Genomic DNA, 115343 nt, shown 5'->3' on the forward strand with positions numbered 1-115343 from the left:
CGAACAACAGCTCAAGACCGAAGGCGTTGACGTCAACGTCGGCGTGTTCCCGTTCGCTGCCAACGGCCGCGCCGTGGCGGCTAACGACGCAGGCGGTATGGTCAAGGTGATTGCTGATGCCAAGACCGACCGCGTGCTGGGCGTGCATGTGATTGGTCCTGGCGCAGCCGAGCTGGTTCAGCAGGGCGCCATCGGCATGGAATTCGGCACCAGTGCCGAAGATCTGGGCATGATGGTGTTCTCACACCCGACCGTTTCCGAAGCGCTGCATGAAGCAGCACTGGCGGTAAATGGTCACGCAATACATGTCGCCAATCGCAAGAAGCGATAATATAACGCCCCGTGACTGGCAGGTCGGGTTTAAACCTGCCAGTACCCGGGCATTATTTCGAAGCGGCAAATCCGGCCGAGCAATCGGTCTGGTCACCAGTGGCAGTTCTGAACAGGGCGCGGGAAGTATAGCGAACGCAACGACGCGATTCGTCAGCCCAGGCAACTGTTCAGAGTTTCTATACGGGTGATAAGGGTAATGCAGGCAGGCTATCGGATTCGATCCGGAGATGCTGCCCGCGTTATGAAACGTAGTTCCTACACGATCAAAACGGTAGATACGCATGAATCTTCACGAATATCAGGGGAAGCAGCTGTTCGCTGAGTACGGCCTTCCTGTATCAAAAGGTTTTGCAGTAGACACTCCAGAAGCAGCCGCTGAAGCGTGCGACAAGATTGGCGGTGACATGTGGGTGGTCAAGGCCCAGGTTCACGCTGGTGGCCGCGGTAAGGCTGGCGGCGTCAAGCTGATCAAGAGCAAGGAAGAAGCCAAGGCGTTCGCCGAAAAATGGCTGGGCCAGCGTCTGGTGACTTATCAGACCGATGCCAATGGTCAGCCTGTGACCAAGATTCTGGTTGAGTCCTGCACCGATATCGCTCAGGAGCTGTACCTGGGTGCGGTTGTTGATCGCTCCAGCCGCCGTATCGTTTTCATGGCCTCTACTGAAGGTGGCGTGGAAATCGAGAAGGTAGCGGAAGAGACTCCCGAGAAAATCATCAAGGCCATCGTTGATCCGTTGGTCGGTCCCCAGCCCTATCAGGGCCGCGACCTGGCTTTCCAACTGGGCCTGAAAGGCGACCAGATCAAGCAGTTCACCAACATCTTTGTTGGCCTGGGCAAACTCTTTGCCGACTATGATCTGGCTCTGCTGGAAATCAATCCGCTGGTTATCAAGGAAGACGGTAACCTGCACTGCCTGGATGCCAAGATCGGCATCGACGGTAACGCCATGTACCGTCAGCCCAAGTTGCGCGGCATGCACGATCCGTCGCAGGACGATCCCCGTGAAGCCCACGCTGCCAAATTCGAGCTCAACTATGTTGCGCTGGAAGGCAACATCGGCTGCATGGTCAACGGTGCTGGCCTGGCCATGGGTACCATGGACATCGTCAACCACCACGGCGGCAAGCCTGCCAACTTCCTGGATGTGGGCGGCGGCGCCACCAAAGAGCGCGTGACCGAAGCATTCAAGATCATTCTTTCCGACACCAACGTGAAGGCCGTTCTGGTCAACATCTTCGGTGGCATCGTTCGTTGCGACATGATTGCCGAAGGCATTATCGGCGCGGTGAAGGAAGTCGGCGTGAAAGTACCCGTGGTCGTACGTCTGGAAGGCAACAATGCCGAACTGGGCGCCAAGGTACTGAAGGAAAGTGGTCTGAACATCATCGCAGCAACCAGTCTGACCGACGCTGCCCAGCAAGTCGTCAAGGCCGCGGAGGGTAAATAATGAGCATCCTGATCAATAAAGACACCAAAGTTATCTGCCAGGGCTTTACTGGCGCACAGGGTACTTTCCACTCTGAGCAAGCGATTGAATACGGCACCAAGATGGTCGGTGGCGTAACGCCTGGCAAGGGTGGCACTACTCACCTGGGTCTGCCCGTGTTCAACACCGTGCGCGAAGCGGTCGAGAAAACCGGCGCTACTGCCAGCGTGATCTATGTTCCTGCGCCATTCTGCAAGGACTCGATCCTGGAAGCAGCCAACGGCGGCATCGAACTGATCGTCTGCATTACCGAAGGCATTCCGACGCTGGACATGCTCGACTGCAAAGTCGTCTGTGACCAGTTGGGCGTACGCTTGATCGGGCCTAACTGCCCAGGCGTGATCACTCCCGGCGAATGCAAGATCGGCATCATGCCCGGTCACATTCACCTGCCAGGCAAGGTCGGTATCGTGTCACGTTCTGGCACCCTGACCTATGAAGCCGTCAAGCAGACTACTGACGCCGGCTTTGGCCAGTCCACCTGTGTAGGTATTGGTGGTGACCCGATCCCGGGCTCCAACTTCATCGACATCCTGCAGATGTTCCAGGATGACCCGAAGACCGAAGCGATCGTGATGATCGGCGAAATCGGTGGCAGTGCTGAAGAAGAGGCAGCCGCCTTCATCAAAGCCAACGTTACCAAGCCAGTGGTTTCCTACATTGCCGGCGTAACCGCACCTGCGGGCAAGCGTATGGGCCATGCCGGGGCGATCATCTCCGGTGGCAAGGGCACGGCTGACGAGAAGTTCGCCGCGCTGGAAGACGCTGGTGTTAAAACCGTGCGTTCACTGGCCGACATCGGTGTCGCGCTGGCTGAACTGACTGGTTGGGCTCTGAAGAAGTAATTCTTCGCTGAGACCCGTTGTAAAAAAAAACCTCGCTTCGGCGGGGTTTTTTTATGTGCAGGTGTCTTTCGCTGCACGCAGTGCTTCTCATCATTACGCGTAGCGCAGAGCTGTCTATACTGACGCTGCAAGGATACATGCGACTTTCTCGATAAGGGGCTTGAATGCTCGTGTTACCCGAACTGCCCGATGCCGGTGCCACATGGCTGAACCTGGTGGCGTTTTTCTGGTTTTTGTTTTGCTGGATCGGCTATACCCGTTACGCGCGACACAAGGGACGCGATACCGTATGCCTGGCGAGTGTGCTGCACCTCTACCGCCAGGACTGGATGAGTCGTTTGTTGATGCGTGAACAGCGCATCGCCGATGCCAGTGTGATTGGTAATCTGGAGCGAAATACCGCGTTCTTTGCCTCGAGTACGCTGCTGATTCTGGCGGGTTTGATCACGCTGATGGGGGCAACGGATCGGGCTCAGGTTCTGCTGCAGGATATGCCTTTTGTGGCGACCGTCAGCCGGCAAATGTCGGAAATGAAGTTGCTGGTCATGTTGGCGATTTTTGTTTACGCGTTTTTCACTTTTTCCTGGGGCATGCGCCAGTATAACTTCGCCTCGGTGCTGCTCGGATCCGCGCCTCTGGTAGGTGAAAAGAATGTCACCGAAACCGAACGCAAGGCTTATGCGGCCAGAGCCGCTGCAGTGCTGTCGATGGCGGGCAATGAGTTCAACCTGGGATTGCGAGCTTATTATTTCGCGCTGGCGGCATTGACCTGGTTTATCAATCCACTGTTCTTCATGTTCACCACCGCAGGTGTGGTGTGGGTGCTGTACCGCCGGGAGTTCCATTCAGATGTGCTTGCGGTCATGATGTTTAGCCCGACGGTAACGACCGGTCCGGCCAGCCAGGAGAAAGGCGAATGAGTTTCCCGCTATGGTGTTTGTTTTTTGCTGCGTTGTTGATTGTGTTTACCAAGGCGCCCGTTGCTGTGGCCATGGCCAAGAGCGATGACAAGGGTTACGACAACCGCCACCCGCGTGCGCAGCAGGCAGCGCTGACCGGTTGGGGTGCACGCGCCATGGCCGCGCATTCAAACATGCTTGAGGCTTTCCCATTATTTGCCGCAGGGGTATTGGTAGCCCAGGTGACCAATACTCAAGGCTTTACGATCAATCTATTGGCGGCGTTATTTATCATTTCGCGCATTGCCTACACCGCTTTGTACCTGATGAACCTGGACAAGGTTCGCAGTCTGGTTTGGGGCGTTGGCTTTATCAGCTGCCTGGGTCTGCTTTTGTCGCCTGCGTTGGCTTGACGAGTAATGCATAGCGAGTTGGGACAGTTGCTTTGCTGAAGGTCGGATTGGACAGAGTTTGAGCTGGAAGGCGCTAGATAAAGGCGGGAGGTAAAGCGATAAATAGAGAGAAGGGCATGCCTGGCAAGGCATGCCCTGCGGTATTACTCTTCTTCCATGCTTTCTTCGATTGAGTTTTTAGTCTCAGCCGCAGAGTCACGAACATCACCAGCCTTTTCTTTCACATAGTCAGCGCTGTCGTCATACGCCTCACCAACGGCATCGCCAGCTTCTTCCATATTTTCTTCAGCGCGCTCACCCATGGTTTCTTCATTACCAGTGGCTTCACGAGCTTTCAGCTCAGCAGCTTCGCCAGCTTCTTCCGCAGCGTCACCCATGTTGTCCATGGACTCAGACATGGAGTCAGCGGCATCATCCATCTTGTCTTCTGGTTCGTCTTGGCAAGCTGCCAAGAGACTCAAACTGGCCATCAGAACGGCCGTTGCGCACAATTTTTTCATCGAATTCTCCTTGGTGATTATTACCCTATTCTTAGTCCGAGGAGATTTGTAATAGTTCCATCGCTCCGTGGACCTTCGATAGAATAGCTGAATTGTGGAGTCTGCGGCGTGTTCTGTTTACTATGGCCGCCCTTATTGCGGCTGTTCGCCAGTATCGAGAATGTGCATGAACAATATCCAAGAGCGCGCCACCAGTTTTCTATCAGTTTTACGCCATTGCCAGGTATTGGGGATGACTGTGGAGCAGGCGGACGAGCGAGGTTTGATCATCAGATTGCCATACAGTCCAGCCATTGTTGGTAATCCTGTCAGTGGTGTCGTTCATGGGGGAGCCATTACCACTTTGATGGACACCTGTTGCGGCATTTCCACCGTGTGCTATCTGCCCGAATTTGAAATTTGCCCCACGCTCGATCTGCGAATCGACTACATGCATCCTGCCGAGCCGGGTAAGGCAATTTACGGTTTTGCCGAATGTTATCGAATTACCCCTACGGTTATCTTTACCCGCGGTGTTGCCTATCAGGATGACCGTGAGCAACCTATTGCCCACGTGGTAGGGACCTTTATGCGCATGGGAAAACCGGATGCGAAAGGGCAGCTGTCGCGCAAGATTGACGGAGAGACGCAATGACCTTGACTACCGCGCAAATCGAGCAGTTGGTGCGTGAGGCGCATGACTCGGGGAATTTCGCTCCCTTGGTAGCAAGCATTCCATACGCCAGCACCATAGGTCTGCAGGTGTTGAGGCTGGGTGAAGAAGTGGTATTTCATCTGCCGATTGCCAAAGACAATATAGGCAATCCGGTTCTGCCAGCGTTGCATGGTGGCGTGATCGCCGGCTTTATGGAACAGGCAGCCATGCTGCATTTGATGATCTCGATGAGCAGCTCGAGCTTTCCAAAGATAATCGATTTCTCCATCGATTATCTGCGTGCCGGTCTCTACAAAGACACTTATGCCACCTGTCAGGTATGGCGTCAGGGTAGGCGAGTGGGTAATGTGGCAATAACTGCCTGGCAAACACGCTCGAATGAACCAATAGCCACCGCCCGGGCGCATTTCAAGCTGGATTGACCGCCGCTGGCGATGATTGTCTTCATCCGCGACGGGCACGTCAGTTCCAGAGACCACCTACGCATCGGGAAAGTGCAGACATGGACGCCTTGTTGATCGTCAGCGGTATTGTCGCAGTGCTGATTGGCTGGATCTGGCTGGCGTTGCAAGCACGAAACCTGAGCCTGGGCCTGCTGTTGCTGGCGATTTTCCTACCGCTGGTAACCTTGTTTTTGCGCCGCCGCGGTTATGCATTGATGCCGCGACTACTAATGTTCGTCGGGCTGTTATTAATATTCGCCGGCGGCGCCTGGTTATACCGTGATCAACCCGAACGCTTTGATTCATTGCTCGCCGGCGACTGGCTTGCGCGTCCATCGGCTCACCAGCTCGAAGGCGAGCTGATGGGTCAGCGGTTTGTGCCTGACCGTGCTTACTGGAAAGCTCAGGAACTGATACTGGAGGAGGGCGAGGACCAACGCGTACGGCGCTCGCTCAGCATTCGCTTTGCCAACACCCCAGACCTATTGCGCCAACGCAGAATAGAACGTTTGCCCGGCGATGAGGGCGCGGGTCCGGAACTGGTTTTGCAGTGGTATACCGGCGCGCTGGAAGCACCGGGATTGCGGCGGGTGGCGGACGATTATACCTTGAGTCTGGATTTCGCTCCGCAAGCCGACGGGCGCACTCGGGTGAATATTCATCTGCATCTGCCGAGCCCGGAAGCCACGCGGGTAACCGGGGAAGTCTGGCTTGAGGACACACCTGGCTGGCTCAAGGCGCTGCAACCTCTGGAAGCTAAGCCAGCGCGTGCCTCAGCTGTTAGTCGCCCGGCAGTCCAGCGTCCTGTTCAGGTGCCGGTAGCGCCGCAACTGGGCGACTGGCAGACGGTCAGCCTGCTGGCCCTGCTGGATGAGCCGGAATTATTTATCGACCAGAACATCAGGCTGACCACGGTCACGGCCCGGGTGTACGAAGGTCGATTGAAAGCAGTCAGTGGTGACCAGCGCGTCGTCATAGCGCAGCCGCGCGGTCCCAATCAGGTGGATTATCATTTTCACCCGCTGGATATTCGCAGTCTGGAAGTGCGCTATCGTTCCAGGCGGTGACTTGAATTATCCGCAGTTGTCCCCATTAAAGGCCCATCAGCTCGTTAGCGAATGCGTTCGCTAACGAGCATTCTGTCATTGCCTTATCGACCTTTCACGGATCTGTAAGCCTTGACTGAAACATGCCTTGAGAAACCAAAGGGAGACAACCAAAGATGACCGTGGAAGCCCATAAGGAAACGCTCGGATTTCAGACAGAAGTGAAACAGCTGCTGCACCTGATGATCCATTCGATGTATTCGAACAAGGAGATCTTTCTCCGCGAGCTGATTTCCAACGCCTCTGATGCATCCGACAAGCTGCGTTTTGAAGCGATTGCCAAGCCCGAGCTGCTGGAAGATCAACCGAACATCGGTATCCGCATCAGCTCGGATGAAACCGCCAACACGCTGACCATCGAAGACAATGGCATCGGCATGTCCCGCGAAGAAGTAATCGAGAACCTGGGCACCATCGCCAAGTCTGGCACCGCCGCGTTTATGCAACAGCTCACCGGTGACCAGAAGAAGGATGCCAGTTTGATCGGCCAGTTCGGCGTAGGCTTCTACAGCGCCTTTATCGTTGCTGACAAGGTAGAAGTATTCACCCGCCGTGCGGGCCTGGATAACGCCGAAGGTGTGCGCTGGGAGTCTGCAGGCGAGGGCGAGTTTACTATCGAGAACGTCGCCAAGGCGGAACGCGGTACGCGTATTGTGCTGCACCTGAAGGCCGCCGAGTCCGAGTTTGCCGATGGCTGGCGTCTGCGCAATGTGGTGAAGAAATACTCCGATCACATTTCCTTGCCGATTGAATTGCCCAAACAACATATGGGCGACGACAAGGACAAGCCAGCCGAGCTGGAATGGGAAACCGTCAACCGCGCCAGTGCACTCTGGACCCGCGCTCGCACTGAGGTGAAGGACGAGGAATATCAGGAGTTCTACAAGCATGTGGCCCATGACTTCGAGAACCCGTTGAGCTGGAGCCATAACAAGGTTGAAGGCAAACTCGAGTACACCAGCCTGCTGTACGTACCGGGCCGCGCGCCCTTTGATCTCTACCAGCGTGAAGCTCCACGCGGCCTGAAACTGTACGTGCAACGTGTGTTTATCATGGATGACGCCGAACAGTTCCTGCCGTTGTACCTGCGCTTTATCAAAGGGGTAGTCGATTCCAATGATCTGTCGCTGAACGTCTCGCGCGAGATCCTGCAGAAAGATCCGGCGATCGACAGCATGAAGTCGGCGCTGACCAAGCGCGTGTTGGATATGCTGGAAAAGCTGGCGAAGAAAGAGCCCGAGCAGTACGCCACTTTCTGGAAAAACTTCGGCAGCGTGCTGAAAGAAGGCCCGGCAGAAGATTTTGCCAACCGCGAAAAAATTGCCAGCCTGTTGCGCTTTGCGTCTACCCAGCAAAATGATGATAGCGAAGTAGTCGGCCTCGACGCCTATATCGAACGCATGCAGGAAGGGCAGGACAAGATCTACTACCTGACCGGTGAGCGTTACAACCAGGTGAAGAACAGCCCGCACCTGGAGATCTTCCGCAAGAAAGGCATCGAAGTGCTGCTACTCACCGATCGTATCGACGAGTGGCTGATGAGCCATTTGAGCGATTACCAGGGCAAGACCTTCGTGGATATCGCCCGCGGTGATCTGGATCTGGGCAAGCTCGAGGCTGATGAAGACAAACAGGCCCAGGAAGAAGCGGCCAAGGCCAAGGCTGATCTGGTACAGCGCATCAAGGCTGTGCTCAACGACAGCGTTGAAGACGTCAAAGTCTCGCACCGTCTGACTGATTCACCGGCGGTATTGGTGATCAACGAAGATGGCATGGGCTTGCAGATGCGCAAGATCCTTGAAGCGACCGGGCAGCCTGCACCGGAAAGCAAACCAATCATGGAAATCAACCCGGCGCACCCGCTGCTGGAGAAGCTCGATCAGGAGCAGGATGAAGCGCGCTTCGGCGATCTTAGCCACATCCTGTTCGATCAGGCGGCGCTGGCGGCCGGCGAAAGTTTGCAGGATCCGGGTGCTTATGTGCGGCGCTTGAATGCCCTGCTGGTAGAACTTAGCAAGTAGGCAGCAAAAGCGGTACACGTGTGAACCAGGCCCAGTCGTTCCGATGACTGGGCCTTTTTATTGGCCAATGCAAATGGCGACAGGATGTGACAACTCCCCGCACCACCGCGCTAAACGTCTATGCTTGCAGACAGCCACCTTCAACACCGCAAAACATTTAGCCTGTGAGGAAGCCGATATGAGAAAGACCCTGACCACCATGATGATGCTTGGCGCCGCCGGTATGGCCCATGCCGAGATGGTAACCCAGCCTGTCGCCTACGAGATTGATGGCGAGGCCTACGAGGGCGTGCTGGTCTACGATGGCTCGGTGGAAGACAAGCGCCCGGGCTTGCTGATGGTGCCCAACTGGATGGGCATGACCGAGAACTCACTGAAGAAAGCCTACCGTGCTGGCGGCTCAGATTACGTGGTGTTTGTTGCTGATATGTATGGCAAGGCCGTGCGCCCGACTAATGCCGACGAAGCCAAAGAGGCGGCCACCTTTGTTCGCTCGGATCGGCCGCTGATGCGCAAACGTATTAATGCGGCATTGGACGTATTCAAACAAAGTGATCTAGCGGTGTTGGACAGTTCAAAAATGGGCGCTATCGGCTTTTGCTTTGGCGGTGGTGTAGTGCTGGAGCTGGCACGTTCGGGTACCGAAATCGACGGCGTGGTGTCCTTCCACGGTAATCTGGATACACCGGATGCCAGCGATGCCAAGGCGATCAAAACCCCGGTATTGGTCCTTAACGGCGCCGACGATCCTGCGGTGCCTGCCGAACAGATCCGCGCGTTCGAAAAAGAGATGCGTGATGCCGAGGTGGATTGGCAGTTCGTGAACTATGGCGGGGCGGTGCATTCCTTTACCGATCCTACAGCAGCTAACCCGGGACGTAACGAATACCACCCCCAGGTGGCAGCTCGGTCATTCGCCGCCATGCAGCTGTTTTTCGCCGAAACCATGGAGTAAAACGGGCCAAGCCAGAGGCTTATTCACGGTGGTGATGACACGTACTTGCGCTCAGTGTGGCTGTGTTATCACACCGTGGTCTGGCTGCAAAGCGCGACAGGGCTTAGCGATTGGCAAACCCGTTGGGGCTTTTTGCAGCTCACGACGGCTCTGGCGGGCACTTTAGAGCCTATGCCCATTTGCGATTTCAGACGGCATAATGGAGGCCGTCCTTAACGGCGCACTGCAACGGTGTGTACCGTCAATTGACCTAAAAGAATAATTTCAACGTCACGGAGAGTCTGTTATGTCCAAACCCGAATTGCCCGGTTGGCGCTGGGGCCCTTTCACGTTCCGCATGCCGTTCTACCACACCCGACTTTATTGGCAGGAGGCGATGCAGGGGCTGTTTGTCGCAGCGGCGACAGGCTTGGCGTTGGTGCCGTTGATGATGGAGTTCTTCGGGCTCGGATTTGAAGAAGCTGTAGCGGTGTCGATGATCCACTCTGCGATCATTGCTTCGGCCATCATTGTATTCGGTGAACCCTACGCGCCCGGGTGGATTACCCCCGCATTGCCCCTGGTGCTGGCCTATGTGCTCGGCGGTTACGATGACCCTGCTTCGCGTTGGCAGGCGATGACGGCGCTATCGCTTAATTTCGCTGCGTTGCTGTTTATTCTGGGTATTTCCGGGCTGGGCAAGAAATTCGTGCTTTGGCTGCCTGATACGCTCAAGGCCGGTATCATCCTCGGCGCTGCGATCGCGGCACTCAAACGCGTATTTATCGACGACGCCGAGCGCTTTTTGCTGCAGCAACCTATCGCCATTACGCTGGCCTGCGCTGTGTGTCTGATCTTTGCCTTCTCGCTGCCGATGGCGAAGCTCAAGGCCAAATACAAGGTGTTTGCCATCATTGGGGCACTGGGTCTGCTGCCGGGCTTTATTATCGCTGCTGCCGTTGGCCCCCTGGTTGGCGAAGTATCCTACGACATTCAGTGGGGTATTCTGATTCCGCCGGTAGGCGCCGCCTGGGCACAGATGTCGCCCTTTGCGATTGGCTGGCCAAGTCTGGAAATGTTCCTCCAAGGCATTCCGTTGGCGATCATTACCTACGTAATTCTGTTTGGCGATATGGTTACCGGTAATGAGGTGATTCGTGATGGCCTGACTGCTCGGCATGACGAACACATCGATATCAATCCAACCCGTACACACATTTCTGTGGCGATCCGCAACGCGGTAATGGGTGTGACTGCTCCTTTCTTCCCGACCCAGGGCACCATGTGGACCGGTGTTCAGGTGATTATTGTGCAGCGCTGGAAGCTGGGCATCGAAAACATGAACAGCTTGCATAGCGGTCTGGCCTCCTATTACCTGATGGGTCTGCCAATCATGTTCTTCCTGCTGCCTCTGCTTACCGGGCTACAACCTTTGTTGGGCATCGCGCTGTCACTAACCCTGGTTCTGACCGGTTTCGCCTGCGCCTATGTGGCTATGGCCATTCCACAGAACAACACCGCGCGGGGTACGGTAGTGCTGATTGGTGCTGCCCTGGCCTTCTTCGAGCCGTGGATCGGCCTGACCTTCGGTGTGCTGGCAACCCTGTTGCTGGTCGGTTGGGACGTCAACCGCGATCCGATTCCGCACGAGGACTAAGCGCTAGGAGCGCGCGCTTCGAGTCTGAAGCTGGAAGCATGAAGTCGCACGTGAGCCCTGGAGGGTTTCCGTGTAACCTCATGCTCTTCCAGCTCTCAGTCTAAGGTTTCCATTGCGCCCCAATTCCGATAATCAATACGATGGTGGGCCGGTCAACTGGCGCATCATGACCAGTCTGATTCCCTATCTCAGCGAGTTCCGTGGCCGCGTCGCATTGGCCATGGGCTTTCTGCTGGTCGCCAAATTGGCCGGCGTAGCAGTGCCCTGGGCACTGAAGCTGATCGTAGAGCATTTCGAGGCGACGACCGATGCACTGGTCTTGGTGCCGGTCGCATTGCTGGCCATGTACGGCCTGTTGCGTTTCTCCAGCGTATTTTTCTCCGAACTGCGTGATGCGGTCTTTGCCCGCGTAGCCGAGCGTGCCATGCGCCGGGTTTCGTTGCGGGTATTCGAGCATCTGCATCGGCTGGATCTGGGCTTTCATCTGGCACGCCGTACCGGCGGGCTGGCGCGGGATATTGAACGCGGCACCAGCGGCATCAGTTTTCTGCTGCGGTTTATGGTCTTCAATATCATTCCGACCTTGCTTGAAATTGGTTTGATTGCGGTGATTCTGCTGGCCAACTTCAGCCCCATGTATGCGCTGACCGTACTGGGTTCGGTGCTGTTGTACGGTACGTTTTCGATCTGGTGTACCGAATGGCGCAACCGCTTTGTGCGCGAGAGCAACAAGCTCGACAACAGCTCCAATACCCGAGCGGTGGACAGCCTGCTGAACTACGAGACGGTCAAGTATTTCGGCAATGAGCGTTTTGAGGCGCAGGAGTACGACACGCACCTGGAGGGCTGGGAAGCAGCGCGGATGAAGAATCGTCTGTCATTGGCAGCGCTGAATTCCGGGCAGGCGCTGATCATTGCCGGGTCAGTGACGCTGATGATGTTCATGGCCGCCAACCAGGTCGCCGCTGGCGACATGACGCTGGGTGAACTGGTGATGATCAATGCCTACATGATTCAGCTGTTCGTGCCGCTGGGCTTTCTCGGTTTTATCTACCGCGAGATCCGCGAGGCGCTAACCAACATCGAGCGTCTGTTCGGTTTGCTGGAAGCGCCGGTCAAGGTGGCTGATGCAGTAGATGCCAAACCGTTGCAGATTACCGGTGGTGCGGTGGACTTCGACCAGGTCAGCCACGCCTACGATCCTGCCCGGCCGATTCTGCAGGATGTGGACCTGCATATTCCTGCCGGCCATACCCTGGCCATCGTCGGCCCCAGTGGCGCGGGCAAATCCACGCTGGCGCGCCTGCTGTTTCGCTTCTACGACGTCGGCGGCGGTGCGATCCGTATCGATGGGCAGGATATTCGCGACGTGACCCAGGATAGCCTGCGCCAGGCCATCGGCGTGGTGCCGCAAGACACGGTGCTGTTCAACGACAGCATCGGCTACAACATCGCCTACGGCAAACCGGGTGCGACAGAAGAGCAGATCTGGCAGGCGCTGCGCATGGCGCAGCTGGAAGATTTTGTCCGGCGGCTGCCCATGGGCCTGAATACCCAGGTGGGCGAGCGTGGTCTGAAGCTGTCCGGTGGCGAGAAACAACGTATTGCCATTGCGCGGGTGCTGCTGAAGAACCCACCGATTCTGATTCTCGACGAGGCCACCTCTTCGCTGGATACCCATGCCGAGCGGCTGATTCTGGATGCCTTGAATCTGATTTCGCAAAAGCGCACCACTCTGGCCATCGCCCACCGCCTGTCGACCATCGTGCACGCTGAGCGCATTCTGGTACTGGATCAGGGGCGGGTAGTGGAGCAGGGCAGTCATGAGGAGCTGCTCGCGGCGGGCGGCGCCTACGCGCGACTCTGGGCCGATCAACAACGGGAGCAACAACCCCAAGGCTGATCTGACTAGAACAGGGCTGCCAGCCGGGGCATAGCGCCCTTATTCTTGACACTTATGCGGCTTGAGCCAGCCGGTCAGGCGATCAAGAATGCTGCAAACAGACAGAGGAGCACGGCCATGAGTAGCGTAATTGAACAGTGGCATCAGATTGTCAAACACCAGGACGCACAAGGCCTGGATGCGCTGTTGGCGGAGGATGTGGTGTTCCACTCGCCGGTGGTGCATACCCCGCAGACCGGCAAGAAAATCACCCGTCTGTATCTGATGGCAGCGATGCAGGTGCTCAATGCGCCCGGGCATTTCAGCTACCTGCGTGAAATAGAGCAGGGCAATCACGCGGTACTCGAGTTCGAAACCCTGATCGATGGCGTCAAGATCAACGGCGTGGATATGATCGAGTGGAACGATGCCGGTCAGATCATCGATTTCAAGGTCATGGTACGGCCGTTGAAAGCGATCAATGCCATTCATCAGGCGATGGGCTCGATGCTTGAGGCGATGAAGCCAAAAAGCTGAGACGAAGCCAGCAGGTCGAGCCCAGCTTGCTCGACTTGCTGACGACTTAGTGACCCACAGCCGCCAGTGCCGCAGGTTGGTTCAAATGGCGCGCCGCAGCGACCACATCGCCAATCACCAGCACCGCGGGGCTTTGTAACTGGAAGGTCCCGGCTGCTTCGTAGAGGTCGGCTAGAGTGCACATGTGCTGACGCTGATCCGGCAGGCTGGCTCGCTCGATCATCGCTACGGGCGTGCTAGCAGGCATGCCACCGGCCAATAGCCCTTGCTGGATTTGCCCGAGCCGCGCCACGCCCATATAGATAACCAGGGTGGTGCCGCCCATCGCCAGGCCTTGCCAGTTCAGTTCGCTATCGTCCTGCGTATGTGCGGTCACCAGGGTGACGCCGCGGCTGGTACCACGCAACGTCAGCGGAATTCCGCATTGGGTTGCGCCAGTGAGGCCAGCCGTTATGCCATTGACGATTTCCGATTCAATCCCGCGCTCGGCTAACCATTGCGCTTCTTCACCGGCGCGGCCAAAAATGCATGGATCACCGCCTTTCAAGCGCACCAGCTTGCGGCCCTGGCGGGCGTAGCGCAGCATCAGACGGTTGATAAAATCCTGCGGTGTCGAGCGGCAGCCGCCGCGTTTGCCTACCCGCACCAACTGAGCCTGCGGGCAGTGCACCAGGATTGCCGGATTGACCAGGTCATCAACCATGACCACATCTGCTTGCCCAAGTACGCGTACAGCCTTGAGGGTCAGCAGTTCAGGATCGCCGGGGCCTGCGCCTACCAGGTGGACTAGCGCGCTCATATGGGTGTCTCCATTGGGTAGGATGTCGAGAAAGGGGCGAAGGTGAATCTCATACCGCGACCTTGGCACGGCTCAATAAGCCTTTTATTTCAGGCACACAGGAGCCGCATTCGGTGCCGCAGCCCAACTCGGACTTCAACCCGTTTAGATCCAGGCCGCGTTCGATCCCCGCTTGAATACGGCTCTGGCTGACGTTCATGCAGTTACAAAGGGTGCGGTTAACGGCTCCGGATTGTCCGCCTGGCGGCGTGCTGATGGGCGCCAGAAACCAGCGCCGCAGTTCGGCATTGGTCTCGCCGCTTTGCCAGACCTGGCGCAACCAGTCGCGGGCGGCGGTTTCCCCGGTCAATCGAATCGCCGTGATGCGGCCTTGTTCGATCCTGACCCGCTTACCGATGGCCCGGCGTGGGTCGTCGTAGATCAGTACTGGGCCGCTGTGCAAGTCCAGCAGGCTATCCAGCTTGGCCAGCCAATCGGCATCCGGTGCGTTACGGTGCGCGGCGCGGATCAGTAGAGCAGGGCGATCGCGCCCAGCCAAGCTAAAGCTGGCGAACGCCAGCTCTTCACAGTGTTCACGCAGCGCAGTGAAGCGCTGCTGCACATCGCCTTCCACCAGCACAAACAATTCCCAGGGAAAGACCACCGGCTTGACGTTGATGCCAGCCTGTTTCAGCTCGGGCTGCTTGGACAGCGGATCAAATAGAGGCTGGGTCAGCACGTTAACGCCCAGGCCCTTGAGAAAGCGATTGCCCCAGTGCATCGGAATATAGGCCTGGCCGGGCCGAATCTGCTCATCCGCCAGCACCGGCAGGATCAGTTCACCGCGGCGGCTTTTGACCTGTACCAGTTGACCATCCACAAGGTGTCGGCTGCGCAGGTCATCCGGGTGCAGGCTGATCTGCGCCTGCTCGACATGGCCGAACAGCTGCGCTGCGGTGCCGGTACGGCTCATGCCATGCCACTGATCACGCAGTCGCCCGGTGTTCAATGTCAGCGGAAAGCGCGCATCGCGCTGTTCCTTATGCGGCAGGTAGGACTCGGCGATAAAACGCGCGCGGCCGTCGTCGGTCGGAAACCGATTGTCTGCATACAGCCGTGCAGTGCCTTTCTGCTTGGACGCGTCGAACGGCCACTGCTGCGGGCCCAGTTCGTCGATCAGCGCGTAGCTTAGCGAGCTGTAATCCAGATCCCGGCCCGCGGTCAGCCCGCGGTACTCATCGAACAACGCCTGCGGGCTGTCGAAGTCAAACAGGCTCGGCTGGCCTGGGCGCAATTGCGCTTCCAAACGCGTGGCCAGGTCGCAGACAATCGCCCAGTCCGGCCGCGCTTCGCCCGGGGCGGCAACAGCTGAGCGCACACGGCTGATGCGGCGTTCGGAATTGGTCACGCTGCCGGCTTTTTCGCCCCAGCTGGCAGCGGGCAGCAGCAGGTCGGCGTAATGACAAGTTTCGGTGGTGGCAAAGGCTTCCTGCACCACCACAAAAGGGCAAGCGGCCAGCGCCTCGTGGATCAGAGTCTGATCCGGCATGGATTGCGCGGGATTGGTACAAGCAATCCACAGCGCTTTGATCTTGCCCTGGCGCACGCCCTCAAACAGCTCGACAGCACTCAAACCGACATTGCCCGGCAAACTGTCGACACCCCAATACTCGGCCACTTCGTCGCGATGCGCGGCATTGGCGGTTTCGCGATGGCCAGGCAACAGATTGGAGAGGCTGCCCGTCTCGCGGCCGCCCATGGCATTCGGCTGGCCAGTCAGTGAGAAGGGACCGCTACCGGGTTTGCCAATCTGCCCGGTCGCCAGATGCAGATTGATCAATGCGCTATTTTTCGCACTGCCGGCGCTGGACTGATTCAGGCCCATACACCACAGCGAGAGAAACGACGGCGCGGTGCCGATCATGCGTGCCACGCTCTGCAGATCATCCTGACGGATGCCGCAGATGCCAGAGACCATCTCCGGCGTGTAGTCACGCACCAGAGTTTTCAGTTCATCAAACCCGCCGGTGTGCTCGTCGATAAAGCGCCGGTCGAGCCAGCCTTCCCACATCAGAATATGCAAAATGCCGTGGAACAGCGCCACATCGGTTCCGGGCTGCACGGCCAGGTGCATGTCGGCGATATCACAGGTATCGGTGCGCCGCGGGTCAACGACGATGATCCGCATATCCGGCTTGTCTGCCTTGGCCTGCTCCAGGCGGCGGAACAGCACTGGATGCGCGTAGGCCATATTGCTGCCGACAATCAGCAGGCAATCGCTTTGTTCGATGTCCTCATAGGAGCAGGGCGGCGCATCGGCGCCCAGGCTGCGCTTGTAACCAACTACCGCGCTGGACATGCACAGCCTTGAGTTACTGTCGATATTGTTAGTGGCCACTAACGCGCGGGCCAATTTGTTGAAGGCGTAATAGTCCTCGGTCAGCAACTGCCCGGAGATGTAGAACGCCACGCTGTCGGGGCCGTGCTCGGCAATGGTCTGGCCAAACACCTGCGCGGCATGGCCCATGGCGGTATCCCAGTCTGTGTGGCTACGTGCCAAACCTTTACCCAGACGTAATTCGGGGTATAGCGCTCGCGCTGTGAGGTCGCCGGTAAGATGCAGGGTCGCGCCCTTGCTGCACAGCCGACCGTAGTTGGCCGGGTGCGCCGGGTCGCCCTTGACGCCGATAATGTGCTCATCATCGTGCTCGATCAGCACACCGCAGCCGACGCCGCAGTAGCAGCAGGTGGAGGCGGTTGTTGTAGTCATGAGCACACCTCCAAATTCAAGTTACTGGTTACTTTGAAGATCTTCTTCGCGACTGAGAGCACTGATTGACTGCACGCAGCATCATAGCGACGTTGCCGACGTGCGGGGCTGGACCGTCGATGACCATGGATGGTCATCGCCGAGCGAACAGGGATGTGTTTACAGCGCGTCCAGCCCCGCACGTCGGCAATGGCGCCAACGCTCAATCTCGTCTCAATCAGTGCACTCCTCACGCAGACACCTTGTCCAACACCAGCTGCACCCGCCCATTCTCAACCCGGGTCGGATAGCGATGCGTGCATCCCACATCCGGCGCTACGGCCTCGCCGTTCTCCAGTTGAATGGTCCAGTTATGCAGTGGGCAGGTAACCTGCTTGCCGAACACGATGCCCTGGGACAGCGGCCCGTTCTTGTGCGGGCAGCGATCGTCTACGGCAAATACATCATCATCGCTGGTGCGGAACACGGCGATATCACATTTGGCGCCGGTCACTACTCGCGAGCCAAGTGGGGGGATGTCTTCCAGTGCGCAGATATCCAGCCAGTTCATAGGGCCACCTCGGCAACTTCCTTGACCGCAATGCGGCGGAATTCGTTTTTCAGCTCTTCCTTCTCGATGCGCTCTTTCCAGGGGTCCTGTTCGAACGAGAGGGAGAACAGCAGACGCTCATGCAAGGCCTTGCGACGGTCGTCATCTTCCAGCACACGCTTCTTGATGTGCTCCAGACCAACGCGGTGCATGTAATGCACGGTGCGTTCCAGGTAGAAGGCCTCCTCACGGTAGAGCTGCAGGAACGCCAGGCTGTATTCCATCACCTCGGCTTCAGTCTTGACCTTGACGAAGAACTCGCCAGCCTCTGTTTTGATGCCGCCGTTGCCGCCGATATACAGCTCCCAGCCGGAATCGACACCGATAATGCCAATATCCTTGATGCCGGATTCTGCACAGTTGCGCGGGCAACCGGACACCGCCAGCTTGACCTTGTGTGGCGACCACATATTGAACAGCGCATGCTCCAGGTCGATGCCCATCTGCGTCGAATTCTGCGTGCCGAAGCGGCAGAACTCGCTGCCTACGCAGGTTTTCACTGTGCGGATGGATTTGCCATAGGCGTGACCCGAGGGCATATCCAGATCCTTCCAGACCGCGGGCAGATCCTCTTTCTTGATGCCGAGCAGATCGATCCGCTGGCCGCCGGTGACCTTGACCATGGGTACCTGGTATTTGTCGGCTACATCGGCAATCCGGCGCAGCTCCGCCGCATTGGTAATACCGCCCCACATGCGCGGAATAACCGAGTAGGTACCGTCTTTCTGAATGTTGGCGTGAGCGCGCTCGTTGATAAAGCGCGACTGCGGATCGTCCTTGGCCTCGCCTGGCCAGGTGGAGATCAGGTAATAGTTCAGCGCCGGACGGCAGGTGGCGCAGCCGTTCGGCGTGCGCCATTCCATGAAGCGCATGGCATCGGGAATACTGATCAGGTGGTGCTCGCGAATCGCCTTGCGGACCTGGCCGTGATTCAGATCGGTACAGCCACACACGGCTTTCTCGCTCTTGGGCTTCACATCAGCGGCGCCGCCAACGGTGTTGATCACGATCTGCTCGACCAGACCGGTGCAGGAGCCACAGGAACTGGCAGCCTTGGTGTGCTTTTTCACGTCATCGACGCTGAACAGGCCGTGTTCCTGAATCGCCTTGACGATGGTGCCCTTGCACACGCCATTGCAGCCGCAGACTTCCATGTCATCGGGCATGTTGGTGGTCTTGCTCTGGCCCTGGTGGCCGGTATCACCGATGGCGTCTTCGCCAAACATCAGGTGGTCACGGATCTCGTGAATGTTCTGGCTGTCTTTGACCATGCGGAAGTACCAGCCGCCGTCGGCGGTGTCCCCGTAGAGGCAGGCGCCGACCAGAATGTTGTTCTTGATCACCAGTTTTTTGTACACGCCGCCGATGGGGTCGGAGAGGGTAATCACTTCGCTGTCGTCATCGCCCATAAACTCGCCTGCGGAGAACAGGTCGATGCCGGTAACCTTGAGTTTGGTCGAGGTGATCGAGCCTTCGTAGCGACCGTAACCGAGCATGGCCAGATGATTGGCGCAGACCTTGGCTTGTTCGAACAGTGGCGCGACCAGGCCATAGGCGATACCGCGGTGGCTGGCGCATTCGCCGATGGCGTAGATTTTTGGATCATAGGTTTGCAGTGTATCGCTGACCAGAATGCCGCGATTGCAAGCCAGGCCGGCGCTTTCCGCCAGATCAGTGTTCGGACGAATACCCGCAGCCATGACTACCAGGTCGGCGGGGATCTCACTGCCATCCTTGAAGCGCACGGCTTTGACCCGGCCCTTGCCATCATCCAGCAACTCGCTGGTGAACTGCGGCAGCAGGAATTTCAGTCCGCGCTCTTCCAGCGAACCTTGGAGCAAATCACCCGCGGTGCGATCCAACTGGCGTTCCAGCAGCCATTCACCGATATGCACGACGGTGACGTCCATGCCGCGCATCTTCAACCCATTGGCTGCTTCCAGGCCTAGCAGGCCGCCGCCGATCACCACAGCGTGCTTGTGGGTCTTGGCAGTGTTCATCATCGTTTCGGTATCGGCGATGTCCCGGTAGCCGATCACGCCTTCCAGATCCTTGCCGGGGATCGGTAGAATGAAAGGGTTGGAGCCGGTAGCCATCAACAGCCGGTCGTATTCCGCTTCAGTACCGTCATCGGCATACACGCGGCAGGCCTTGCGGTCGATTTTGACCACCTTGCGGCCGGTGTGCAGCGTGATGTTGTTATCTGCATACCATTTCAGATCGTTGAGGATGATGTCCTCGAACGCCTGCTCACCGGCCAGCACCGGCGAGAGCAGAATGCGGTTGTAGTTGGGGTGCGGCTCGGCACCGAACACGGTTATGTCGTACATGTCAGGTGCGAGCTTGAGCAGTTCTTCCAGGGTACGTACCCCGGCCATGCCGTTGCCTACCATCACCAGTTTGAGCTTTTGCATCTGTTGCTCCGTGTTGTTGAGCGCAAAACAAAAAAGGCGTCCCACCGCTCTCGCGGTAGGACGCCTTTGTCCGGTTCCTGATCAGTCAGGTAGTGCCCTGTCGCCGTTGACAGTTGCACTTTATGTAAGGGTGTTGCACTTGCGTGGCTTGCTTGTATGAATATCTCTTGATTAGAACAATGCACAGTACGTGCCAGCTTCCAACTAACTGATATACCTCGGGTTGCAGGGCGCTGAGTGAGATTTTACTGCACCCATATGAGGCGGTCGGCACCACCCTGGTGCGCTTATGCTATTACTCAGTGCAGCAACATCACCAGCAACAGCAAATTCAAACCCAACGCACCCAGTGCAATGCCGCGCCATACCGCCAGCGGCGCGCGCTCCAATAGCGGGCGATGTGCCGGCACCAGAGCTGAGCGATCACCCCGTTCTAAGGCCAATAACCATTCTTCGGCGGTTTCGTAGCGCTTGTCGGGATCGGTCTCTAACGCCTTGAGTAGGCAGCGGTCAATCCAGGCAGGCAGATCCGGACGATAACGACTCGGTGGAGTCGGTTGGCCAAAGCGCGGATGCTGAAACGCTTCGATTTCGCCATAGGGGTAATGGCCGGTCAGCAGGTAATAGAGACTGACGCCCGCGCTGTACAGATCCTGCTGCGCTGAGGGCTCGGCCCCGGCAAACGCTTCCGGGGCGATATAGCTGGGCGTGCCGGGTAAGCCGCCTTGCCAGTCTGACAAGCCGGGGCAGAATGCCAGACCGAAATCGAGCAGGCGCAGCACGCCTTCATCGCCCATATGCAGGTTGCTTGGGGTTATATCCCTGTGCAGTATATTGCGCCGATGCAATAGTCCGACAGCACGCGCCAGGGCAGGTGCAAGGCTCTGGAATTGCGCCAGGCTGAGCAAGCCGGTGCTGCGCTTCTGTTGCTGCAGGGTCATGCCGGCATATTCGCGCATCACGTAGTACAGGTGCCGGCGGCTGCAATGCGCATGCAGCTCGGGCACATGCGTACCCGCTACCCGGCGCAAGAACCATTCCTCCAGTACCAACTGACGCTGCGCCTCAGGGTCATCCCTGAGCGCAGCGGGCAGAGTTTTCAATAGCCAGTTCTGCTGGGTGGCGTCCTTGACGCGATACAGTACGGACTGGCGGGACTCGGCCAGGCGTTCGGTAACCAGCCAGCCTTCAAAATTCTGACCGTTCTTCAGTGGCGGAGGAACAGCACGTTCTTCCGCTGGCAGCAGCGCGTCGCTCAGGCTGGCTTGCGGCAGGTGATCAATGCAGACCAATAATGCGCTGGCGTTGTCCGGGCTGCCGGCCAGATGCGCTTGGCTGACCAGCTCATTGCAGCAGTTTGCCGGTTCATCCTCGCGGGTCAGGTACTGGTGCAGTAGCTGATCATCCAGCTGCGCCCAGACGCCATCGCTGACCAGCAGAAAACGATCCCCGCTATGCAGCTCGCCCTCCAGGTAGTCCATCACCAGATGTTCATCCAGGCCCATGGCGCGCTTGAGTACGTGCTGCATGCCGGGCTGCTCCCACACATGCTCCTGGGTCAGTTTGCGCAGCTGGCCATCGCGCAACAGGTAGACCCGGCAGTCGCCAATATGCGCCAGCGTATAGCGCTGCCCGCGCAGCACCAGCAGGCTCAGGGTGGTGAGCAACGGCTGCCCGCCGCCATTGCAGCGCAGCCAGCGATTGTGTGCGGTCAACAGCCGCTCCAGAGCCTGCGTCACGGTCCAGGTTTCGGGCGTCGAATAGTAATCCAGCGCCAACGCTTGCAAGGTTGCCCGGGCAGCCAGACCACCATCAGCACAGTGGCTGACGCCATCAGCCAGCGCCAGCAGATGGCCCTTGCTTGTAGCCAGGTGCGGGGCAGGCGTGACGATGCGTATTGCATCCTGGTTTTCTTCCCGCGGGCCACTGGCACTCGCTTCGGCGATGCGCAGTTCCAGGCTCATGATCAGACTCGCGCCGAGGTCATGGCTGACGAACCCCAGGTGGTGCGCCAGCGACGTTTGACGCCAATCAAGCCAAACAGGGCCAGCAGGCCGAGCCCGGAGAACAACCAGAGCCCCAGTTGGTAGTCGCCAGTCTGCTGCTTGATGGTACCCAGCCCGGCGGCAAGCACGAAGCCGCCGACGCCACCGGCCATGCCGATCAACCCGGTCATTACCCCGATTTCACGATGAAAGCGCTGGGGTACCAGCTGGAAGACCGCGCCGTTGCCAGCGCCCAATCCCAGCATGGCGGTCACGAACAGCGCCAGTGCCGCAAAGGAGCTGGAGAGGTTAAAGCCAACCAGCGCGATACACAGCGATGCCACGGCATACATGCACAGCAGCGAGCGAATGCCACCGACCCGGTCGGCAAAGGCGCCACCCAACGGCCGCATCAGGCTGCCGGCCAATACACAGGCGGCGGTGTAGTAGCCCGCGGTCACCGGGTTGAGCCCGTACTGATCGCTGAAGTAGCCGGGCAGGGCACTGGCCAGACCAATAAACCCGCCAAAGGTGATGCTGTAGAAAAACATGAACCACCAGCTGTCTTTATCGTTCAGCGCCAGCAGATAATCCTTGCCGGCCTTGGGCTTGGGGCGCTGGGGTGAATTCTTCGCCACCAATATAAAGATGATCAGCGTGGCGACCAGCGGAATCAGTGCCAGGCCGAATACATTCTGCCAGCCGAACAGATAGGCCAGCCCGGGTGCAAACAGCGCGGCAAGCACGGTGCCTGAATTACCCGCGCCGGCGATGCCCATGGCTTTGCCCTGATGCTCTGCTGGGTACCATTGCGAGGCCAGTGGCAGCGCGACCGCAAAGGCGGCGCCGGCAAAACCCAGCCCCAGGCCCAGCAGCAACGCCTTGTTGTAGCTGTCGACGCCAAGCAACCAGGCGGTAGCCAAGGCGGTAATCACTACCACTTGGCCAATGATGCCCGCGGTTTTGGGAGACAGCCGGTCAGCCAGAAAGCCCATCAACAGTCGTAGGACAGCGCCCGCGAGAATCGGCGTGGCGACCATCATGCCTCTTTGCTGTGCGCTGAGGCTCAAATCGGTAGCAATCTGCACCGCTAGGGGGCCAAGCAGATACCAGACCATAAAGCTCAGATCGAAGTAGAGAAAGGCGGCAAACAGAGTCGGTGTATGACCGGCTTTCCAGAAACTTTTGTTCATGTGAAATCCCTCAGGAGTGGGCGGTATCAGTGCTGCAGATAGTTTTGCCTGCGCCATTGAGGCAAAAAAAAACGCCACTTCCCGGCAGACCAATAAAGGTCTGATGGGAAATGACGTCGTTGTCTGATGGCAACCGCCGTTGGCTGCCTGAGGTTATCTAAGCAGGATACGTGCCAGACAAAGGTCTAGCCGCGAGGGTTCAGTCTTTAAGCAGCTCGTGCATGGAAATAATCTGTTCGGCCACCTGGATGATCTTCTGCTGCTTGCTCATGGCCTGGCGGCGCATCAATGTATGCGCTTCGGCTTCATCGCAATTGCGCATTTTCATCAGTAGGCCTTTGGCCTTTTCAATGCGCTTGCGTTCGTTCAGTTGCTGTTCACGCTCAAGCAATTCGGAGCGTAGCTTTTGGTCGCTTTCAAACCGCGCCATGGCCACATCGAGAATTGCCCGCATGCGCGCGCTTTGAATACCTTCGACGATATAGGCGCTGACGCCGGACTGAATTGCCTGGCGCATCACCCCAGGGTCACGGTCGTCGGTGAACATCACGATCGGCCGGGGTTGATCACGGGTCACCAGGCAGACCTGCTCCATTACGTCGCGGCCGGGTGAGTCGCTGTCGATCAGTACCACATCCGGCTTGCAGTTCTGCACCCGGGCGGGCAGGTCGATAGACAAGCCTGATTCTTCCAGCACCTCAAAGCCGGCCTCGATCAGCGAATCCCGAAGCCGCCCGAGTTTGCGGGCTGTGTCATCAATCAGCAGGATGCGCATAGTGCACTCCCGTACAAGCAAGGGTCAGAAGCATTCATCCAGGCGTCCGTCCCAGGTCATGGTGTATATCCAGAGCATGCAGTGCGAATCCACGAGCGTAGCCGCGTGGGTCGCTGCCATCCCAATGCATACCATCAACTAACGTGCTGCTGCGCATCGGTGAGGACGGGATGGTTATGCCCAGGGCACTGGCTGCATCACGGTAAATATCCAGTTGCTGCACCTGCCGGGCGACGGCGAGGTAATCAGGATCCGTACGCAACAGGCCCCAACGGCGGAACTGGGTCATGAACCACATCGCGTCTGACAGATAGGGCATGTTGACGCTGCCTTCACCGTGGAAACGCAGCGGGTGGCTATCCTGCCAGATATCACCGTTGCCGTCATTGTACTCTCCCAGCATGCGCGGCAGCAGGGCATCAACGGGCGCATCAACGAATTCTGGGCTGCTGATCAACTGGGCGGTACTCTCCCGGTTCGCATCGTTCTGGTCGATAAAGCGGCTGGCATCGAGTATCGCCATAACCAGGGCTCTGGCGGTGTTGGGGTAACTGTCGACAAATTCCTGTGTGGTACTCAGCACCTTTTCGGGGTGGTCGGGCCAGATTGACTGGCTGGTCGCCATGGTGAAACCCTCACCCTGCTGAATGGCGCAGGCGCCCCAGGGCTCGCCAGCGCAAAAGCCGTCGATACGCTTGGCCTTCAGATGCTGAACCATCAAGGAGGGTGGGACTACCAGAGTCTCAACATCCTTTAGCGGATGAATACCCTGCGCCGCCAGCCAGTAATACAACCACATGGCGTGGGTGCCGGTGGGGAAGGTCTGGGCAAACCGCAGTGGCGCACTATTTTGATGCACCATTTTGCCAAGCGCCTTGGGATCGGTCACGCCGGCGCGTTGCATGCTCGCGGCAAGATTGATCGCCTGGCCGTTCTGGTTCAGGCCCATCAACACCGCCATCGGCGTGGTCGGGCTGCCGATGCCCAGGTGCACGCCGTAGATCAGGCCGTACAGGCCCTGTACGGCGTCCAGCTCACCGCTCAGCAGGCGATCTCGCAATCCCGCCCAGGAAGCCTGGCGGTGCAGTTGCAGACTCAACCCGTAGGGCTCGGCGAAACCTTGAGTGGCGGCCACGATCAGTGATGCGGCGTCCGTTAATGGCAGATAACCCAGCTTTAACAGGCTTTTTTCCGGAGCATCGCTACCGTTGACCCAGGCCAGCGCATCGGCACGTGGTCGGCGATTTTGCTTCATGAGGTTTTTCCTTAACTGTCGGGTGCGCGGCAAATAAAAAAGCGCCGTGTTCCAGATCGCTGCTGCGGATCTGGATACACGACGCCGTTGTCGTTTGCTGCCGCCCGATTAATCGGGTTTGGAAAAAATCAGAGCAAGGACTGTGCCAGCGATATTAGCGCACGATCATTACCGAGGTTTTGGACAACTGCACTACGCGCAGCGCATTGGTACCCAATACGTAATCCTCGGCACGTTTGCGCTTATGCGATGCCATGACAATCAGATCTGCATCGATCTTTTTGGCTACCCGCAAAATCGCCTCGTAAGCTTTGCCATCAGCCACAATCCGTTGCACCTTGACGTCCTTCGGCACATTCGCCTTGACGAACTCCTTGAGATTGTTGGTGATCGCCTGTTTGGCTTTTTCTGCATATTCCTTGGGAAAGAAGCCACCTACCAGCGGGAGCCCGAAATCCGGAATCACCATGACCACGTGCAGCGAGGCCGTGTAATCACGGCACAGCTGCAGCGCGGTAGGCAAGGACTTGGCCCAGGACGCCTTGTGATTCAAATCGATCGGTAAGAGGATTCGGTTATACATTGTTACCTCCTGGCGCGGTCGCAACAGACGCCTGAGCATCTGGGCGACGTCGCCACTGCAGTCCGATGATCAGCATGAACAGCAAGAATCCGGGAATCCACATCCATTCCTTGGCCCACCGGTCCACCGGCGCCAGCACTTCGATGATCTCCTGATCAAAGTCGAACCCCAGATCAGCAGCCATGCTGCCGTAGGTAACCATGTCAACCAGGGTACGGTCGCCATCCTGCATCAGCATCAGTCCGGTCTCTTCCAGACGTTCTTCGCCGGTCTCGCCATCCGGCACGGGCATCAGCACGTAGAAAGTGCGCGCACTGCCAATGTCGTCTTTACCGCTGATCTGAATCCGCAGGTTGCTTCCCTCGTCCACGCGGTCGAGCGCGGTGGCGATTTCAGCAGGCGGAATCGACTGGTAGGGATCGTGAATCATGTCCATCCAGAAGCCTGGGCGGAACAAGGTAAAGGCTACCAACAGCATCAGCACACTTTCATACCAGCGGCTTCGCACCAGCAGCCAGCCCTGGGTGCCTGCGGCGAAGATCAGCATGGCAATAGTGGCGACAATGAACACCACTATCCCTTGCCAGAAGGTGACATCGATCAACAGCAGGTCAGTGTTGAAGATGAACAGGAACGGCAGGGCCGCTGTGCGCAGGCTGTAGTAGAAAGCCTGAAAGCCGGTTCGAATCGGATCGCCGCCAGACACCGCCGCAGCGGCGAAGGACGCCAGCCCGACTGGCGGGGTGACATCCGCCATGATGCCGAAGTAGAACACGAACAGGTGTACGGCAATCAGGGGTACGATCAGGCCGTTCTGCTGGCCCAGCGTCACAATAACGGGGGCGAGCAGGGCCGAGACCACAATGTAGTTGGCGGTAGTCGGCAGACCCATGCCCAGAATCAGGCTGAGAATGGCGGTCAGGATCAGCATGAGCATCAGGTTGCCCATGGACAGTATCTCAACCAGATCGGCGAGTACCAGGCCTACGCCAGTCTGCGCTACGGCGCCAACAATGATCCCTGCCGCTGCAGTGGCGATGCCAATGCCGATCATATTGCGCGCGCCGGCGACCAACCCTTGCCACAAGTCATCCAGCCCCTCATGCAGATCATGTGCGAGCTTGCTTTCGCCGCGGAACATGGCCATCAGAGGGCGCTGGGTGATGATGATCACGATCATCAGTACCGTGGCCCAGAAGGCCGACAGGCCAGGGGACAGGCGTTCTACCATCAAGCACCAGACCAGCACGATCACCGGCAGAATGTAATGCAGACCGGACATCACTGTGGGTTTGGTTTGCGGCAGCGTCACCACGGGGGATTCGGGATCGTCCATCTCGAGCACCGGGTAGCGTGATCCGACCTTCAGCAGCCCAACGTACACAACCAACAGACAGGCGCCAATGACCCAGCCGGCAGCGTCGCCCAGCAGCGGTTTGAGCCACCCCAGCCCGTAATACACTGCAAATGACAGTGCCATCAACAGAATCAGGCCGGTCATGAAGCCAAAAATTTTACGCAACAATGGCCGCGGCGGGTTGCTGCTCTGCAGGCCCTGCATGTCCGCCTTCATTGCCTCCAGGTGCACAATGTAAACAAGCGCGATATAGGAGATCAGCGCAGGTAGAAAGGCATGCTTGATCACGTCGACGTAGGAAATGCCGACATATTCCACCATCAGAAACGCCGCAGCGCCCATTACCGGCGGCATGATTTGGCCGTTCACTGACGAGGCCACTTCTACTGCGCCGGCTTTTTCGGAGCTGAAACCTACGCGCTTCATCATCGGGACGGTAAAGGTACCGGTAGTCACTACGTTGGCGATTGATGAGCCGGAAATCAGGCCTGTCATCGCCGATGCAACCACCGCTGCCTTTGCCGGGCCTCCGCGATAATGACCCAAAAGCGAAAACGCGACCTTGATGAAGTAGTTACCTGCGCCGGCTTTATCCAGCAGGGAGCCGAACAGGACAAACAGGAAGACGAAGCTGGTGGATACGCCCAGCGCAATGCCAAAGACGCCCTGGCTGGTCAGCCATTGATGATTGACCAGTGCCTCAATGCTGACGCCGCGGTGCGCCATAATGCCGGGCATATAGGGGCCGGCGAGACAGTAGACCAGAAACACCAGCGCCACGACCATCAAAGGCGGACCCAGAGCTCTGCGAGTGGCTTCCAGCAGCAGCACCAGACCTGCTACGCCGACGATCACATCCAGCGTAGTCGGGTTGCCCGGGCGGCTGGCCAGCTCGGTATAGAAAATAAACAGGTAGGCGGCGCAGAACGAGGCTGCGAAGGCCAGAACCCAGTCCAGCACGGGAACGCGTTCTCGCGGTGAGCGCTTGAGCGCTGGAAAGGCCATAAAGCCGAGAAAAATCGCAAAAGCCAGGTGAATAGACCGGGATTCTGCACTGTTGAACACGCCAAAGCCGACCAAGTAGGGCAGTGGGGACGCGATCCACAGTTGAAAGAGAGACCAGGCTGCTGCGACCGACACGATTAATTTGCCGGTAAAACCGTGGGGTTTTCGAGCGCCGGTATCACTGGTGGCTACCAGGTCTTCCAGTTCGGTGCTCAGATCATCACGTTGGTTGTTTTGTACGCTCATGGTAGCCCTTGAGTAGTTGCATGGTGCGAATAAAGGAATGAAACATGCAAAAAACAAACCCGGATCAGTGATCCGGGTTTGGGGGGCTTACATCCAGCCGCGTTCCTTGTAGTAGCGAACGGCGCCATCATGCAGAGGAATGGAGAGACCTTCCTTGATCATCTCTTCTTCTTTCAGTGTGGCGAAAGCGGGGTGCAGACGCTTGAAGCGATCGAAGTTCTCGAACACTGCCTTCACGGTCTGGTAAACGGTTTCGTCATCAGTATCGGTTGAGGTTACCAGTGTGGCGCGGACACCAAAGGTGTTCACGTCATTATCGTTGCCCCGGTAGATGCCGCCCGGGATGGTCGCTTTGGCGTAGTAAGGCCGCTCGGCGATCAGTTTGTCGATTTCTTCACCGTCGACTGACACCAGTACTGCATCTACGGTAGTGGTCGCTTCCTGAATGGAACCATTGGGATGGCCAGCAACGTAGACCATGGCATCGATGTTGTTGTCACCCAGTGCCGCGGCCTGCTCTGCAGCGTCAAGTGCCGAAACCAGGGAGAAGTCTTCGTGCGTCCAGCCCAGTGCATCGAGTACAACATCCATGGTGTCGCGCTGACCGGACCCCGGATTGCCGATATTCACACGCTTGCCTTTCAGATCCTTGACGTCAGTGATGTTGGCGTCACGACGGGCAACCACCGTCAGTGGTTCACCGTGCAGCGCGAACATGGCACGCATACCGTCGAACTTGCCAGCGTCTTCAAAGTTCTCAACACCTTCATAGGCTTTGTACTGAATGTCCGACTGGACTACGCCCATGTTCATTTCACCACCACGAATGGCGTTGACGTTAGCCACGGAGCCGCCGCTGGACGGGGCGTTACAGCGAATGCCGTGCTCGTCAGTATTGCGATTGATCAAGCGGCAAACAGACTGGCCAACGACGTAGTAGACGCCGGTCTGGCCGCCGGTGCCGATGGTTACGAAGTTTTGCTGGGCCACAGCCGGAGTGGATGCCAGTGCGGCACATCCGATTGCTGCGGAAAACAGCATGGCGAGTGATTGACGTTTCATTAGAGGGTGACTCCTTTTTTCTGGTTATCAATCGGCAACGCTGCAATACATCACTGCAATCAACTGCCGATGTCACGGTATTCCCTAGCGTTTTGGCCAGGGAGAGATTATCAACTCGTGGTCGATGATTTAGTGCCCGGTCCTAGAAGTGTAGCGGAGTATTCCGCCAACGCTGGAAAATAACCCTAGCCCGGGTTTCGGGCAAGTTATTGATTCGACTGATATCTATGGAATTGCGACACGGGGTGCTGTGTGCTGCCAGACGGCTACCTCAGACGGGTGGCCATCCGCCCATCTCGCGCCAGCGGTTGACGATGCTGCAGAACAGCTCTGCAGTCTTTTCCGTGTCATAACGGGCGGAGTGTGCTTCCTTGCCGTCAAAATCGATGTCCGCTGCCGCGCAGGCCTTGGCCAGTACAGTCTGGCCATACGCCAAGCCGCCCAGGGTAGCCGTGTCGAAACAGGAAAAGGGGTGGAAGGGGTTGCGTTTGATTTGTGTGCGTTCGACCGCGGCATTGAGAAAGCCCAGATCAAAGAACGCGTTATGCCCGACCAGTACAGCGCGGGTGCAGCCGGCAGATTTGACCGCCTTGCGCACGTGTTTGAATATTTCCGTTAGCGCTTCGGATTCGTCTACCGCCATGCGCAGCGGATGATCAAGCTTGATGCCGGTAAATTCCAGAGCGGCCGGCTCTACATTGGCGCCGGCAAAAGGTTCGACGCGGAAGAAGTGGGTCTGATCCGGATACAGCATGCCCTCTTCGTCCATCAGCAGAGGTGTTGCGGCAATCTCCAGCAGCGCATCGGTGGCTGCATTGAAGCCGCCGGTCTCGACATCGACTACCACCGGCAAGAAACCGCGGAAACGGTAGGCCATGGGTGGCTTGTGGCCTTTGGCTATAGTCTCTTGCTGGTCTTCACTATCGAACTCAAACTCGCTCACGGGCGATCCTTAATGGTTATACCGCTCAAATCCAGGATGTCAGGCAACGCGCCAATGGATACTCTCGCCCGCTCGCAGCGGCACAATGGTCTGGTCGCCCAACGGCATACTGGCGGGCACGCTCCAGGACTCGCGCACCAATGTGACGGTATCGGTATTGCGCGGCAGTCCGTAGAAATCAGGACCATGCAAGCTGGCAAAGCCTTCCAGTTTGTCCAGCGCGCCGAGTTCGTCAAAGGCTTCTGCATACAGCTCCAATGCTGCGTGGGCGCTATAACAGCCAGCGCAACCGCATGCGGCCTCTTTGGCGTGACGCGCGTGCGGAGCGGAATCGGTGCCGAGGAAAAATTTGCTCGAGCCGGATACCACCGCATCACAGAGTGCTTGCTGATGGCGCTGGCGCTTGAGGATCGGCAGGCAGAACAGGTGCGGGCGAATGCCGCCAACCAGCATGTGGTTGCGGTTATACAGCAGATGGTGGGCGGTGATGGTCGCGCCTACGCGGTCCGGTGCAGAATTGACAAAGTCCACCGCGTCAGCGGTGGTGATGTGCTCGAAGACCACTTTCAAGGTCGGGAAGCGCTCGACCAGACCGACCAGCTGTTGATCGATAAAGGCCTTTTCGCGATCAAAAATGTCCACCTCGGCATGCGTCACTTCGCCGTGCACGAGCAGCGGCATGCCTACATCGGCCATCGCTTCCAGTGCCGGATAAATGTGCTCTAGCCGGGTCACGCCGGAATCGGAGTTGGTGGTGGCACCAGCAGGGTAAAGCTTGGCCGCGATGGCCTGGCCAGCGCTGTGTGCTTCGCGGATACATTCGGCGGTGGTCTGATCGGTGAGATAGAGCACCATCAGCGGCTCGAAACCAGACCCGCTGGGCCGAGCAGCGAGAATGCGCTGACGATAGGCGGCGGCCTGCTGGCCGTTGCGAACTGGCGGCACCAGGTTGGGCATGATGATCGCCCGGGCAAAGGTGCGGCTAGCGTCGGCCACGGTATTGCTCAGTACCTCTCCGTCACGCAAGTGAATGTGCCAGTCATCCGGCCGGATCAGGGTAAGACGATCAGTCATCAGCTAATTCCAGACAATTTCAATCCCGTCATGCTACCGGAAACGCCCTGTTTTCACACCTGCTTTCACCCCGGACTTAAGTCTCAGCGTCAAAGCATGCGCCGGGTAAAGTTTTAACTGCGACGGCCGATGCAGGAGCTGAGAGAGTCAATTGTGCATGGAGATCGTCGTGCGTCGAATGTATTGTGCCTTACTGCTGGGAGTCGCCTTGCCTGTGCAGGCCATCACCTTTCAGACCCGGATGGAAGAGGTCGAATGGACGGTGGAAGGTGATCAGTTCGAATGTCGTATGGCGCAACCCGTCAGCGGTTACGGCCAAGCGGTGTTTGTACGCAGGGCAGGTGAGCGTCCGGTATTTCAACTGGAGGCCACCAGCAATCTGATGCAGCCGGGCCAGGCCCAGTTGTTTAACGATCCGCCACCCTGGCGGCATAACCTGCGCGCATCCGTGCTGGGCGCGGCGTTGGTCGAAAACGGGCCAGTGACGTTACGGGCTTCTCAACAGCAGGCCGGGCAAATGCTGGCGGGGTTGGCTTCAGGCATGCATCCGACCATTCAGCGCGCGGCCTGGGCCAGCGCTGTGGAGTCAGTCAGGGTGGTGGTCTCGAGCGTAGGTTATCAGCAGGCCTGGACTGAGTTTCAAACCTGCGCCGGCGGTTTGCTGCCGCTGAATTTCGATCAGGTATCGCGCAGTGTGGTCAGTTTTGCCAGCGGCGGCAGCAGACTCACCGACGAAGCCAAAGCATTGCTGGATACCGCACTGGTCTATATCAAGGCGGATGAAGACATTGGTGTTATTCAACTCGATGGCCATTCCGACAACCTGGGCGATCGGCTGACCAACCGCGAGCTATCGCGCCAGCGCGCCCTGGCAGTGCGCGATTACTTGATGGAACAGGGCGTGGAAGAAGACCTGTTCACCATGCGCTTTCACGGCGAAAGCTATCCGGTGGCCACTAACGCCAGCAATTCAGGCCGCCAGCAGAATCGCCGCGTTACCCTGCGGCTAGAGAAAAACTAGCCCCTCGGCAGGCCGGCGAAGACTATCTCCCCTGTGATTCCTCGCAGTGCGGCGCTAGAATAGCGCTTTTGCCCGTCGCCCCATGTGGCGCTGATCAATCTTCTAGGGAGCGCGTAATGTCTGATGTGAAAAAAGTCGTCCTGGCTTATTCCGGTGGTCTGGATACCTCGGTAATCCTCAAATGGCTGCAGGAAACCTATAACTGTGAGGTGGTTACCTTCACAGCCGATCTGGGTCAGGGTGAAGAGGTTGAGCCTGCACGTGCCAAGGCCAAGGCCATGGGCGTCAAGGAAATCTACATCGACGATCTGCGTGAAGAATTCGTACGTGACTTCGTGTTCCCGATGTTCCGCGCCAATACGGTCTATGAAGGTGAGTACCTGCTGGGTACCTCTATTGCGCGCCCGTTGATTGCCAAGCGGCTGATCGAAATCGCCAATGAAACCGGCGCGGATGCCATTTCCCATGGTGCGACCGGCAAAGGCAATGACCAGGTTCGCTTCGAGCTGGGTGCCTACGCGCTCAAGCCTGGCGTTAAAGTGATTGCTCCCTGGCGCGAGTGGGATCTGCTGTCCCGTGAGAAGCTGATGGATTACGCCGCGCATCACGATATTCCGATCGAACGCCACGGCAAGAAGAAATCGCCTTATTCCATGGACGCGAACCTGCTGCATATTTCCTATGAAGGCGGCGTGTTGGAAGATACCTGGGCCGAGCACGAAGAAGACATGTGGAAGTGGACCAAGTCACCGGAAAATGCCCCGGATAGCCCGACCTATATCGAGCTGACCTATCGCAATGGCGACATCACCGCAATCGACGGCAAAGAGCTGTCACCGGCAACCGTGCTGGCCGAGTTGAACCGCATTGGTGGTGAGAATGGCATTGGTCGCCTGGATATTGTCGAGAACCGTTTCGTCGGCATGAAGTCCCGCGGCTGCTATGAAACCCCCGGCGGCACCATCATGCTCAAGGGCCACCGCGCCATCGAGTCCATCACCCTGGACCGTGAAGTCGCGCACCTGAAAGACAGCCTGATGCCCAAGTATGCCGAGCTGATCTACAACGGTTTCTGGTGGAGCCCGGAACGTCTGATGATGCAGAAGATGATCGACGCATCTCAGGCCAACGTGAATGGTGTAGTGCGGCTGAAGCTCTACAAGGGCAACGTCATCGTCGTTGGCCGTCAGTCTGACGACTCTCTGTTCGACGCTGCCATCGCTACCTTCGAAGACGATGCGGGCGCCTATGATCAGGCTGATGCTGCAGGCTTTATCAAGCTCAACGCCCTGCGTATGCGCATTGCCGCTGGTAAAGGCCGCAAGCTGCTCTGACGCCTAGTTGCCAACTGCCGGCTTCAAAGCGCTAGCAGCTTGGCAAAGGCCGTTCATTCGGGCGCCTGACTGTAATGGTCCGGCGCCCGTTTTCGTTTTGCACCTACCGCTTGAAGCTTGTAAGTTAAGGCTTGAAGCTCAATCAAAGGCTGCTGTCATGCGCATACTACATACCATGCTTCGCGTTGGTGATCTGGACGCTTCGATTGCGTTTTATACCGAAGTGCTGGGTATGACCTTGTTGCGTCGCAAGGATTACCCCGAGGGACGCTTTACCCTGGCTTTTGTCGGCTACGGCAACGAAGTTGATCAAGCGGTGTTGGAGCTGACGCATAACTGGGATACGTCACGCTATGATCTTGGCGACGGTTATGGTCATATTGCGATAGAAGTGCTGGACGTCTACAAGGCCTGTGAGCAAATCAAAGCCGCGGGGGGCAAGGTCGTCAGAGAAGCTGGGCCGATGAAACACGGCAGCAGTATCCTGGCTTTTGTCGAGGATCCGGACGGGTATCGTATTGAATTGCTGTCGGGGCGCACGCCCGGAGTGGCTCGCTGACAGCGTGAAGCTGGTGCACTATGGTCTGGACCTTATTCGCAGTAGCAGTTGTATTGGCGGTGTTGTTGGAAAGAATCGGCAGCCGGCGTCGCACCCTTCAAAAGCGTCAAGTCCGGCTCAAAGCGCTGGAACAGATCCGCCTGTTGCGTTTGCTGCTTGAGCAGGTGCAGCGTCACCGGGGGCTGTGTTTTGGTGTAATGTCCGGAGAGCACAGCCTGGAAAATCAGCGCTGGCAGGTCGAAGCGCAGGTAGCGCAAACGCTTGAAGCTGTCGCAGTCCACCAGGGCAGCTTGTTCTGGTACACCGCCTGGCATCCGGTGCTGCCGGTTTGGCAACAGATTGCTGAGCAACGGGCGCAAAATGCCTCTGCCGAAGCGGTTCTGCTGTTGCACCACCGCATGGCCGAGCAACTGATCAATACCATTGAAGCGCTGGCGGTCCGCCATGACCTGGTGTGCCTGGGCGCGCTGGCGCCGCAACCGCAAGGTATGTGGCTGGAGTTGCTGAAAAACACCGAGTTGCTCGGCCGCGCCCGGGCGGTGGGTACCGGCATAGCTGCGCGACGACAAAACAGCGCGTTGCAGCATCAGGAGCTGCAACGCTTGCGCGAGCAGATCAATACTCAGTGTTATCAGCCATTGGCACGCTTATGCACCGAGCCGCTGCTGCGTTTGTCAGTGGATAAACCCGTGCGCGCTGCCGAAGATAGCCTGGACAGCCTGCTCCAGGCGGTAGATCAGTTGTTGGAAAGTGGCGACAGGCCAGGCCTGGCGTCCAATCGCTATTTCAGCATCGCCACGCAGGCCATCAGTGCTACGCTGGCGATCGTCGATTTGCTGCTGGAGCGGTTACAGGCCCCCGGCGCGCTGGCGTATAAATGATCCTCAGATTCCGCCAGTGAAGGTCCGGCTCATATCGGGCTGACACCGCGAATGCGCGCGGCCATGTCGGCGGCGTAGAGGTCGGTCATCCCGGCAATAAAATCGATCACGCGCATATAACTGCGATACAGATCCCAATCCGGCTTGGGTGCATTATTGCCCATCAGATCGAGAATGCGCTGATGCTTGAAGCTCAGGTGCTGCCCGGCGTGTTGCTCATTGACAGCGCCGCAGAACGCATCCAGCAGCGTTTCCAGCGTACTGTAGGCACCGATCTCGTGCAGGGTCTTGCGCTTGTCCTGGAAAATCCGTTCGCGCGCCATGTTCTTCGCCGTTTGTACGCAGCGGCGCGCGTTCTCATGCATATGCTCGACCAGATCACCTTTCAGGTCGCCAGCCAGCAACGCGTCTTGCTGATTGATAAACGCCTCGGCGGCGGCATTGACCAGATGCTCGATCGCCTTGCCACGCAGAATCGCCAGTTTACGCCGGGTCGAGTCCTGCGGGCCAAGCAGTCTGTAGGTTTCTGGCAGGTCATCGCCGACCAGTTGCAATAACACCTCTTCGACCTCGGCGTAATCCAGCAACTCCATTTCCATGCCGTCTTCCAGGTCGATTAGGCCATAGCATATATCGTCCGCCGCCTCGACCAGATACACCAGCGGATGCCGCGCCCAGCACTGATCTGCCTGCAGCGGTAGGCCAAGTTTTTCCGCGATCTGTTCCAGCAGGGGGAATTCGGCCTGATAGCAACCGAACTTGTGTTTCTTGTAGCCCTGGCTGTCGGCATGCCGGGCGGTCCAGGGGTATTTCAGGTAAGCCCCCAGCGTCGCGTAGGTCAGGCGCATACCGCCTTCGAACTGGTGGTATTCCAGCTCAGTCAATACCCGAAAGCCCTGGGCGTTACCCTCGAAGCTGAGAAAGTCCAGACGCTGGGCGTCAGTCAGCGGTGCCAGCCAGCCGCGCTGATCTGCCTGATGGAACCAATGGCGGATCGCGTCTTCGCCCGAGTGCCCGTAGGGTGGGTTACCGATGTCGTGAGCCAGGCAGGCGGCCTGAACAATTACGCCAATGTCCGCCGGCTCACACCAGTCGGGCAGTTGATCGCGAAGCATCTCTGCTACGCGCATGCCCAATGAGCGACCAACGCAGCCGACTTCCAGGCTATGAGTCAAGCGGGTATGGATGTGGTCGTTACTGGAAACAGGATGCACCTGGGTTTTTTTGCCCAGACGGCGAAACGCCCCGGAAAAGATGACTCGGTCATGATCCTTGTGAAAGGGCGTGCGGCCGAGTTCATCGGAACCGGCCACGGGTTTACCCAGGCGCTCGCGGCACAGCAGTGTTTCCCAATCCATATCGTGTCTCCGTGATTTGACGGCAGTATGTTGCATGGCGTCGCCACTGCCAAGCAGGCGGGTTACACTAGGCACTGATTCACGACCCTGATTATCCTTTGATGCAAACCAACCCAGAACTCACCCTCTACGGTACCCAGGCCTGTCACCTTTGTGAGGAGGCCAGCAGTCTTTTGGCACTACTTTCAGGTAATGGGGTGCAGGTGCGCGAGCAGGATATTACCGAGAGCGCGGAGCTCATGTCCCGTTACCAGCTGCGCATCCCCGTATTGCGTCGCGAGGACACCGGCGCCGAGCTGGATTGGCCGTTCAATTTGCCTCAGTTGATGGACTGGCTGGGCGACTTGCTGGTAGAGGAGGGCTGAGGCATGGCACAAATCGTCAAACCCTTCTGGCAACGCAAGACGCTGGAGCAGCTGGATGAGCAGGAGTGGGAGTCACTCTGTGACGGCTGCGGGCTCTGTTGCCTGCAGAAACTCGAAGATGAAGATGATGCCCAGGCCATCTACTACACGCGGGTTGCCTGCAAGCTACTGGATCTGAACACCTGCCAATGCAGCAACTACCCGCAGCGCCGGGATTTCGTTCCTGACTGCATCCAGTTGACCCCGACATCTGCCGCCGGTTTTGCCTGGCTGCCGCCCACTTGCGGCTATCGCCTGGTAGCCGAAGGCAAGGATCTGCCCGTATGGCACCATCTGGTCTGCGGCGACCGCAAGGCGGTGCACGCCGCCGGGATTTCACAGGCCGGTCGCATGCTCGCGGAAAACGCTGTAGCCGAGGATGATTGGGAAGATCAGATTATCTTCAGAGTGGGGTAGGGGCCGCTTCATGCGGCTAGAAGCTTGCCGCTGCCGGTGTAGGGCAGCGGCGTCGGGCTACTGGCTTATCTGAAACTCGCGCAGCTTGGTATACAGGTAACGTACCTGGTCATATTCAAACGGGCTATCCAGAGCACCATAGCGGAAGCCATTTTTATACCTTATATCAATAGCATACAGTCCATAGCTCCACGGATTCTCATTCATGATCTCGCGGTTGTTCAAGTAGGCTGCGGCGTCCTCCAGGGTCCAATCCACCACTCGACCACCGGTGTCGCGCAGGGATGATGGGCCCAGAAAGGGTACGACCAGATAGGGTCCTGGCGGTACGCCATAAAAGCCCAGCGTCTGGCCAAAGTCTTCCGATTCCTGCGGCAGGCCCATGGCCTTGGCCACATCGAACAAGCCAACTACACCCAAGGTAGTGTTGAACAACAGGCGTGCAGTGGTACGCATGCTTTTCTGCGCCTTGCCCTGCAGGATGCTGTTACCCAGGTTGGGTATGTCCGCAAGGTTGGAGAACACGTTAGAGACGCCCGTGCGAACAAATTTGGGGGTGGCCCATTCGTAAGTGCGGATCACCGGCAAATACACAAGCTCGTCAAACTGGCCATTGAAACGATAGATGCGCCGGTTGAAACCTTCGATCGGATCCTGCACATTCAGCGCGCGCAGGCTGGAGCGCTCAAACTGGTACTGGCTGGCGTAGGGGTCGATCTCCAGCTCGGCAAAGGGGTCTCTGTACTCCGGCGCCATGCGCGCGGTGGAAACAGCTTCACGGGTGCTTTCGGGCGTTTCCTGGGCAAACAGTGGCGTGGCACACAGCGCCAGGCACAGGGTCAGGGTAGTTCTACGCATTATTCTGTTCCCTCAAGAAAACTCAGCATCCGTGCGGTCACGTTGACGTGTTGCAGATTTCCACCATGGCCCCCGCGCGGATACACATAAGCACGCTCGCCCAGCAACTGTGTGAGGTACGCATAGTCGCCGGCATCGAGAATAAAGTCATCGGCATTGGTAATGGCTGCGATATTCGGGTTATCAACCAGGTGCCCTTCAATACTGCGCAGGCTGGTTTCATAGGCCATGTCATTAATGGTCTTTTCGATGTTGCGGCTGTTCCAGGACGGCCACAGCTGGCTCTGCACATAGCAGTTGAAGTCACAGAACAAGGCACGGCGCAGGTACGGCGTCAGCGAGGTACTGACCTTGATGGTCGCGCCAGGAGGTGCATAACGGCCAGTCCCATTGATCACGTCGGTCATGAAGTTCAAGTCGGCAGCGGCAAAGCGGAACACCGCGCCAATCAGCAACGCCATCTCGGCATCGGTCAAGGCTTCTTCAGAGGTCTGGATGCTAGTGAACAGACCCGCTTCCACGTCAGTGTCGCCGCTGCGGGCAAAGTGACGAGAGAGCTTGTCGAAAATATGTTCATAGAAGCTTTCGGTATTGCTGATACCTTCCACCTTGGTGTCTGACAGCGCATCCAGACGCTGGATGGAGGAATACAGATCCACCGGCGGGTTGAGCATCAATACCTTGGTAAAGTTGAATTGACCGAGCGTTTCATCGAGGTGGCTGACGAAGGCGGCGTTCAAGGCACCTAGGCTGAATCCGGCCATGCGGTATTCAGTAATTTCGATACCCTTTTCATCGCGAGCGTGTTCAACCGCCAAGGACATGGCCGTATGCAGATCGCGGGCATCTTCGCGGCCCAGGCCCGGCAAACCGGTGCTGGAGGCTGAGGCGATAAAGTCGTGGTTGGTCGGCGATGACAGCATGATCACATGCATGCCAGCATCCCAGAACAGGGCTTTGAGGTAATCCAGACGCGGGCTGTCGAAGCCCGAACCGGTACCGGCGATGAGGAAGATCAACGGCGCGGGTCCGGTCTGATAGGCCAGCCGATAGTGCATGTCGCGATAGCGTGACAGCGCTGGCGGCAGCTTTCGATCAGGCAGCACGCGCACGGACAGATCTGTCTGGCGCACATCCACGTCATCGGAGACCGGAGCACGCAATGGCTCTGGGGTACCACCGATAGTGGACATGAAAGCGTTAATGTCGGGATAACTGAAGTTATCAATCTGTTGAGCCTGAGCCGACGCGGCGAACAGGCTGAGAATCAAGGCATAAATATATAGGGGCATGTGGTTTTCCAGTGGACTCCACTGACTATACCCGAATAACACGAATAAAGTTCCACAGCACCGTTGAATAGGTGCTGTCAGAGCAACTTATAGCGGAATTAAAGACCCCTTCTGGAGCAGCACGTTACGCATTGGCCTACGCATTGAACACTGGAGGGGGCAAGCGGCCGCTACGCTTTTGTTCGATCCGCTTCCAGACCTTTTCATGGAAGTGGAAAGCCACCGTGTTGATGGCGGGTTCGACCAATGCGACGGCACCGCCAATCATCAGGCTGCCGGTCATTGCATACACCACAACAAAGGCCACGGTGAAGTGCATGATTGCGAAAGTAGTGGTCTTGACCATGGTGCACCTCAAATCATAAATGGGAATCATTCCCGATGACTCGAGTGTAGGAGATTGGTGTTAATAGATAAAACAGATTTGAATAATAGCTTCGATTGTTTTGCTCAATGATTGCCTGCGGGTCGCAAGCCAGCCGCCCCGTCAGGAGCGGCCATAACCTTTACACGTCGAAGTCGAAATCCAGCAGCTGTTTCTGCAGACGTCGTTCTTCCAGATAGTTATCAATCAATCTGCGTTTGGTCAGATTGGCTTTGGAATTGGCCGCTGAGTCCGTATCGGGCGCATCGTCTTCTTCAACAAAGTCATCGTCGTCCAGTTCTATTTCCGCTTTTGCTTTGGCCATGACTCAACTCCACTATGAAGATGCCATTTGCGCACCTTATAACGGGCAATCGAATTTAGCGGAAATAGATTTTTTCAATCAAACCGGGCGAGTTTTACCAATAGGTTTTCAGTTGCTGGTTTTGAACTTGTAATCGCACAAGTCTTCGATGCGGCAACTACCGCATTGCGGGGTGCGTGCCTTGCATACATAGCGGCCGTGCAGGATCAGCCAATGGTGAGCATCGACCAGATATTCCTTGGGAACGTGACGCATTAACTGACGCTCGACCTCCAGCACATTTTTACCCGGCGCGATGCCGGTGCGGTTACTGACACGAAAGATATGCGTATCCACCGCCATGGCGGCGTGCCCGAAGGCGGTATTGAGTACCACGTTGGCCGTCTTGCGGCCGACCCCAGGCAGTGCCTCCAGCGCTTCGCGGTTGTCTGGTACCTGGCTGTTATGCAGCTCGACCAGCATGCGGCAGGTCTCGATCACGTTGCGCGCCTTGCTGTTGTACAGGCCGATGGTCTTGATGTATTCGCTCAGCCCCTCGACCCCCAGGGCATAGATGGTCTCTGGCGTATTGGCCACCGGGTAGAGTTTGGCGGTGGCCTTGTTTACGCCCACATCCGTTGCCTGCGCTGAGAGGATCACTGCAATCAGTAGCTCAAAAGGATTGCTGTAGGCCAGTTCGGTAGTCGGAGTGGGGTTGTCTTCACGCAGACGACGAAAGATTTCTTCGCGTTTTTGTTTGTTCATGGGCAGTGGTTTTCTTGCGTCTGGTTGATGGTTGTTTGTCTGTACCGGGGCAGGCAACAAGCGGGAAACTCATGGGGTGATTCAGTGGGGAGGGGGCGAGCCTAACGCCTTCCTGCATTCATCTGACATTCAGAATGGATTCCCGCCTTCGCGGGAATGACGGGGTGGGGCGGGCGAACTCCCCGTCGTTCCGGCCATTCCCGCGCAGGCGGGAATCCAAGCGGAATATCAAGACCACTCACGCCTTCCTAGTCAGGGTCCCACCGCTCCAGTCACCCGTACTCGCTTGCCACCCACCGCAGGTTTGGCCGCACGCGCCGCAGCGCGGTCCTTTACCACCCCATCAATCACATTCTTCACCGCAATCAGCAAGCCCATAAACAAAAACGCACCGGGGGGCAAGATGACGAAGAGCACGTCCTTGTAGTTGGGGAATACGACAATGCGCCAGTCAGCGGCCATCGGCCCTAACAGCAGATCCATTCCTGCAAACAAGGTCCCATACCCCACCAGCTCCCGCAGCATGCCCAGCACCAGCAGCACCAATGCAAACCCCAGCCCCATCATGAAACCGTCGATCACCGAAGGCAGAATCGGGTTCTTCGAAGCATAGGCGTCGGCGCGGCCGAGGATCGCGCAGTTGGTCACGATCAGCGGGATAAAAATGCCCAGGATCTGATAGAGCTCAAAGGTAAATGCCTGCATCAGCAGCTCAATACAGGTGGTCAGCGCGGCGATGATCATCACGAACGCTGGCAGGCGCACTGCATCGGTGACGGCGCTGCGAATCAAGGAGACGGCAAAGTTGGAGCCGACCAGCACCAGAATGGTCGCAATTCCCAGGCCCAGCGCGTTAACGGCGGTGCTGCTGACGCCCAGCAGCGGACACAAGCCTAGCAACTGCACCAGGCCAGGGTTGTTGTGCCAGAGGCCTTCCTTGGTGATGTCGACGAAACGGGTACTAGCCACGGGCAGGCTCCTTGTTGTTAAGTTCCAGCAACTGATCACGGTTGGCTTCAAAGTACTGCAACGCGCGATACACCGCTTGCACCACGGCACGCGGGGTGATGGTAGCGCCGGTAAACTGGTCAAAATCGCCCCCATCCTTGCGCACGCCCCAATTCTCGGGGGCGGGCATGCTCAGGCTGGTGCCGTTGAAATCCAGTACCCAGGTGCTCTTGTTCAGTTGCACCTTGTCGCCCAGGCCGGGTGTTTCACGGTGATTGGTAATACGTACCCCGGCAATCTCGCCGTTGGCGCGCACGCCTACCAGCAGGTCGATGCGGCCGCTGTAGCCGTCCGGAGCTATGGTTGGCAGAATCACCGCGACAACTTCACCGTCCAGTTTGCCCCGATAGGCCATGGCATCGCCAGGGAGGTTCAGCAGCTCCCGATTGTTGATGGCGAAGGCATCTTCGAGCAGGTCGTTGTCGTGCTGATCGTGGGGAAGGATTTCATTGAGCGCGCTCATCTGCATGCGCCGCTGCTCTTCGGCAATTCGCGAAGCGGTACCCTGTTGGGTCAGCGCAATCAGCCCCACGGTGACCATCGCAAACACGCCAAGAATGATGCTGTTACGGACGATAGAGCTGCCAGCGGTAAGAGGGTTCTGCATGCTCAGTCCACCTTGCCCATGCCGCGCTCGGCCTTGCGATGGCCGTAGGTGCGCGGAGTGGTGTAGTAATCAATGGTTGGTGCGGCCAGATTCATCAGCAGCACGGCGAAAGCCACCGCATCGGGGTAACCACCCCAGGCGCGAATACAGTACACCAGCACCCCGACGCCGAGCCCGAAGACCAGCCGGCCCAGTTTACTGGTCGCACCGGAAACCGGATCAGTCACAATAAAGAACGCGCCGAGCATGGTCGCGCCGCTGAGCAGGTGGAACAGCGGGGAGCCATTGGAATTCGACCCGGAACCGCCCCAAAACAGCAGGCTCATCAGCCCCAGCCCAATCAACATGCCGGCGGGTGCGTGCCAGGTAAAAATGCGCTTATAGAGCAGCAGGGCGCCACCGGCCAGATACGCCAGGCTGACCCACTCCCAGCCATAACCGGCAAAGTTGCCGAAGATAGGTTGTGCGGTGGCCAGTTCGGCCATGCTCAGGCTGGTATTGTTCTTGACCACATCCAGCGGCGTCGCCATGGCCCAGCCATCCATTGCCTGGGTGGCGGGCAGGAATACACGTTGCAGCGCTTCCATCAGCCCCAGAGTGGCCTGCATATCGGGCATCAACTGTTCAATGCCGCGCGGCGCCGGCCAACTGGTCATTTCCACCGGGAAAGAGATCAACACCACGGCATAACCGAGCATCGCCGGATTGAACGGGTTCTGGCCCAGACCGCCGTATAACTGCTTACCGAACACAATGGCGAAACTGCTGGCGATCAGCACCAGCCACCAGGGCGCCAGGGATGGCAGGGCCAGCGCCAATAGCCAGGCGGTGACCAGAGCGCTGCCATCGCTGAGAAAGAAGCTCAGCGGACGCTTGCGCAGCAGCAGAATCAGTGCCTCGGTACCCAGGGCCACGACGCTGGCCAGGACAATATTGATCAGCGTGCCCCAACCGAAAAACCAGGTCATGGCGATGATGCCGGGCAGGGTCGCGGCCAACACCCAGAGCATGATGGTCTGGGTACGGTTATTGCCCCGGGCGTGGGGTGAGGTAATGCGGGGCAGGGCCACTACGCTCGCTCCTTGCTGGTCATGTGCTCGGCAAAGGCTTTGGCAGCAATATCCAGGGCCTGCTTGGCGTCGGACAGCGCCACCTGCGCCTCAGCACTGTCTGGGTCGGCCTGCACCGCGCGTTCGGCTTTCTTGAATGCAGCCTTGGCCATTGCCATATCGGTCTTCAGTTGTTGGGTGACGGGGTCGACCGGCTTTTTCGCTTTGGTCTCCGGTTCAGCTTGATTGCTCCCGGCACTCGCGGTCGGCTTGGCGTCGTTGGGCAAACGCGCTTCGGCGGCAGCCAACTCTTCGCGCAATTTGGCGATCTCGGCCTGCTGTTCGTCAGTCGGCGTGTCACCCGCGGTTTTTTCCGCCTTGCGCAGGCTGGCTTTGAGCATAGCTGCTTCGATTTTCAAGCGCTTGGTGTCGTCCGTTGCGGCGGAGGCGGGCGCAGGTGCAGACTCTACTGCGGCCTCGCCCATGCCCTGGTCATAGGCGCGCTGGGTCTGTTCGCAGGCCTGCTCCAGTTCGGGAATCTGTGCCTGCAGGTCAGTATTGTCCGGATTGGCGGCGAGTTGCTTCTGGGCTTTTTTCAGCGCCATTTGCGCTGTAGCGGCGGCGATCTTCAGCTGTTTCTGTTCCGGCGTCAGGCCGCTGGGCTTTTTCGCCTCCATGCGCGCTACGTCTGGTTCGGCATTGCCTGTAGCCGGAGCGTCTTCCGGTGCTTTGGCGGCTTCGGCTTCCTTGGCAGCTTTCAGACGTACGGCTTTTTCCGCGCGGGCCTGACGGTCGGCTTCCTTCTGCTCGGCTTCGCGCTGCAGGCGCTCCTGACGTTGCTCGAAGCGTTGCTTGGAATGGTCAGCCTTGTGCTGCTGCAGATCCTGCGCACGGATATCCGCCTTGGCCGCGCGGTAGTACTGCACCAGCGGAATGCTGCTGGGGCATACGTAGGAGCAGGCGCCGCATTCGATGCAGTCGAACAGGTGCTGGCGCTTGAGCTGTTCATAGTCCTTGCCCAGAGCAAACCAGTGAAGCTGCTGCGGCAGCAGCTCGGCGGGGCAAGCTTCGGAGCACAGGCCGCAGCGAATGCAGGCTTGCGCAGGTGGCGGCGGCGGCAGCTCTGCCTGGGTGCCTGCGAGCAAGCAGTTGCTGGTTTTGACAATGGGCGCATCCAGGCTTTGCAGGGTAAAGCCCATCATCGGCCCGCCCATGACCAGGCGGTACAGCTGCTCGGGCTGTAACCCGGCGAAATTCAGCATGTCGCGAATCGGCGTACCGATCAGCGCTTCCACATTGGTCGGATGCTGCAGTGCTGCACCGGTCAAGGTGGTGATGCGTTTGATCAAGGGCTGACCCAGCAGCACGGCGTCGTGAATCGCGATCAAGGTCCCAATGTTCTGGCAGACCATGCCGATATCCGCCGGCAGTCCGCCACTGGGGACTTCCATGCCGGTCAGGATCTGGATCAGCTGCTTCTCGCCGCCGGAAGGGTATTTCGTCGGGAACTCGATCACTTGCATCGGCTTGTCGCCGACCGCCGCGCGCATCGCCGCAATGGCTTCGGGCTTGTTGTCCTCGATGCCGATCAGCACCTGTTCGGGGTGCAGGATATGCATCAGGATTTCAATACCGGCGACGATCTCGGCTGCCTTGTAGCGCATCGCGGTATCGTCGGCGGTGATATAGGGCTCGCACTCGGTGCCGTTGATGATCAGCGTATGCAGCTTTTGCTCCGGCCGGGCCTTGAGCTTGGCCGCCGTCGGAAAACCGGCACCGCCCAGTCCGCTAACGCCGGCATTCCGGATCATGTCCAGCAGGGTAGTGGCTTCCAGCGCTGAGTAATCAGTCGCTGGCTGCAGCTCGGTCCATTCATCCAGGCCGTCGGTATCCAGCGTGATTGCCCACTCTTCCAGGCCGGACGCATGCGGGTAGGGCGCAGGCCCAATCGCCGTCACAGTGCCGGACGTCGGCGCATGCAGTGGGCAACTCACCAGGCCGCTGGCTTCGGCGAGCAGCTGACCCTTGAGTACGCGGTCGCCAATGTTCACCACCGGCTCGGCGCGGGCGCCTATATGCTGCAGCAGTGGAAGTATCAGCTGTTTCGGTAGGGGCATAGGCTCGAGTCCATGCTGGGTAGACTCATGCTTGTGTTCTTCGGGGTGGATACCACCGGGAATGTCCCAGATTCTCACCTTGGCCAGCATCAGGCAGCTCCGTGTTGGGCGTCAGTGGCAATCAGCCGGGCGGGTGGCAGCGGGAAGTCCCACTTCCAGTTTTGCGCGGTGGTTGGCAGCGGCAACATATCAATGCAGTCAACCGGGCAGGGCTCAACGCACAGATCGCAGCCAGTACATTCATCGACGATTACGGTATGCATCTGCTTGGCCGCGCCAAGAATCGCATCCACCGGGCAGGCTTGAATGCACTTGGTACAGCCAATGCACTCGGCCTCGCGAATGTAGGCGACCATCTTCGGCTTTTCTTCACCGTGTTCGGCGTCCAGCGGCGGCGCTTCCACATCCAGCAGGTCGGCCAGCGCGTGAATCGTGGCCTCGCCGCCGGGCGGGCACTTGTTGATCGGTTCGCCATTGGCGATGCCTTCGGCGTAGGGCTTGCAACCAGGATGGCCGCACTGGCCACACTGGGTTTGCGGCAACAGGGCATTGATCTGGTCGACGATAGGATCGCCTTCGACCTTGAAGCGAATGGCGGCATAGCCGAGGATGGCGCCGAAGATCAGCGCCAGGCCCAGCAGGACGAGGATGGCAGTGAGGACGATGGACATGTTAAAGCCTGATCAACCCGGTAAAGCCCATAAACGCCAGGGACATCAGCCCGGCAGTGATCATGCCGATGGCGGCGCCCTGGAAGGGCTTGGGCACATCGGCAATGGCGATGCGCTCACGCAGGCCGGCAAACAGAATCAGAATCAGCGAAAAACCCAGCGCCGCGCCAAGCCCATACACGGCGGACTTCATAAAGGTCTGCTCGGCGCGGTTGGTGTTCAGCAGCGCCACACCCAGTACTGCGCAGTTGGTGGTAATGAGTGGCAGAAAGATGCCCAGTACGCGATACAGCAATGGGCTGGTCTTGTGCACAACCATTTCGGTGAACTGCACAACCACCGCAATCACCAGAATAAAGGAAATGGTACGCAGAAATTCCAGATCGAAGGGCACCAGAATGTACTGGAAGGTCAGGTAGCTGAGGATCGACGCCAGCGTCAGCACGAAGGTGGTGGCCGCCGACATACCAATAGCGGTTTCCAGCTTGCCGGACACGCCCATAAAGGGACATAACCCGAGAAACTGCACCAGCACAAAATTGTTGACCAGTATGGTACTGACCAGGATCAGGGCAAATTCCGTCATCTTACTTAACCGTATTGAGATCGCTTGGCTTGTCAGTGCTCGGCTTGTTGTGTTTGCGTCGTTGCCGACCGCCTGTTCCGGACACGCTGTAAATACATCCCTGTAAGCTCGGCGATGTCCGTCCAGGGCATCGACGGTCCGAAACAAGCGGTCGTCAACACCGCTTTGAATTCCGCGCAGTCTGCCGTTCTATTATTTAACCCGTTGCCCCGGCTTAGCACCGGCATCCGGGCTCAGCAGGTAAATCTCGTCGCCACCGGGGCCAGCGGCCAGCACCATACCTTCAGACAGGCCAAATTTCATCTTTCGCGCCGCCAGGTTAGCCACATAGAGCGTTAGCTTGCCTTCCAATTTACTTGGATCAGGATAAGCGCTCTTGATCCCGGAGAACACATTGCGTTTGGCATCGCCAATATCCAGTGTCAGACGCAGTAGCTTATCCGCACCTTCGACAAACTCGGCTTTCTCGATCAGAGCCACGCGCAGATCCACCGCGGCAAAGGTGTTGAAATCGATCTCGGGTGCTATCGGATCCTTAGCCAGTTCGCCATTGCCATTAGTAGCGGCAGCGGGCGTAGTCTCTGTGGCAGCGGCTTCCAGATCTTCCTTGGATGCGTCGACCATGGCCTGAATCTTCGCGGGCTCGATACGCGTGAGTAGCGGGGTAAAGGCATTCAACTGATGATCAGCCAGCAACTTCGTGTGGCTATCCCAAGTCAATTCCGGCACGTTCAGAAAGGCTTCCGCATCGGCGGCCAGTTTCGGCAGTACCGGTTTGAGGAAGATCACCAGTTGGCGGAACAGGTTGATACCCAGCGCGCAGATTTCCTGCACTTCGGCCTGCTTGCCTTCCACCTTGTTAAGCGCCCAGGGTGCCTTGTCGGCGATATAGGCATTGGCCTTGTCCGCCAGGCCCATGATTTCACGCATGGCGCGGGAAAAGTCGCGCTTTTCATAAGCGTCGGCAATGCTCGGCGCGGCGGCGACAAACGCATCGGTCAGCTCGGGCGCAGGATTAGCTGCCACCATCACGCCGCCGTTACCCTTGTGAATAAAGCCCGCGCAGCGGCTGGCGATATTCACTACCTTGCCAACCAGATCGGAATTCACCTTCTGTACAAAGTCGTCCAGGCTCAGGTCCAGATCTTCAACGCCGCGGCTCAGCTTGGCCGCGTAGTAGTAACGCAGATATTCCGGTGACAGATGATCCAGGTAGGTGCGCGCCTTGATAAAGGTGCCGCGCGATTTGGACATCTTCTGCCCATTCACCGTCAGGTAACCATGCACATTGATGCCGGTCGGCTTGCGGAAGTTCGCACCCTCAAGCATCGCCGGCCAGAACAGGGCGTGGAAGTTGACGATGTCCTTGCCGATAAAGTGATAGAGCTCGGCTTCGGAATCAGTGTTCCAGAAGGCATCAAAGCTCAGCTCCGGTCGGCGCTCACACAGGTTCTTGAAGCTGGCCATGTAGCCAACCGGCGCATCCAGCCAGACGTAGAAGTATTTACCTGGCTCGCCAGGAATCTCGAAGCCAAAGTAGGGCGCATCACGGCTGATGTCCCATTCCTGCAGGCCGGAATCCAGCCACTCGGCAATCTTGTTCGCCACTGCATCCTGCAACGCACCGCTGCGGGTCCATTCCTTCAGCATGTCGCTGAAGTCTTGCAGGCGGAAGAAGAAGTGTTTGGAATCCTTCAATATCGGTGTCGCACCGGAGATCGCCGAGCGTGGATCTTTCAGCTCGGTCGGCTCGTAGGTCGCGCCGCACTTTTCGCAATTATCGCCGTACTGGTCTTCCGAGGCACACTTCGGGCAGGTGCCTTTGATAAAGCGGTCAGCCAGGAACATTTCCTTCTCAGGATCAAAATACTGCGTCACCGACCGCGTACTGATATGCCCGGCATCCTTCAAACGCTCATAGATCAGCGCCGACAGCTCACGGTTCTCTTCCGAATGGGTGGAGTGGTAATTGTCGAAGTTGACCAGAAAATCGGCAAAATCCGCCGTGTGCTCGGCCTTGACGTTATCTATCAATTGCTCGGAGGTAATGCCTTCCTTCTCCGCGCGCAGCATGATTGCCGAACCGTGGGCGTCGTCTGCACATACGTAGATGCACTGATTGCCGCGCAGCTTCTGAAAGCGCACCCACATGTCGGTCTGAATGTACTCAAGCATATGCCCCAAATGGATGGATCCATTGGCATAGGGCAGGGCGCTGGTAACCAGAATTTGACGGGGTTTGCTATGGCTGGACATGGACATTCGGCTTCTGTTGGTGACGGGTGGAAAAGGGGGGAATGATACCTGTTTGAGGGGCAGGGGTCATTAGGCAGCGTGCGAGGCCAGCGCAGGTCTTGGCGCAGTGAAAGACCACGTGCTGTTCCTTGGAGTACTGTAAATAAACCAACCAACCACTTAAATACCGCGTATAACTGACTGGCTAGTGAATATTTTGCGCCAGACTCCCATCCCGACGCCATCTCATCACCCTGAACTCTACTAACAACCGATCAGGGGTTTTGAGCGTCCGTTTCAGATTTGAGTTTCCATTTTACCGAATGCGATCGCCTTCAGTGTTACGCGGTCAGTGTTCGACCATAGGTAATTTCCATGAAAAAATCTCTTCCTATTGCCAGGTTGCTGGCAGTAAGCGCTATCGTTTTGTCCGGCTTGTCGCTGGCTGGTTGCTTCGGCGGCAGCGGCGGTGGCAGTTCAAGTGATGACAACACAGGTGGCGGAACCAATCCTCCGGTTGCCGCGCCTCTGGTGCCGATCACCGAGTCTGATCTGGTTCAGGCAGTGCGTCCCATCAGCGAGAGCGTCACTGTTGATACCAACAAGAAGTTGGCCGTGACCTTTAATCAGGATATGGATGCCGACACCATCAATGGCACTAGCTTCCTGCTGCAGGGCGACTCCGGCCCGGCGATTGTGGGCGTAGTCACTTATGACGCGGACACCCGCACCGCGATCTTCACTCCCGACAGCGGTCTGACTGATGACACTCTGTACACCGCAACCCTGACCACTGATGTGGAAGATGCGCTGGGTGTTGCCCTGGAAGACGATCTGAGCTGGCAGTTCACCACCGGCAGCACGACAGATAACGTTGCGCCTACCGCAGCGTTCAGCCTGCTGGACGGCGCTGTTGATGTGGCGATCAGCCGTAACGTCACCGCGACTTTCTCCGAAAGTATTGATCCGACCACAGTGACTGCAGACAGCTTTACGCTGGAAACTGCCGGTACGCCTGTACTTGGCACGGTGACCTATATAGGCACCACGGCTGTGTTCAATCCTGCGGTAGATTTGCTGCCAGGTACGGTGTACACCGCGACCCTGACCACGGCAATTACTGACTTGGCTAACCCGGCCAATGCGCTGCCCACCGATCAGACAGTATCATTCACGACCGAAAACAGCATACTGCCTGCCGCTGGTCCGGATCCGGTTCTGCTGGGTACCGCGGGTAACTTTGTGATCCTGTCCAAGGCAGGTATTACTACCACTGGTGCCACTGCGATTACCGGTGATATGGGCGTTAGCCCGATTAGCGAGGCCGCCATTACCGGCTTTGGTCAGGTACGGGATTCGACCGATACCTTTTCCACTTCGGATCTGGTTACCGGCAAGATCTACGCGGCCAATATGGCCACGCCAACGCCGACTTACCTGACTACCGCCATCAGCGACATGGAGCTGGCATTCAATGATGCCGCCGGTCGCAGCAATCCTTCAGCTACTGAGCTAGGTGCTGGTGATATCAGTGGTTTGACGTTGACCCCAGGCTTGTACAAATGGGGCACGGGTGTCAGCGCTTCATCTGACTTCACCTTTGATGGTGGTCCGAACGACGTTTGGATTCTGCAGATTGACCAGGACCTGTTGCTGGAAACGGGCGTAGCGGTGCAATTGTCCGGCGGTGCCAAGATAGAGAATATCTTCTGGCAGGTAGCTGGCCAGGCGACGCTGCGCACTGGCGCAACGTTGAACGGCATCTTGCTGAGCAAGACGCAGATCGTGATGGAAACCGGCGCTACCTTTAACGGCCGTGCGCTTGCCCAAACCCTGGTGACGCTGGACGCGGTAACCGCCACTCAACCCTGAGATTAGCGGTACTACTGAAAAAGGACCCCTCGGGGTCCTTTTTTTTGGGCATTGATCGGGCATCAGCCCATGCGGTGCAAGGCACAGATCTTGTTGCCGGATGGGTCGCGCAGGTAGGCGAGGTAGAGTTTCATGCCGCCGCCTTCGCGCACGCCCGGCGGATCTTCACAGGTAGTGCCGCCATTGGCGATGCCGGCCGCGTGCCAGGCGTCGGCCTGTTCGGAGGTTTCCATGGCGAAGCCGATGGTGCTGCCGTTGCCGCAGGAAGCGGGCTCGCCGTTAATCGGTTTGCTGAGTGCGAATGTGCCGGTCTTGGTGAAATAGAAGCAGCGACCCTTATCGTCGATAACGCCGGGTTTGCAGCCTACGACGCCGAGGATGGCGTCGTAGAACACCTTGGAGGCCTGGATATCATTGGCGCCGAGCATGACGTGACTGAACATGATGTTTCCTTTGATTGTTAGGTTTATTGTGCGGTTTAACCCCTCTAGACTTCAGTGAAACGCCTGGCCAGTCAACAGGCTTATCGTAACAAGCCGGTTCCTGGTTGTTTTTCAGAACGTTGACTGCATGACGGGATGAGAATGCCAATAGTTGCGCTTGCGGCTACGATAAAAATCCACATAAACCTTTGTTCGTATTGATTTTTTGTTCAAAGGAAAGGGTGGTAATTGACGCCGCTGTTCGGCACAATTCACTCATTACAGCCGTAGCAGGGGAGCAGTACCATGAAAGGCCAACAGGACGTCATTAACTGTCTCATCGCATTGCTGCGCGGCGAGCTCGGTGCTCGCGATCAGTATTTTCTGCACTCCCGGTTGTACGAAGATATGGGTTACGCCAAGTTGTACGAGCGCATAAACCATGAGATGGAAGAGGAAACCCAGCACGCCGATGCGATCCTCAAGCGCATCCTGTTTCTGGAGGGCATGCCGGACATGCGCCCCTCCGAGATCCACCCCGGCTATACCGTGCCTGACATGCTCGCCGCTGACCTCAAGCTGGAATATGAGGTGCGCGAGAACCTGGCCAATGCCATTACCCTGTGCGAAAAACACCGCGACTACCAGACCCGCGAGATGCTTGAGATTCAACTCAAGGATACCGAGGAAGATCATGCTTATTGGCTGGAACAGCAACTGCGCCTGATCAAGCTGCTGGGCATGGAGAACTATCTGCAATCGCAGATCTGATCTCAGCGCGCGAACACTTCCTTGCTCATGAGCACATCAACACGATAAACATGGGCAGGGTAGGCGAGTATCGCGTTCATCCGTTCTACATCCCTGAAGATTTTGCCACCGCCACCTTCCACGTGCGCTTGTCTACCGGCCAGGTTAGGAAAAGCTTCGAACACGCCGAAGGTGGTCTGCGAATAACGTACCCCATACCAGGGGCCGGTCGCAGGTTCCTGTTCAACGCACGCAAGAATATCGCTTAACATCTGCACTACCTGCTGCTCTTTGCCGGGAATGGCTTCGATATGGATATAGAAGGCCTTGCGGCCTTCTCCACCTTGTTCGCCACTCACCTGAACGCCGCGATGCGACAGTACTGCATCGGCTGGAGCTGGAAAGGGAACCGGGCCTGGTAAGGTTTTGCTATCAGTCATTTGTCGCCTCCTGTCTAGATGAGGCTTCAATATAGGACCCGCTGCACCAAACCCGGCGCTGCTTTATCGCCATTATGAGCCTATTCATCCAGAATAAGCTCACGTCACCCGGTCATTGTGGCAATGTAGAGGTATGACCGAAACACTGCTTGATATTGTTTACCGCCATACAAAGCCAAGCGTGGCGCCTGATGGTGTCGCCGCCATGGCTTGCGGGCCTATCGCCATTCGTTCTGCCACACCCACCGCGCTGGAACACACCTTGCCCAGGCCGCTTTTGTGCCTGGTGCTGCAGGGCCGCAAGCGGGTGTCCATCGGCAACAAGCAGTTAATTTTTGCTGCTGGCGACTCTATGGTAGTGACAGCCAACCAGCCTATGGTTAGCCAGATTATCCAGGCGAGTGCGCGCACTCCTTACCTGTCCGTCGCGCTTGATCTGGATCTTTCCATCATTGCCGACCTGGTGCTTGAGATGCAGAATCAAGAACCTGGTCTCGCACATCGGGATATTTCAACAGATGCGGAAGTAGCTGATGCCGTTTTGCGGCTGATGCGATTGCTTGACCGGCCGGCGGCATTGCCGTTGTTACAAAAACAACTGCTTCGTGAAATCCATTTCTGGTTGCTGAGTGGGAGGCACGGCGGGGAGATACGGCGCCTGGGGCTTACAGACAGTCATGTGCACCGCATCGCCCGCGCCGTGGCAGTACTGCGAACCGAGTTCGCCGAAAGCTTGCCGGTCGAGCGTCTGGCCAGCTTGGCGGGTATGAGTCGTTCCTCGTTTCACCAGCATTTCCGGGCTGTGACTTCGCTTACGCCTTTGCAGTTTCAGAAGCAGTTGCGATTGATTGAGGCTCGACGGTTGATCATGGAAGGCAAGTCATCCAGCCGTGCCGCATTCGATGTGGGCTATGAAGGCGCTTCTCACTTCGCGCGGGACTATTCACGGATGTTTGGCCTGGCACCGAGCAAGGACCGCGCGGCCGCAAGAAACCACGCTGCCAACGCAGGGGACGGAGTGAAATAATTCTGTCACTCAGGGGTTCTAGCATGAGAGGTTCAGAAATCCCTCATCGAGAATTCCATGAATCTTAACCATCTTCAAATCATGCAGCGAATCAATGATGATCTGCTCGATAGTCATGACGAAGAGTTCGAGCTGGAGCTTGAGGATCAGTTTTACGACCTGGTACCGGGCATGGCCAGCGCAACGGAGTCACCCCAGGAGGCGCTCACGCGTAAGGAGGGTCGGCGGCAATATTTCAGAGAGCTATTCCGCCTGCAGATCGAATTGGTAAAACTCCAGGACTGGGTTGCCCACACGGGCCACAAGGTGGTGATTCTATTTGAAGGCCGTGATGCCGCTGGCAAGGGTGGGGTAATCAAACGGATCACCCAACGCCTCAATCCGCGTATTTGCCGTGTCGCGGCGCTCCCCGCACCCAATGAGCGCGAGCGTACCCAGTGGTACTTCCAGCGTTATGTATCGCACCTGCCCGCGGCCGGTGAAATGGTGCTATTTGATCGCAGCTGGTACAACCGCGCTGGAGTTGAGCGAGTAATGGGGTTTTGCGATGAGCATGAATACGAGGAGTTCTTTCGCACAGTGCCGGATTTTGAGCGCATGCTCGTACGCTCGGGTATTCAGGTAATCAAATACTGGTTCTCTATTTCTGATGACGAGCAGTATCTGCGTTTTATGGGTCGTATCCACGATCCGCTGAAGCAGTGGAAATTGAGCCCCATGGATCTTGAGTCGCGCCGGCGCTGGGAACAGTACACCAAAGCGAAGGAAGTGATGCTGGAGCGCACGCATATCAGTGAGGCACCCTGGTGGGTTGTGGAAGCGGTCGACAAGAAAAAGGCGCGGCTGAATTGTATTCATCACTTGCTCACGCAAATTCCCTATACCGAAGTAAAGCGTCCGTCTATCCAATTACCCCCGCGTGAACATCATGAAGACTATGTTCGCCGGCCGGTGTCCAAAGAGATGTTCGTACCTGAGATTTATTAGTCTGTTCCGCGGGTGCAGGCTTGGTGCCCTCAGCTATAGCGCCGGAGTCGCTACCGGTGCTGACAGTGTAAGAACCTCCTGGAAATAACGCGCCTCTTCCAGCGGGCTGCGACCAAACAGCCGCTTGAACTCGCGGCTGAACTGCGATGGACTCTCATACCCCACTCGTTGTGACGCACTGGACGCGCTGATGCCGTTGCGGATCATCATCAGCCGTGCCTGGTGCAAGCGTATGGCCTTGATGTACTGAATGGGTGAGGTCTGGGTTACGGCTTTGAAATGGTTGTGAAAAGAAGGGACGCTCATATAAGCCTCCTTCGCTAGCGTGCTTACATCCAGGTTGCTGTCGAACTTGCCGTGAATATGTCTGAGCACCTTGGCGATGCGGCCGAAATGGCCGTCTTGTAGTAATGCGGCGCGCAGCCCGCCACCCTGTTCGCTGGTGAGTACCCGGAAAGTGATTTCGCGAAAGATCGAGGGGGCGAGCAGCTTGCTTTCCACCGGCGAGCTCAGCGCCTCCAATAACCTGAGGATCGCATCTTCCAGCTTGGTGTCGATGGGCGTCGCGTAGAGGGTCGCCGGCTTTTTCGTATCTGGTGGCGCCGTCTCGTCCACGCCCATCGCCAACTCTGCGGTCACTGCCGCATCTATGCGCAGTGCCAGCCCGAGCATGGGTTCTGCTTCGCTGGCTTCAGTTTGCGTGCTGAACGGTAGCGGCACCGAGAGGGCCAGGTAATGCCCGGCGTCATAGACAATCATCTCGCCACCGTAATAGCCGCGTTTTTTGCCCTGCAGCACGAAAACGATGCTGGGTTCATAGAGTGCCTGCGTACGCGGGATAGAACGATTCGAGCGCATGAAAGTGACGCTATCCAGCGCTGACTGGGTGTAACCCTCGGTTGGCGCCAAGCGCTTTATCAGCTCGATCATGCGTGCCTGCTGATCTGATGTGCTGGCCATTTTTGCTGAGTACCGACTGGAGAACCAGCTTATATATCAGCATATTTTCCGCTGCTTGACAGGCCCCTGATACGAATAGGCAAGGTTTCGAGATGAACGGGCCTTAGCGTTCGCGTCGTGGCTACCTAGGATGAAGCGGTAATCATTTTTCATTCAGGTATCAGCAGGAGTCATGACGATGAACAGCAATATTCAAGGCAAGGTCATTCTGATTACCGGCGCCAGTAGCGGTATTGGTGAAGCCGCCGCACGGCTGCTTGCGCAGAAGGGTGCCAAGGTGGTGCTGGGGGCTCGCCGCACAGATCGGTTGGAGCGCCTGGTAGCTGAGATCCGTAACGCCGGTGAAATCGCCATGGCACGCCAGTTAGACGTGACGCAGCGCGAAGAAGTGCAGGAGTTCGTCGACGCGGCGCTCAACGATTTCGGCCAGATTGACGTGATCATCAACAACGCTGGCGTCATGCCGCTCTCGCCCCTGGCTGCGCTCAAGGTGGACGAGTGGGATCGCATGATCGATGTGAACATTCGTGGCGTGCTGCACGGGATCGCGGCGGTGTTGCCCGTGATGCAGAAGCAGGGCAGGGGTCAGGTGATCAACGTGGCATCCATCGGCGCGCATGCGGTGTCTCCTACAGCTGCGGTTTACTGCGCGACCAAGTATGCGGTGTGGGCGATTTCCGACGGGCTGCGCCAGGAAAGCCCCGAGATTCGCGTTACTACGATTAGCCCCGGCGTTACCGAGTCGGAGCTGGCCGAGAGTATCTCGGACGAGCAAGGCCGGGAAGAAATGAAGGAGTTTCGCAAGGTGGCTATCAGCGCCTCCGCCATCGCCCGGGCGATCTGTTTCGCGGTTGAGCAGCCTGATGATGTCGATACCAGCGAGATTATCGTTCGGCCCACGGCTAGCGCACATTAAGCCGACTATAGAACAGACTACAGAAGGATCGTCCCATGATTATCAAGCATCGCAGTAGCAACATTCCTGGCGTGCTGGCTCTGCTGCTTCTGCTGGTCATCAGCAGCCAAGCCAATGCCCAATCTGTGGAAGAGACCAATAGCGCACTGATTCGTCAGGCGTTCGACGATTGGGAGAATGGCCGAGGCAGTGTATTTGACCTGCTGGCTGAGGATGCCGAGTGGACGGTGGCGGGCGTCAGTCCGGTATCGGCCGTCTATCCGACCAGGCAAGCATTGGTAGAGGAGGCTGTTGAGCCGATTCACGCGCAGCTGGCGACGGCGATCACGCCAGAGGTCAAGCACATCATCGCCCAAGGTAACAACGTAGTGGTGCTCTGGGATGGTACCGCCACTGCACGGAACGGCGCGCCCTATAACAACAGCTATGCCTGGCATCTGGTGATGGAAGACGGCGCTATTACTCGGGTGATGGCGTTCCTTGATACCTGGGCACTGGTTGAGTTGATGGAGTAATTAGCGCTGAAAATGGATCCCCGTGAAAGCGGGGATCCATTTCGGTTTATTGGGCTGCCAGCTTTGGCATGAAACGGTTGGAAATGGCTATGCGGTTCCAGCTGTTGATGATCAGCACTTCAGCGGTCAGGTCGATCATGCCTTTGTCGCCAAATTCCGCCTTTACCGAGCCGTAGAGTTCGTCGTCCACCGGCGCATCGGCAATATGGGTCAGGGCTTCAGCCCAGGCCAATGCCAAGCGTTCGCGGGTGCTGAAGCCGGGCGCGTCATGCCAGCCCGCTAGCATATCCAGGCGCTCCTGCTGTTCGCCATCCTGCCGCCCCTCTGCGGCGTGCATATGTTGGCAGAAAGCGCAGCCGTTGATCTGCGACACCCGATAGTGAATCAGGTGGACCAATTGCGGATCCAGTGAAGTCGCCACCGCTTCGTGGATGAGGCCCAAGCCTTCGGCAGTCGCAGGTTGCAGGCGGTGAAATTTAGGGTAGCTCAGACGTTCTTGCATGGTATTGCTCCTCTTGAGTCGTTGAGGAGAGCATGCGTTATGAGTCTGGTGGGCGATTGTATATTTGCGTCAATTTGCGTTTCCGGTAGGCGCCTGGCGTTTCATCGGTATGCCGGCGAAAGTGATGGGTGAAATGCGCCTGGTCATGAAAGCCGCAGTCCAGAGCGATACTCGACACTGGTTGGACGCCGCCAATGAGTAGATTACGAGCCCGTTTTATTTGGCCAAGGCGGTTCAGCTGCGCCGGGGCAAGCCCGACCTGATCGCGCAGCAGCCGTTCAAGGGTTCTGCGGCTCAAGCCCTGGGTGCTGATATCCAACCGGCCGGTCAGTAACCACGGCAGTAAGCGCTGCAAGGTGCCAGGAGCCGCTTGTTGGGCTCTGGCCTGGAGCAGCAGCCAGTTATCCAGTAGCGGTAGATGTCGGACCAGGGGCCAGGGGGCGTCAGTTATGCAGGCGAACAATCTGTCCCACCCCGGTAGCGACAGATCCGCCACCGGAATTGGCGTATCCATGAGCTCTTGTATATCCAGACCGAACAGCGCGACCAGCCCCCCAGGCTGGAACCGAATGCCCAGGCGGCTGACTGGCCCACTGAATGATTGGTAAACCAGCCTGGAGGACGCCATTAGAGTGGCCTGCGGCGCGGCGCTGGCAAGATCAAGTATCAGACTGACCCCACCATCAGGGTGCAACTTTTGCGGGGTGGGCAGTGCAGAAAATGTCTGCTCAAGCACCCAGTAACTTTGAATCCACGGCAGCAGCGCCATGGCTGGCGCGTAGTGCACCAGCGCAACCGCTGGGCGGGGTGAGTCGGGCGTCAAAGGGCGTGGATACATGAGCAAATACCAGGCTGCTTTCGTGGCGCTAAGCGCATTGCTCCGCGCGAGGCTGGGGCAATACGAGGTTGATGATAGTTCTGGATCAAGCCTCAGGATAGCTTACGGTTGCAGATCCACCGCGGCGCGATAACTGCCCTCCATGTAGAAAGGCACTGAGAAGGGCAGATAGTCGACGCTTAATGCGTTAGAGCCTGTGCTAGTGCGAAGCCTGGATCAATCCCCCCGGCGGATCTACCTGGACAGTGACATGCTCGATGGCGTACTGGTCCTTCAGCCATTGGGCGACCAGCGGCGGCAGTGCCAAGGCATCGGTGCCAGGCTGAGGGGTAACATGTACGGTGGCGACGCAGGTTTGATCCATCAGCGTCCAGGCGTGGAAATGGCCGGCCTCGAGCACGCCAGGCAATTGCGCGATTTCGCGCTCTGCCGCTGCGGCGTCCAGCCCCCGGGGTGCGGCCTGAAGCAGCACGCGGATGGAGTCCGTAACCAACCCCCAGGCAGATTTGACCACCAGCAGCGCGACCAGTATCGACAGCAGCGGGTCGAGAATCGTCCAGCCCGTGAGCATGATGCCGATGGCTGCAGCGATGGCAGCCACCGAGCCGAGCAGATCGCCGATCACGTGCAGCAGAGCGCCGCGCAGGTTGCCATCATCCCGATTGCCTGACCAGAGCGTCCAGGCGCCAATAATATTCACCAGCAGACCGATCACCGCGACCACCAGCATGGGTCCGGCCAGGACTTCGACCGGTGAGTTGATTCGGCTTATGGCCTCCCAACCAATCCAGGCGACCAGAATCAGCAGACTGGCGCCGTTGGCCAGCGCGGCAAGCACGCGTATGCGATGAAAGCCGTAAGTACGCGTGGCATCAGCCGGCTTGCGGGCAATCCGGTAGGCGATCAACGCGAGCAGCAGGGCGGCGGCATCGGAAATCATGTGGCCGGAGTCGGCAATTAACGCCAGTGACCCGGACAACCAGCCACCCAAGGCCTGGATCAAGGCGTAACCGAACGTTAAGGCAAATACCACCAGCAGCCTACGCTCGTTCGAGGTGTTCACCTCCGGCGCATGGGAGTGGCCATGATGGTGCCCATGCCCATGCCCATGCCCATGGTGGTGATCATGGGCGCCGTGCGCTGCGTCCGTGCTATGGCTACTCACCTGTTGCTCCCTGGGTAAGCGTGCTTAGCAAGTGAAGAGTTTTTCGCTGAAATCATCTTCGTCTCGATAGGTGATACGGGCGGTCTTGAAGTTGAGATCGACCAACAGGTGGCAATAATACTCGCCGTGACGCCAGGCCATCGCTACGCTGGAATCGTTTGAATAGTTGAGCTCGAAGCGGCCATCAAAGGCCGGGTAATTGGAGCGAAAGCGCATCAGCTTCAGCAGGCGCTGCACTACAGGCTGCTCGATGGCCTCGTCCATTTCCTCCAGGCTGTAGAAATGCCGGTTGATATCACGCAGCTCGCCAGTCGCGTTCATCAATTCTTCATCGTTACAACCGGCCAGCAGCCCGACGTAATACACCTGGGGTATGCCGGGGGTGAAGAACTGAATCGCGCGGGCAGCGATGTAGCTGTCGTCGTTGTTCATCAGTGCATCGTAGAAGGTGCAGGTGAGCTGGTAGATAGCGCCCACACTGTTCACTCGGGCGGCGGAGCGGCGCAGGATCGGGTCGGCACTGCGGGCGTTGATGTTGTCGATCAGTTCGCGAATCTTGTTCTCGGGCAGTACGCCTTCGACATCGGGGATGCAAATGCCGTCGTGGGTATCCAGCACCGTGATGCTGTTGCGCGGGCACATGCGCAGCCAGTTCTTCAGGTACACACTGTTGTTGTCGAGGAGCGTATACAGCAGCAATGGCGGTAGGGCGAACGCATAAGGATGCATATTGCGGCGGCTGATCGCGTACTGGAAGCTGGTATGGTCGTGCACTTCCGGCAGACACTCGGCGCCATGCCGGGCCGCTGTTTCATTGACCCATTCGAGAATGCGATACACATCCGGTTCGACCAGGAAGCAGCTGGTGCCGATGCGTTTGGTGGTATAGCCGAAGGCATCCAGACGTAGCAGCTTGATGCCTTTGCTGGTAAGAAACTGGATGTATTCCTCCATCAGCCGGTAGGTGATGTCTGCCTCGTAGTTCAGATCAATCTGCCGCTCGGTAAAGGTGCACCAGACGCGGTCGGTCGTGCCGTCGGCGAAGGTCACCTCGCGGAAGGGTTCTTTCTCCTTGCGAATATGGATCTTGGCCAGGTCATCCGGCGTGATCTCGCCAAATCGGTTGACGTGTACAAATAGCTCGGCATAAGGCGAATCAAAGCCGTTCTGGAGAAAATCCTTGAACTGCTCGGATTCATCGGAGATGTGATTCACCGTCAGATCCGAACAAATGTCGTATTCGGCTGCCAGCCGCTCGATGTCCTCCCAGGTGCCAAATGCCGGATCGACTTCCTTGTGCGTCAGCGGTGAAAAACCGCCGTCAGCGTTGGAGGGGAAGAACGGCAGAATGTGTATGCCGCCGATGGCATCGGACAGGTGACGGTTGATCGCCGTGTGCAGGTCGGTGAGGTTGTTACCGATGCGGTTGGGGTAACAGATGAGCTGGACTGCGTTGCGTAGGATCAATGTGGCCTCCAGGTGCTCGCGGGAATCGGTTCGAGATTTATGCTGTGCAACAGGTTTCGACAGTTATCACATTACAGATCCCCATGCACTTTTCGTGCTGATCACCGCACGAAGAATCTGCCATGGCCTAGCAACGCATCACCCCAAAGCACCAGCAGGCGCTCGGTGGCGCACGTTACTGGTCGGACGGTATGAACTTATCCAACCGCTCCCAATCCATCGTACACAACTTTTCTGGCACTGAGTGCCTATCAAGCAGGCGTCCTAGCATGACAATTTGTTCGCGACATCTATTTCCACGACGGCTAATGGCGGCCACGCTCCTGAGTTTCTGTGTGGCGGCTCCTCTGGCCCTCGCTGAGTCAGATCCGCTGGGGTGGATTGAAAAAGGGCTGGTATTACCCGAAAGAGTCGCAGTGAAATTCAAGCTGGATACGGGGGCATTGACCTCATCCATGCACGCTGAGGACATCGATGAATTTGAAAAGGATGGGGATGACTGGGTTCGTTTCAGCGTAGAACTGGAAGACGTCGATAGTGACGAGAAGGTCGAATCGACCTTTGAGCGCGAAGTGCAGCGCTACATCAAGGTGCGTGGTGCTGGCGGGGCCGAGCGACGCCCAGTCGTGATGATGAAAATTTGTATTGGTGACAAGGTCTATGACGAGCAGTTCTCGCTGAACGACCGTGATCGGATGAACTATCCTGTTCTTATCGGCCGTCGCACGCTGGAAAGCATCGGTGCGGTAGTAGATTCCAGCAAGACTTTTACCACCGACCCAGATTGCAGCAACACCTGATCTGAAGGCGCCCCAGGGCGCCTTACTCTCATAGCCCCCCCCTTACCAATTGGCAGCAATGCGAATGCCGCAGGCCCTCACTTGCGGTGCCAGGGACAAAATTACCTCATTCTTTTGTTCTATTGTTATAACATAACGTTTATATTCTCCCCCGGTTCGCTACTGGCGACACATTGCGCACAAATAATACGCATAAGGGAGATTTATGAGACTGCTACACCATCCATTAGCCTGGTCGGTGGCCATGGCCACACTGGCTTGCAGCGCATCGGCGTTTGCTCAAACGAATAAACCAATCGCGCTGGAGGAGGTAACCGTTACCGCTTCGGCCTTGAATACCCGGCCGACGGAAATGACCACCCCGGTGGAGGTGCTGCGTGGCGATGAGCTGACCCAGCGCACTGAAACGACATTGGGCGATACGCTTAACGGCCTGCCCGGTGTACATGCCTCGGGATTTGGCCCCGGTGTGGGCCGGCCGGTGATACGCGGCCTCGAAGGTGCGCGGGTCAGAGTGCTGAGCGATGGCGTCGACGTGATGGACGCCTCGACCATCAGCCCGGACCACGCCATCACCACAGATACGCTGCTGGTGGAACAGATAGAGGTATTGAAGGGACCGGCGACCCTGCTTTACGGCGGTGGCGCCATAGGTGGTGTGGTCAATCTGATCGACCGCAAAGTGCCTACCTACGTCCCGGAGAAAGGCATTGAAGGGAACGTGCACCTGCGCGGCAACACCGTCGCTGACGAAAGAGCCGGGGCTGTGGGCGTAACCCTGGGCGCAGGCCAGGTTGCCGGGCATATCGAAGCGAGTAAATCCGAAGCGGATCCTTATCGCATACCCGGCAATCCTTCACGGCAGGAAGGTGCGTTCAATGATTCGGAGTCCTATTCACTGGGCTTGAGCTGGATTGGCGAGCGCGGCTATCTGGGCGCTGCATTCAGTCGCCTAGAGAAGGAGTACGGTCTGCTCGCGCATGAGCACATCGACTGCCACACCCACCATCAGACCGAGTGGCACTGCGGCGGCCACGGCGATCACGGCGATCACAACGACCACGATCATGATCACGAGCATGAAGATGACCATGGCGCCTATATCAGCATGGTTCAGCGCCGCTGGGATGTGCGAGGTGAGTACGCTGATCCCTTCGCCGGTTTTGAGCTGGCCAAGCTGCGCGTGTCGCATACCGATTACGAGCACGACGAAATCGAGGAGGGCGTGGTGGGTACCCGGTTTGAGAACCAGGGCACTGAGGCGCGTCTGGAGCTGACTCATCAACCCTTCCACGGTTGGCGTGGCGTGGTCGGTGGGCAGACCTCCCGACGGGACTTCTCCGCCGAAGGCGAAGAGGATTACCTGATACCCACGCTTACCCGCAGCCATGCGGTCTTCCTGCTGGAAGAGCTGAAGGTCGGCGACTGGCGCTACGAACTGGGTCTGCGGCATGACTGGCAGGATATTGATGCCGACGGTATTCGCGCCGGGGTCGCCGCACCAGACCGGTCACATAGCGGTACCTCGGCCTCGGCCGGTGCTACATGGCGCTTTGCACCGGACTACGCGTTGCGTGGCAGCCTGTCCCGTTCGCAGCGTCTGCCCAGCGCGGAAGAGTTGTACGCCTTCGGCCCACACGCGGCGACCGGTGTGATCGAAGTGGGTGATCCTGACCTGAAGAAGGAGACTGCCTACAACATCGAGTTCGGGTTGAGCAAGCTGGCTGGGGTGGTGACTTATGACCTGAGCGTGTATCGCAATCAGATTTCCGACTTCATCTACATGGCCGATGCCGGCACCGATCCCGGCGACGGAGTACGCGAGTTCGAGTATCGCCAGCGCGATGCTGTGCTGCACGGAATGGAAGGGGTTATCGGACTGCAGGCCACTGACGGTCTGAAAGTCAGCCTGTTTGGCGATCTGGTGCGCGGCAAGCTGAAGGGCGACGGCTATCTACCCCGCATTCCCGCGAGCCGCCTGGGTGTGCGTTTCGATCAACGCATCACTGCAAGCCTGGCTGGGCAGGTGGAAGCTTACCGTGTGAAGGGGCAGAGCCGGGTAGCTGATGATGAAACCTCCACCTCGGGCTACACCATGCTGGGCGCCGGTTTGAGTTATCGCGGGCAGGCGAATGAGGATCTGGGTTACCTGCTGTATGCCCGGGCCAATAACCTGCTCGATGAAAAAGCACGCCAGCATTCGTCTTTTATCAAGGATGACGTTCTTTTACCTGGCCGAAATTTGACCGTGGGGGTTAAGTTCGACTTCTAATCAGTAACGTGTAACGCCGCCCAAAGCCCCGGTCGTTTTCAGCCGGGGCTTTGTCATTCCTGTCATTTATTATGCTCGCGCGCTAATTGGTCGAAGCGCCAAGGTGATATAGGCTCATGCCTCGCAGTGCGAAACTTGTGCTGGATTGCGCATGCGTTTCACCCATAGAGAATAATAAAAATGCTGAAAACCTTATCGAAGGCGTCGCGCGCACCCTTACTTGTAGTAGGGGTTGGCTGTGCTGGCTTGCTGATCAGCGATGTTTCAAATGCCCAGGTCAGTATGGAGTACGGCGCAGACCTGCGTTATCGCTACGAATGGTTTGATATCGACGAGACGTCCAAGGCTTCGACCATTCGTCTGGGGCTCAAGGCCAAGGCCAATGTCGGCGATTACTTCAGTGGCTTCGCCGAATTCGAAGCGGTAGAGCAGTTCAACGACGGCTACAACGTGCCGACCGTTCCAGACCAGAACAAGCCGGGTTACCCGGTGATTGCTGACCCCAGTGGCTCCGAGATGAATCAGGCCTATGTGCAATATGCCGACCCGGCCGGGCTGTTGCAGATGCGCGCAGGTCGCCAGGAAATCATGCTCAACAACGGCCGCTTTATCAGCACCTCGGGGTTGCGCCAGAACCATCAATCCTTCAACGGCTTTACTCTTACCACTGTGCCAGTGGCAGGTTTGAAGCTGGAATATGGCTACCTCAATCGCGCCCTGCGGGTGCTTGGCGAACGGGCGAGCAACGGCCGTGCCGATATGGATTCACATTTCTACAATCTGGGCTATCAGATCGACAACCTGGGTACGTTGAAAACCTATGGCGTGCTGCTGGACTATGACAGTGAGCCGACCAATTCCGTCGATACTTACGGCGTGCGCTTTGAAGGTGGTTCGCCTATGGCCGGCTGGCAGCTCTTGTCCACCCTGGAATACGCAATTCAGCGCGATGCCGGACACAACCCGAATCATGTCGATGCGGAGTATCAGCTGCTGGAGTTGGGCTTTCAGGTATCCGATATCGCCTACCGTGCGGGCTACAATTTGCTCAGTGGCGAGTCGCTCACCAACAAGTTCATCACGCCTTTGTCGCATAGCTTCAACAGTCTGACCGAGCTGTTTCTGGTCAACCCTAGCGTCGGAGACAACCACGGGCTTGAGGTGTTTTCCGTCAATGCCGCGGGCAAGGTGCCTGGCGTCGACGCCCTGACATTCCTCACGGTGCTCTACGACTATAACGCCGACACCGGTGACGCCCACTATGGCAACGGCCTGGATCTGATGCTCGAATACAAGGGGTTGAGCAAGACCACTATCAGCTGGCGCCTGGGACGCTACTGGGCGGATGAGCTCAATGATGATGCGACGCGAACGTCTCTCTACCTGGCCTACAGTTTCTAGCGCCAGAGCGGGGGTGGCGGAGCAATACCTTATTCTGCAACACAGTGTTCATGCCCCTGTCGCGCCTGCAGCGGGTATCATGACGACCTGCTGAGATGCCCAATGTCGGCATCGCCCAAGAGGAAGCTCCAGTTTGATACCGCAGAAATACGCCGCTTACGTTTTTTCCTTTCTGATGGCCTTGATCATGTCTGGCATCATGTCGATGGTGATTTCGCTGTTCAATATCGGCTGGGTAGACAATATTCTGGCGATCTGGCTCAAGGCATGGATGCTGGCGTTCCTGGTAGCGTTCCCGACCATTACCGTGGTGGTGCCGGTGGTGCGTTATCTGGTGTCATTTATCGTGGCGTCAGACAAGAACTCCTGAGCCAGTTATAAGCGCCCCAGACGGAGCGCTTATTAGCGCAGTGGCAGTCCTCAGTCCAACAGTCGCACACCATCAGCGGTCACTACCGCCTGATGGGAATAATCTGCTCGCACCGGGCGAGACACATTGTTCTGAGCGATCAGGTAATCGACAAGGCTTTGGGTGTATAGCAGGTAAGTATTTACCGACCGCCCATCCTCTGTCACCGTACCCAGTGTGGTGTAACCATCACGACCTTCAGCGATAAAGTCATTGGTCACCAACACGTAAGTACGATTCAGCTCTATCGGCGCCCATTGGCCGTTCACATCCCGCACTTCGACGTTGCTGAAGCGTGAGCCAGGTATTTCGGATAGATCAACATCCCAGCGCAAACCCGCTGCATAAGGCTGGGAGCCGTCGGAACCTGAAGCGTCAAGATGGTTGGCTACCGCGTCTTCCAGGGTTGAGATCACCTCGGCACCGGTGATGTCCAGTTCAACCAGCACGTTGGTGAAAGGCAGCATGGTCGATGCGGTGTTATAGGTAATGTTGCCTGCAGGTAAGGGGATACGCACACCGCCTGCGTTCTGTAATGCAAAGTCAGCTCGTTGACTGGCATTGAGGAACGCCTCGGCCACCAATTGTGCGGCATCGCTGCCCTGAGCCAGTGTATTGGCTGTGTCACAACCGGGCGTGCCGCTGCTGCGATTAGTGGTCTCGCCAGGAACACGTACCAGGCAGAATGACTCGTTGGCCAGACCAATGATCTCCTGCTTGCGCTCGTCTATCTGCTCCTTGTAGGTTGCTAGAATCGCATCTGCAGCGGCGTCCGGCGTGGTGACGCGCAACTCGTCGATGCCTTCAACCAGCGCCAGCAGTTCCTGACGCCGAGTTTCGCCTACCTCCGCAAAGCTTCCCTCTACTGCCTGTTGGAAGCTATCGCCCACCAGCAATGATGCCTGACCCTCGCAGCTGGCCACTTTACCTTCGCTGTCGAACTCAATACTCATCAGCCCCAGCGCTTTGCTGTACTCCCACGCCTGGCCGATGCAGACCAGGTCGCCATCGGCGTTGGTGGTGCGGGTCGGGTAGTCTCCGGAGGAGCCCAGGCCCAGGGCGCTGAAATCGCCAAGCAACGAGTGTGAGTCACCCCCGATGATGACGTCTACACCGCTCAGGCTCGCGGCCATGGTCTGGTCGTTCTCATAACCTTGATGGGTGAGCAGAACGATATGCTCAACGCCCTGGCTCTGGAGATCGTCAATGGTATCTTGGGCTGTCTGAACTTCATCGAGAAACTCAGTGGTGTCCAGAGGACGAGAGGAGTTGGTGGTCTTGCCGCTGATGTCGATACCAATAACGCCGACTTGCACGCCGTCGACTTCGCGGATCATGTAAGGCTTGATGTAATCGTCAGTTGCCGAGGGAGCCAGTGGTGTGCCGACCTGTGGTTTGACGTTGGCGGCCAGCACCGGGGTGTCACAGTCACCCTCAGCCAGGTAATCCAGAAAGGTTTTCAAGCCGGCATCGCTGTCATCAAACTCATGGTTGCCGAGAGCAAAGGCATCGAAGCAGACAGTATTCATCATGTCCGCGTCCGCTTCACCTTGATAAAAGGTGTAGTAAAGAGTGCCGGTAATAGCGTCACCGGCGTGCAACTTCAGCAGGTTGGGAACATTTTGTTCCATCTCGGCAAAGGCCGCGGTAACGCGTGAAAAGCCACCGAGCTCAACGCGGGTAGGTTCACCGTCCAGTTGGATTTCAAAATTGCTGGTGGCGTCGAGCTGCGAGTGATGATCGTTTATGTGCGCTATGTTGAGCGTCAGTGGGTCAGCCTGAGCCGGATCATCGTTGGAATCATCCGAAGAGTCGCTGTTACAGGCTGCCAGAGAAGTGCAGATGACCAGACAAGCCAGTCCCTTGAATCGATTGTTCAACATTGACGCATCCTTGGTTGTGTATGACGAAGTACTTCAAACCTAGGATGCGGGTATTACGGATGCATGACTGTCATGCAAGATTCATCAACACCGATGCTGATATCTGGCAGCGCTAGAGGGGCGGGAGGAAGCGCCGCTACCTGTGGAGTAACGGCGCGACCCATCAAGCCGAGGCTTCAGCCTCGTAGTCGGCATAAGAGTGCTTCAGCGTAGCGTGGTTTAGCAGCATTTCAGCCTTGAGTGTTTCGCCGCTGGCGTCGTAGATGCGGCTGCGGACCCAGTAGGATTCGGTGCGTTTGCTTTCTGACAGTGCAACGATCTCGCGACGGATCAAGTAGTCCTCGCCGACAAACAGGGGGCCGTCGATCATGCGGATCTCCTGATCGGCAAACAGGCCGATCACCGGCTGCTTGACCGGAAAGGCGGCCTGCTTGCTGGTGTACTCGGCCAGTACGCTGACCATCTCCAGCGGAATGACCGCGCGACCCCAGGGGGTGCTGGCGGCGTCGGAATACCAGGGTGAATTTTCCGTTATGCCCTCAAGCTTTTGCGCAAGCGAGAAGGGATACAGGTCGCCCATGTGCTGCTCGGCATCCATGCGTACTTTCTCGTCCTCAGCACCCAGCATGCCGACGTACAGACCGGAGAGGATGACCAGCTTCTCCGGCGCGCGCAGTTTCGCCATACGCTCATCCAGCAGGGTAGCGCCGTCATCCGGACCGAGGCTGGCGCTGGCTTCCAGTACCGGGGTGCCATCGGCTTTCTCCGCCCAGGCGCGCACACGAGTGGTGCCGGGAGCAGGTCGCTCGACAAAAGCGCGAACCAACTCCCCCTCAACGACCATATTCTGGAAGTGCGATGAGAAGCAGCCCCGTTCAAACCAGGCCTGGCCCCAGATTTCCGCCAGCAGCGGAACGAACAGGCTGAAGTGTGTGGGACCTTCAATAGGTCCGGCTCGGAAGCCGAGCTTTTCCGCCATGCTGTCATCATGAATGGAGGTGTGGCCGCTGTATTGCTGGTCGGCCAGCATCTGCCTGGGTTCGCGCAGTGGCCCGCAAAGGTAGAGAGGGGTAGCAAAGCTCATGGTTCTGTCCTTGGTGTACAGGGGATCGCTGAAGTGTAGTCAGAGTGGCAGGGGCTCGGCAAACGTGCGGTTGTAGAGATATTCAGAGCAATGATGGAAAGGTCTGGGGGAACTCGACCTGTTTGGATTGCTGGAGCTATGCTGAGCTAGTTGACGGGCCGGGCCTTACGCGGATTTAACTTGGGAGGAAAAATCACATGAGCAATACGTTGCCAGATGCCGTTCAGTCCTGCTCAGTATCTGACCCGCCTTGCGCCGCCATTGAGCTGATCATCCAGCCGCGCGAGCACGATATCGGCGGCTTGGTGGTCCGGCGGGCGTTGCCCACCGCGAAACGCAAGACGGTCGGCCCCTGGATATTTTTCGACCATATGGGGCCCGCACGTTTTTCCGCGGGGCAGGGCATCAACGTCCGGCCACATCCGCATATTGGTATTGCCACCGTGACCTACCTGTTTGCCGGCGAAATTTTGCATCGGGACTCCATCGGGAGTCTGCAGCCGATCCGGCCTGGCGATATCAACCTGATGGTGACGGGGAGCGGCATGGTGCACTCCGAGCGCGAACGACCAGAAGTCACGGCAGTCGAGCATGAGCTGCATGGTCTGCAATTGTGGCTGGTGCTACCCGAAGCAGATGAAGAGGTGGCACCGGCATTTCACCACTATCCGAGCCGCGATATACCTGCCGTCGATATAGAAGGCGTAACAGTTAGAGTCATGATGGGTAGCGCCTTCGGCGTCACCTCGCCAGTGCGGGTGTTCTCCGAAACGCTGTACGTAGAGGCGCATTTAAAAGCCGGGCAATCGCTGACGCTCCCCGAGGCCGGCGAGCGTGCGGTGTATGTCGCCAGTGGTGCATTGCAGGCAGGAGGCACGGCGTTACCCCTGCACTCGATGGCGATCTTCTCCAGTGCCTCAGACATCGTGGTGACTGCCACCGAGGACGCCCGCATCGCGCTGATTGGGGGCGAACCACTGGGCCGGCGTTTTATCGAATGGAATTTTGTATCCAGCCGCAGAGAAAGGATAGAACAGGCCAAACAGGCTTGGCGGGAGGGGCAGTTCGCCAAGGTAGTGGGTGATGAGGACGAGTTTATTCCATTGCCTTGATTGATGGCGCTGCGTCTTGGCGTCACGCCCCAGGGTTAACCACGCGCACTGTTACTGCCCAAGGTGATGGTTCCTTCGCCAAGCAGCGTATTGGACCCCGGCGGGCAACCGCAGGCAACGTAATCGCCAGCTCTGGCTGCCAGGCCCGCGGGCAGAGTGACGGTTCTTTTGCCGACCGCCACGATCTCGCCAATCCCTTTCTTGCAAGCTGGGCAGGTGGCCTTGTGGCCAACGGAGCTGGCTACAAGGCCATCGAACATCAGTCCCGAGTTGCCCTCAATTACGGCACCTCCTGTGGAGGTCTTAGAACCAATCCCTATTTTCAGCATGACGCCCAATGCTCCTGGTAAAACCACTTTAGCCAGTTGTGGTAAGTAGGAGCTTGGATTTGCTCTAGATGCACAGGCATGACCACAACACTCTGGCGCATGAGCTTAATAACCCAGGCGCTCAGGTCAATTCGAAGGTGACAGCTTTGCTGGGCACATCACACTTTGACGCATGAGTGCGGGCGCCTGGGCATAAGCCGGTTGTGTTCCTGGCTTTTTTGATAGGCAGCGCAGCGCTTAACACCACTGCTCAATAAGCACACGTTGGCTGACTTATTCGTGAGTACTAGTGTCAATCGCACCGCGCCTGAACTTTTTAAGTTGGTGTTTTAGTTCCTAACTTTCTATATCGGTAACTTTGGTCTTTCTATTTAAATGTTCGTGTTGTTAATGACGAAGTGTCCCTATGCAATCCGGCACAACGCTATCTCACCCATTTGGGTTAAGTAATTGATTTAAAAGCATTCATTTTGTATGGTCATAAAATGAAAATGTATCATTTATAACTTTAACCCATATGGGTGAAAGTGCCTTGATGGCATTGACTTGTGTTCTTTATGGATTAAAACTTCGGCCGGCTGATGGTATTTCTCTGGTCCGTGGACCGTCAGCTAAAACAAGTTTGAATAATAAAACCGTTGTTATATCCATGGAGTTTCAATGAAAAATACTAATTCCCGCCCAGCCCGCCTTTCCAAGACGCTGTCCACGTTCCTGACGGCGAGTGCGTTGATGCTCTCTGCTACTGCGATGGCCGCAAACCCAGTTCCTCCAGACGAGCCCCGTGAGCCAGGTTCAGGCTTTGAGCGCGGTCCAGATCCAAGCGTGTCTTTTCTGGAAGCAGCTACCGGTCCTTATTCTGTCGATACCGAGCGGGTCTCCAGCTTCGTGAGTGGTTTCGGGGGCGGTACTATTCACTACCCTGAAGACACCACCGGCACCATGGCGGCGATCGTTGTCATCCCCGGTTATGTATCTGCCGAGTCGTCTATCGAATGGTGGGGGCCCAAGCTGGCTTCCCACGGCTTTGTGGTCATGACCATCGATACCAACAGCGGCTTCGATCAGCCGCCAAGCCGTGCTGATCAGATCAATGCCGCTCTGGATTATCTGGTTGATGAAAACACCAGCTCGGGTAGCCCGGTGCAGGGCATGATCGATACCGATCGCCTGGGTGTAGTTGGCTGGTCGATGGGCGGCGGCGGCACGCTGCGCGTGGCCACTGAGGGTCGTATCAGTGCGGCCATACCGTTGGCGCCTTGGGATACCTCCAGCTTGCGCTTTCGCAATGTAGAGGCGCCGACGCTGATCATTGCCTGCGAGTCCGACATTATTGCTCCGGTGGGCAGTCATGCATCACCGTTCTACAACCGCATCCCCGATGACGTGGACAAGGCTTTCGTCGAGATCGACGGTGGCAGCCACTACTGCGGCAACGGTGGAGGGTTCAACAATGATGTGCTGAGCCGTTTCGGTGTGTCCTGGATGAAGCTGCATCTGGATAATGATGAGCGTTATCAGCAGTTCCTCTGCGGTCCTGACCATGAGGACGACAACGACATTTCCGAGTATCGCGGTAACTGCCCTTACTAAGCGGCAAGCTGCTAATAAAGCGCCGGGACCCGATCAGGGCCCGGCGTTTTCAGTTGGATGTCGGGATGTTGTTGTCGGCTTGAATTGCGGCACGGCACAGCTGTTCCATCTGTTCCGCCCACTGACGCATGTAATCGTCATCCATCTGCAGTAACAGGGCATAACGCCGCCCGCCCCAGACTGCGATGTGTAACGCCTCTATGGTTGCTGGGGAAGGGATGCGGGGCAGATCGGTACAGGCTTGAAACACGCGCTGCCACATCTGGCTCAGTTCCTGGTGCGCGCGCTGCTGGTGTTTGAGTTCAGCGATGGACGGCTCCAGGTCCAGCATATCTGGATGAAACCAGGGCAAGCCCGTACGGTCCACGCCACAGAGTATCTGTAACAGACCGTGCAGGCGGGCTTCCCAGTCCAGGCCTTGCGCCTGCGTCACTTGAGTATCGACCTTTTCAATCAGCGACTCTATGCAGTAGCGCATGTAGCCAGAGTGCAGGGCGGTCTTGTTCGGGAAGTAGTCGTACAGGGTACCTACGGCGATACCCGTTTCCAGCGCGACTGCGCGCGTGGTGATGCGCTGCCAACCGTCGCGCTGCCAAATCCGAACAAAGGCATCAAAAATGGCTTGAACGGTGAACTTGGCACGCGCTTGCGAAGGTCTTTTGAGCGGCCGGGCCTTGGGTTCAGGGGCAGCGGGGCGCATGTTCAATAACCGAACCCGGGGCCCGATTCAACGCGATAGAGTAATTGCATCCTGAACCACCCCTCCTATGGAGCAACAAGCGATGACAAAGCTGACTCAACTGCAAACTGATAAGTCCGCGCTGGAGCGCACCCGTATTGTGACCAGCGAATTACCGACGCTGCAGCAAGGCGAAGCGCTGATGAAAATCGACGGGCTTGCGGTTACGACCAACAATATCACCTATGCCGCCTTCGGTGACACGCCACATTTGCGCTACTGGCACTTCTTTCCTGCTCAGGAAAAGGGCTGGGGTCATATGCCGGCCTGGGGCTTTGCCGAGGTGGTCGAGTCCACTGTGGAAGGACTGGAAAAAGGTGAGCGCTTCTATGGCTACTGGCCGATTGCGAGCCATCTGGTGGTCAAGCCGGTCAGGGTCGGTGAGCGCGGTTTCTATGATGGTAGCGAACATCGGCTGGAGCTGACCTCCGCCTATAATCAATACCAGCGTAGCCGTACTGATGCCGCCTACCGCGAGGATGACGAGTACTACCAGATGCTGCTGCGCCCGCTGTTCATCACCTCATTCATGCTGGCGGACTTTCTGGAGGACAATGGCTTTTTCGGTGCGCGGCAGATTGCGGTATCCAGCGCTTCGAGCAAGACCGCTTACGGGACGGCGTTCTGTCTGGAGAACCTGGATCAGGTGCAACTGTTTGGCTTGACCTCTTCCGGCAACCAGGCATTTGTCGACACTCTGGGATGCTACGATCAGAGCGTGGGTTATGACGAGCTGGAAACCCTCGATCCATCCGTACCCACGCTGTATGTGGATTTCTCCGGCGATGATCAGTTGCGCTCGCGTGTACACCATCATTTTGGCGATTCGCTGGTCTACGACTGTTACGCGGGCTCTGCACAGTCCCATGAGCATCTGGACGAGAGTGAGAAAAACTTGCCGGGGCCTGCGCCGCAGTTCTACTTCGCGCCCTATCAGATCAAGAAGCGCAATGCCGATTGGGGCGCGGCTGAAGTGACACGTCGGTTCAATGAGGCGCAGCTGGCGTTTATTCGCCGGGTCGGCGACAAACAGCAACCCTGGATGCGGGTCAACGAGCATAACGGTCTGGAAGCCGCGCAGGCGCTGGTCGAGGATCTTTGTGCCGGGCGCATTGATCCGCGTGAAGGTCATGTGGTGCTGATTGACTAAGGCCTGATTTTATTTCTGGGAACAAGGCGCCAGATGGCGCCCTGTTTATGTCCGCGATTTGACGCTATCGAGTATGGCGCTGAGGTAGGGCTTGTGCTGGTCGATATCCGCGCGACTCAGGCCGTTCATTTCGTAAGGAAAGACCAGCCAGTCTTCGGTGCTGTGCAGACAGAAGTCAGGTTTTAGCGCGGTGCGCCCGGCACCCTGGCGCTGATAAAGCGTAGCAATGCGCGTGTCCTGCGGCATATTGCGCTTGAGTTGCTGGCTAAGCCGATTCAATACGGCCGTCATGCTGTAACCCGTGCCAAAGGCATCGTCCACGATCAGCAGGCGATCATCGTGGTTCAGGTTGTCTAGCAGGTAATGGGTGCCGTGAACCCGTATTTCTTCCTCGGGCGAGGCCACCATCGCATCGTAATGATCCATACCCCGATAGGACGTGCGCAGGGCGATATGGTCAGTAGCTACACCAAGAGTTTGCAAGCATTCCTGCACATAGATGCCGATGGCGCTGCCGCCACGCCACAGGCCGACGATAAAATTGGGCCGGAAGCCGCTTTCATAGATTTGCACCCCCAGGCGAAAGGCATCTTCGATCAGCTCGTTTTCCTGTAGGAACCGCCGCTGCCGTGGGGTTTGCTGAGGTGCTGAGGGCTCTTGCATGACTTGCCAGGATGCTCCGACTGGTGGGACTATGGCGCGAAGTCACAAACGCTAACGGTCTTATGCCAGAGAAACAATACCTCAGCGCACAAAGTTTGCTTGAAGATGCCTTTCATCTCGCCGCGCAGGTGCTCAACTCCGGGTTTCGCCCCACGTTCATGATCGCCGTGTGGCGCGGCGGTGTGCCCATGGGTATCGCCGTTCAGGAATTTCTTGATTATCACGGCGTGCAGACCGACAACATTGCCATTCGCACTTCTTCCTACCACGGAATTGACCAGCAAAGCCGCACGGTACGAGTGCATGGGCTGAATTACCTGGTTAAACACGTCACTCAGGAAGACCGGCTGCTGATCGTTGATGATGTATTCGATACCGGCAGGTCGGTTGCTGCGATTATCGAGGAACTGCGTCAGAAGGCGCGGCTCAATACTCCGAATGACATCCGCGTCGCCGTGCCGTACTACAAGCCAAGCCGCAACGAGGTGGGCTGGGAACCCGATTACTATCAGCACAATACCGATGCCTGGCTAAAGTATCCGCATTCGCTGGAGGGGTTGTCGCATGAAGAGATCAGGGCCAACCGACCAGAGCTATATGCCATTCTGGCGCCGCATTTGAAGTGAGATAGACACAGGTCAGCGGAACTCGGCCCGCTTTTTACCTATCACAACAGAACATGCATCTGTATTGGCTGGAGTTCTCATGACCAACGACCATCAACATCCCGGTGAAAATAATCCGCCTCACAAGCCGCGTCCCAGTGATGAGCCGCCTCATGATCAGTGGGAAGGCCCGCTGGAGGGCGAAGAGCTGAATGAGATAGATCCCGGCAAAATACGCGAGCAACTCGATAAGAAGGACTAAAGAAACCGCTGAGGTTCTTTCGGCCGCGGAGTTCGTGCTGGGCGAGTAGCCCCAGCCAGGTCGCCAGACGGGTAGCCCCACGTGGGCAGCTCCGCGACTGGCTGGCCAGGGCGCGGAGCGATTGGGTCAGTTTCCTTCCCGGCGCAACGCCTGGGGCGAAAAATCCCGGGGGCTCAATTGAGCCTCGAAGTTGTACATCGGCTCGTTGTTATCCAGGCCGTCGACGAAATAGTTGCCGGTCTTCAAGTGGTACAGGGTTTCCAGTGTACTGCCGAACATGGGCACATCGTAATAGTTGATCGGATGGCTTTCCTGTAATCCGATCAACTCACCATTCTTGTCCCGCAAGTCCACCGCGAGGATTTGCCAACTGTCCTCATCGATATAGAAACGGCGCACCACGTAGGGATGGGTGTAGCCGTAGCGCAAATTCGCGTCAACGACCCAAACCCGATGCAGCTCGTAGCGCAACAGCTCTGGGTTCAAGGTCTTGGCCTGGACGATCTGGTCGTAGGGAATGCCCTTTTGGTGAACGGCATAACTGTTGTAAGGCACCAGCATTTCGCGCTTTCCCGCCAACGTCCATTCATAGCGATCCGGCGCGCCATTGTAGGAGTCCACCACGTCGGCAGTGGCCAGGCCGCTGGTATCGGGTTGCAAGGAGTCATAAGCCAGCGAGGGCAGGCGGCGAACCCGGCGGTTATCCGGGCTGTAACGCCAGGCCTTGCGCGTACTGAAGATCTGGTCTAACGGATCCTCGACGACCAACGAAGTGCCAGCCAAGCGAGCTGGCGCGGTGACAGTGTATTTGTAGTGCAGTAGCGTATTGTCGAGCTTGTCCGGCGTCATGCCCTCGCGACCGTAGACATAGTAGATTTGCCGGTCGCGCTTGATCAGGTTGGCATTGCCGTTAAGAACCACTGCCTGATTGTTGATGAAATGGTTCTGGTCGCCGCGGTAATGCAGGATGTGGTTCCAGATCACCTCGGTACCATTTTGCGGGATGGGAAAGGGGATGCCGGCAGCGGCGCCAGTGATGCCGTTGCCATTTTCGACCAGCTCAGCATTCAAGGCGTTTTGCCGGGTTGCTTCATAGACCCGCTCCGGTGCCGCGGCACTGCGGCGTGTGGGAAAGACCCGCAGGTAGTACTCAGGGTAGCGCTCAAGCAAGTCACGCAGCCCCTCGGGTAGCAGGCTGGCGTTCTGTTCGGTGTGCTCGTGAGAGATTTGGTAGAGCACGGCGTCGTCGGCATAAGGGTCAGGGTGGTGCATGCCTGAGCGGTAATGGGGGGGGGCACTGGCTCCACCCGTCCAGGCCGGAATGGTGCCTTCTGCGTTACCGGCGCGTTCCGCCCCCAATGGCGTGAGTTCATTGCCCAGCTGGGCCGCCTGCGTACTGTCAACTTTGCCGTGAGCCTGGGTGACGCTCAAAGCTGCCGCAACGGCCAGCACTCTCAATCCCCACTTCCTGTCCATCGTCTTGCTCCCTGATGACTCACTACGGACACCGATGCGGTCCGTATTTATTTATCGGCTATACGGATCGAAATGCCGCTCAGACGCAAAAAAACCGCGCGGATTGTAGCGCGATTTTTCGCTGCTGTAAGGCGCCAGGAGGCTGGTAAGACGCGAAGCTGAGACCTGCTGCACATTTTGCTTCGGGCGCTGCGCCCCAACCGGACGCTATTTCTCTTCGAACCAGTCGCCCAGGTGGATACGTCCTTTAGCGCTTTTGTTCTTTTTCAACTTTTTCGGTTTCTTGATCAACTGGCCGCCGAGTCCGGTAACGGGGACTTTGTGCTCGGGTTCGAAACCCGGCTCGGACTCGCGTGGCAGCAAGGTTTGCAGCAGCGTTTCTATGGCGGCGAGCTGCCGGACTTCATCCGCGCTGACTAGCGATATAGCTTCCCCATCAGCGCCAGCTCGACCAGTCCGGCCAATGCGGTGGATGTAATCTTCGGCGACTATGGGCAGGTCCAGATTGACCACTACCGGCAGCGCTTCGATATCCAAGCCACGAGCGGCCACGTCGGTAGCCACCAACACCTGCACCTCGCCAGCCTTGAATCGGGCGAGGGCGCGCAAGCGGCTGGGCTGTGGCCGGTCGCCATGGATGGCGTCCGCCTGTATGCCTTGAGCCTGCAGCGCCTCCGCTAGCTGATCGACGGCAACACGGGTTTTCGCAAAGACCAACACTTGGCCCCAGCTGCGCTGAGCGAGCAAGTGGAGAAAAAGCTCGCTTTTGCGCTTCTTGTCCACCGGAATGACGTGCTGGGTAACGGTACGCGCGGCGGAGTTACGCGGGCTGATATCGATCTGCAGGGGATCGTGCAGCAGCTCATCCGCCAGGCTGCGGATGGTCGCGGAAAAGGTCGCGGAGAACAGTAGCGTCTGACGCCGTTTCGGCAGCGTCATGAAAAGCTGTTGCAACTCGTCGGCAAAGCCCAGATCGAGCATACGGTCGGCCTCATCCAGGACCAGTACCTGCAACTGACTGAACTTCACCGCGTTCTGACGATACAGGTCGAGTAGCCGGCCCGGCGTGGCGATGAGCACATCCGTCCCTTTGCGTAATGCCATCATCTGCGGATTAATCGCCACACCGCCGTATACCGCGTAGCTGCGCAATGGCAGTAGTTCGCCGTAGGCCGTGAAGCTGTGCAATAGCTGCTCGGCCAACTCCCTGGTCGGCACCAGGACCAGGGCACGCACGCAGTTGCTGGCGGTCTTGGCGCCTTCCTGGGAGAGCCGTTGTAACAGTGGCAAGGCGAAACCGGCCGTTTTACCCGTGCCGGTTTGGGCGGCAGCCAGCAGATCGCCCCCTTGGAGAACGGCGGGTATGGCTTGTAGCTGGATGGGCGTCGGGGTCTCGTAGCCAAGTGTTATCAGAGTGCGTACGAGCGGCTCAATCAAGCCGAGGGAGGCGAAGGTCATTGTTTGCGGAACCGGTATAGAGAGTCAGAGCAACAGTTTACCCTCTCAAGGTTGTTGCTGCGGCGCGCTTTTGTAGCCCTGCGGCTGTCGCTGCAAGAAAAACGGCCGCAATGCTGTTAGGGTGGGCTCTGCACAATGCTCTGAACTCACGTTCGGGCAGATGGTCTGACTTGAAACCCTTTCAGCATGGACGAGTACAAAATGCATACGCAGCATTTGCGATTACCTTGGCACCTGGCAGCTCTTCTCGTGATTACCACGTTTCTGGCCGGTTGCGGCATCAACAATATTCCAACCTACGATGAACAGGTCAAGTCCGCCTGGTCGCAGGTCGAGAACCAGTATCAGCGCCGTGCGGATCTGATTCCAAATCTGGTGGAAACGGTAAAAGGTTTCGCCCGCCAGGAGCAGGAAACCTTGACCGCGGTTGTCGAAGCCCGCGCCCGTGCAACGTCTATCCAGATCAGCGCGGATGACTTGAATGATCCGGCGAAGATGCGCGCCTTCGAACAGGCCCAAGGTCAACTGACAGGGGCATTGAGTCGCTTGATGGCGGTCTCCGAGCGCTATCCGGAACTGAAGTCGAATCAGAACTTCCTGGCGCTGCAGTCGCAACTTGAAGGCACCGAGAATCGTATTGCGGTTGCTCGCCGGGATTACATTGCTGCCGTCGAGCAGTACAACACCGAGATACGCACCTTCCCAGGGCGTCTTTGGCATAGCGTGATGTACAGCGATATGCCTATCCGGGAAAACTTTGAAGCGACAACCGATAACGCTGAACAAGCGCCTGCTGTGGAGTTCGAATGAGCTATGCATCACCCTTGTCAGTTATAAGGTCGGGCATGAAAACCGCGCTGATCGCGGGTCTGGTGCTGATGGCGAGCACAGTTACGGCGCAGGAATTAACCGTTCCTGAGCTGACCGGCCGAGTCGTTGACCAGGCCGAGATGCTCGAATCTGCTACCGAGTCGCAACTGACCTCGATGTTGGCCAGCCACGAGCAGGCTACCGGCGAGCAGGTTGTTGTGGTCACGGTTCCGGACCTGCAGGGGCGCAGTATCGAAGAGTTTGGTCTGGAGCTCGGGCGTACCTGGGGCATAGGTCAGGCCGAAGAAGATACCGGTGCCTTGCTGATTATTGCCCGCGATGATCGGCTTCTGCGTATCGAGGTTGGCTATGGCCTGGAAGGCCGTCTGACAGATGCCCAGTCTTCGCTGATCATCAACAGCATTATTACCCCGGCTTTTCGTCAGAATGAATTCGAGCGCGGTATCGTTGAAGGTACGACGGCGATGATTCAGGTGCTCGGGGGTGATCCACTTCGCGCTCCGGATGCGCAGCCCGCAGGCAAAGGTGACAAGCCGCCGGTCGGGATATTTATTCTGCTGTTCTTTATCGTCATGGGCCTGATTGGCGGCGGTGGCCGTGGTGGGCGTGGTAAACGCGGCCGCCTAGGCACAGCCATGCTCGCAGGTGCTTTGCTCGGTGGTATGGGCGGCCGTGGTGGCGGTATGGGCGGTGGCGGCGGTTTCGGTGGTGGTGGTGGCGGCTTTGGAGGCGGTGGCGCCTCGGGTGGCTGGTAATGTCCAGGATGGAAAAGCAATGACACTTCTTACGCAAAATGAGCAGCAGCAAGTAGCTGATGCGATCGACCGAATTGAACTGACAACCGATGCCGAGGTGGTCACGGTATTGGCCGCGCAGGCTGATGACTATCATTACATCCCGCTGCTGTGGGCCAGCTTGATTGCCCTGGTCTTGCCGGGAGCGGTACTGCTGCTGACCGACTGGCTGGGGCCGTGGCAATTGCTGCTGGTGCAGTGGCTGAGCTTTATCGTGCTGGCGCTGGTGTTCCGGCTACCGGGAATCATGACCCGGTTGATACCGGCACCGGTTCGATTCTGGCGCGCGGGTAATCTTGCGCGTCGGCAGTTCGTCGAGCAGGGTTTGCATCACACCGAAGGCGATACCGGCATGCTGATATTCGTGTCAGAGGCCGAGCGCTATGTGGAAATACTGGTCGACCGCGGCATTTCTGCGCGGATTGATGATGCGGTGTGGGAGTCGATCATCGAGCGCTTTACTGCGCAGGTGCGCGAAGGCGAAGTGCTCCAGGGCTTTCTAACCTGTATTCAGGCTTGTGGTGAGCAATTGCAGCAGCACGTACCCGCTACCCACGAGCGCAACGAGCTGCCGAACCGCCTGGTGATGCTCTCCTGATCCATTCTCCCTCCTGTTAAACCAGCTAACCCCATGGCGGTTGGCTGGTTTCACTCCCCAGTGTTATTCGATTTGCCCAGCACCCGCGGGAATCCCTTCGCTTATTGTTGTCTTTCCTCGCACGATTAGTTGCGCCAGATGCAATCGTCACTAAAGACGGCGGCTTTTCGGCCGATATTCAGGATAGATGCGCCAGGACACCAGTGTTGCTGTCACGGGCTTTCTGCAAAGCGCATATCCGCTGGGTGATATTGGAGTAACTTCTATGTTTGGTTTTTTCCGCAACATGGGCTTCCGTTGGAAGCTGACATTGCCTCTGGGCGTGCTGGCGGTTCTGTTTCTTGCCCTAGGTATTGTGTCCTACACCGCAGTGATGGATCTGACGGGCCGGCTCAATCGTTTTTCCACGGAGCTGTTGCCGCAGGCCACTACCTTGCTTGAGGCAGACCGTGACCTGTACCAGGCACTGGTGGCGGAACGGGCATTCGTCACGGGCCTTGATCCTGAACAGTTTGCCGATATGACTGCCGCGCATAGCGAGAATATGCAGCAGGCGATTGATCGGGTGAATGCGTTCGCAGCTAGTAGCCAGTCGAGTGAAGGCAAGGCTATGGCGCAGCGCTTCAGTGACGCTTTTGCGGCATGGAAACGCTCGACCGAGGAGGTGGTAAAACTGGCAAAAAGTGATTACGAAGCCGATATGCTGCGCGCTGAAACACTGAGTTTTGGAGAGTCCGACCAACTATTCGGTCGTGCGCGAGACCTGATTGACCAGATGACTCAGCAGATTGATGCGCAGGCTGCTCTGGAAGTTTCCGAAGCACAGGCAGCATCGGCCAAGGACTCTGCCATCGTCACCACCATGACGTTGATCGGGCTGGCCGTTTGCGCGCTGATGATTTTGCTGTTCCCCGGGCTTATTCTGCGCCCGATTCAGGATATTTTGCGGCGCATTGGCGATATAGCCGATGGTGAAGGTGATCTGACCAAGCGGGTGGAGGTCAATTCGACTGATGAAATAGGCCAGTTGGGCACCACTATTAACCAGTTCCTCTCCCAACTGCAGACGTTGATCCGCGAAGTCGCTGACTCCACTCTGCAAGTGGCAGCGGCGTCCGAGCAGATGAGCACCATTGCTGCGCACCAGGATCGCCTGGTCAATGAACAGTACAGTGCAATCGATCAGGTCAGTACCGCCGCGACAGAGATGACCGCAGCCATTCATGAGGTCGCGGATAACGCGCATAGCACCGCAGAGGCTGCCAGCCAGGCAGATAAGCAGGGGCACGCTGCCTCCGAGGTCGTGGGCCAGACCATGAATGCGCTGCGCCGGTTGGCGGCAGACGTTGAAGAGGCTGCCGGGGTGATCAATCGCCTGGAGCAGGACAGTGACAAGATCGGCGGGGTGCTCAGTGTCATCCAGGCGATTGCCGAACAGACCAACCTGTTGGCGTTAAACGCGGCGATTGAAGCGGCGCGCGCCGGTGAGCAGGGCAGGGGCTTTGCGGTAGTGGCCGATGAAGTACGGGCGCTGGCCGCCCGCACACAAGCCTCCACGCGGGATATTCAGGAGATGATCCAGAGCTTGCAGGCAGGCAGTGGTCAGGCGGTGGCGGTCATGCAGCGCGGTGCGGGGCTGGCCTCGCAAAGCGTGGAACAAGCCGCCGGTGCGGAGCGCTCGTTGAACGATACCGCCCAATCGGTAGTACGCATCAATGACATGGCCGCGCAGATAGCGTCGGCTTGTGAAGAGCAAAGCCAAACCACTGAAGAGATCGCTCGTAATATCAGCGGCATTCGCGATCTGTCCAACCAGGCAGCGCAGAGCTCAGAGGAAAGTCGCCAAGCCAGCGAATCAATGGCCAGGCTGGCGGCGGGATTACAGCAGCAGGTAGGTCGTTTCAGAACCTGAGTATTGCTCGTGGTTCAGTGCTTTATCGGCCGGCAGAGCGTGGTCCTGTCTTCAGAGCAGGAGCCACGCCTCTATCGCTGCAGCTTCGCTAGCCGACCCCGAATCTAGCCGTGGCCTTGCAGGGGTTCAACGCCCTGGCCAGCCAGTTCCGGGAAGTCATCGTGAATTTCCAGGGGCTTCACGTTGCGGCGCGCCCCCAGGTATTCAGGCCGTTCGCTCTTCGCGGCGTAAGGTACGCCCAATGGGTTGTCGACACTGTTGTAGACGAAGAACAGATTGGAGCGTGGCCAGGGCGACATATTGCCGTTTGACGCATGCAGCACATTGCATTCGAATAACAGCAGAGAGCCCGCAGGCCCTTTGGGGGACTGAATGCCGCCGCGTTTGCCCAGATCCGCAAGCACGGTTTCGTCCGGCACACCCACTTTCTGCGCCTTGAGCGAGCTCTCCCAATTGGCCTCGGGCGTTTCACCGACACAGGGCACGAACTGGTGATGCGAGCCAGGAATCAGCATCAGCGGGCCGTTGAACTCGTTGTTGTCTGTCAGCATTAGCGACGCACTGACGGCGCGCATGCGTGGCATGCCGTCTTCGGCGTGCCAGGTTTCAAAGTCCGAATGCCAGTCAAATCCGCTGCCTTGAAAGCCGTACTTGTCGTTGATGCGCGACTGGTGGATGTACACCTCGCTGCCCAACAACTGGCGGACCATGCCCAGGATCCGCGGGTCGCGGGTCAACTTGCTGAACCGTTCCGACAGCTCATGCATACCGAATACCGAGCGAATGGCGCCGCTGGCCGGGTCGGAGATGACCTGTTCGGATTTGAGCATTTCAGGGTCCTGAGCCATTTCCTTCAGCTCTTCGAAGAACGGCTGCATGCTTTCCTGGGAAAAGAAGCCCTCAAACCAGAGAAAACCATCGCGCTCGTAGTGGGACAAAGCCACTTCATCCAGCGGGCCATTCCAGCGATGTTGATTGCGCGAGTGCACTACGGGGTCGCGGCGTCTTACCGGCGCGTGGTGTTCCGGCAGGCGGGTGGGGTATAAATCCAACGATTTCGTCATGCGAGTAACCTCCAGGGTTATCTGTTATCTGTCTGTAAGAGCACAGTTCAGCGCCCTGGGCAAAGGTCCAATGATCGCGGGTTGTATTCCGTCAGAGCGTGGCAGCAGAGATTGTTCATACAGGGATGAATCAGGTTGCTCGAAGCGAGCCTTGCTTTAGTACGCGCTACGGATGTTCAAGCTGTCGCGGCAACTGCGCCGCCAGATTGTGTTGCGGAATGACCTTCGCCGTACCCATGCGACATGGGGGGGCTGAAAAAAGTTTCAAGAGTTTTCTTTATGCTCACCCCCGCGTCGTTTCTGGGTGTACGCTTGGCCCCTGAATTTTGCCGATGCCAGCATTGGCTTCAAGCACAACATTGTTAACAGGATGGGCATCATGGGAGAAGCAAAGCGCCGACGGACTACCGGGGAACCAGCACCGCAGCGCGAGAAGCGCAAACACAAACAGTCGCTGCTATGGGGCGGCGGGCTGGTGGTGGTTCTGGCACTCGTCGGGTTAACGGTATACCTGGCCACACCTGGTAGCGGCCCCACTACCGCACTGCCAAGCGTGCCGGAAAACACGCCGCCGTTTCCCGCGGAACTGGATCGTTATGGCGTTGAACTGGGTGATCCGGATGCGCCCGTAGTGGTGCGCGAGTTCGCCGATTATCAATGCCCGGCATGTGCCAGCTTTGCTCGGGTACATGAGCAGTTGCGCACGGACTATATAGATACTGGCAAGGTGCGTCTGGTGTTCTTCGAGCTACCGCTGAGTCAGCATCGCAATGCGCTTCCTGCCGCACAGGCAGCCCGTTGCGCAGGGGATCAGGGTGCCTATTGGGCAATGCATGATCAATTGTTTGCCAGTCAATCCAGCTGGAGTGCGCAGGGTGATCCGCTGAGAATTTTCAACGGTTATGCTCAGAACCTGGAATTGAACGAAGGACGCTTTGAACGCTGCATGAATACGGAGCAGCGCCGCGATCAGGTAGAAGCCAGTGCGGCGATTGCGCAACAGCTGCGAGTGGCGAGCACGCCTACCGTGCTGGTCGATAACATCCCGCTTACCCGGCCAGGCTGGGAGCAGCTGTCAGGGCTGATCGAGCAGCAGCTCGAAGATCAGTAATTCAGTCGGATTGTTAGCTCTGTAGCGGATTGTCGACACCGGGTGATCGCGGTTCCTGGCCAATATGTGACAGGTCACGGGCGACCATGATCACCTCATCGGCAGAGTACAGGTTGTTGATGACAGCCTCGACCTTGGCACCCAGCACAGCCGCGTAGAGTCGTTGTGCACTGTTGTCCGCGCGGGTTGTTATCAAGACATGTTTGAGCGCTGATCCATGCGTCGCCAGAATCGAGCGAACATCCTGCAGTGATTCGCTAATCAACTGTGTGCCAACGCCTTTGCCCTGAAATTCAGTTGATACGGCGATCTGTTCCAGTTCAAGTACCACTTCCGGGCGAAAGCCGCTTTTCTGGGTCCACAGGCAGTAGCCTATACATCGCTCATCATGCGTCGCTATGTAAGCCAATATGCGCGGGTAGGCCACCAGGTTGCATGCCAGCCAGTGATAGGAATTGCGCTGTCGGATAAATGCGTCTTTGTGGATTTCTGCAGCTGCGACCAGATCATCCTGCTGCATGCGGCGAATAATACAAGGCTTCTGACGCATGAGGGTGTTCCATGTTATCTATCCAGAAACCTGCATGGCTCCGGGGTATAAGGTGGTATCAAGAGGGAAGCGCCGGAGAGGCGCTCCCCATGGGTCTAGACTGAAAAGTGTCTAGAGTGAAACGCTAGTCAGCTATTGCCCAGCTCGTGTTGCCGAGCGAGAAACTCTTCCTGCAATAGGGCGTCTTTGACCGCTTTGGGCTCTTCGTCCTGCAAGGGGTCGCTGAGCAGTTTGGCGGGCGTGCCTTTGGCTTCCAGTTTGCCCATCAGGTGCTCCAAGGCATGGCGTGCCTTGGTGGCGGCGCCGTTAACTGCCTGTTCCAGAGATTCGGCCTTGTGCGTGACAGACATGGCCTGATGGCCTTTGGGACGAAGTTCGATCTGACAACGCTTGTCGTCGGTTCCAGCCTTATGCGCATTCTCGTCGCTAAGGTGTATTTCGACTCGGGTGAGGTAATCATCGAAGTGATCAAGTTGGTCGGTGACTGTAGCGCTGACCCATTCCTGCAGCCGTGCGCTGCCTTGAATGTGCTTGCTGTTGACCTGTACCTGCATAGGAAATTCCTTATGGTTATTTACCTGCGCTTCAACGCCTTGCGGCGATCAAAGTTCCCACTTGCGAAGAGCCGACTTTGCGCATTGCATTTGCGACCCTTCCACTGTTCCAAATTGCGCCATCAGCCGGCGCTTGGCAAGCCTCATTCGTTGATCGGTTGATCGTCATCCTGAATGGCGTCTTCGTCGGTATTCATTTCATCACTTATTTCATCGCCCATTTCATCCAGGCCGACATCGTCATAGGGGTTGGTTGTTTCCGCACCCTCGCGCGTGTTCGGCACCTGGGCGGAGCCACCGATCTCAGCTTCTGTATCCGAATCCCGGGTATGCTCGGCTCCGTGATCTGCGGCGTGCTCGTCGGCAAGCGCAGGGGCGGCCATTCCCAGGACGCTGAGCGCCAGGGCGGCAGTGAGTAATCTGAAAGTAGGCATGGACACTTCTCCTGTTAGGCAGCCTGAAGGGGTAATGATGAGTGCATGTTATGGCAGGCTACTAAGTGATAGACAGGCAATCCCCTCGGCTGTTCAGTCTGGCAGTGAAGTTTTAAAAACCCGCGAGCCAATGCCGTATTTTGTTGCTAGAGTTCCTCGCTATCGACCCATCCTGGCAGAGTAAAAAATGAGTATCGAAACCTGGCTGGCCTTTCTGCTGGCGTGCTGGATCATCAGCTTGTCGCCTGGCGCCGGTGCTATCGCGTCCATGTCCAGTGGCCTGAATTACGGCTTCCTGCGCGGCTACTGGACGGCCCTCGGTTTGCAGTTCGGACTGCTGTTGCAGATCGCCGTCGTGGCTGCTGGTGTCGGCGCTTTGCTGGCAACTTCTGAGCTGGCCTTCAGGTTGATCAAATGGTTTGGGGTCGGCTATTTACTCTTCCTGGCCTGGCGTCAATGGCGCGCAGCACCGGTGGATATGCATGCAGCTTCTTTGACCAGACCGGTAGGTCGGCCGCTAAGCCTGGTCATGCGCGGCTTTCTGATCAACGCCAGTAATCCGAAAGCGGTGGTGTTCATGTTGGCGGTGCTGCCGCAATTTCTGGATCTGAGCAGGCCGTTGCTGGGTCAGTATCTGCTGATTGCCATAACCATGGTGGTGGTTGATCTGATCGTCATGGCGGGCTATACCGGCCTGGCGGCGCGTGTACTGGGATTGCTGCGCTCACCGCGGCAACAGCGGCTGCTCAACCGTACCTTTGCCGGGTTGTTTGCCGGCGCCGCAGGGCTTCTGGCCTGCGTCCGTCGGGCTGCCAACTGAACCCTTCGCCGTCTATCTGAGTCTGACCGCATACCATCATCAGGCATGGAGGACACAGATGCTGTTGGTCATTCTGGCGGTCTTTGTTTTACTGCTGACACTGTGGGATGTGTTTATTACGGTGTTCAGTACGCAGGGGGCAGGGCCACTGTCCTATCGTTGGGGTAAATGGATCTGGGCTGGGCTGCTGCACGTGCACCGGCGGCGGCCGATCCATCGGGTACTGTCGCTGGCGGGACCCTTCGTGCTGCTCAGCAGCATTCTGCTCTGGTACTGTCTGATTGGGCTGGCGCTGCTGCTGATTTTCTCGGTGCAGCCCGACTCGGTAGTGCACGGCAGTTCGAATGCGCCGGCGTCGCTGGAGACGCGTTACTACTTCATTAACACCACTCTGTCCGGACTCGGCTATGGTGACTGGGTGCCGTCGGCGTTTCCATGGACGTTGCTGGCAACCATGGGAACCCTGACTGGAACGGTGGTGCTGACGGTCTCTCTGTCCTATGTGTTGTCCGTAGTGTCGGCGGCGATCGATCGCAAGAAGTTGGCGCAGTCGGTTTTTGGCATGGGCGCGAGCGTAACGCAGGTTATAGACAACGCCAGATTGAGCGATCCGCGCGATTCGCTGAAAAATCATTTTCTGACCACTGCGGGAGAGATTGATCACCAGCGACTCAAGCACCTGGCTTATCCGATATTGGCGTATTTTCATGCCACTTCGGTGGATTTTTCTCCAGCGCGTGCTGTGTTGCTGTTGGCGGATACCTGCTTTGTGTTGCAGGTAGCTGCTCCAGATCGGCGCGCGCCAGTGGGCGTGTTGCAGGTAGCCAATAGCAGTATCCACAACTTTGCCCAGTTACACGCTTCCGGGGCGACCGTTGAGCAAGATCCTGATTGTCCGGAACCGTTGCTGGCAGCAGCGGCTAAGCAGGGTGCGGCGATCAATAGTGAGGAATTTAAACAGGCGCTGGGCAACTACCTGCCATGCCGTGCTCGATTACTTGCACTGTGCCGGGCAGATGGTTGGCAGGTAGGCTGAGCCAACGCTTGCCATCTCACCGGGGCAGGGGTTTATCGCGTTGGTAGGGTTGCCCAATTGGGAGCGCTTCAATAGCATGCTGGAACATCAATCAAGAGGACGTTTTAATGTCAAATGAAGGTTACCACGAACCCGTATCCGAGCTGAGCGACGAGACCCGAGACATGCACCGCGCCATTGTGTCGCTGATGGAAGAACTGGAAGCCATGGACTGGTACAACCAGCGCGTCGACGCGTGCAAGGATGCCGACCTCAAGGCTGTGCTCAAGCACAACCGTGACGAAGAGAAAGAACACGCCGCGATGACCCTGGAATGGATCCGCCGGCGCGATCCGGTATTTGATAAGGAGCTACGTGACTGGCTGTTCACCGATAAGGATCTGGCCCACCACTGATCCTGAGTGATGGTTTATTCCATCACCCTGACCGACTCGATGACCGTGTCCAGCACGTAGGCGATACCCGGCTCATCGGCTCGCGGGTTAGCGACGACAAAGCGTTGCAGGCGCAGAATATTGCGTGTGCCAGGTTGATGCTCAAAACCTTCGATGCCTTGGTAAAGCAGCGTCCATTCACTGTCCGAGGTTTTCAGACCTTGAGCGTCGTACGTTAGCTCGCGCACTCGCATACATTGATAATCAGGAATCAACGGGTGTGGACAGGCGACGGTCTGCGCCTGCACCTCCATGAACAGGGTTTCACCCTCACTGCCATAGCGTGTTTGCGGGGTAGCCTTGCCTTGCAATATGAGTTTGCCGGCTTCATCGCTGCTCAAAGTCAGCCTGGGGCTGTGCGGGTGTGCCTCCAGCGCCATTTCCAATGGGGTTTCCAGGTAGGTCTTGATGCTCCCTTCACGGAGCATCAATGGCTGTTCACAGGCCATCATGGTTTGCATCAGATTGCCGGCAACCAGGTCATCACCCTTGATGCTGTAGGAGCCGCTGAGCCGGTTGCAGGCGCCGGACACGTTGATCATGTTGTTATCAAATCGCAGTTGCAACGGTTCGGCATCGCCGCCGAAAAGGTCCTGATTGCGATTGCCATGCTGATCTTCGGCTTCTTCCAGAGTCCAGTAGTAGGCAGGCAGCAGCTCATCAGCGGAGGCTGGGGCAGCGTCTGAATCGCCTTTCAGGCTGGCGCAGCCGGAAAGGGCCAGAGTGGTAATCAATGCGCAGGTAACGGCAGCGGGTTTTGTGAGAAGCATTGGCTAGAGCCCTGTCCTTGGAAGTAAGGGGCAGGATTATAGTACTGAAATACATTGGTTGACAGGCGGCGACTTTGACCAATAAAGCAAGCAGTGGTCGGCAGGCTGCGCGGGCCAGCCAGTAGGGCCACCCGCATCAGCCTCAGAGCAAGATTACATTTGTGATTGCAGGAAATTTTCCAGACCGACTTTATCGATAAGACCTTTCTGGGTTTCCAGCCAGTCGACGTGCTCTTCCTCGGACTCAAGGATGCTTTCGCACAGCTCACGGCTACCGTAATCCGCGACGCTTTCGCAATAGGCGATGGCTTCACGCAGATCCGGTATGGCTTTCATTTCCAGTCTCAAGTCGCAATCGATGATTTCCGGCACAGTCTCGCCGATCATCAGCTTGCCCAGATCCTGAAGATTCGGCAGACCTTCGAGAAACAGAATGCGCTTGACCAGCATGTCGGCGTGTTTCATTTCGTCGATGGACTCGTGATATTCATGGTCACCCATCTTGTTCAAGCCCCAGTCCTGCAGCATGCGTGCGTGCAAAAAGTACTGGTTAATGGCTACCAGCTCATTGCCCAGGATGATGTTCAGATGTTGGATGACCTTTCTGTCGCCTTTCATGACTGCTTCCTCGCGTTTATCAAGTGTTGAGTTTGGTCATCGCTGGCAGGGCTGTCAAATGGCTGTTGGGGTAAATCGTTGAAATACCTGGAGTAATGATTTTGATCCGCATTTGTCGATTTGTCCGGGTCTGGAACGACTGATACTCAGGTAGCGTGTATCAATGCGCAGACCTGATTTTCTATCCCGACAATGGTACTGACAGTGGAGAATTTTATGCTTTATGTAGACGGCTTTGTGGTCGCGGTGCCTACTGCGAATAAAGAGAAATATCGCCAGCATGCGGCTGACGCCGCTGTGGTTTTCAAGGACCATGGCGCGTTGAGTCTGGTTGAATGCTGGGGCGACGATGTGCCGGATGGCGAGGTCACCTCCTTTCCGATGGCGGTCAAATTGCGTGATGACGAGACGGTGGTTTTTTCCTGGATCACCTGGCCGTCCCGAGAAGTGCGCGATGTGGGTATGGAGAAAGTCATGGCTGATCCGCGTCTTGACATGGAAAACAATCCTATGCCGTTTGATGGCAAACGCATGATCTACGGTGGTTTTCAGATGATCGTCGACGCCTGATGGGGTGACTCAGGCTGGCGTTGCCGCTGTGCAACAGCCAGCCTGAGCTATATCAAACACTCTGGTCTTTCGGCGGCAGTTCCCGCACCGGTCGCACCTCTACACTGCCAAGCCTGGCGGGAGGGATGTGGCTGGCCAGTTGCAGTGCTTCGTTCAGGTCTCGCGCTTCGAGCATATAGAAACCGGCCAGCTGTTCTTTGGTTTCGGCGAAGGGCCCATCGGAAATAATGGCTTCTCCATCGCGTACCCGTACGGTGGTCGCGTTGCTGATCGGCTGCAGCGCCTGGCCCGCCAGGTAGTGGCCTTTCTCCGTAAGATTCTCGACGCAGCGAATGCATTGCTGGTTCAGATCATGCCACTCCTGTTCCGTCATCGCGTTGATCAGGCTTTCCTGATAATAAACCAGTGCCAGGTATTTCATCGTCATCTCCCTTTTCTATGCTGAGCTGGTTCTATGCTGAAGCAGTGGTTGTTTGCGCGCAGTTCTCTATGGGTGCAACCCCGGCATTCAGCATCCAGGCAATCCCGAAGCGGTCGGTCAACATGCCAAAACCTTCAGCCCAGAAGGTTTTATCGAAGGGCATTTGCACCGAGCCGCCGGTAGCCAATTGGTCAAATACCACGCGCGCGTCTTGCGCCTTGTCGTACTGCAGTTGCACACAGTGGCCCCGAGGTGACTGGTAGCAGTCGCCCATCATGTCTGCGGCCATGATGATATAGCGGCCGATCTGGATCTCGGAATGGATGATCAACTCCTGGCACTCGGGTGGAACCTCACTGGCGGCCGGGGTTTCGGCGTGGGTCAGCATGGCGACGACCCGCGCACCCAGTACCTCGGCATACCAGTTCATTGCTTCGCGACAATTGCCGTTGAACACCAGATGCATGCTGACGCTACTGGGTCTGCGGGCCATGCTGGCGGCCATCTGCCGATGTTGATCAAGACCAGCGCCCGGTACAAAATCCTCGAGGTCGAAATAGCGCCGTAGTTCCAGAGTGACGTTGCCTTCGTTATCCATCCGCGGCCATTTGCAGGCCCACGCGATGGCTTCTTCCCGCGAATCGACATCCAGAATGCTGTAGCCGGCCAGCAGTTCGCGGGTTTCTGTGAAGGGGCCATCAGTGACCGTCGGCACGCCATCACGAAAGGTAATGCGACAACCCTCGGAACTGGGGCTCAGGCCATTGCCGTCGACGAATACACCGGCGTCGAGCATTTGCTGGTTGTAACTTGCCATGGTCGCGAGCATCTCATTGCTCGGCATTTCACCGCGCTCCGTCCGGTCATCGGCCTTGCGCATCAACATGTATTTCATGTCCTTCTCTCCATAAGCTGAACGTTAATGAGTGCTACATGGATGAGTCGGGGAGCAAAGCGCGAAATCGACAGCCATTTAACTTTTTTGCGATCTATCTGTTTGAGTAGCGGCCAACGCCAAGGTATCAAGCCGCTGCTGCAGAAAGCGCTGTTCCGGCCCGAGCTGGACCAGTTGCAGCGCTTGTTGGTAAGCCTCTCGCGCTGCTGACAGCTGACCTGAACGGCGCAAAAGGTCGGCGCGCGCCGCGGGCAACAAATGGTAGTTCTGCAGTGCCGGGGCATCAGTGAGCACATCCAGCAAGGCCAGACCTGCTTGCGGGCCATCGCGCATGGCCACGGCCACGGCGCGGTTCAGCGCGATGACCGGGGAGGGGTTGCGTTGCAGCAAAACGTCATACAGACCGATTATTTGGGTCCAGTCAGTATTGGCGGTACTGCTGGCCTCGGCGTGTACCGCAGCGATCGCTGCCTGGAGCGTGTAGCTCCCCGCAGGCGGGCGCTGTAACGCCGCTTCCAGCCAGCGGACACCTTCGTTGATCTGCGTCTGGTGCCAGAGGCTGCGGTCCTGATCCTCCAATGTGATCAGTTCACCCTGGGTTGATTGCCGGGCATCGCGACGCGAATCCTGCAGCAACATCAACGCCAGCAATCCGTAGACTTCGGTATCAGGCAGCAAGTTGGCCATCAAGGTGCCGAGCCGGATAGCTTCCCGGGCCATGTCAATGTTGACCACGTGCTCGCCGCTGGTGCTTGAATAGCCCTCGTTGAACACCAAATAAATGACCTGCAATACGCTGTGTAAACGTTGCGGCAGCGCTTTACGTTCGGGCACGTCATAGGGGATGCCAGCTTCGCGGATCTTGCGCTTGGCCCTTACGATCCGCTGCGCCACGGTCGCCGGTTGCTGGAGCAGTGCTCGCGCGACCTGCTCGGTGCTCAGACCGCACATTTCCCGCAGGGTCATGGCCAGTTGGGTTTCTATAGCTAATGCAGGGTGGCAACAAGTGAAAATCAGCCGCAGTTGATCGTCGGCGATGCTGTCTTCGTTCAACTCGTGGGTGGGAACGTCATCCAGGTCCAGGCGCTGCAAATGTTGGCTGGCCGTCTGGCGGCGGCGAATCTGGTCTATCCCCTTGTGCCTGCCGGTACTGACCAGCCAGGCACGCGGGTTGTCGGGTACACCCTGCAGCGGCCATTGCTGCAATGCCGCGGCGAAGGCCTCCTGCATGGCTTCTTCGGCCAGCTCGAAATCACCCAATAGCCGAATCAGGGTAGCCAGGACCCGCCGCGACTCGCGCTGATAAACTAGATCGACTTGCGTGCTAACGGACATGGAAGTATCTGCAGCGTGATTGAAAGACAGGCAGTGTTTGCGCTGATATCTGCGCTGATATTTGCCTGATAGTTACGCCGCATCTCGCCACAGTCAAGCAGTTCCACGAGTCTGCGTTCGCGAAGACTCAGCGGATGCTGGCAGCTATGGCCTTTTCCATTCAGGTCCGAAAACCGCCAGCTTTTCTGCTGAGCGGATGTAGTATTAGCTCATGGATATCTCAGCGAACGATTGCTATCAGGCTGTTGTGGCGCGTGACGAACGTTACGACGGCCGGTTCTTCACCTGTGTCACCAGCACGGGGATTTACTGCCGCCCGGTCTGCCCTGCGCGCGCACCGCGTTTTGCCAACTGCCGCTTTGTAGCCACTGCGGCTGCCGCTCAGGAGGCGGGGTTTCGGCCTTGCTTGCGCTGCCGTCCGGAAAGCTCGCCTTCATCCGCCGCCTGGGCCGGCACATCTGCCGTGGTGTCGCGCGCGTTGGCACTGATCGAAGCCGGAGCGCTGGATAGTGGCAGCCTGGAATCCTTGGCCGAACGGGTAGGGCTGGGCACCAGACAGTTGCGCCGGCTATTCATCAAGCACCTGGGCGCGGCGCCGAGTACCGTAGCGCAAACCCGGCGGCTGTTGCTGGCCAAGCAACTGCTTCATCAAACCCGCCTGCCGATGAGCGACGTAGCACTGGCTAGCGGGTTCGCCAGCATAAGGCGTTTCAACGAAGCCTTCAGTCAGCTATATGGCCGCTCACCGAGCAGCTTGAGACGCGAGAGCAACAACGCTCCAGAGCATTCGGACATCGTGCTTTTGTTACCCTACCGGCCGCCCTACGACTGGGACGCAATGCTGGATTTCCTCCAACGCCGGGCGATTCCTGGCATGGAGCAGGTAGTGGCTGGCGTCTATCAGCGTACGATCCGCATCGGTACGGATGTGGGCGCAGTGTCCGTCGAGCATGTCCCGGCACGCAGTGCTCTGCGTGTCAGAATAGGCTTTTCCCGATTGCAGTCCTTGCCGTTGATCATAGACCGGTTACGCCGCATGTTTGATCTGAAGGCTGATCCCGAGGTGATCCAGCGCGCCCTGACGCATGATTCGGCATTGGCGCTGATGCTGGCAGCCAGACCGGGTTTGCGGGTAGCCGGCGGCTGGGATGCATTTGAAGTTGCCGTGCGTGCGATTCTCGGCCAGCAAGTGACGGTCGCCGCTGGCGTAGCGCTGGTCAGCCGCCTGGTAGCCCAGCTGGGAAAGCCGTTGGAGGCTCCGACCACTAGCGGATTAACGCGGTATTTCCCAGCGCCGGAAGCGTTTGATCCGGAGCAAATTGTCGCCCTCGGCATGCCCCGCGCGCGTGCAGCCGCCTTGGCAAATCTGGCTCAAGCTTGTCTGGCCGAGCCGGGTTTGCTTGAGCGTCAGTGCGACTTGCCACACACGTTAGAGCGACTATGCGCGTTACCGGGTATCGGTGATTGGACGGCTAACTACATCGCCATGCGGGCCATGCAGGAAAGCGATGCTTTTCTTGCCTCGGATGTGGCTCTGCAGAGAGCGATGGCTGGCGACGATGGGCGACCTGACGCCAAACAACTGCTTGCTTTAGCCGAGCAGTGGCGGCCCTGGCGAGCCTATGCGGTGATGCACCTTTGGGCTGCCGACGGTCTTAACGATGGTATGCGTAAGTCAATTAAGGAGAATAAAGATGCGCTTCCTGCTTGATACTTTTGCCACACCGGTGGGCCAGCTGTTTCTGGTCACAGATGAACAGGGCAGGCTGCGCGCGCTGGATTTCGAGGACTACCACGCACGACTCATCCGGCTGCTCGATAAACACTACGGCGATTATCAGCTGGAACCTGGACCCGGTTCCACGCCCGAACCACTCAGGCAAGCTTTAAGTGCGTATTTTGCCGGGGATCTGAGCGCGCTGGATAGTATACAGACCGAAACCGCAGGCACTGCCTTTCAGCGCGCAGTGTGGCAGGCCCTGAGGGATATTCCCGCAGGGCACACGCGCAGTTACGGTCAGTTGGCCGTGGCTATTGGCCGTCCCTCCGCAAGCCGGGCAGTGGGTTTGGCCAATGGCTCCAATCCGGTGGCGTTGGTGGTGCCCTGTCATCGGGTGATTGGCGCCAGCGGCAAACTGACCGGCTACGGTGGCGGTTTGTGGCGCAAGCACTGGTTGCTTGAGCACGAGGCCCGACACAGCGGTGCTACTGCTGCCTTTGCCTTGGTTTGAACAAAGGTTTAGCCCAGGTTCAACCCCAGATTCAACCCTGGATGAGCCGGACGCTAGCTGGTCTTTTGTGCGCAGCTTTGCTCTGCTTCATCAGGCGCCCCGTGAAAACGTGTGTCAGCCAATTCATGGTGATTGGGCCGCGGACGTTTGCGGTGCTGCTGCAATCCAATCAGGAGCAGCGGTACGACAATCATCGCGCTGCCGGCCAGAAACCAGATATCCGGCACTTCGGCGAAGAACACCCAGCCAATGATCACTGCCCAGATCAGGCCAGTGTATTCCGCGCTGGTGACCTGGTTGGCATCCACATGCTTGTAGGCGAGCAACACGCAGACGTTGTAGCCGAGAATAAACAAGGATGAACCGGCGGCGCTGATAAGTACCGCCTGGCTCCATGGCGCAGCTTCCCAAAGCATCAATCCCAGACACATTGGTGTGATCATCAAGTAGTTGAGAAACAGCTTGTGCATTGTGGACTGCTGCCGGGGCAGTTTGCGTACCAGCACTGCGTTGATCGCCAAGGCCGCCGCAGATCCCAGTGCGGCCAGCGCCGCCCAGCTGAAGTCGACCGGCCGGAGGATCACCAGAATGCCGGCAAAGCCGCTGATCACCGCGGCTAGACTGAGCTTGGTCAGGCGCTCGCCAAAGAACATCACTGAGAGCAGCATCACCATGATGGGCGCCGCATAGAAAACCGCATTGGCGGTAGCCAGGGGCAGGGCGATCAAGGCATAGACCATGCATACGATGCCGACCAGGTGCACATGGCCGCGGATGAAATGCAGCCGGCCGCCGGCAAACAGATTGCCGGTATCCAACTGCCGCCAGAACGGCAACAGCAATGCCAGGGTAATCACGCAGCGCAGGAAGGCGTACTGAAAGACCGGTGCATCCGCCTGCAGAAATTTGATGAACACATCGGAGATCAAGGCCAGGGCGTTGCCGATCACCAGCAACAGAATGGCACTGTTGACGGTTTTTCCTGACATGACGGCCTCCACATGACTGATTGACGAGGCGAGAGTGTAAAGAGCGGGGGCTATCCGTGAAAATGATATTTGGCTAGTATCTATTAGAAATATAGATACTAAAGACGAGCCATGAAACTACCTCCCCTTAAAGCGCTGCCGGTATTTGAAGCTGTGGCGCGGCTTAACAGCTTTTCCCTGGCTGCCGAAGAGTTAGCAGTAGGGCAGAGCGCGGTGAGCCATCAGATCAAGTTGCTGGAAACCTACCTGGGTGAGCCTTTGTTTATTCGCACGGGACGATACCTGGCGCTCACCGACGAAGGGCGGCAGTACTTCGATGCGGTCAGTACCGCCCTGTTGCAGATCGAACGCGCCAGTGAGCAGCTGCTGGGCCACGAGACGGCGCGGCTGCGCTTGTCGGTATTCAGTTCTTTTGCCGTACGCTGGCTGGTACCCCGACTGCCGGTACTACAGAAGCAGTGGCCTCAGCTTGATCTGTCGTTGGAGATGAGCGGCGGGAATCCGCAATTGTCTGATCGGGTTGCGGATTGTTTTATTACGGTCAGGCCCGATTCTTCGGCATTCAGCTATGAGTTGCTCTACACCGAACGGCTGTTCCCGGTCTGCAGCCAGCAATATTGGCAGACGTTATGCCGCGAGCAGGAGATTGACCCGGCGCTGCATTTGTCGCCACGGGCCTCAATACACCCGTCGCTGCTGGCGGCATATCCGCTGCTGTCTACACATAGTATTTACAATCGCGCCGGTGGAGATTGGGCGGCCTGGTTCGACGCGGGCGGCGAACCCTTACCCAAGGGCAGTCGTTTGCAGCACTTCAGCCATATGCTGTTGGCGCTGGAGGCGGCGCGCTATCATCAGGGCATAGCACTGACTAATGACTATATGCTGAGTAATCGCGCGGATTCGGCGGATTTTGTGCGCTTGCCTTGTCACCATCTGATGACCGGAGACCAGTTCTTCTTCGCCTGGAAAACCAGTCGGCGACATGAGCCGGGGATTCAGATATTGCGTCGCTGGTTGCTTGATCAGAGCATAGAGTCTGGTCTCAGGCATGCAGCGCAGGCCTGAGCTAAGCGTTGGTCAAGAACTGAATTTGATAGGGCTTGGATCAGAAAATAAGCGGGGCTTTTATCAGGCGGCGACGAACTGACCGCTGAATGCATTGGCGGCAGCCAGCACGGATTCGTTCAACAGCGACTTGCAATCGCGTGCGCACTTGCCGCACTGGTTGGCTACATCAAGAGTGTTGCGCAGATCGCGCATGCTGCATGCACCTTCGGCAACGGCGTTACGAATTTGTTTGTCTGATACACCTTTGCAAAGACATACATACATGGCGTTGACCCTGGGGCAAATGACTATGCTCTGCATGCTAATGTGAATGAGAATGCTTGTCAAACAGATTTCTGTCCCTTTTGCGCCTGTCGTTTTTCCTGCCATTGCAGCACCATAATGGTCAATGCCGGAAGCATCGTCAGAGTGACCAGCGTGGCGCCGATGATGCCCGCCATGACGATCACGCCGACACCGCGGTACAGCTCGCTGCCCGCGCCGGGCAGGAACACCAGTGGCGCCAGACCACAGATGGTGGTGATGGTGGATATCGCGATTGGACGCAGGCGCGAAGCCACCGCTTCATTGACCGCATCGACAGCATTCATGCCGTCTTCCAGACCATTGCGGATAGCCCGATCGACGATCAGTATCGGATTGTTGACCACGGTACCCATCAGGATCAGGAAGCCGAGCATAGAAATCATGTCAAAAGGCTGGGTGAAGCCATTCATACCCATTTGTTGCATCACCCAGCCCGTGAGGTTGAGCAGGGCCAGCCCGGCAATACCGCCCGCGATACCCAGCGGGATAGTGGTCATGATCAGCAGCGGGTAGCCCCAATGACTGAAGATCGCGACCATCAACAGATAGACAATGATCAGTGCCACCAGGTAGTTGCTGGCCAGGGATTCACGAGTCGCGTCCAACTGGTCGGCCGCACCGGAAATGGTCAGGTTTACCCCGGTGGGTACTTCGCCGTTGTCTCGCAGGTATTCAACTACATCGCGGCGGACGATCTCCACGCCGGTCTCCAATGGCACCGAGCGGGGCGGGATGATGTTCAAGGTAATGGTGCGGCGGCCATCCTTGCGCCTCACCGTGCTGGTGTCGACGCTTTCTTCAGTACGAGTTAGTTCGGATAACAGCAGCGTTTCGCCGGCGGGTGTGTAGACCGCAATATTGTCCAGGGTTTCCAGCGTCGCGCCTGGGCCTTGCTGGTTGTACAGGTACATGTCGATCTTGTCGTCAGCCAGGAAAAACTCGTTAACAAAGGCGCCATCGGTGAGTGCTGCGATGGAAAAGCCCACGTCTTCGGTACTCATGCCGACTTCCGCTGCGCGCTCCCAGTCAGGCCGAACCTGCAACAACGGTTGCGCCAGCGAGAGGCTGGGTGGCTGGGATTGCAGACCGGGGTCGTCGAACACTTCTCCTGCCCGGTTGTAGGCAGTCTGCGCGACGCGGTAAAGCGTGGCCAGGTCCGGGCCGGAGATGTCCAGGTTGACGCTGCGCGTTCCGCCGTCGTTGCTGCTGATGATGGACCCGCGCGCGGCGAAAGCGCGCATGCCAGGATAGGTTTCATACTTGCGTTCCAGAGCTGCCATCAGATCATTGATCTGCGACGGATCCTTGGGCTCGGTAATGATTCTCAGGCTTTGCGCATTGACCCCCAGGTTCATGTATTTCATCGCTGGTACGTCGGTATCACCGTTCTCGTAAGCGGCGGGATCGTCATCCAGGAATGGCAGAAAATAGGCCTGTATTTCTTCTGCATAGGCTTCCATCGTCGCCAGGTTGTAGCCGGGCGGGGCGTTCATGGAGGCGAAGGTCTTCGGCTCCTCGCCCTCTGGCAGATACTCAGCCGGTGGGGTGAGAAAGACAATGATCGACAGGCTGACAATCAGCGTGACGGCCAGGCAGCCGATACGCCGGGTAGCGGTGGCCACCAACCAGTCCAGGCGGCGCACGACCGCTGCATGCAAGCGCGCGCCGGCACTGGCCGGATCGGATTTCTGTTTGAAGTCCAGCCGCGCACTGATAGTCGGAATGACGGTAATCGCTACCAGCATCGAGACCAGGATGGAGGCGGCGATGGCGATGGCGACGTCGGAATACAGTTGGCCGGCCTCTTCGGCAATAAAGGCCACCGGCAGGAAGACCATGATGGTGGTAAGGGTAGAGGCCAGTACCGCGGGCCAGACTTTCTTTACCCCACTGATGGCGGCCTTGAGCCGATCCAATCCCCGGCGGCGCTCCAGTTCGATGCTCTCCAGCACGACGATGCTGTTATCCAGCGTCATGCCGATAGCAAAGGCGACGCCCGCCAGGGAAATAACGTTAATGGTGCGCCCGGCCAATGCCAGCCCCAGGAAGGCGGCGATAGTGCAGATGGGAATGCCGATCACGCCCACTGCGGTAGCGCGAAACGAGCGCATGAACAGATACATGATCAGCGTCGAAAGCAGGGCGCCCAGCAGCAGGTTTTTCCAGACGTTGATGATCGAGGCCTGCACATAGACTACGTCATCGGCGGTCAAACGCAGCTGCATGCCTTCCGGGTTAAGCAGTTCCTGGTTGATCAGCTCGATCTCGGCCTGCATGTCCTCCTTGATACGGATGACATTCGAGCCACTTTCCCGGCGAACCGCCAAACTGATTACCGGGCTGCCGTTGTAATAGGAGCGATCACGAATCCGGAAATGATCCAGCTCCACATCAGCCACGTCGCGTAGCCGCGTAAGGCTGTCGTCGCGGCGGGTCAGAATCATGTTTTCCAGGTCTGCCAGATCATCAAAACGACCCACCGTACGCAGCAGATAGCTGCGTTTGCCGCTATCGATCTCGCCGCCGGAGATATCCTGATTGCGCTCGCCGATGGCCTCGCGCACGTCATTCAGGCTCAGGCCGCGGGCGGACAAGCGTTCCGGGTCGATACGGATCTGCACCTGACGGGCGGCGCCGCCCCGGACTTCGACCTGGGCCACGCCAGCAACACTGGACATGCGCGTGCGTACATTGTCTTCGATGTAGTCACGCATCATGTCCATATCCAGCCCGCGTGGATTATCCTCCAGCGGCGAGACGGTGAAGTACATGAAAGCGTTGGAGGAGAACGAGGTTGCGCTGACGCGCGGCTCATCGACATTCTCCGGGTAGGAGGGCACCTGGGTGAGAGCATTGTTGACGCGGATCAGGGTCTCGGTGATATCCACGCCAAAGGGAAAGTCCAACTCGATTTCAGCCGAGCCGGTAGTGGCGGTGGAGGTGATCTCTTCCAGGTAGGGAATGTTGCGCAGGAATTCTTCCTGCTCGATGAGAATTTCCTTTTCGATATCCTGTGGCGTTGCCCCCGGCCAACTGGTCTCGATGGTAATGGTGCGGGTTTCCAGATCCGGGATCATCTGCACCGGAATCCGCAGTGCAGCAATCACGCCCAGCACGCAAACAATCAATACCGTGACGGTAACCAGGATGCCGTGCCGGACAATATGTTCAAACATTCGGCTTACTCGCTTTCCGTGTCGGTAATCTTCACGGCCTGGCCGTCTCTGAGTGTTTCATTGCCGCGGGTGACCACGGTCTGCCCGGCTTCCAGTCCAGAGCGGATTTCCACCTGGCCGGCAAAGCTCAGGCCGGTCTCTACCTGGAGTTCGCGCACGGTTTGATTCTCGCCTTCCTCCGCGCTCGCATCCGCGACTATCCAGACGCTGACGCGGCCGTCGGGGTAACGTCGCAACGCGTCACGATTGACAACAATACCGCGGCGTTTTTCAGCCAGCCTCAGGGTGGCGTGGGCCGACATGCCAGGGATCAGCAGTGGCTGATCCGCGTCTTCAATCTGGGTACGCAACAAGAAGGTGCGTGCATCGCTGCTGCTCAAAGGCACTTTGTTAATAACCTTGCCGGTGAAGCGGCGCTGCGGGTGCGCGTCGAAGCGGATGCTCAGCGTCGCGCTGTCTTCGACCAGCGGGTAGAAGCGCTGGGCTAACTGGAAATCGATGCGCAGCTGTTCAGTGGAGACCAGCTCCAGCAGATCAGTACCCGGCGTCACCCATTCACCGACCTCTACCAGCTTACGACTGAGCGTACCGTCAAATGGTACCGCGATCTGATGGCGCTGCAGTTCGGCCTGACGTTGGCGCACCTGGGCATCGGCAACCTGGACCGAGGCAGCATCCACGCGCGCCTGAGACTCCAGCCCGCGAACCTCGCTGGCGGCGATTGCGTTGCGCGACACCAGTGTCTGGGCTTCGTCAAAGCGCCGCTGGCTGTCGGCCTGAGCTTCCCGCGCACTGCGGGCCGAAGCGCGGGCACCGTCCAGGGCAATTTCCGCCAGTTCGCTGTCCAGCTCGATAAGCAAATCTCCGGCGGCGACCTGGTCGCCGGCTTCAACGTGGATCCGTTGCACCAGACCGGCCACTTGCGATGAGAGTAAGGCGATCTGTGAAGCCGAGACGCTGCCGCTGATGGGCACTTCGTTGACCAACTGTTGTTCGCGCGCTTCACCCACTTCAACAATCACTGCGTTGTCGGCCTGAACCAGGCCAACTTGCAAGGAAAGTGCGGAAAACAGAAGGGCGCACAGCACTTGGCGCTGCCGGGACATGGAGTGCAGGAAAGGTGAGTTCATCATTGCTCAAGCGGCCGGAAAATAGATTGAATACAGCATACACAGGCCCTTCTTCAGTGCAACGCACTGGGCGCGCGGTGCTGCAAGGCATTGCTACAAAAGATGTATGGCCTTGAGCGGAGGCAGGGAACGAATCGGGCTTGCCTCTCTCTATTTAGATGGATAAGGAACACTGAAACCGACATTGAGGATGTACCCATGGAACCGGCACTGAAAGACATTGGCACACTGTTTGAGCAATTGGGTTTACCCGCAGATGAAGCGAGTATCGATGAGTTTATTGCTAGCCATTATCCGCTGCCCGACGAGGTGAAACTGTCGGAAGCACCGTTCTGGAGCGATAGCCAGGCGGCGTTCCTGAAGGCCGAGATCCTTGAGGACGCAGAGTGGGCGCCGATTGTTGATGAGCTGAATGTAAGACTGCACGCCAACAAGGCCTGAAACAGCTAGCGCCTTGTGGGCTTGCAAGCCCGCAAGGCACTGTGTTTTGCTAAGATTCTTGGATTAACGGTACATCAGGACATGAATGTACACGATTTGTATAAGCACTGAGTCCGCGCTGGAGCCATAATTGACGGGTTATCAAGATCTGCGGACCACCGCAAAAGGATTCCGTCATATGACTGCAGTAGAAACACAGCGACCCCAGCTCAGCTCGTCCTACCTTCCCCGTTCCCCTGCATTGGACGGCAGCGATCCAGAAGCCAAGCGCGCGGAGATGGCTGAGTATTTCACCAGTGTATTTGATCGATACGAATCTCTTTTTGACCTGTTGGCCAATGATGCGGCTTTCTACGACAAGCCCATAGCGCTGCGTCATCCGTTGATTTTCTACTTCGGTCACACGGCGACTTTTTATACCAACAAACTGGTATTGGCCAAACTGCTTCCCGAGCGCATTGACCCGCGGCTTGAGTCCATATGCGCGGTCGGCGTGGATGAGATGAGCTGGGACGACCTCGACGACACTCATTACGAATGGCCCAGTGTGGGAGAGGTGCGCGCCTATCGACAGAAAGTGCGTGCCGCGGTGCTCAAGGTGATCAACAGCTTGCCATTGCAACTGCCGATTCAGTGGGAGGGCACTTGGTGGCCGATAATCATGTGTATTGAACATGAGCTGATTCATCTGGAAACCAGCACAGTGCTGATACGTCAGCACAAGCTCGAGTACGTCCGCTCGTCACCCGAATGGTCGCCATGCAAGTCTTCGTGCGCCGTTCAGAGCGCTGCCCCGGAAAACCAGCTGTTGTCATTGCCGGCCGGTCAGGTGACCTTGGGCAAGGCGCGCAATGCGGATCGTTATGGATGGGATAATGAATACGGTCACCGGCAGGTGGATGTTGAAGCCTTCCAGGCCAGCCGCTATCTGGTCAGTAATGCCGAGTTTCTGCAGTTCGTTGAGGCCGGCGGGTACGCCGATGATGATGTCTGGGACGATGAGGGCCTCAAGTGGCGTAATTTCGCCGCGGCGCGACATCCCGCGTTCTGGGTTTGGCGCGATGCCTGGTATTTGCGCCTGATGAGCGAAGAAGTCAGCATGCCTTGGGACTGGCCAGTAGAGGTCAATTGTCTCGAGGCCAGCGCGTTCTGCCGCTGGAAAGCACGCGAGACCGGTGAGCCGATCCGCTTGCCCAGTGAAGATGAGTGGTATCGGCTGTATGATCACGCCGGGGTGCAGGAAGTATCATCAGCCCCAGCCAGTGCCAATCTTCAGCTGGAGCATTTTGCCTCTCCTTGCCCGGTCACCGAATTCGCCCACGGCGACTTTTACGATGTGGTGGGCAATGTCTGGCAATGGACCCACACGCCTATTTATCCATTCGACGGCTTTCAGGTGCATCCGCTATACGATGATTTCACCACCCCGACCTTCGATAATCAGCATAATCTGATCAAGGGCGGGTCCTGGGCCTCCTGCGGCAACGAAACCCGGCGCAGTGCGCGCTATGCTTTCCGCCGTCATTTTTTCCAACATGCGGGGTTCCGTTACGTGTCTTCCGATGCTCAGGCCCAAGAGCCGAATGCCTATTACGAAAGTGACCGGCAGATGTCCGAATATGCCGAGTTTCATTACGGTGACAGCTACTTCAACGTGGCGAATTTTCCCAAGGCGATGGCCGAGCTGGCGATTGCTGCAATGGGCGATCAACCGGCTGAAACCGCGCTTGATCTGGGCTGCGCCTCCGGTCGTGCGACTTTTGAGCTGGCCAGGCATTTTGCCCATGTTACCGGGATCGATTTTTCCGCGCGCTTTGTCGGTCAGGGGGCAGAGATGGCGGAGCAGGGCATATTACGTTACACGCTGACGGATGAGGGCGAGCTGGTTTCCTACAAGTCCAGCAGTCTAGCGGACCTGCAACTGGCCGAGTACGCGTCAAAGGTAGCGTTCTACCAGGGTGATGCGTGCAATCTCAAGCCGCAGTTCAGCGGCTACGATCTTGTTCTGGCGGTCAATCTGATTGACCGGCTGTATAACCCCGCCAGTTTCCTCGAGACCGTGCATGAGCGTTTGAAGCTGGGTGGCAAACTGGTATTGGCGTCACCTTACACCTGGCTTGAGGAGCACACCCCGCGCGCGCAATGGGTGGGCGGGTTCAAGAAAGACGGTGAAAACTACACCACCCTGGATGGGCTGCAGGATCTGCTTGGCAAACACTTCCGGCAAGTAGGCGAGCCGCAGAAGGTCGAATTTGTCATCCGTGAGACTCGGCATAAATTCCAACATAGCTATTCTGAAGCCAGTGTCTGGGAACGTATCCTGTGACCGGGCTTTAGATGAGGGGCAACGGATTGGGTATTGATTTTGACCAGTTGATCACCCGCGAGCACACCGAATCTGTCAAGTTCGATGCGCGCAAATCGGTATTCGGCACTGATCAGGTGATTCCGCTATGGGTGGCGGATATGGATTTCGCTGCGCCGCAAGCCGTTACCCGCGCGCTTGAGGAGCGAGCCCGGCATCCGGTCTACGGCTACAGCCTGTTTCCGGAGTCCCTGTACCAGTCGATGATCGACTGGTTCGCTTCCCGGCATGGCTGGCATATCGAACGTGATTGGATCCTGCTGGCGCCGGGTGTGGTGCCTTCGCTGCACGCCGCTGCTATGGCATTCGCCGCTGAGGGCGAAGGGATCATTATTCAGCCGCCGGTGTATCCTCCGTTTTTCAGTTCGGTACAAAAAACCGGGCGCCGGGTGATTGAAAACCCGCTGCAGTGGGTTGACGGCGAATACCGGATGGATCTGGAGCATCTGGCCGCGTGTGCGCAGCAGGGCGCCAGGATGCTGGTTCTGTGCTCGCCCCATAATCCCGTCGGGCGAGTCTGGCGGCGCGAAGAGCTAGAGGGGTTATTGGAGATCACTCGGCAGCACGATCTGCTGGTGGTCTCTGATGATATCCATTGCGATCTGGTGTTTGATGGGCATCGCCAACAGATGCTCGCCAGTATGGCGACGCGCGAGGATCGCATCATCACCGCATTGGCACCCAGCAAGACCTTCAATATCCCGGGCATGGGCCTCTCGGCGCTGGTGATTGCGGATGCCGGCCAACGCCAGGCAATCAAGCGGGTGTTCGATTCCCTGCATATGCAGCAGGCGAATCCCTTCAGTATTGTCGCATTTGAAGCGGCCTATCGGCATGGCGGCCCCTGGCTGGATGCGCTGCTGCCATATCTACAGTCGAACATGCAATTTGTCCGGCAGTATTTGCAGCAGCATGTGCCACAGATCCGCTGTGCCCAGGCTCAGGGTACTTACCTGTTATGGTTGGATTGTCGCGCGCTGGGGATGACCGATGGGCAGCTCAAGGCCTTTTTTATTCAAAAAGCCGGTGTCGGGCTGAACCCGGGTATCAGCTTTGGGGCCGCGGGCAGTGGCTATATGCGGATCAATATCGGTACCCGGCGCGCGTTGTTACAGCAGGCTCTCGAGCAGATACGCGACGCTGTCCAGGCACATGTGGCCACCGCGCTCGGCCGTGAGTCGCGTTAGAGCGTCGAGTCGCAAGATCTCAGTCAGTACGCTGGCTCAGACCAAACTGCAACTCGGCCAGACGCGCGTATAGCGGGCTGCTTTGTATCAGTTGCTGGTGAGTGCCCAACGCCACCAATTTGCCATGCTCAATCACCGCGATACGGTCGGCATGCTGAACCGTGGCTAACCGGTGCGCAATCACCAGCGTAGTGCGGCCGTGCATTAGCGCGGGTAGCGCCTGCTGAATCAGGTGCTCGCTCTGGGCATCCAGCGCGCTGGTCGCCTCATCCAGCAGCAGTATCGGCGCGTCGGTGAGTAGTGCCCGGGCGATGGCCAAACGTTGCTTCTGGCCACCAGACAAGCCCAGGCCGGCATCGCCCAGCTGCGTGTCGTAGCCCTGCGGCATGGCGTTGATAAACTCTTCGGCATGCGCTGCACGCGCGGCATTGATGACCGCCTGCATATCGGCTTGAGGACGCCCGTAGCGGATATTGTCGGCCACACTGCCGTAGAACAGCGCCGGATTTTGCGACACCAGCGCAAAGCAGCGACGCAAATCGACCGGGTCCAGTTGGCGGATATCGCAGCCTTCCAAGGTGATCCGTCCTGCGCTGGGATCGAAGAAACGCAGTAACAGGTCGAGCAGGGTCGACTTGCCCGACCCTGAGGGGCCGACCAGAGCCAGCGTTTCCCCCGCGTAAACCTGCAAATCCAGGCCGTCGATGGCATAAACCTCAGGCCGCGTGGGGTAGGCAAACCGCACCTGCTCAAATGCAAGGTTGCCGCTGACTCGGGCGGGCAACTGCAACAGGCCGCTCACGGGCGCGGTAATTTCCCGCTGGGTCTGAAGCAACTCGACGATGCGCGCCCCCGCGCCAGCAGCACGCTGCAACTCGCCGATCACCTCGCTCAACGCAGCGGCAGAGACGCCGACGATCAAACTGTAGAAGACGAAGGCGGCCAGTTCGCCACCGCTGATACGCCCGGCGATCACGTCCATGCCGCCCACCCAGAGCATTACGCCGATAGCGCCGAGCACCAGCACAATCACCACAAAAGTCAGCCAGGCCCGCTGGCGGATTCGCTGTCGCGCGACCTCGAAGGCCTGCTCGACTACGCTGGAAAAACGCTGGCGATCCTGCTCCTGATGGTTATAGGCCTGCACTGTCTTGATCTGGCCGAGAATCTCGCCCACGTAGCTGCCAACGTCCGCAACGCGATCCTGACTTTGCCGAGACAGGCTTCTGACCCGTCGGCCGAAAAACAGGATAGGCGCGATCACCAGGGGAATTGCCAGCATGACGATACTGGTCAGCTTGGGATTGGTGACGAATAACAGAACAATACCGCCCAGCAGCATTAATGCGTTACGCAGGGCGATGGATACGGTCGAGCCGATAACGGATTGCAGCACGGTGGTGTCGGCGGTAAGCCGTGACTGGATTTCCAGACCGCGGTTGCTTTCGTAGAATCCCGGATGCAGTTCGATCAGATGATCGAACACTTGCCGGCGTATGTCAGCCACCACCCGTTCGCCAATCCACGACACCAGGTAGAAACGCGCAAAGGTGCCTACCGCCAGGGCGATCACCAGCACCGCAAAAAAGCCAACTGACTGATTGAGTAGTTCCGGCGATCGAGTAGCGAAGCCTTGATCGACCAGCAAGCGCAGCCCCTGACCCAGGGACAGGGTGATCGCCGCAGTGAAGGTCAAGGCCAGCATGGCTCCGGCTACCTGCCAGCGGTAAGGGGCAATAAAGCGTAGTGTCAGTGCCAGAGCTTGGCGATGCGTGCCGGCTATAGTCTTCATTGAGGGCCCAGTCGAGATTCGATATTAGCTATGGTACCCTTGCGCGCTCATTTTTTTCCCGTTAATTGCCTGCTGGAACCCTACTGATGAGCTCTCGAAACATCTGGACCCACAAGGGTACCTTTCTCCTCGCCGCGGTTGGTTCTGCGGTCGGCCTCGGCAACCTATGGCGTTTCCCCTATCTGACTGGCGAAAACGGCGGCGGAGCCTTTATTCTGGTCTATGCGATGACCATTGCCATTGTCGGGATCCCCATTCTGATCGCCGAAACCCTGATTGGCCGCGCCAGCCGCCGCAGCCCGATCATGGGCATGAAACACCTTACCGAAAGCCAGGGCTTGAACAATGCCTGGCGCAGCATCGGTTGGATGGGCGCTGCAGCCGCGTTCATTATTCTGAGCTTCTATTCGGTGATTGCCGGCTGGGCAGTGCATTACACCGGGCTGATGTTCAGCGGTTCTCTGGCGGGTGCGGACGCGGAAGCCATTGGCGCGTCATTTGACAACCTGTTGGCCTCACCGGTATTGCTGTTGATATACCACACGCTGTTTATTGTCGGCTCCGGGCTGATCGTCGGCATGGGTATTCACAAAGGCATCGAGGGCAGTTTGCGTTTTCTGATGCCTTCATTGTTTCTGATTCTGCTGATCGTGCTGGTGTATTCACTCATGGTCGGCGACGCGGCGGCAGCGTTCAGCTTCCTGTTCACCTTCAACCTGCAGGATCTGAGCCTGGAAGGCTGGTTGGAAGCAATGGGGCAATCGTTCTTTACGCTGAGTCTGGGTATGGGCGCGATCATGGCTTATGGCGCTTATATGTCTGGTGAGGCATCGCTGACGCGTACCGCCTTCGCTATTGCGCTGGTGGACACTGTGGTGGCGCTGATGGCCGGTGTGGCGATCTTTGCTCTGGTCTTCGGCAGCGGGCTGGAAGCTGCACAAGGCCCTGGCTTGATGTTCGTCACTCTGCCTATCGCTTTTGCCCAGTTGCCGGGCGGCTCGATTCTGGGCGGGGTGTTTTTCGTATTGGTAATTGGCGCGGCCTTAACGTCGGCAATCTCGTTGGTGGAGCCTGTGGCGGCCTGGTTGGTCGAGCGTTTTGGTTTCAGCCGTCCGAAAGCGGTGGCACTGATGGTGGCGCTTTGCTGGTTGCTGGGGTTGGTAACAGTATTCAGCTTCAATCTGTGGTCGGAAGGGACCATTACCCATCAGCTGTTCGACCGCTCACCCTTTGACGTGCTGGAATTCATAACCAATATCCTGATGCCGCTGGGCGGTCTGTTGATCGCGCTGTTTGCCGGTTGGGCGTTGAGCCGCGATGCAGTAATACGGGAAATGGGCACCAACACCGGTTGGTTCAGTATCTGGCAATTCCTGGTGCGCTTTATCGCCCCCACGGCTGTGGCGTTTGTTTTTCTGCGCACCATTCCGCAGATCGAGGGCAATCTGCGTCCGGCCGTGCTGGCAGTATTGATGATCGTTGCGTTTAGCGTTGGCAGAAGGCTGTTGGCACGGCGCAGGATCGGCTGAAGCGAAGAGCAGGAGCGGGGAGCCGTTCAGCTCTGCTCTATCGAGACGGTCAGGCGGGATGTGTGCGCGGCTAGCGCAACCTGGTTACGACCAGCCCGCTTGGCCTCATACATGGCCTGGTCGGCGATGTTGACCAAATCTTCCGGGGCCAGGCCATCAAAAGGGTAGGTCGCCACACCGACGCTGGCGGAGATCTGGACCAGCGTGTCCAGAACACTGAAGGGCCGACACAGGTCGGTGGTGATCTTTTTCGCCACCGCCATCACCTGTTCGGGCGCGCTGATTTCGTTCAGCGCAACAGTGAATTCGTCGCCGCCCATGCGCGCGACCGTGTCGGATTCGCGGACGCAATCCTTGATGCGCTGTGCCACCAGGCGCAGCAGCACATCGCCAGCCTCATGACCCATGCTGTCATTCACCTCTTTAAACCCATCCAGGTCAATGAACATGACTGCAATGGACAGCTTGGCCCTTTCGGCATGACGCAGATCCTGCTGCAGCCGATCCATAAACAGGCGGCGGTTCGGAAGGTCGGTGAGAATGTCGAAATTGGCCTGGTGCCAGCTCTGGTCTTCCGCCGCTTTGCGCAGCGTGATATCCCTGGCGATGCCTACCACGGCTTCGACCATTTCAGGGTGATCGCCTTCCTTGACCAACACTGGCGAGAGAATATATTCCAGCTGCTGGCCAGCGCCGAGGGTGTAGGAAAATTCACCTCGATAGCTTTCGCCGCTGCTGACCACCTGCAGCAGGTTGCGCTGCAGGCTGGCGGCGAAATCAAAGCCCAGATCAAAGCAGGTTTTGCCGATTATCTGGTAATGCGGGCGGTCGAACAAATCGGCGGTCGCTGCATTAACGTATAAAAACCGACCCTCGGGATCGAGTACGAAAGTCTGGTCGGTGGACGCGCTGAGGATGGTTTTCAGCAGGCGAGTGTCCATGTCTTTTTCGTTGGTGTAGCTGGCCAGCGATTCATCCAGCGACTGGTCGATTGCCTCGTTGAAACGAAGAATGTCGTCCAGGCAGTTGGGGGAGTTGGCGGGGTCGATTTCCTTCATCCACAGGCGCAGCACGTTGACGCGCAGGGCGCGATATTCCGATACGGCTTCATTGATGGTGAATCCAGCGGTCAGGCGGTCAACGCCGTGCTCTTCTGCAGCGGTGTCTGCATCGGGATCAAAGGGGGCCTGGCCCTTGGAGCGGGCGATTTGCTGAGCTTCGGTTTGCGGCTTGTCCAGATCGGCGGCGATGGCCATGAGCATTTCGCGGGCGTGATCGCGACGGCCTTTCTTGTCGAGGTTGTTGGCTGAGTCGATACTCAGCGCAAACTTGTCCCATTCCAGAAGCAGTATCTCGATATTGCCGCGAATAAAATCAGCCAGCTTCACCCGTTAACCTCACATGCGTACTCTGTTCAGACAAGCATGCTGGTAATCCTAGTTCTGCTGAACTAAGTGACAAGTATGCCGCATACCCGACACAGGAATTCATTACGTCAAGTGCTGGCAATATATCACCGTTTTGCCTTAAGAAAAGCATTGCCAGTGGTTGGCGGGGGTGTTGCCCGTTCTGCGCTGAAGGCTAGGCCTGCTGGGAGGTTGCCAGTAATCGGCAGCCTCAACCGTTGGGCTGAAGCAAAGCGACTACGTCAGTGGCACCCATCGCCCGGGCAAGGTCCAGAGCGGTTTTGCCCTCATCGTCGGTAGCGCGGGTGTCTGCGCCGGCACCCAGCAATTGATTGAAGATATCGCGCTGGTTGAACATGGCAGCAAACATCAGCGCGGTTTTACCTCCTGGCGGGCGAAAGTTGACGTCAGCTCCACCAAGGATCAACGCGTCGATCAGCGCTCTTTCGCCCTTGAAAACCACTCCGGCCAGCGGTGTCTGTCCGCGATCATTGGCCAGGTCTGGATCTGCTCCGTGTTTCAGCAGTAAGGTCGATGTTTCCAGGTGACCGTGGTAGCTGGCCAGCATCAGCAGACTATCACCCTTGTGATTTCTCAGATTGGCGGGTAGCCCTGCTTGCAGCAGTGGCGCCAATCCCCGGGTATTTCCGTCCCGGGCAAAGTCAAAGACCTTTTCGGCAAAAGCGAGTGCTTCATCATCAAGTACGCCGGGAGGGGCAGTCTGCATAAAATTACCTTTTTGGGTTTAGTCGCTGCTCGTACGTAGGAGCTCGATATGGCCATTCAGACTGACGCACGTCAATTGCGCCGTCTCTGTGCTATGGCTCGCCAGGCTGATTTTGGTTCCCTTGCAGCAGTCATGACTCCACGCATCGGGCTTCTGCGGCAACAGTCTGTTGCCAGCAGTGGCGGGGCTTTTCTGGCATCATGAACCTCTATGTTCTGCTATCTTCCGAGCAGACCGCCCGTTATTCGGATATTACATGCCTCTCAAAATACTGCTCATTCTGGGTGGTCTCAGCGCTTTCGGCCCGCTGGCGATTGATCTTTATCTGCCTGCCTTTCCAGCCATGGCTACCGCCTTTGGCACCGATATCGAGCACATTCAGCTCAGCATGTCAGTGTATTTTCTTGGATTGGCTTCAGGCCAACTCTTCTACGGCCCTGTCGCCGACCGTTATGGCCGCCGCAAACCGCTGATGTTTGGCATTGCGCTGTTCTGTCTGGCCTCGCTGGCCTGTGCTTTGGCACCCACGCTCGAGTGGCTACTGGTGGGCCGCTTTGGTCAGGCGCTAGGTGGCTGCGCTGGCATGGTGGTGACGCGCGCGGTAGTGCGTGACCTATGCAAGCCGATTGACGCCGCGAAAGCTTTCTCGCAGTTGATGCTGGTTATGGGCGTAGCACCGATTCTGGCGCCCTTGGCCGGCGGTTGGCTGCTCAAGCTGGGCGGCTGGCCGTCGATCTTTCTGTTTCTCACAGTGTTCTCCGGGCTGTTTGCCTTCGCAGTTTATTTCGGCTTGCGTGAGACGTTGTCTGTGCACGAACGGCCGGCGCTATCCACCGCGTGGGGCCGCTATATGCGCTTATTGCGCGAACCGGTGTTCATGTACCACGCGTTGACTGGCGGCATTGCCATCGCTGGCATGTTCGCCTACATCGCAGGCTCGCCCTTCATCATTATCGAACTCTATGGCATTGCCCCGGAGCATTTCGGCTGGTTCTTTGGTGCCAACGCCGCGGGCTTTATTCTGTTCGCCCAGTTCAACAGCAGGATGCTGCGCCGTCGGCCGCCGGTAAAGCTGCTGCAACGCACCACGTTGATCTATCTGCTGTGCACCTTCTGGCTACTGGGTACGGCGCTATGGCAGCCAGAATCGCTATGGCCCCTCATGCTCCCGCTGTTTGGTAGCGTCGCGGTGATCGCACTGGTATTGCCCAACTCTTCGGCCTGTGCGATGGCCGGGCATGGGCATCAGGCAGGGGTAGCGTCGGCGCTGATGGGCACCATGCAGTTTGTGATTGCGGGCATTACTTCTGCATTGGTTGGGCTGCTGCACAACGGCACCGCCTTGCCCATGGCGGGCGTAATGGCCACCTGTGGCGTTCTGGTGGTGTTGATGGCGCGGCAGGCACGGCGCGCTGGCGGTCTGCATTTCTGAACCTGCCTATGGCCTGGATTTTCCAGGGCGCTGAATTCAAGCGAGCCGTCGAGATTGTCCGCTTTGTCGGGTCATGCCGGCCTTGTCGAAGTATTCCAGAACCGCGACGCTGTGATTGCGACCGATGCCGCTGTGATCGCGGAAGCTTGCCGTGCTGAATTGCCCGTCATCCTGTTGCCTTGCCAACTCGCCAGCGACGCTGAGCAAGTGATCAACGCTTGCCGGAAGCAGGTAGCGATTGCGTCCCACGCACGCCAGTAACCCCAGGGCGCTTAGTTTATCCAGCCTTGTCAGTAGCTCGGCCTTGTCCAGGTTCAAATCAGCCATCAGCTCGCCGATAATAGGCGGGCGTGGGGCGCAAGCGCTGAAGGCAGGCTGCAGCTGCTCGAACCATTCCAGACTTTGTGCATCGGCTTGGGGTTGATGGCCCGGCAAGTGCAGGTTGGGACCGCTTTGCTGCAGCATGTGCCGGTCAAGTGCATGGCGAATCACCGCGCTCAGTAGTCGACTCCTGATAGGCAAACCCAGATGTCTTGTGAAGCGCTGGCGGCTCATGCCAGCCTGATCGGGATGCTGAAGATGATGCGCGGCTAATGCCGCCAGCAGACGCTGCAGACAATGTTCGAAATCGGGCTGCCTGCAAAGCCAGCCAGCCACGCGAAGAGTTTCTGGATGCCGTGCTCGCCCAGGCTCGATGGTCAGGTGCCGAGCACGCATGAAACGGCCCAGATCTACGCCGTCGGCCAACACGGCCAGCAAGTTCTGCAGAGCCTGATCAGCATCGGAAGCATCCACGGCCACCAAGGCTGCGAGACGTTCCGGTCGTTGCCGGCCCTTGCTCTCGGCAAAAGGATCAAGCACCTGGCCGCTGCCAAGCAGCTTGCGGCTCGCTGGGTCGCGGATGATAAACCGCTCGCCGTAACGGCAACATACGGGCCGGTCCAGAATCCACTGTCCGTAGTGCTGATCTGCGGTTAACGGCTCGCCCCTCAAGGGAACACAGCGGGCGTTGATAACCGCATTGCCCATATGCAACTGCAGAGTGCCGCGATTGGGCAGGCGGGAGATCAGCTGCAGGCGTGCGTCCAGGCAAGCGGTCGGCGCGAAAATGGCTGCGTCGAGTAATTGACTGCCACGGGTCAAGTCCGCGCCCGCCAGGTCGCCCACCAGATTCAACGCGCAGCGCTGGCCTGCATGGGCGGCACTAGCTGCCCGACCGTGCACCTGTATGCTGCGGATACGCAAGGAAGCGCCGTTATCAGATAGGCGAAGAACGTCACCGATCTGAGCACGCCCGCTCAGCAGGGTGCCAGTCACGATATCGCCTGCGCCCGGCTGGCTGAAATGGCGGTCGATGCTCATCCGTGCCGGCCCTTGGTCATCCGCCGGGGAAAAGCTTTCGGCCCAGGTGTTGAGCTGCTCGACAAGCGCAGCCATTCCATCGCCGCTCAGACTATCGAGCAAAAAGCTCGGTGGTTTATGAACAGCTAGCTCAGCCAGAAGCTGTAAGATTTCTTGCTGCACGTGCAAGGCACGCTCGTTAGTGACGTTGGCGCATTTGCTGATGACCACCAGAACAGGTCGGCCGCCGAGCAACTTGAGCACTTGCAGATGCTCCAGCGTTTGCGGCATAACCCCGTCATCCGCCGCGACCACCAGCATCACCGCGTCCACACACCCCATGCCGGCGAGCAGGGTGCGCATGAATTTTTCGTGGCCGGGTACATCCACCAGATCAATCGTCTTGCCGTCAGCGCAGTCCATCCAGGCGTAGCCCAGCTCGATACTCATGCCGCGGCGCTGTTCCTCGGCGGTACGATCAGTATGCTGGCCGGTTAGCGCCTTGATCAGCGCCGTCTTGCCGTGGTCAACGTGGCCGGCGGTGGCGATGATCATGCGAAAGGCCGCGTCTGGAGCTGGTCGATCAGCAACTGTTCTTCGTCCAGGCAGCGCAGGTCGAGCAATAACCGGCCGTCGTGCAGCCGACCAATGACGGGTACCGGCAGCTTCATCAAGGCATTTTGCAGACGTTGTAGCTGTTTATTAGCACCGCGCTTTCCGGAGGTCGGCTGCAGGGCAATGGCGCTACTTGGCAGCCTTTCCACCGGTAAGGAGCCACTGCCAATCTGTCCCATGACGTCGATTG

At 57.7% G+C, this 115343-nt stretch carries 110 protein-coding genes (2 of these 110 running past the window's edge); 51 read left to right on the top strand and 59 right to left on the bottom strand.

Going from position 1 to position 115343, the window contains the following annotated elements:
- From lpdA to DT594_RS03730, 5 genes are all read left to right on the top strand, one after another.
- Positions 1–331, top strand: the 3' portion of a protein-coding gene (gene lpdA / locus DT594_RS03710; RefSeq protein ID WP_149331421.1) for a dihydrolipoyl dehydrogenase. It extends 1106 nt beyond the left edge of the window; the window shows 331 of its 1437 coding nt (coding positions 1107–1437); the start codon falls outside the window, past its left edge; it ends in the stop codon at positions 329–331.
- A gap of 283 nt (positions 332–614) precedes the next feature.
- A complete protein-coding gene (gene sucC, locus DT594_RS03715; RefSeq protein WP_149331422.1) occupies positions 615–1781 on the top strand; it encodes an ADP-forming succinate--CoA ligase subunit beta in 1167 nt (388 codons plus the stop codon).
- Positions 1781–2665 carry a succinate--CoA ligase subunit alpha gene (sucD, locus tag DT594_RS03720; protein ID WP_096345710.1) on the top strand — a complete coding sequence of 295 codons (885 nt, stop codon included), beginning with the start codon at positions 1781–1783 and terminating at the stop codon, positions 2663–2665. The genes sucC and sucD overlap by 1 nt, the downstream gene beginning before the upstream one ends.
- A 164-nt stretch (positions 2666–2829) precedes the next feature.
- A complete protein-coding gene (locus DT594_RS03725; protein WP_096345711.1) occupies positions 2830–3585 on the top strand; it encodes a DUF599 domain-containing protein in 756 nt (251 codons plus the stop codon).
- The gene (locus DT594_RS03730) at positions 3582–3977 is read left to right on the top strand and encodes an MAPEG family protein (protein WP_149331423.1); all 396 of its coding nucleotides are present in this window, start codon (positions 3582–3584) and stop codon (positions 3975–3977) included. Before DT594_RS03725 ends, DT594_RS03730 begins: the two co-directional genes overlap by 4 nt.
- A gap of 143 nt (positions 3978–4120) precedes the next feature.
- Here the strand turns inward: DT594_RS03730 and DT594_RS03735 are convergent, their stop codons facing one another.
- A complete protein-coding gene (locus tag DT594_RS03735; protein ID WP_096345713.1) occupies positions 4121–4477 on the bottom strand; it encodes a hypothetical protein in 357 nt (118 codons plus the stop codon).
- Between the two features lie 160 nt (positions 4478–4637).
- On the opposite strand from DT594_RS03735, the gene DT594_RS03740 reads away from it, so the two are divergent.
- The 8 genes from DT594_RS03740 (at position 4638) to DT594_RS03775 (ending at position 13712) form a co-directional block, all read left to right on the top strand.
- Positions 4638–5111: a PaaI family thioesterase gene (locus DT594_RS03740; RefSeq protein WP_149331424.1), complete on the top strand. Its 474-nt coding sequence runs from the start codon at positions 4638–4640 to the stop codon at positions 5109–5111.
- Positions 5112–5113: 2 nt separating this feature from the next.
- A complete protein-coding gene (locus DT594_RS03745; protein ID WP_149331940.1) occupies positions 5114–5554 on the top strand; it encodes a PaaI family thioesterase in 441 nt (146 codons plus the stop codon).
- A gap of 80 nt (positions 5555–5634) precedes the next feature.
- Positions 5635–6642, top strand: coding sequence for a hypothetical protein (locus DT594_RS03750; RefSeq protein WP_149331425.1), 1008 nt, complete (start codon positions 5635–5637; stop codon positions 6640–6642).
- Positions 6643–6797: 155 nt separating this feature from the next.
- Positions 6798–8702, top strand: coding sequence for a molecular chaperone HtpG (gene htpG / locus DT594_RS03755; protein WP_149331426.1), 1905 nt, complete (start codon positions 6798–6800; stop codon positions 8700–8702).
- A 178-nt stretch (positions 8703–8880) separates the two neighbouring features.
- Positions 8881–9657, top strand: coding sequence for a dienelactone hydrolase family protein (locus tag DT594_RS03760; RefSeq protein WP_149331427.1), 777 nt, complete (start codon positions 8881–8883; stop codon positions 9655–9657).
- 286 nt (positions 9658–9943) lie between these two features.
- Positions 9944–11293: a hypothetical protein gene (locus DT594_RS03765; protein ID WP_149331428.1), complete on the top strand. Its 1350-nt coding sequence runs from the start codon at positions 9944–9946 to the stop codon at positions 11291–11293.
- A 166-nt stretch (positions 11294–11459) separates the two neighbouring features.
- Positions 11460–13196, top strand: a complete 1737-nt coding sequence (locus tag DT594_RS03770) for an ABCB family ABC transporter ATP-binding protein/permease (RefSeq protein WP_178091400.1) — start codon at positions 11460–11462, stop codon at positions 13194–13196.
- A gap of 117 nt (positions 13197–13313) precedes the next feature.
- On the top strand, positions 13314–13712 hold the full coding sequence (locus DT594_RS03775) for a nuclear transport factor 2 family protein (RefSeq protein ID WP_149331430.1): 399 nt from the start codon (positions 13314–13316) through the stop codon (positions 13710–13712).
- Between the two features lie 46 nt (positions 13713–13758).
- On the opposite strand, the gene cobA is transcribed toward DT594_RS03775, so the two are convergent.
- From cobA to pyrC, 13 genes are all read right to left on the bottom strand, one after another.
- Complete coding sequence (gene cobA, locus DT594_RS03780; RefSeq protein WP_149331431.1) at positions 13759–14511, bottom strand: uroporphyrinogen-III C-methyltransferase; 753 nt, start codon at positions 14509–14511, stop codon at positions 13759–13761.
- A 49-nt stretch (positions 14512–14560) separates the two neighbouring features.
- Positions 14561–17260, bottom strand: a complete 2700-nt coding sequence (locus tag DT594_RS03785) for a nitrate reductase (RefSeq protein ID WP_149331432.1) — start codon at positions 17258–17260, stop codon at positions 14561–14563.
- 229 nt (positions 17261–17489) lie between these two features.
- Positions 17490–17810 (bottom strand): nitrite reductase small subunit NirD, encoded by a 321-nt coding sequence (gene nirD / locus DT594_RS03790; protein WP_149331433.1) that lies wholly within the window; start codon positions 17808–17810, stop codon positions 17490–17492.
- On the bottom strand, positions 17807–20263 hold the full coding sequence (nirB, locus tag DT594_RS03795; protein ID WP_149331434.1) for a nitrite reductase large subunit NirB: 2457 nt from the start codon (positions 20261–20263) through the stop codon (positions 17807–17809). The genes nirD and nirB overlap by 4 nt, the downstream gene beginning before the upstream one ends.
- A gap of 299 nt (positions 20264–20562) precedes the next feature.
- Complete coding sequence (locus DT594_RS03800; RefSeq protein WP_149331435.1) at positions 20563–22227, bottom strand: bifunctional protein-serine/threonine kinase/phosphatase; 1665 nt, start codon at positions 22225–22227, stop codon at positions 20563–20565.
- Between the two features lie 2 nt (positions 22228–22229).
- The gene (locus tag DT594_RS03805) at positions 22230–23441 is read right to left on the bottom strand and encodes a nitrate/nitrite transporter (RefSeq protein WP_149331436.1); all 1212 of its coding nucleotides are present in this window, start codon (positions 23439–23441) and stop codon (positions 22230–22232) included.
- Positions 23442–23640: 199 nt separating this feature from the next.
- Positions 23641–24216, bottom strand: coding sequence for an ANTAR domain-containing response regulator (locus DT594_RS03810; RefSeq protein ID WP_149331437.1), 576 nt, complete (start codon positions 24214–24216; stop codon positions 23641–23643).
- 34 nt (positions 24217–24250) lie between these two features.
- Entirely contained in the window at positions 24251–25471 is a 1221-nt protein-coding gene (locus tag DT594_RS03815) for a CmpA/NrtA family ABC transporter substrate-binding protein (RefSeq protein ID WP_149331438.1), read from the bottom strand.
- A 154-nt stretch (positions 25472–25625) separates the two neighbouring features.
- Complete coding sequence (locus tag DT594_RS03820) at positions 25626–26054, bottom strand: universal stress protein (protein WP_096345730.1); 429 nt, start codon at positions 26052–26054, stop codon at positions 25626–25628.
- Positions 26047–28662 carry a TRAP transporter permease gene (locus DT594_RS03825; protein WP_149331439.1) on the bottom strand — a complete coding sequence of 872 codons (2616 nt, stop codon included), beginning with the start codon at positions 28660–28662 and terminating at the stop codon, positions 26047–26049. Before DT594_RS03825 ends, DT594_RS03820 begins: the two co-directional genes overlap by 8 nt.
- A gap of 87 nt (positions 28663–28749) precedes the next feature.
- Complete coding sequence (locus tag DT594_RS03830) at positions 28750–29724, bottom strand: TAXI family TRAP transporter solute-binding subunit (RefSeq protein ID WP_149331440.1); 975 nt, start codon at positions 29722–29724, stop codon at positions 28750–28752.
- Positions 29725–29995: 271 nt separating this feature from the next.
- The gene (gene rnt / locus DT594_RS03835) at positions 29996–30667 is read right to left on the bottom strand and encodes a ribonuclease T (protein ID WP_149331441.1); all 672 of its coding nucleotides are present in this window, start codon (positions 30665–30667) and stop codon (positions 29996–29998) included.
- A 39-nt stretch (positions 30668–30706) separates the two neighbouring features.
- Positions 30707–31741 (bottom strand): dihydroorotase, encoded by a 1035-nt coding sequence (gene pyrC, locus DT594_RS03840; protein ID WP_149331442.1) that lies wholly within the window; start codon positions 31739–31741, stop codon positions 30707–30709.
- Positions 31742–31919: 178 nt separating this feature from the next.
- Between pyrC and DT594_RS03845 the strand changes: the two genes are divergently transcribed.
- From DT594_RS03845 to DT594_RS03860, 4 genes are all read left to right on the top strand, one after another.
- On the top strand, positions 31920–32762 hold the full coding sequence (locus tag DT594_RS03845; RefSeq protein ID WP_246164571.1) for a flagellar protein MotY: 843 nt from the start codon (positions 31920–31922) through the stop codon (positions 32760–32762).
- 68 nt (positions 32763–32830) lie between these two features.
- Complete coding sequence (locus DT594_RS03850; protein WP_281290872.1) at positions 32831–34096, top strand: argininosuccinate synthase; 1266 nt, start codon at positions 32831–32833, stop codon at positions 34094–34096.
- A gap of 157 nt (positions 34097–34253) precedes the next feature.
- Complete coding sequence (gene gloA, locus DT594_RS03855; RefSeq protein WP_149331445.1) at positions 34254–34655, top strand: lactoylglutathione lyase; 402 nt, start codon at positions 34254–34256, stop codon at positions 34653–34655.
- A 20-nt stretch (positions 34656–34675) separates the two neighbouring features.
- Entirely contained in the window at positions 34676–35536 is an 861-nt protein-coding gene (locus tag DT594_RS03860; protein ID WP_149331446.1) for a nitrate- and nitrite sensing domain-containing protein, read from the top strand.
- Between the two features lie 29 nt (positions 35537–35565).
- Here the strand turns inward: DT594_RS03860 and DT594_RS03865 are convergent, their stop codons facing one another.
- Positions 35566–36894 carry a deoxyguanosinetriphosphate triphosphohydrolase gene (locus DT594_RS03865; protein WP_096345739.1) on the bottom strand — a complete coding sequence of 443 codons (1329 nt, stop codon included), beginning with the start codon at positions 36892–36894 and terminating at the stop codon, positions 35566–35568.
- A 101-nt stretch (positions 36895–36995) separates the two neighbouring features.
- On the opposite strand from DT594_RS03865, the gene DT594_RS03870 reads away from it, so the two are divergent.
- Together DT594_RS03870 and DT594_RS03875 are read left to right on the top strand one after the other, a co-directional pair.
- Entirely contained in the window at positions 36996–37259 is a 264-nt protein-coding gene (locus DT594_RS03870; RefSeq protein ID WP_096345740.1) for a glutaredoxin family protein, read from the top strand.
- 3 nt (positions 37260–37262) lie between these two features.
- Positions 37263–37715: a YcgN family cysteine cluster protein gene (locus DT594_RS03875; RefSeq protein WP_149331447.1), complete on the top strand. Its 453-nt coding sequence runs from the start codon at positions 37263–37265 to the stop codon at positions 37713–37715.
- Positions 37716–37772: 57 nt separating this feature from the next.
- Here the strand turns inward: DT594_RS03875 and DT594_RS03880 are convergent, their stop codons facing one another.
- The 12 genes from DT594_RS03880 to metG form a co-directional block, all read right to left on the bottom strand.
- The gene (locus tag DT594_RS03880; RefSeq protein ID WP_149331448.1) at positions 37773–38573 is read right to left on the bottom strand and encodes an MlaA family lipoprotein; all 801 of its coding nucleotides are present in this window, start codon (positions 38571–38573) and stop codon (positions 37773–37775) included.
- Entirely contained in the window at positions 38573–39865 is a 1293-nt protein-coding gene (locus DT594_RS03885; RefSeq protein WP_149331449.1) for a serine/threonine protein kinase, read from the bottom strand. The genes DT594_RS03880 and DT594_RS03885 overlap by 1 nt, the downstream gene beginning before the upstream one ends.
- Positions 39866–40001: 136 nt before the next feature.
- Positions 40002–40211, bottom strand: a complete 210-nt coding sequence (locus DT594_RS03890) for a DUF2061 domain-containing protein (protein WP_149331450.1) — start codon at positions 40209–40211, stop codon at positions 40002–40004.
- Positions 40212–40371: 160 nt separating this feature from the next.
- Complete coding sequence (locus DT594_RS03895; protein WP_096345744.1) at positions 40372–40554, bottom strand: PA3496 family putative envelope integrity protein; 183 nt, start codon at positions 40552–40554, stop codon at positions 40372–40374.
- A 108-nt stretch (positions 40555–40662) separates the two neighbouring features.
- Positions 40663–41298 (bottom strand): endonuclease III, encoded by a 636-nt coding sequence (nth, locus tag DT594_RS03900; protein WP_149331451.1) that lies wholly within the window; start codon positions 41296–41298, stop codon positions 40663–40665.
- Between the two features lie 252 nt (positions 41299–41550).
- A complete protein-coding gene (locus tag DT594_RS03905) occupies positions 41551–42267 on the bottom strand; it encodes an electron transport complex subunit E (RefSeq protein ID WP_149331452.1) in 717 nt (238 codons plus the stop codon).
- On the bottom strand, positions 42260–42913 hold the full coding sequence (gene rsxG, locus DT594_RS03910) for an electron transport complex subunit RsxG (protein ID WP_149331453.1): 654 nt from the start codon (positions 42911–42913) through the stop codon (positions 42260–42262). Before rsxG ends, DT594_RS03905 begins: the two co-directional genes overlap by 8 nt.
- Before the next feature lie 2 nt (positions 42914–42915).
- On the bottom strand, positions 42916–43983 hold the full coding sequence (rsxD, locus tag DT594_RS03915) for an electron transport complex subunit RsxD (RefSeq protein WP_149331454.1): 1068 nt from the start codon (positions 43981–43983) through the stop codon (positions 42916–42918).
- Positions 43983–46169, bottom strand: coding sequence for an electron transport complex subunit RsxC (gene rsxC / locus DT594_RS03920; RefSeq protein ID WP_149331455.1), 2187 nt, complete (start codon positions 46167–46169; stop codon positions 43983–43985). The genes rsxD and rsxC overlap by 1 nt, the downstream gene beginning before the upstream one ends.
- Positions 46169–46750, bottom strand: coding sequence for an electron transport complex subunit RsxB (gene rsxB / locus DT594_RS03925; protein ID WP_096345751.1), 582 nt, complete (start codon positions 46748–46750; stop codon positions 46169–46171). The genes rsxC and rsxB overlap by 1 nt, the downstream gene beginning before the upstream one ends.
- 1 nt (position 46751) lies before the next feature.
- Complete coding sequence (rsxA, locus tag DT594_RS03930; RefSeq protein WP_096345752.1) at positions 46752–47336, bottom strand: electron transport complex subunit RsxA; 585 nt, start codon at positions 47334–47336, stop codon at positions 46752–46754.
- Between the two features lie 192 nt (positions 47337–47528).
- The gene (gene metG / locus DT594_RS03935) at positions 47529–49592 is read right to left on the bottom strand and encodes a methionine--tRNA ligase (RefSeq protein WP_149331456.1); all 2064 of its coding nucleotides are present in this window, start codon (positions 49590–49592) and stop codon (positions 47529–47531) included.
- A gap of 354 nt (positions 49593–49946) precedes the next feature.
- On the opposite strand from metG, the gene DT594_RS03940 reads away from it, so the two are divergent.
- Positions 49947–51443, top strand: coding sequence for an ice-binding family protein (locus DT594_RS03940; RefSeq protein WP_149331457.1), 1497 nt, complete (start codon positions 49947–49949; stop codon positions 51441–51443).
- Positions 51444–51505: 62 nt separating this feature from the next.
- Here the strand turns inward: DT594_RS03940 and DT594_RS03945 are convergent, their stop codons facing one another.
- Positions 51506–51886, bottom strand: coding sequence for a VOC family protein (locus DT594_RS03945; RefSeq protein WP_149331458.1), 381 nt, complete (start codon positions 51884–51886; stop codon positions 51506–51508).
- Positions 51887–52171: 285 nt separating this feature from the next.
- Here DT594_RS03945 and bfr (DT594_RS03950) point away from each other — a divergent pair, with 285 nt between their 5' ends.
- Positions 52172–52636 (top strand): bacterioferritin, encoded by a 465-nt coding sequence (bfr, locus tag DT594_RS03950; RefSeq protein ID WP_149331459.1) that lies wholly within the window; start codon positions 52172–52174, stop codon positions 52634–52636.
- A gap of 2 nt (positions 52637–52638) precedes the next feature.
- Here bfr (DT594_RS03950) and DT594_RS03955 read toward each other — a convergent pair whose 3' ends face one another.
- Positions 52639–53055, bottom strand: a complete 417-nt coding sequence (locus tag DT594_RS03955) for a putative quinol monooxygenase (protein ID WP_218574469.1) — start codon at positions 53053–53055, stop codon at positions 52639–52641.
- A 133-nt stretch (positions 53056–53188) separates the two neighbouring features.
- Between DT594_RS03955 and DT594_RS03960 the strand changes: the two genes are divergently transcribed.
- Together DT594_RS03960 and ppk2 are read left to right on the top strand one after the other, a co-directional pair.
- Positions 53189–54082 carry an AraC family transcriptional regulator gene (locus tag DT594_RS03960; protein ID WP_149331460.1) on the top strand — a complete coding sequence of 298 codons (894 nt, stop codon included), beginning with the start codon at positions 53189–53191 and terminating at the stop codon, positions 54080–54082.
- Between the two features lie 57 nt (positions 54083–54139).
- Complete coding sequence (gene ppk2 / locus DT594_RS03965; RefSeq protein WP_149331461.1) at positions 54140–55069, top strand: polyphosphate kinase 2; 930 nt, start codon at positions 54140–54142, stop codon at positions 55067–55069.
- A gap of 33 nt (positions 55070–55102) precedes the next feature.
- On the opposite strand, the gene DT594_RS03970 is transcribed toward ppk2, so the two are convergent.
- The gene (locus tag DT594_RS03970) at positions 55103–55999 is read right to left on the bottom strand and encodes an AraC family transcriptional regulator (RefSeq protein WP_149331462.1); all 897 of its coding nucleotides are present in this window, start codon (positions 55997–55999) and stop codon (positions 55103–55105) included.
- 208 nt (positions 56000–56207) lie between these two features.
- On the opposite strand from DT594_RS03970, the gene DT594_RS03975 reads away from it, so the two are divergent.
- Complete coding sequence (locus DT594_RS03975; RefSeq protein WP_149331463.1) at positions 56208–56945, top strand: SDR family oxidoreductase; 738 nt, start codon at positions 56208–56210, stop codon at positions 56943–56945.
- 35 nt (positions 56946–56980) lie between these two features.
- The gene (locus DT594_RS03980; RefSeq protein WP_149331464.1) at positions 56981–57460 is read left to right on the top strand and encodes a nuclear transport factor 2 family protein; all 480 of its coding nucleotides are present in this window, start codon (positions 56981–56983) and stop codon (positions 57458–57460) included.
- Positions 57461–57506: 46 nt separating this feature from the next.
- Here the strand turns inward: DT594_RS03980 and DT594_RS03985 are convergent, their stop codons facing one another.
- The 4 genes from DT594_RS03985 to gtfA all read right to left on the bottom strand — a co-directional run bounded on the left by DT594_RS03985 (position 57507) and on the right by gtfA (position 61432).
- The gene (locus DT594_RS03985; RefSeq protein WP_149331465.1) at positions 57507–57962 is read right to left on the bottom strand and encodes a carboxymuconolactone decarboxylase family protein; all 456 of its coding nucleotides are present in this window, start codon (positions 57960–57962) and stop codon (positions 57507–57509) included.
- A 37-nt stretch (positions 57963–57999) separates the two neighbouring features.
- Entirely contained in the window at positions 58000–58800 is an 801-nt protein-coding gene (locus DT594_RS03990; RefSeq protein WP_149331466.1) for a helix-turn-helix transcriptional regulator, read from the bottom strand.
- A gap of 199 nt (positions 58801–58999) precedes the next feature.
- On the bottom strand, positions 59000–59965 hold the full coding sequence (locus DT594_RS03995; protein ID WP_178091404.1) for a cation diffusion facilitator family transporter: 966 nt from the start codon (positions 59963–59965) through the stop codon (positions 59000–59002).
- A 24-nt stretch (positions 59966–59989) separates the two neighbouring features.
- The gene (gene gtfA / locus DT594_RS04000; protein ID WP_149331467.1) at positions 59990–61432 is read right to left on the bottom strand and encodes a sucrose phosphorylase; all 1443 of its coding nucleotides are present in this window, start codon (positions 61430–61432) and stop codon (positions 59990–59992) included.
- Positions 61433–61701: 269 nt separating this feature from the next.
- Here gtfA and rloA3 point away from each other — a divergent pair, with 269 nt between their 5' ends.
- From rloA3 to DT594_RS04020, 4 genes are all read left to right on the top strand, one after another.
- The gene (gene rloA3 / locus DT594_RS04005; protein WP_425460507.1) at positions 61702–62232 is read left to right on the top strand and encodes a retropepsin-like aspartic peptidase RloA3; all 531 of its coding nucleotides are present in this window, start codon (positions 61702–61704) and stop codon (positions 62230–62232) included.
- 205 nt (positions 62233–62437) lie between these two features.
- Positions 62438–64504: a TonB-dependent receptor gene (locus DT594_RS04010; RefSeq protein WP_149331468.1), complete on the top strand. Its 2067-nt coding sequence runs from the start codon at positions 62438–62440 to the stop codon at positions 64502–64504.
- A gap of 180 nt (positions 64505–64684) precedes the next feature.
- Entirely contained in the window at positions 64685–65905 is a 1221-nt protein-coding gene (locus DT594_RS04015; RefSeq protein WP_149331469.1) for an alginate export family protein, read from the top strand.
- Positions 65906–66038: 133 nt separating this feature from the next.
- Entirely contained in the window at positions 66039–66275 is a 237-nt protein-coding gene (locus tag DT594_RS04020) for a DUF2798 domain-containing protein (protein ID WP_218574470.1), read from the top strand.
- A gap of 50 nt (positions 66276–66325) precedes the next feature.
- Here the strand turns inward: DT594_RS04020 and DT594_RS04025 are convergent, their stop codons facing one another.
- Both DT594_RS04025 and DT594_RS04030 read right to left on the bottom strand, forming a co-directional pair.
- A complete protein-coding gene (locus tag DT594_RS04025; protein ID WP_149331470.1) occupies positions 66326–68197 on the bottom strand; it encodes a 5'-nucleotidase C-terminal domain-containing protein in 1872 nt (623 codons plus the stop codon).
- A 163-nt stretch (positions 68198–68360) separates the two neighbouring features.
- Entirely contained in the window at positions 68361–69281 is a 921-nt protein-coding gene (locus DT594_RS04030) for a hypothetical protein (protein WP_149331471.1), read from the bottom strand.
- Between the two features lie 197 nt (positions 69282–69478).
- Here DT594_RS04030 and DT594_RS04035 point away from each other — a divergent pair, with 197 nt between their 5' ends.
- The gene (locus DT594_RS04035) at positions 69479–70393 is read left to right on the top strand and encodes a pirin family protein (RefSeq protein ID WP_149331472.1); all 915 of its coding nucleotides are present in this window, start codon (positions 69479–69481) and stop codon (positions 70391–70393) included.
- Positions 70394–70428: 35 nt separating this feature from the next.
- On the opposite strand, the gene DT594_RS04040 is transcribed toward DT594_RS04035, so the two are convergent.
- Positions 70429–70722, bottom strand: coding sequence for a PAAR domain-containing protein (locus DT594_RS04040; RefSeq protein ID WP_178091406.1), 294 nt, complete (start codon positions 70720–70722; stop codon positions 70429–70431).
- A 660-nt stretch (positions 70723–71382) separates the two neighbouring features.
- Here DT594_RS04040 and DT594_RS04045 point away from each other — a divergent pair.
- The gene (locus DT594_RS04045) at positions 71383–72315 is read left to right on the top strand and encodes an alpha/beta hydrolase family protein (protein WP_149331473.1); all 933 of its coding nucleotides are present in this window, start codon (positions 71383–71385) and stop codon (positions 72313–72315) included.
- Positions 72316–72364: 49 nt separating this feature from the next.
- On the opposite strand, the gene DT594_RS04050 is transcribed toward DT594_RS04045, so the two are convergent.
- Positions 72365–73015 carry a TetR/AcrR family transcriptional regulator gene (locus tag DT594_RS04050; RefSeq protein ID WP_149331474.1) on the bottom strand — a complete coding sequence of 217 codons (651 nt, stop codon included), beginning with the start codon at positions 73013–73015 and terminating at the stop codon, positions 72365–72367.
- Positions 73016–73097: 82 nt separating this feature from the next.
- On the opposite strand from DT594_RS04050, the gene DT594_RS04055 reads away from it, so the two are divergent.
- Positions 73098–74204 (top strand): DUF2855 family protein, encoded by a 1107-nt coding sequence (locus tag DT594_RS04055; RefSeq protein WP_149331475.1) that lies wholly within the window; start codon positions 73098–73100, stop codon positions 74202–74204.
- A 45-nt stretch (positions 74205–74249) separates the two neighbouring features.
- Here the strand turns inward: DT594_RS04055 and DT594_RS04060 are convergent, their stop codons facing one another.
- Positions 74250–74867 carry a phosphoribosyltransferase gene (locus DT594_RS04060; protein WP_149331476.1) on the bottom strand — a complete coding sequence of 206 codons (618 nt, stop codon included), beginning with the start codon at positions 74865–74867 and terminating at the stop codon, positions 74250–74252.
- Between the two features lie 62 nt (positions 74868–74929).
- On the opposite strand from DT594_RS04060, the gene DT594_RS04065 reads away from it, so the two are divergent.
- Both DT594_RS04065 and DT594_RS18920 read left to right on the top strand, forming a co-directional pair.
- Positions 74930–75493 carry a phosphoribosyltransferase gene (locus DT594_RS04065; RefSeq protein WP_096345773.1) on the top strand — a complete coding sequence of 188 codons (564 nt, stop codon included), beginning with the start codon at positions 74930–74932 and terminating at the stop codon, positions 75491–75493.
- Between the two features lie 79 nt (positions 75494–75572).
- The gene (locus tag DT594_RS18920; RefSeq protein ID WP_178091408.1) at positions 75573–75734 is read left to right on the top strand and encodes a hypothetical protein; all 162 of its coding nucleotides are present in this window, start codon (positions 75573–75575) and stop codon (positions 75732–75734) included.
- A gap of 126 nt (positions 75735–75860) precedes the next feature.
- Here DT594_RS18920 and DT594_RS04070 read toward each other — a convergent pair whose 3' ends face one another.
- The gene (locus DT594_RS04070) at positions 75861–77210 is read right to left on the bottom strand and encodes a DUF1329 domain-containing protein (RefSeq protein WP_149331477.1); all 1350 of its coding nucleotides are present in this window, start codon (positions 77208–77210) and stop codon (positions 75861–75863) included.
- Between the two features lie 207 nt (positions 77211–77417).
- Complete coding sequence (gene rhlE1, locus DT594_RS04075) at positions 77418–78668, bottom strand: RNA helicase RhlE1 (protein ID WP_149331478.1); 1251 nt, start codon at positions 78666–78668, stop codon at positions 77418–77420.
- A 201-nt stretch (positions 78669–78869) separates the two neighbouring features.
- Between rhlE1 and DT594_RS04080 the strand changes: the two genes are divergently transcribed.
- The 4 genes from DT594_RS04080 (at position 78870) to DT594_RS04095 (ending at position 82803) form a co-directional block, all read left to right on the top strand.
- Positions 78870–79478, top strand: coding sequence for a LemA family protein (locus DT594_RS04080; protein WP_096345881.1), 609 nt, complete (start codon positions 78870–78872; stop codon positions 79476–79478).
- Between the two features lie 35 nt (positions 79479–79513).
- Positions 79514–80254 (top strand): TPM domain-containing protein, encoded by a 741-nt coding sequence (locus DT594_RS04085; protein WP_149331479.1) that lies wholly within the window; start codon positions 79514–79516, stop codon positions 80252–80254.
- Positions 80255–80273: 19 nt separating this feature from the next.
- Positions 80274–80891 carry a TPM domain-containing protein gene (locus DT594_RS04090; protein WP_149331480.1) on the top strand — a complete coding sequence of 206 codons (618 nt, stop codon included), beginning with the start codon at positions 80274–80276 and terminating at the stop codon, positions 80889–80891.
- 265 nt (positions 80892–81156) lie between these two features.
- The gene (locus DT594_RS04095; RefSeq protein WP_149331481.1) at positions 81157–82803 is read left to right on the top strand and encodes a methyl-accepting chemotaxis protein; all 1647 of its coding nucleotides are present in this window, start codon (positions 81157–81159) and stop codon (positions 82801–82803) included.
- 104 nt (positions 82804–82907) lie between these two features.
- Here the strand turns inward: DT594_RS04095 and thpD are convergent, their stop codons facing one another.
- Positions 82908–83867: an ectoine hydroxylase gene (thpD, locus tag DT594_RS04100; protein ID WP_149331482.1), complete on the bottom strand. Its 960-nt coding sequence runs from the start codon at positions 83865–83867 to the stop codon at positions 82908–82910.
- Positions 83868–84246: 379 nt separating this feature from the next.
- Between thpD and DT594_RS04105 the strand changes: the two genes are divergently transcribed.
- Positions 84247–84978 carry a DsbA family protein gene (locus DT594_RS04105; protein WP_149331483.1) on the top strand — a complete coding sequence of 244 codons (732 nt, stop codon included), beginning with the start codon at positions 84247–84249 and terminating at the stop codon, positions 84976–84978.
- Positions 84979–84991: 13 nt separating this feature from the next.
- Here DT594_RS04105 and DT594_RS04110 read toward each other — a convergent pair whose 3' ends face one another.
- The 3 genes from DT594_RS04110 to DT594_RS04120 all read right to left on the bottom strand — a co-directional run bounded on the left by DT594_RS04110 (position 84992) and on the right by DT594_RS04120 (position 86516).
- The gene (locus DT594_RS04110; RefSeq protein ID WP_218574471.1) at positions 84992–85528 is read right to left on the bottom strand and encodes a GNAT family N-acetyltransferase; all 537 of its coding nucleotides are present in this window, start codon (positions 85526–85528) and stop codon (positions 84992–84994) included.
- Between the two features lie 128 nt (positions 85529–85656).
- The gene (locus tag DT594_RS04115) at positions 85657–86082 is read right to left on the bottom strand and encodes an HPF/RaiA family ribosome-associated protein (RefSeq protein WP_096345780.1); all 426 of its coding nucleotides are present in this window, start codon (positions 86080–86082) and stop codon (positions 85657–85659) included.
- Between the two features lie 143 nt (positions 86083–86225).
- Complete coding sequence (locus DT594_RS04120; RefSeq protein WP_149331484.1) at positions 86226–86516, bottom strand: hypothetical protein; 291 nt, start codon at positions 86514–86516, stop codon at positions 86226–86228.
- A 187-nt stretch (positions 86517–86703) separates the two neighbouring features.
- On the opposite strand from DT594_RS04120, the gene DT594_RS04125 reads away from it, so the two are divergent.
- From DT594_RS04125 to DT594_RS04135, 3 genes are all read left to right on the top strand, one after another.
- On the top strand, positions 86704–87336 hold the full coding sequence (locus DT594_RS04125) for a LysE family transporter (RefSeq protein WP_096345782.1): 633 nt from the start codon (positions 86704–86706) through the stop codon (positions 87334–87336).
- Between the two features lie 58 nt (positions 87337–87394).
- Positions 87395–88372: a hypothetical protein gene (locus DT594_RS04130; protein ID WP_149331485.1), complete on the top strand. Its 978-nt coding sequence runs from the start codon at positions 87395–87397 to the stop codon at positions 88370–88372.
- A 107-nt stretch (positions 88373–88479) separates the two neighbouring features.
- Entirely contained in the window at positions 88480–88767 is a 288-nt protein-coding gene (locus DT594_RS04135) for an encapsulin-associated ferritin-like protein (protein WP_096345784.1), read from the top strand.
- Between the two features lie 14 nt (positions 88768–88781).
- Here DT594_RS04135 and DT594_RS04140 read toward each other — a convergent pair whose 3' ends face one another.
- Positions 88782–89576, bottom strand: a complete 795-nt coding sequence (locus DT594_RS04140) for a DUF4377 domain-containing protein (RefSeq protein ID WP_149331486.1) — start codon at positions 89574–89576, stop codon at positions 88782–88784.
- A 153-nt stretch (positions 89577–89729) separates the two neighbouring features.
- Entirely contained in the window at positions 89730–90194 is a 465-nt protein-coding gene (bfr, locus tag DT594_RS04145; RefSeq protein ID WP_149331487.1) for a bacterioferritin, read from the bottom strand.
- Positions 90195–90410: 216 nt separating this feature from the next.
- Between bfr (DT594_RS04145) and DT594_RS04150 the strand changes: the two genes are divergently transcribed.
- Positions 90411–90764, top strand: a complete 354-nt coding sequence (locus DT594_RS04150) for a DUF1428 domain-containing protein (RefSeq protein WP_149331488.1) — start codon at positions 90411–90413, stop codon at positions 90762–90764.
- 52 nt (positions 90765–90816) lie between these two features.
- Here DT594_RS04150 and DT594_RS04155 read toward each other — a convergent pair whose 3' ends face one another.
- The 3 genes from DT594_RS04155 to DT594_RS04165 form a co-directional block, all read right to left on the bottom strand.
- A complete protein-coding gene (locus DT594_RS04155; RefSeq protein ID WP_149331489.1) occupies positions 90817–91185 on the bottom strand; it encodes a YciI family protein in 369 nt (122 codons plus the stop codon).
- Between the two features lie 31 nt (positions 91186–91216).
- Positions 91217–92080, bottom strand: coding sequence for a YciI family protein (locus DT594_RS04160; protein WP_149331490.1), 864 nt, complete (start codon positions 92078–92080; stop codon positions 91217–91219).
- A 78-nt stretch (positions 92081–92158) separates the two neighbouring features.
- On the bottom strand, positions 92159–93415 hold the full coding sequence (locus tag DT594_RS04165) for an RNA polymerase sigma factor (RefSeq protein WP_149331491.1): 1257 nt from the start codon (positions 93413–93415) through the stop codon (positions 92159–92161).
- Between the two features lie 211 nt (positions 93416–93626).
- On the opposite strand from DT594_RS04165, the gene DT594_RS04170 reads away from it, so the two are divergent.
- Together DT594_RS04170 and ogt are read left to right on the top strand one after the other, a co-directional pair.
- Positions 93627–95126, top strand: coding sequence for an AlkA N-terminal domain-containing protein (locus DT594_RS04170; RefSeq protein WP_149331492.1), 1500 nt, complete (start codon positions 93627–93629; stop codon positions 95124–95126).
- Positions 95110–95646 (top strand): methylated-DNA--[protein]-cysteine S-methyltransferase, encoded by a 537-nt coding sequence (gene ogt, locus DT594_RS04175; RefSeq protein WP_149331493.1) that lies wholly within the window; start codon positions 95110–95112, stop codon positions 95644–95646. Before DT594_RS04170 ends, ogt begins: the two co-directional genes overlap by 17 nt.
- Positions 95647–95699: 53 nt before the next feature.
- Here ogt and DT594_RS04180 read toward each other — a convergent pair whose 3' ends face one another.
- Positions 95700–96635 (bottom strand): DMT family transporter, encoded by a 936-nt coding sequence (locus DT594_RS04180; RefSeq protein WP_149331494.1) that lies wholly within the window; start codon positions 96633–96635, stop codon positions 95700–95702.
- A 111-nt stretch (positions 96636–96746) separates the two neighbouring features.
- On the opposite strand from DT594_RS04180, the gene DT594_RS04185 reads away from it, so the two are divergent.
- The gene (locus tag DT594_RS04185; protein ID WP_149331495.1) at positions 96747–97703 is read left to right on the top strand and encodes a LysR substrate-binding domain-containing protein; all 957 of its coding nucleotides are present in this window, start codon (positions 96747–96749) and stop codon (positions 97701–97703) included.
- A 63-nt stretch (positions 97704–97766) separates the two neighbouring features.
- On the opposite strand, the gene DT594_RS04190 is transcribed toward DT594_RS04185, so the two are convergent.
- The 3 genes from DT594_RS04190 to DT594_RS04200 are packed head-to-tail and all read right to left on the bottom strand — an operon-like array spanning position 97767 to position 102318.
- Positions 97767–97970 carry a bacterioferritin-associated ferredoxin gene (locus DT594_RS04190; protein ID WP_096345793.1) on the bottom strand — a complete coding sequence of 68 codons (204 nt, stop codon included), beginning with the start codon at positions 97968–97970 and terminating at the stop codon, positions 97767–97769.
- A gap of 59 nt (positions 97971–98029) precedes the next feature.
- Positions 98030–101188: an efflux RND transporter permease subunit gene (locus DT594_RS04195; RefSeq protein ID WP_149331496.1), complete on the bottom strand. Its 3159-nt coding sequence runs from the start codon at positions 101186–101188 to the stop codon at positions 98030–98032.
- Between the two features lie 5 nt (positions 101189–101193).
- Positions 101194–102318 (bottom strand): efflux RND transporter periplasmic adaptor subunit, encoded by a 1125-nt coding sequence (locus DT594_RS04200; protein WP_178091410.1) that lies wholly within the window; start codon positions 102316–102318, stop codon positions 101194–101196.
- Positions 102319–102516: 198 nt separating this feature from the next.
- Between DT594_RS04200 and DT594_RS04205 the strand changes: the two genes are divergently transcribed.
- From DT594_RS04205 to DT594_RS04215, 3 genes are all read left to right on the top strand, one after another.
- Complete coding sequence (locus DT594_RS04205) at positions 102517–102759, top strand: DUF2789 domain-containing protein (RefSeq protein ID WP_096345796.1); 243 nt, start codon at positions 102517–102519, stop codon at positions 102757–102759.
- Between the two features lie 178 nt (positions 102760–102937).
- Positions 102938–105085 (top strand): 5-histidylcysteine sulfoxide synthase, encoded by a 2148-nt coding sequence (gene ovoA / locus DT594_RS04210; RefSeq protein ID WP_149331498.1) that lies wholly within the window; start codon positions 102938–102940, stop codon positions 105083–105085.
- Positions 105086–105111: 26 nt separating this feature from the next.
- A complete protein-coding gene (locus DT594_RS04215; RefSeq protein WP_218574472.1) occupies positions 105112–106311 on the top strand; it encodes a MalY/PatB family protein in 1200 nt (399 codons plus the stop codon).
- A gap of 19 nt (positions 106312–106330) precedes the next feature.
- Here the strand turns inward: DT594_RS04215 and DT594_RS04220 are convergent, their stop codons facing one another.
- Complete coding sequence (locus DT594_RS04220) at positions 106331–108103, bottom strand: ABC transporter transmembrane domain-containing protein (RefSeq protein WP_149331500.1); 1773 nt, start codon at positions 108101–108103, stop codon at positions 106331–106333.
- Positions 108104–108189: 86 nt separating this feature from the next.
- Between DT594_RS04220 and DT594_RS04225 the strand changes: the two genes are divergently transcribed.
- A complete protein-coding gene (locus DT594_RS04225) occupies positions 108190–109632 on the top strand; it encodes a sodium-dependent transporter (RefSeq protein ID WP_149331501.1) in 1443 nt (480 codons plus the stop codon).
- Positions 109633–109658: 26 nt separating this feature from the next.
- Here DT594_RS04225 and DT594_RS04230 read toward each other — a convergent pair whose 3' ends face one another.
- The gene (locus DT594_RS04230; RefSeq protein ID WP_149331502.1) at positions 109659–111020 is read right to left on the bottom strand and encodes a diguanylate cyclase domain-containing protein; all 1362 of its coding nucleotides are present in this window, start codon (positions 111018–111020) and stop codon (positions 109659–109661) included.
- 229 nt (positions 111021–111249) lie between these two features.
- Entirely contained in the window at positions 111250–111765 is a 516-nt protein-coding gene (locus DT594_RS04235; protein ID WP_149331503.1) for an ankyrin repeat domain-containing protein, read from the bottom strand.
- Positions 111766–112021: 256 nt separating this feature from the next.
- Here DT594_RS04235 and DT594_RS04240 point away from each other — a divergent pair, with 256 nt between their 5' ends.
- Entirely contained in the window at positions 112022–113197 is a 1176-nt protein-coding gene (locus DT594_RS04240) for a multidrug effflux MFS transporter (protein WP_149331504.1), read from the top strand.
- A gap of 36 nt (positions 113198–113233) precedes the next feature.
- Here DT594_RS04240 and selB read toward each other — a convergent pair whose 3' ends face one another.
- A complete protein-coding gene (selB, locus tag DT594_RS04245; RefSeq protein WP_149331505.1) occupies positions 113234–115093 on the bottom strand; it encodes a selenocysteine-specific translation elongation factor in 1860 nt (619 codons plus the stop codon).
- On the bottom strand, positions 115090–115343 hold the final stretch of the coding sequence (selA, locus tag DT594_RS04250) for an L-seryl-tRNA(Sec) selenium transferase (RefSeq protein ID WP_246164544.1). The gene runs 1156 nt beyond the window's last position; the window shows 254 of its 1410 coding nt (coding positions 1157–1410); its start codon lies off the right edge, out of view — the gene reads right to left on this strand; it ends in the stop codon at positions 115090–115092. The genes selB and selA overlap by 4 nt, the downstream gene beginning before the upstream one ends.

Origin of the sequence: Halopseudomonas laoshanensis (assembly GCF_008365385.1) — a bacterium.
GTDB classification, from domain to species: Bacteria; Pseudomonadota; Gammaproteobacteria; order Pseudomonadales; family Pseudomonadaceae; genus Halopseudomonas; species Halopseudomonas laoshanensis.

Bases quoted from the DNA above. Each gene is read 5' to 3' on its own strand.
- sucC (WP_149331422.1), top strand. From the start codon at position 615: ATGAATCTTCACGAATATCAGGGGAAGCAGCTGTTCGCTGAGTACGGC.
- sucD (WP_096345710.1), top strand. From the start codon at position 1,781: ATGAGCATCCTGATCAATAAAGACACCAAAGTTATCTGCCAGGGCTTT.
- DT594_RS03725 (WP_096345711.1), top strand. From the start codon at position 2,830: ATGCTCGTGTTACCCGAACTGCCCGATGCCGGTGCCACATGGCTGAAC.
- DT594_RS03730 (WP_149331423.1), top strand. From the start codon at position 3,582: ATGAGTTTCCCGCTATGGTGTTTGTTTTTTGCTGCGTTGTTGATTGTG.
- DT594_RS03735 (WP_096345713.1), bottom strand. From the start codon at position 4,477: ATGAAAAAATTGTGCGCAACGGCCGTTCTGATGGCCAGTTTGAGTCTC.
- DT594_RS03740 (WP_149331424.1), top strand. From the start codon at position 4,638: ATGTGCATGAACAATATCCAAGAGCGCGCCACCAGTTTTCTATCAGTT.
- DT594_RS03750 (WP_149331425.1), top strand. From the start codon at position 5,635: ATGGACGCCTTGTTGATCGTCAGCGGTATTGTCGCAGTGCTGATTGGC.
- htpG (WP_149331426.1), top strand. From the start codon at position 6,798: ATGACCGTGGAAGCCCATAAGGAAACGCTCGGATTTCAGACAGAAGTG.
- DT594_RS03760 (WP_149331427.1), top strand. From the start codon at position 8,881: ATGAGAAAGACCCTGACCACCATGATGATGCTTGGCGCCGCCGGTATG.
- DT594_RS03765 (WP_149331428.1), top strand. From the start codon at position 9,944: ATGTCCAAACCCGAATTGCCCGGTTGGCGCTGGGGCCCTTTCACGTTC.
- DT594_RS03770 (WP_178091400.1), top strand. From the start codon at position 11,460: ATGACCAGTCTGATTCCCTATCTCAGCGAGTTCCGTGGCCGCGTCGCA.
- DT594_RS03775 (WP_149331430.1), top strand. From the start codon at position 13,314: ATGAGTAGCGTAATTGAACAGTGGCATCAGATTGTCAAACACCAGGAC.
- cobA (WP_149331431.1), bottom strand. From the start codon at position 14,511: ATGAGCGCGCTAGTCCACCTGGTAGGCGCAGGCCCCGGCGATCCTGAA.
- DT594_RS03785 (WP_149331432.1), bottom strand. From the start codon at position 17,260: ATGACTACAACAACCGCCTCCACCTGCTGCTACTGCGGCGTCGGCTGC.
- nirD (WP_149331433.1), bottom strand. From the start codon at position 17,810: ATGAACTGGCTGGATATCTGCGCACTGGAAGACATCCCCCCACTTGGC.
- nirB (WP_149331434.1), bottom strand. From the start codon at position 20,263: ATGCAAAAGCTCAAACTGGTGATGGTAGGCAACGGCATGGCCGGGGTA.
- DT594_RS03800 (WP_149331435.1), bottom strand. From the start codon at position 22,227: ATGAGCCTGGAACTGCGCATCGCCGAAGCGAGTGCCAGTGGCCCGCGG.
- DT594_RS03805 (WP_149331436.1), bottom strand. From the start codon at position 23,441: ATGAACAAAAGTTTCTGGAAAGCCGGTCATACACCGACTCTGTTTGCC.
- DT594_RS03810 (WP_149331437.1), bottom strand. From the start codon at position 24,216: ATGCGCATCCTGCTGATTGATGACACAGCCCGCAAACTCGGGCGGCTT.
- DT594_RS03815 (WP_149331438.1), bottom strand. From the start codon at position 25,471: ATGAAGCAAAATCGCCGACCACGTGCCGATGCGCTGGCCTGGGTCAAC.
- DT594_RS03820 (WP_096345730.1), bottom strand. From the start codon at position 26,054: ATGTATAACCGAATCCTCTTACCGATCGATTTGAATCACAAGGCGTCC.
- DT594_RS03825 (WP_149331439.1), bottom strand. From the start codon at position 28,662: ATGAGCGTACAAAACAACCAACGTGATGATCTGAGCACCGAACTGGAA.
- DT594_RS03830 (WP_149331440.1), bottom strand. From the start codon at position 29,724: ATGAAACGTCAATCACTCGCCATGCTGTTTTCCGCAGCAATCGGATGT.
- pyrC (WP_149331442.1), bottom strand. From the start codon at position 31,741: ATGACTGATCGTCTTACCCTGATCCGGCCGGATGACTGGCACATTCAC.
- DT594_RS03845 (WP_246164571.1), top strand. From the start codon at position 31,920: ATGTATTGTGCCTTACTGCTGGGAGTCGCCTTGCCTGTGCAGGCCATC.
- gloA (WP_149331445.1), top strand. From the start codon at position 34,254: ATGCGCATACTACATACCATGCTTCGCGTTGGTGATCTGGACGCTTCG.
- DT594_RS03860 (WP_149331446.1), top strand. From the start codon at position 34,676: ATGGTCTGGACCTTATTCGCAGTAGCAGTTGTATTGGCGGTGTTGTTG.
- DT594_RS03865 (WP_096345739.1), bottom strand. From the start codon at position 36,894: ATGGATTGGGAAACACTGCTGTGCCGCGAGCGCCTGGGTAAACCCGTG.
- DT594_RS03870 (WP_096345740.1), top strand. From the start codon at position 36,996: ATGCAAACCAACCCAGAACTCACCCTCTACGGTACCCAGGCCTGTCAC.
- DT594_RS03875 (WP_149331447.1), top strand. From the start codon at position 37,263: ATGGCACAAATCGTCAAACCCTTCTGGCAACGCAAGACGCTGGAGCAG.
- DT594_RS03880 (WP_149331448.1), bottom strand. From the start codon at position 38,573: ATGCGTAGAACTACCCTGACCCTGTGCCTGGCGCTGTGTGCCACGCCA.
- DT594_RS03885 (WP_149331449.1), bottom strand. From the start codon at position 39,865: ATGCCCCTATATATTTATGCCTTGATTCTCAGCCTGTTCGCCGCGTCG.
- DT594_RS03890 (WP_149331450.1), bottom strand. From the start codon at position 40,211: ATGGTCAAGACCACTACTTTCGCAATCATGCACTTCACCGTGGCCTTT.
- DT594_RS03895 (WP_096345744.1), bottom strand. From the start codon at position 40,554: ATGGCCAAAGCAAAAGCGGAAATAGAACTGGACGACGATGACTTTGTT.
- nth (WP_149331451.1), bottom strand. From the start codon at position 41,298: ATGAACAAACAAAAACGCGAAGAAATCTTTCGTCGTCTGCGTGAAGAC.
- rsxG (WP_149331453.1), bottom strand. From the start codon at position 42,913: ATGCAGAACCCTCTTACCGCTGGCAGCTCTATCGTCCGTAACAGCATC.
- rsxC (WP_149331455.1), bottom strand. From the start codon at position 46,169: ATGCTGGCCAAGGTGAGAATCTGGGACATTCCCGGTGGTATCCACCCC.
- rsxB (WP_096345751.1), bottom strand. From the start codon at position 46,750: ATGTCCATCGTCCTCACTGCCATCCTCGTCCTGCTGGGCCTGGCGCTG.
- rsxA (WP_096345752.1), bottom strand. From the start codon at position 47,336: ATGACGGAATTTGCCCTGATCCTGGTCAGTACCATACTGGTCAACAAT.
- metG (WP_149331456.1), bottom strand. From the start codon at position 49,592: ATGTCCAGCCATAGCAAACCCCGTCAAATTCTGGTTACCAGCGCCCTG.
- DT594_RS03940 (WP_149331457.1), top strand. From the start codon at position 49,947: ATGAAAAAATCTCTTCCTATTGCCAGGTTGCTGGCAGTAAGCGCTATC.
- DT594_RS03945 (WP_149331458.1), bottom strand. From the start codon at position 51,886: ATGTTCAGTCACGTCATGCTCGGCGCCAATGATATCCAGGCCTCCAAG.
- bfr (WP_149331459.1), top strand. From the start codon at position 52,172: ATGAAAGGCCAACAGGACGTCATTAACTGTCTCATCGCATTGCTGCGC.
- DT594_RS03955 (WP_218574469.1), bottom strand. From the start codon at position 53,055: ATGACTGATAGCAAAACCTTACCAGGCCCGGTTCCCTTTCCAGCTCCA.
- DT594_RS03960 (WP_149331460.1), top strand. From the start codon at position 53,189: ATGACCGAAACACTGCTTGATATTGTTTACCGCCATACAAAGCCAAGC.
- ppk2 (WP_149331461.1), top strand. From the start codon at position 54,140: ATGAATCTTAACCATCTTCAAATCATGCAGCGAATCAATGATGATCTG.
- DT594_RS03970 (WP_149331462.1), bottom strand. From the start codon at position 55,999: ATGATCGAGCTGATAAAGCGCTTGGCGCCAACCGAGGGTTACACCCAG.
- DT594_RS03975 (WP_149331463.1), top strand. From the start codon at position 56,208: ATGAACAGCAATATTCAAGGCAAGGTCATTCTGATTACCGGCGCCAGT.
- DT594_RS03980 (WP_149331464.1), top strand. From the start codon at position 56,981: ATGATTATCAAGCATCGCAGTAGCAACATTCCTGGCGTGCTGGCTCTG.
- DT594_RS03985 (WP_149331465.1), bottom strand. From the start codon at position 57,962: ATGCAAGAACGTCTGAGCTACCCTAAATTTCACCGCCTGCAACCTGCG.
- DT594_RS03990 (WP_149331466.1), bottom strand. From the start codon at position 58,800: ATGTATCCACGCCCTTTGACGCCCGACTCACCCCGCCCAGCGGTTGCG.
- rloA3 (WP_425460507.1), top strand. From the start codon at position 61,702: ATGACAATTTGTTCGCGACATCTATTTCCACGACGGCTAATGGCGGCC.
- DT594_RS04010 (WP_149331468.1), top strand. From the start codon at position 62,438: ATGAGACTGCTACACCATCCATTAGCCTGGTCGGTGGCCATGGCCACA.
- DT594_RS04015 (WP_149331469.1), top strand. From the start codon at position 64,685: ATGCTGAAAACCTTATCGAAGGCGTCGCGCGCACCCTTACTTGTAGTA.
- DT594_RS04025 (WP_149331470.1), bottom strand. From the start codon at position 68,197: ATGTTGAACAATCGATTCAAGGGACTGGCTTGTCTGGTCATCTGCACT.
- DT594_RS04030 (WP_149331471.1), bottom strand. From the start codon at position 69,281: ATGAGCTTTGCTACCCCTCTCTACCTTTGCGGGCCACTGCGCGAACCC.
- DT594_RS04035 (WP_149331472.1), top strand. From the start codon at position 69,479: ATGAGCAATACGTTGCCAGATGCCGTTCAGTCCTGCTCAGTATCTGAC.
- DT594_RS04040 (WP_178091406.1), bottom strand. From the start codon at position 70,722: ATGCTGAAAATAGGGATTGGTTCTAAGACCTCCACAGGAGGTGCCGTA.
- DT594_RS04045 (WP_149331473.1), top strand. From the start codon at position 71,383: ATGAAAAATACTAATTCCCGCCCAGCCCGCCTTTCCAAGACGCTGTCC.
- DT594_RS04050 (WP_149331474.1), bottom strand. From the start codon at position 73,015: ATGCGCCCCGCTGCCCCTGAACCCAAGGCCCGGCCGCTCAAAAGACCT.
- DT594_RS04055 (WP_149331475.1), top strand. From the start codon at position 73,098: ATGACAAAGCTGACTCAACTGCAAACTGATAAGTCCGCGCTGGAGCGC.
- DT594_RS04060 (WP_149331476.1), bottom strand. From the start codon at position 74,867: ATGCAAGAGCCCTCAGCACCTCAGCAAACCCCACGGCAGCGGCGGTTC.
- DT594_RS04065 (WP_096345773.1), top strand. From the start codon at position 74,930: ATGCCAGAGAAACAATACCTCAGCGCACAAAGTTTGCTTGAAGATGCC.
- DT594_RS18920 (WP_178091408.1), top strand. From the start codon at position 75,573: ATGACCAACGACCATCAACATCCCGGTGAAAATAATCCGCCTCACAAG.
- DT594_RS04070 (WP_149331477.1), bottom strand. From the start codon at position 77,210: ATGGACAGGAAGTGGGGATTGAGAGTGCTGGCCGTTGCGGCAGCTTTG.
- rhlE1 (WP_149331478.1), bottom strand. From the start codon at position 78,668: ATGACCTTCGCCTCCCTCGGCTTGATTGAGCCGCTCGTACGCACTCTG.
- DT594_RS04080 (WP_096345881.1), top strand. From the start codon at position 78,870: ATGCATACGCAGCATTTGCGATTACCTTGGCACCTGGCAGCTCTTCTC.
- DT594_RS04085 (WP_149331479.1), top strand. From the start codon at position 79,514: ATGAAAACCGCGCTGATCGCGGGTCTGGTGCTGATGGCGAGCACAGTT.
- DT594_RS04090 (WP_149331480.1), top strand. From the start codon at position 80,274: ATGACACTTCTTACGCAAAATGAGCAGCAGCAAGTAGCTGATGCGATC.
- DT594_RS04095 (WP_149331481.1), top strand. From the start codon at position 81,157: ATGTTTGGTTTTTTCCGCAACATGGGCTTCCGTTGGAAGCTGACATTG.
- thpD (WP_149331482.1), bottom strand. From the start codon at position 83,867: ATGACGAAATCGTTGGATTTATACCCCACCCGCCTGCCGGAACACCAC.
- DT594_RS04105 (WP_149331483.1), top strand. From the start codon at position 84,247: ATGGGAGAAGCAAAGCGCCGACGGACTACCGGGGAACCAGCACCGCAG.
- DT594_RS04110 (WP_218574471.1), bottom strand. From the start codon at position 85,528: ATGCGTCAGAAGCCTTGTATTATTCGCCGCATGCAGCAGGATGATCTG.
- DT594_RS04115 (WP_096345780.1), bottom strand. From the start codon at position 86,082: ATGCAGGTACAGGTCAACAGCAAGCACATTCAAGGCAGCGCACGGCTG.
- DT594_RS04120 (WP_149331484.1), bottom strand. From the start codon at position 86,516: ATGCCTACTTTCAGATTACTCACTGCCGCCCTGGCGCTCAGCGTCCTG.
- DT594_RS04125 (WP_096345782.1), top strand. From the start codon at position 86,704: ATGAGTATCGAAACCTGGCTGGCCTTTCTGCTGGCGTGCTGGATCATC.
- DT594_RS04130 (WP_149331485.1), top strand. From the start codon at position 87,395: ATGCTGTTGGTCATTCTGGCGGTCTTTGTTTTACTGCTGACACTGTGG.
- DT594_RS04135 (WP_096345784.1), top strand. From the start codon at position 88,480: ATGTCAAATGAAGGTTACCACGAACCCGTATCCGAGCTGAGCGACGAG.
- DT594_RS04140 (WP_149331486.1), bottom strand. From the start codon at position 89,576: ATGCTTCTCACAAAACCCGCTGCCGTTACCTGCGCATTGATTACCACT.
- bfr (WP_149331487.1), bottom strand. From the start codon at position 90,194: ATGAAAGGCGACAGAAAGGTCATCCAACATCTGAACATCATCCTGGGC.
- DT594_RS04150 (WP_149331488.1), top strand. From the start codon at position 90,411: ATGCTTTATGTAGACGGCTTTGTGGTCGCGGTGCCTACTGCGAATAAA.
- DT594_RS04155 (WP_149331489.1), bottom strand. From the start codon at position 91,185: ATGAAATACCTGGCACTGGTTTATTATCAGGAAAGCCTGATCAACGCG.
- DT594_RS04160 (WP_149331490.1), bottom strand. From the start codon at position 92,080: ATGAAATACATGTTGATGCGCAAGGCCGATGACCGGACGGAGCGCGGT.
- DT594_RS04165 (WP_149331491.1), bottom strand. From the start codon at position 93,415: ATGTCCGTTAGCACGCAAGTCGATCTAGTTTATCAGCGCGAGTCGCGG.
- DT594_RS04170 (WP_149331492.1), top strand. From the start codon at position 93,627: ATGGATATCTCAGCGAACGATTGCTATCAGGCTGTTGTGGCGCGTGAC.
- ogt (WP_149331493.1), top strand. From the start codon at position 95,110: ATGCGCTTCCTGCTTGATACTTTTGCCACACCGGTGGGCCAGCTGTTT.
- DT594_RS04180 (WP_149331494.1), bottom strand. From the start codon at position 96,635: ATGTCAGGAAAAACCGTCAACAGTGCCATTCTGTTGCTGGTGATCGGC.
- DT594_RS04185 (WP_149331495.1), top strand. From the start codon at position 96,747: ATGAAACTACCTCCCCTTAAAGCGCTGCCGGTATTTGAAGCTGTGGCG.
- DT594_RS04190 (WP_096345793.1), bottom strand. From the start codon at position 97,970: ATGTATGTATGTCTTTGCAAAGGTGTATCAGACAAACAAATTCGTAAC.
- DT594_RS04195 (WP_149331496.1), bottom strand. From the start codon at position 101,188: ATGTTTGAACATATTGTCCGGCACGGCATCCTGGTTACCGTCACGGTA.
- DT594_RS04200 (WP_178091410.1), bottom strand. From the start codon at position 102,318: ATGAACTCACCTTTCCTGCACTCCATGTCCCGGCAGCGCCAAGTGCTG.
- DT594_RS04205 (WP_096345796.1), top strand. From the start codon at position 102,517: ATGGAACCGGCACTGAAAGACATTGGCACACTGTTTGAGCAATTGGGT.
- ovoA (WP_149331498.1), top strand. From the start codon at position 102,938: ATGACTGCAGTAGAAACACAGCGACCCCAGCTCAGCTCGTCCTACCTT.
- DT594_RS04220 (WP_149331500.1), bottom strand. From the start codon at position 108,103: ATGAAGACTATAGCCGGCACGCATCGCCAAGCTCTGGCACTGACACTA.
- DT594_RS04225 (WP_149331501.1), top strand. From the start codon at position 108,190: ATGAGCTCTCGAAACATCTGGACCCACAAGGGTACCTTTCTCCTCGCC.
- DT594_RS04235 (WP_149331503.1), bottom strand. From the start codon at position 111,765: ATGCAGACTGCCCCTCCCGGCGTACTTGATGATGAAGCACTCGCTTTT.
- DT594_RS04240 (WP_149331504.1), top strand. From the start codon at position 112,022: ATGCCTCTCAAAATACTGCTCATTCTGGGTGGTCTCAGCGCTTTCGGC.
- selB (WP_149331505.1), bottom strand. From the start codon at position 115,093: ATGATCATCGCCACCGCCGGCCACGTTGACCACGGCAAGACGGCGCTG.